Source organism: Bacteroides ilei, assembly GCF_900128495.1.
Lineage (GTDB): Bacteria > Bacteroidota > Bacteroidia > Bacteroidales > Bacteroidaceae > Phocaeicola > Phocaeicola ilei.
Genome location: NZ_LT635801.1, coordinates 1,967,324 through 2,082,666 on the forward strand (window position 1 = coordinate 1,967,324; position 115,343 = coordinate 2,082,666).

105 protein-coding genes, 3 tRNA genes and 5 pseudogenes (1 of these 113 cut by a window edge) are annotated in these 115,343 nt (G+C 44.2%); 59 read left to right on the plus strand and 54 right to left on the minus strand.

Annotation, left to right across the window (positions count from 1 at the left end):
- Nucleotides 1-285 precede the first annotated feature (285 nt).
- Nucleotides 286-2,127 carry an MFS transporter gene (locus BQ7489_RS08410; RefSeq protein ID WP_072530659.1) on the minus strand — a complete coding sequence of 614 codons (1,842 nt, stop codon included), beginning with the start codon at nt 2,125-2,127 and terminating at the stop codon, nt 286-288.
- 140 nt (nt 2,128-2,267) lie between these two features.
- Here BQ7489_RS08410 and BQ7489_RS08415 point away from each other — a divergent pair, with 140 nt between their 5' ends.
- Nucleotides 2,268-3,167 carry a helix-turn-helix domain-containing protein gene (locus tag BQ7489_RS08415; protein ID WP_072530660.1) on the plus strand — a complete coding sequence of 300 codons (900 nt, stop codon included), beginning with the start codon at nt 2,268-2,270 and terminating at the stop codon, nt 3,165-3,167.
- Nucleotides 3,168-3,223: 56 nt separating this feature from the next.
- Here BQ7489_RS08415 and BQ7489_RS08420 read toward each other — a convergent pair whose 3' ends face one another.
- From BQ7489_RS08420 to BQ7489_RS08435, 4 genes are all read right to left on the minus strand, one after another.
- Nucleotides 3,224-4,441 carry a transposase gene (locus tag BQ7489_RS08420; RefSeq protein WP_072530661.1) on the minus strand — a complete coding sequence of 406 codons (1,218 nt, stop codon included), beginning with the start codon at nt 4,439-4,441 and terminating at the stop codon, nt 3,224-3,226.
- A gap of 348 nt (nt 4,442-4,789) precedes the next feature.
- On the minus strand, nt 4,790-5,356 hold the full coding sequence (locus BQ7489_RS08425) for a 6-carboxytetrahydropterin synthase (protein ID WP_072530662.1): 567 nt from the start codon (nt 5,354-5,356) through the stop codon (nt 4,790-4,792).
- Between the two features lie 5 nt (nt 5,357-5,361).
- The gene (locus tag BQ7489_RS08430; protein ID WP_239496931.1) at nt 5,362-5,781 is read right to left on the minus strand and encodes a Fur family transcriptional regulator; all 420 of its coding nucleotides are present in this window, start codon (nt 5,779-5,781) and stop codon (nt 5,362-5,364) included.
- Between the two features lie 123 nt (nt 5,782-5,904).
- Complete coding sequence (locus BQ7489_RS08435) at nt 5,905-7,047, minus strand: iron-containing alcohol dehydrogenase (protein WP_072530663.1); 1,143 nt, start codon at nt 7,045-7,047, stop codon at nt 5,905-5,907.
- 242 nt (nt 7,048-7,289) lie between these two features.
- Here BQ7489_RS08435 and BQ7489_RS08440 point away from each other — a divergent pair, with 242 nt between their 5' ends.
- The 5 genes from BQ7489_RS08440 to BQ7489_RS08460 all read left to right on the plus strand — a co-directional run bounded on the left by BQ7489_RS08440 (nt 7,290) and on the right by BQ7489_RS08460 (nt 11,624).
- Nucleotides 7,290-7,985 carry a hemerythrin domain-containing protein gene (locus BQ7489_RS08440; protein ID WP_072530664.1) on the plus strand — a complete coding sequence of 232 codons (696 nt, stop codon included), beginning with the start codon at nt 7,290-7,292 and terminating at the stop codon, nt 7,983-7,985.
- Nucleotide 7,986: 1 nt separating this feature from the next.
- The gene (locus BQ7489_RS08445; RefSeq protein WP_072530665.1) at nt 7,987-8,595 is read left to right on the plus strand and encodes a response regulator transcription factor; all 609 of its coding nucleotides are present in this window, start codon (nt 7,987-7,989) and stop codon (nt 8,593-8,595) included.
- Between the two features lie 293 nt (nt 8,596-8,888).
- A complete protein-coding gene (locus BQ7489_RS08450) occupies nt 8,889-9,629 on the plus strand; it encodes a (Fe-S)-binding protein (protein ID WP_072530666.1) in 741 nt (246 codons plus the stop codon).
- Nucleotides 9,626-10,993, plus strand: a complete 1,368-nt coding sequence (locus BQ7489_RS08455) for a lactate utilization protein B (protein ID WP_072530667.1) — start codon at nt 9,626-9,628, stop codon at nt 10,991-10,993. The genes BQ7489_RS08450 and BQ7489_RS08455 overlap by 4 nt, the downstream gene beginning before the upstream one ends.
- A gap of 16 nt (nt 10,994-11,009) precedes the next feature.
- On the plus strand, nt 11,010-11,624 hold the full coding sequence (locus tag BQ7489_RS08460; RefSeq protein WP_072530668.1) for a LutC/YkgG family protein: 615 nt from the start codon (nt 11,010-11,012) through the stop codon (nt 11,622-11,624).
- Nucleotides 11,625-11,714: 90 nt separating this feature from the next.
- On the opposite strand, the gene BQ7489_RS08465 is transcribed toward BQ7489_RS08460, so the two are convergent.
- The 3 genes from BQ7489_RS08465 to pflB form a co-directional block, all read right to left on the minus strand.
- Nucleotides 11,715-12,416: a hypothetical protein gene (locus BQ7489_RS08465; RefSeq protein WP_394334078.1), complete on the minus strand. Its 702-nt coding sequence runs from the start codon at nt 12,414-12,416 to the stop codon at nt 11,715-11,717.
- Nucleotides 12,417-12,598: 182 nt separating this feature from the next.
- Complete coding sequence (pflA, locus tag BQ7489_RS08470; protein WP_072530670.1) at nt 12,599-13,327, minus strand: pyruvate formate-lyase-activating protein; 729 nt, start codon at nt 13,325-13,327, stop codon at nt 12,599-12,601.
- Nucleotides 13,328-13,422: 95 nt separating this feature from the next.
- Complete coding sequence (gene pflB / locus BQ7489_RS08475) at nt 13,423-15,645, minus strand: formate C-acetyltransferase (protein WP_072530671.1); 2,223 nt, start codon at nt 15,643-15,645, stop codon at nt 13,423-13,425.
- 334 nt (nt 15,646-15,979) lie between these two features.
- Here pflB and BQ7489_RS08480 point away from each other — a divergent pair.
- From BQ7489_RS08480 to BQ7489_RS08495, 4 genes are all read left to right on the plus strand, one after another.
- Nucleotides 15,980-16,066: transfer RNA gene (locus BQ7489_RS08480), tRNA-Ser, on the plus strand.
- 26 nt (nt 16,067-16,092) lie between these two features.
- Nucleotides 16,093-16,165, plus strand: a tRNA-Glu gene (locus BQ7489_RS08485).
- Between the two features lie 5 nt (nt 16,166-16,170).
- Nucleotides 16,171-16,257: transfer RNA gene (locus BQ7489_RS08490), tRNA-Ser, on the plus strand.
- 102 nt (nt 16,258-16,359) lie between these two features.
- On the plus strand, nt 16,360-17,727 hold the full coding sequence (locus BQ7489_RS08495) for an MATE family efflux transporter (protein WP_072530672.1): 1,368 nt from the start codon (nt 16,360-16,362) through the stop codon (nt 17,725-17,727).
- A 92-nt stretch (nt 17,728-17,819) separates the two neighbouring features.
- Here BQ7489_RS08495 and BQ7489_RS08500 read toward each other — a convergent pair whose 3' ends face one another.
- A complete protein-coding gene (locus BQ7489_RS08500) occupies nt 17,820-18,314 on the minus strand; it encodes a hypothetical protein (RefSeq protein WP_162617758.1) in 495 nt (164 codons plus the stop codon).
- A gap of 226 nt (nt 18,315-18,540) precedes the next feature.
- On the opposite strand from BQ7489_RS08500, the gene BQ7489_RS08505 reads away from it, so the two are divergent.
- The 3 genes from BQ7489_RS08505 to BQ7489_RS08515 all read left to right on the plus strand — a co-directional run bounded on the left by BQ7489_RS08505 (nt 18,541) and on the right by BQ7489_RS08515 (nt 20,439).
- Nucleotides 18,541-19,014, plus strand: coding sequence for a DUF456 domain-containing protein (locus BQ7489_RS08505; RefSeq protein ID WP_072532084.1), 474 nt, complete (start codon nt 18,541-18,543; stop codon nt 19,012-19,014).
- Nucleotides 19,015-19,081: 67 nt separating this feature from the next.
- Nucleotides 19,082-19,411, plus strand: a complete 330-nt coding sequence (locus BQ7489_RS08510; protein ID WP_072530674.1) for an L-rhamnose mutarotase — start codon at nt 19,082-19,084, stop codon at nt 19,409-19,411.
- Between the two features lie 47 nt (nt 19,412-19,458).
- Nucleotides 19,459-20,439: an alpha/beta hydrolase gene (locus tag BQ7489_RS08515; protein ID WP_072532085.1), complete on the plus strand. Its 981-nt coding sequence runs from the start codon at nt 19,459-19,461 to the stop codon at nt 20,437-20,439.
- A gap of 83 nt (nt 20,440-20,522) precedes the next feature.
- Here BQ7489_RS08515 and BQ7489_RS08520 read toward each other — a convergent pair whose 3' ends face one another.
- The gene (locus tag BQ7489_RS08520) at nt 20,523-21,047 is read right to left on the minus strand and encodes an O-acetyl-ADP-ribose deacetylase (protein ID WP_072530675.1); all 525 of its coding nucleotides are present in this window, start codon (nt 21,045-21,047) and stop codon (nt 20,523-20,525) included.
- 2 nt (nt 21,048-21,049) lie between these two features.
- Nucleotides 21,050-22,198 carry an aldose epimerase family protein gene (locus tag BQ7489_RS08525; RefSeq protein WP_072530676.1) on the minus strand — a complete coding sequence of 383 codons (1,149 nt, stop codon included), beginning with the start codon at nt 22,196-22,198 and terminating at the stop codon, nt 21,050-21,052.
- 135 nt (nt 22,199-22,333) lie between these two features.
- On the opposite strand from BQ7489_RS08525, the gene BQ7489_RS08530 reads away from it, so the two are divergent.
- The 3 genes from BQ7489_RS08530 (at nt 22,334) to BQ7489_RS08540 (ending at nt 26,960) form a co-directional block, all read left to right on the plus strand.
- Nucleotides 22,334-23,497 (plus strand): IS4 family transposase, encoded by a 1,164-nt coding sequence (locus tag BQ7489_RS08530; RefSeq protein ID WP_072530677.1) that lies wholly within the window; start codon nt 22,334-22,336, stop codon nt 23,495-23,497.
- Nucleotides 23,498-23,617: 120 nt separating this feature from the next.
- Nucleotides 23,618-26,068, plus strand: coding sequence for an alpha/beta hydrolase family protein (locus tag BQ7489_RS08535; RefSeq protein ID WP_072530678.1), 2,451 nt, complete (start codon nt 23,618-23,620; stop codon nt 26,066-26,068).
- 31 nt (nt 26,069-26,099) lie between these two features.
- A complete protein-coding gene (locus BQ7489_RS08540; RefSeq protein WP_072532086.1) occupies nt 26,100-26,960 on the plus strand; it encodes an MBL fold metallo-hydrolase in 861 nt (286 codons plus the stop codon).
- Between the two features lie 98 nt (nt 26,961-27,058).
- Here BQ7489_RS08540 and BQ7489_RS08545 read toward each other — a convergent pair whose 3' ends face one another.
- On the minus strand, nt 27,059-29,086 hold the full coding sequence (locus tag BQ7489_RS08545; protein WP_072530679.1) for a coiled-coil domain-containing protein: 2,028 nt from the start codon (nt 29,084-29,086) through the stop codon (nt 27,059-27,061).
- A 168-nt stretch (nt 29,087-29,254) separates the two neighbouring features.
- Here BQ7489_RS08545 and BQ7489_RS08550 point away from each other — a divergent pair, with 168 nt between their 5' ends.
- Nucleotides 29,255-30,766 carry a TrkH family potassium uptake protein gene (locus tag BQ7489_RS08550; protein WP_072530680.1) on the plus strand — a complete coding sequence of 504 codons (1,512 nt, stop codon included), beginning with the start codon at nt 29,255-29,257 and terminating at the stop codon, nt 30,764-30,766.
- A gap of 93 nt (nt 30,767-30,859) precedes the next feature.
- Here the strand turns inward: BQ7489_RS08550 and BQ7489_RS08555 are convergent, their stop codons facing one another.
- Genes BQ7489_RS08555 through BQ7489_RS08565 form a run of 3 tightly spaced genes read right to left on the minus strand, consistent with a single transcriptional unit; the run spans nt 30,860 to nt 37,310 of the window.
- Nucleotides 30,860-31,747 carry a carbon-nitrogen hydrolase gene (locus BQ7489_RS08555; RefSeq protein WP_072530681.1) on the minus strand — a complete coding sequence of 296 codons (888 nt, stop codon included), beginning with the start codon at nt 31,745-31,747 and terminating at the stop codon, nt 30,860-30,862.
- Nucleotides 31,748-31,759: 12 nt separating this feature from the next.
- Entirely contained in the window at nt 31,760-32,785 is a 1,026-nt protein-coding gene (locus tag BQ7489_RS08560) for an agmatine deiminase family protein (RefSeq protein WP_072532087.1), read from the minus strand.
- Nucleotides 32,786-32,792: 7 nt separating this feature from the next.
- On the minus strand, nt 32,793-37,310 hold the full coding sequence (locus BQ7489_RS08565) for a translocation/assembly module TamB domain-containing protein (protein ID WP_072530682.1): 4,518 nt from the start codon (nt 37,308-37,310) through the stop codon (nt 32,793-32,795).
- A 172-nt stretch (nt 37,311-37,482) separates the two neighbouring features.
- Between BQ7489_RS08565 and BQ7489_RS08570 the strand changes: the two genes are divergently transcribed.
- The 8 genes from BQ7489_RS08570 to BQ7489_RS08605 all read left to right on the plus strand — a co-directional run bounded on the left by BQ7489_RS08570 (nt 37,483) and on the right by BQ7489_RS08605 (nt 45,833).
- Nucleotides 37,483-38,856, plus strand: a complete 1,374-nt coding sequence (locus BQ7489_RS08570; RefSeq protein ID WP_072532088.1) for a C1 family peptidase — start codon at nt 37,483-37,485, stop codon at nt 38,854-38,856.
- A gap of 356 nt (nt 38,857-39,212) precedes the next feature.
- Nucleotides 39,213-40,565 (plus strand): Na(+)-translocating NADH-quinone reductase subunit A, encoded by a 1,353-nt coding sequence (locus tag BQ7489_RS08575; RefSeq protein WP_072530683.1) that lies wholly within the window; start codon nt 39,213-39,215, stop codon nt 40,563-40,565.
- 26 nt (nt 40,566-40,591) lie between these two features.
- Nucleotides 40,592-41,767, plus strand: a complete 1,176-nt coding sequence (locus BQ7489_RS08580) for an NADH:ubiquinone reductase (Na(+)-transporting) subunit B (protein WP_072530684.1) — start codon at nt 40,592-40,594, stop codon at nt 41,765-41,767.
- Between the two features lie 12 nt (nt 41,768-41,779).
- Nucleotides 41,780-42,457 (plus strand): Na(+)-translocating NADH-quinone reductase subunit C, encoded by a 678-nt coding sequence (locus BQ7489_RS08585; protein ID WP_072530685.1) that lies wholly within the window; start codon nt 41,780-41,782, stop codon nt 42,455-42,457.
- 18 nt (nt 42,458-42,475) lie between these two features.
- Nucleotides 42,476-43,111, plus strand: coding sequence for an NADH:ubiquinone reductase (Na(+)-transporting) subunit D (locus BQ7489_RS08590; RefSeq protein WP_072530686.1), 636 nt, complete (start codon nt 42,476-42,478; stop codon nt 43,109-43,111).
- A 22-nt stretch (nt 43,112-43,133) separates the two neighbouring features.
- Nucleotides 43,134-43,757: an NADH:ubiquinone reductase (Na(+)-transporting) subunit E gene (gene nqrE / locus BQ7489_RS08595; protein WP_072530687.1), complete on the plus strand. Its 624-nt coding sequence runs from the start codon at nt 43,134-43,136 to the stop codon at nt 43,755-43,757.
- A gap of 19 nt (nt 43,758-43,776) precedes the next feature.
- The gene (gene nqrF / locus BQ7489_RS08600) at nt 43,777-45,045 is read left to right on the plus strand and encodes an NADH:ubiquinone reductase (Na(+)-transporting) subunit F (protein WP_072530688.1); all 1,269 of its coding nucleotides are present in this window, start codon (nt 43,777-43,779) and stop codon (nt 45,043-45,045) included.
- A gap of 434 nt (nt 45,046-45,479) precedes the next feature.
- Complete coding sequence (locus tag BQ7489_RS08605) at nt 45,480-45,833, plus strand: hypothetical protein (protein WP_072530689.1); 354 nt, start codon at nt 45,480-45,482, stop codon at nt 45,831-45,833.
- A 75-nt stretch (nt 45,834-45,908) separates the two neighbouring features.
- On the opposite strand, the gene BQ7489_RS08610 is transcribed toward BQ7489_RS08605, so the two are convergent.
- The gene (locus BQ7489_RS08610; protein ID WP_072530690.1) at nt 45,909-46,466 is read right to left on the minus strand and encodes a sugar O-acetyltransferase; all 558 of its coding nucleotides are present in this window, start codon (nt 46,464-46,466) and stop codon (nt 45,909-45,911) included.
- A gap of 59 nt (nt 46,467-46,525) precedes the next feature.
- On the minus strand, nt 46,526-48,550 hold the full coding sequence (uvrB, locus tag BQ7489_RS08615; RefSeq protein WP_072530691.1) for an excinuclease ABC subunit UvrB: 2,025 nt from the start codon (nt 48,548-48,550) through the stop codon (nt 46,526-46,528).
- Between the two features lie 151 nt (nt 48,551-48,701).
- Here uvrB and BQ7489_RS08620 point away from each other — a divergent pair, with 151 nt between their 5' ends.
- The 3 genes from BQ7489_RS08620 (at nt 48,702) to BQ7489_RS08630 (ending at nt 50,461) form a co-directional block, all read left to right on the plus strand.
- The gene (locus BQ7489_RS08620) at nt 48,702-49,529 is read left to right on the plus strand and encodes an outer membrane protein assembly factor BamD (RefSeq protein ID WP_072530692.1); all 828 of its coding nucleotides are present in this window, start codon (nt 48,702-48,704) and stop codon (nt 49,527-49,529) included.
- A gap of 36 nt (nt 49,530-49,565) precedes the next feature.
- The gene (locus tag BQ7489_RS08625; RefSeq protein WP_021971491.1) at nt 49,566-49,901 is read left to right on the plus strand and encodes a DNA-directed RNA polymerase subunit omega; all 336 of its coding nucleotides are present in this window, start codon (nt 49,566-49,568) and stop codon (nt 49,899-49,901) included.
- Between the two features lie 110 nt (nt 49,902-50,011).
- Entirely contained in the window at nt 50,012-50,461 is a 450-nt protein-coding gene (locus BQ7489_RS08630) for a DUF4293 domain-containing protein (RefSeq protein ID WP_072530693.1), read from the plus strand.
- A gap of 100 nt (nt 50,462-50,561) precedes the next feature.
- Here the strand turns inward: BQ7489_RS08630 and BQ7489_RS08635 are convergent, their stop codons facing one another.
- Genes BQ7489_RS08635 through BQ7489_RS08650 form a run of 4 tightly spaced genes read right to left on the minus strand, consistent with a single transcriptional unit; the run spans nt 50,562 to nt 53,627 of the window.
- Nucleotides 50,562-51,323: an EFR1 family ferrodoxin gene (locus BQ7489_RS08635; RefSeq protein WP_072530694.1), complete on the minus strand. Its 762-nt coding sequence runs from the start codon at nt 51,321-51,323 to the stop codon at nt 50,562-50,564.
- A 35-nt stretch (nt 51,324-51,358) separates the two neighbouring features.
- The gene (locus BQ7489_RS08640; RefSeq protein ID WP_072530695.1) at nt 51,359-52,204 is read right to left on the minus strand and encodes a nitroreductase family protein; all 846 of its coding nucleotides are present in this window, start codon (nt 52,202-52,204) and stop codon (nt 51,359-51,361) included.
- 12 nt (nt 52,205-52,216) lie between these two features.
- The gene (locus BQ7489_RS08645; RefSeq protein WP_072530696.1) at nt 52,217-53,218 is read right to left on the minus strand and encodes an NADP-dependent oxidoreductase; all 1,002 of its coding nucleotides are present in this window, start codon (nt 53,216-53,218) and stop codon (nt 52,217-52,219) included.
- Between the two features lie 28 nt (nt 53,219-53,246).
- A complete protein-coding gene (locus BQ7489_RS08650; protein ID WP_072530697.1) occupies nt 53,247-53,627 on the minus strand; it encodes a winged helix-turn-helix transcriptional regulator in 381 nt (126 codons plus the stop codon).
- A gap of 255 nt (nt 53,628-53,882) precedes the next feature.
- Between BQ7489_RS08650 and BQ7489_RS08655 the strand changes: the two genes are divergently transcribed.
- The 3 genes and pseudogenes from BQ7489_RS08655 to BQ7489_RS08660 form a co-directional block, all read left to right on the plus strand.
- Nucleotides 53,883-54,707 carry a GLPGLI family protein gene (locus tag BQ7489_RS08655; RefSeq protein WP_083580511.1) on the plus strand — a complete coding sequence of 275 codons (825 nt, stop codon included), beginning with the start codon at nt 53,883-53,885 and terminating at the stop codon, nt 54,705-54,707.
- 7 nt (nt 54,708-54,714) lie between these two features.
- Nucleotides 54,715-55,029: pseudogene (locus BQ7489_RS17770) on the plus strand (carboxypeptidase-like regulatory domain-containing protein); the annotation flags it as partial.
- A gap of 12 nt (nt 55,030-55,041) precedes the next feature.
- Nucleotides 55,042-55,812, plus strand: a pseudogene (locus tag BQ7489_RS08660) (IS256 family transposase); the annotation flags it as partial.
- A gap of 222 nt (nt 55,813-56,034) precedes the next feature.
- On the opposite strand, the pseudogene BQ7489_RS17975 reads toward BQ7489_RS08660, so the two are convergent.
- A pseudogene (locus BQ7489_RS17975) lies at nt 56,035-56,121 on the minus strand (phage integrase SAM-like domain-containing protein); the annotation flags it as partial.
- Nucleotides 56,122-56,606: 485 nt separating this feature from the next.
- The gene (locus BQ7489_RS08665) at nt 56,607-57,065 is read right to left on the minus strand and encodes a helix-turn-helix domain-containing protein (RefSeq protein WP_005649185.1); all 459 of its coding nucleotides are present in this window, start codon (nt 57,063-57,065) and stop codon (nt 56,607-56,609) included.
- A gap of 144 nt (nt 57,066-57,209) precedes the next feature.
- On the opposite strand from BQ7489_RS08665, the gene BQ7489_RS08670 reads away from it, so the two are divergent.
- From BQ7489_RS08670 to BQ7489_RS08705, 8 genes are all read left to right on the plus strand, one after another.
- A complete protein-coding gene (locus BQ7489_RS08670; RefSeq protein ID WP_005649187.1) occupies nt 57,210-57,401 on the plus strand; it encodes a hypothetical protein in 192 nt (63 codons plus the stop codon).
- Nucleotides 57,402-57,419: 18 nt separating this feature from the next.
- Nucleotides 57,420-57,734, plus strand: coding sequence for a hypothetical protein (locus tag BQ7489_RS08675; RefSeq protein WP_005649189.1), 315 nt, complete (start codon nt 57,420-57,422; stop codon nt 57,732-57,734).
- Between the two features lie 205 nt (nt 57,735-57,939).
- Nucleotides 57,940-58,143, plus strand: coding sequence for a hypothetical protein (locus BQ7489_RS17775; RefSeq protein ID WP_005649194.1), 204 nt, complete (start codon nt 57,940-57,942; stop codon nt 58,141-58,143).
- Nucleotides 58,140-61,418 carry a DNA primase gene (locus tag BQ7489_RS08685; RefSeq protein ID WP_072530699.1) on the plus strand — a complete coding sequence of 1,093 codons (3,279 nt, stop codon included), beginning with the start codon at nt 58,140-58,142 and terminating at the stop codon, nt 61,416-61,418. The genes BQ7489_RS17775 and BQ7489_RS08685 overlap by 4 nt, the downstream gene beginning before the upstream one ends.
- A 135-nt stretch (nt 61,419-61,553) precedes the next feature.
- Nucleotides 61,554-62,675: an AAA family ATPase gene (locus BQ7489_RS08690; RefSeq protein ID WP_239496932.1), complete on the plus strand. Its 1,122-nt coding sequence runs from the start codon at nt 61,554-61,556 to the stop codon at nt 62,673-62,675.
- Between the two features lie 4 nt (nt 62,676-62,679).
- Complete coding sequence (locus BQ7489_RS08695; protein WP_005649199.1) at nt 62,680-63,360, plus strand: hypothetical protein; 681 nt, start codon at nt 62,680-62,682, stop codon at nt 63,358-63,360.
- A gap of 268 nt (nt 63,361-63,628) precedes the next feature.
- Nucleotides 63,629-63,877: a hypothetical protein gene (locus BQ7489_RS08700; RefSeq protein ID WP_005649201.1), complete on the plus strand. Its 249-nt coding sequence runs from the start codon at nt 63,629-63,631 to the stop codon at nt 63,875-63,877.
- A 107-nt stretch (nt 63,878-63,984) separates the two neighbouring features.
- Nucleotides 63,985-65,205 carry an IS256 family transposase gene (locus BQ7489_RS08705; RefSeq protein ID WP_394334067.1) on the plus strand — a complete coding sequence of 407 codons (1,221 nt, stop codon included), beginning with the start codon at nt 63,985-63,987 and terminating at the stop codon, nt 65,203-65,205.
- 68 nt (nt 65,206-65,273) lie between these two features.
- Here BQ7489_RS08705 and BQ7489_RS08710 read toward each other — a convergent pair whose 3' ends face one another.
- The 3 genes from BQ7489_RS08710 to BQ7489_RS08720 all read right to left on the minus strand — a co-directional run bounded on the left by BQ7489_RS08710 (nt 65,274) and on the right by BQ7489_RS08720 (nt 67,313).
- A complete protein-coding gene (locus BQ7489_RS08710; RefSeq protein ID WP_072530701.1) occupies nt 65,274-66,167 on the minus strand; it encodes a helix-turn-helix transcriptional regulator in 894 nt (297 codons plus the stop codon).
- Nucleotides 66,168-66,259: 92 nt separating this feature from the next.
- Complete coding sequence (locus BQ7489_RS08715; RefSeq protein WP_072530702.1) at nt 66,260-66,748, minus strand: SLOG family protein; 489 nt, start codon at nt 66,746-66,748, stop codon at nt 66,260-66,262.
- Between the two features lie 4 nt (nt 66,749-66,752).
- Nucleotides 66,753-67,313 carry a phosphoribosyltransferase gene (locus tag BQ7489_RS08720; protein ID WP_005649206.1) on the minus strand — a complete coding sequence of 187 codons (561 nt, stop codon included), beginning with the start codon at nt 67,311-67,313 and terminating at the stop codon, nt 66,753-66,755.
- 762 nt (nt 67,314-68,075) lie between these two features.
- Between BQ7489_RS08720 and BQ7489_RS08725 the strand changes: the two genes are divergently transcribed.
- Nucleotides 68,076-68,297: a helix-turn-helix domain-containing protein gene (locus BQ7489_RS08725; RefSeq protein ID WP_005649208.1), complete on the plus strand. Its 222-nt coding sequence runs from the start codon at nt 68,076-68,078 to the stop codon at nt 68,295-68,297.
- On the opposite strand, the gene BQ7489_RS08730 is transcribed toward BQ7489_RS08725, so the two are convergent.
- Both BQ7489_RS08730 and BQ7489_RS08735 read right to left on the minus strand, forming a co-directional pair.
- Nucleotides 68,294-68,677, minus strand: coding sequence for a hypothetical protein (locus BQ7489_RS08730; protein ID WP_005649210.1), 384 nt, complete (start codon nt 68,675-68,677; stop codon nt 68,294-68,296). The two genes, BQ7489_RS08725 and BQ7489_RS08730, sit on opposite strands and share 4 nt — an antisense overlap.
- Before the next feature lie 99 nt (nt 68,678-68,776).
- Complete coding sequence (locus tag BQ7489_RS08735) at nt 68,777-69,136, minus strand: hypothetical protein (RefSeq protein ID WP_005649216.1); 360 nt, start codon at nt 69,134-69,136, stop codon at nt 68,777-68,779.
- A gap of 1,376 nt (nt 69,137-70,512) precedes the next feature.
- On the opposite strand from BQ7489_RS08735, the gene BQ7489_RS08745 reads away from it, so the two are divergent.
- The 10 genes and pseudogenes from BQ7489_RS08745 to BQ7489_RS08790 all read left to right on the plus strand — a co-directional run bounded on the left by BQ7489_RS08745 (nt 70,513) and on the right by BQ7489_RS08790 (nt 81,029).
- Nucleotides 70,513-70,659 carry a hypothetical protein gene (locus tag BQ7489_RS08745; RefSeq protein WP_239496933.1) on the plus strand — a complete coding sequence of 49 codons (147 nt, stop codon included), beginning with the start codon at nt 70,513-70,515 and terminating at the stop codon, nt 70,657-70,659.
- A gap of 74 nt (nt 70,660-70,733) precedes the next feature.
- Nucleotides 70,734-71,102 (plus strand): hypothetical protein, encoded by a 369-nt coding sequence (locus tag BQ7489_RS08750; RefSeq protein WP_008668732.1) that lies wholly within the window; start codon nt 70,734-70,736, stop codon nt 71,100-71,102.
- A 1-nt stretch (nt 71,103) separates the two neighbouring features.
- A complete protein-coding gene (gene tnpB, locus BQ7489_RS08755; protein WP_072529653.1) occupies nt 71,104-71,448 on the plus strand; it encodes an IS66 family insertion sequence element accessory protein TnpB in 345 nt (114 codons plus the stop codon).
- A gap of 88 nt (nt 71,449-71,536) precedes the next feature.
- Nucleotides 71,537-73,316 (plus strand): annotated as a pseudogene (gene tnpC / locus BQ7489_RS08760) (IS66 family transposase).
- A gap of 82 nt (nt 73,317-73,398) precedes the next feature.
- Nucleotides 73,399-73,569 (plus strand): annotated as a pseudogene (locus BQ7489_RS08765) (helix-turn-helix domain-containing protein); the annotation flags it as partial.
- A 16-nt stretch (nt 73,570-73,585) separates the two neighbouring features.
- Nucleotides 73,586-76,414: a type I restriction endonuclease subunit R, EcoR124 family gene (locus BQ7489_RS08770; RefSeq protein ID WP_072530704.1), complete on the plus strand. Its 2,829-nt coding sequence runs from the start codon at nt 73,586-73,588 to the stop codon at nt 76,412-76,414.
- A gap of 5 nt (nt 76,415-76,419) precedes the next feature.
- Complete coding sequence (locus BQ7489_RS08775; protein WP_005649223.1) at nt 76,420-77,154, plus strand: GIY-YIG nuclease family protein; 735 nt, start codon at nt 76,420-76,422, stop codon at nt 77,152-77,154.
- 4 nt (nt 77,155-77,158) lie between these two features.
- The gene (locus tag BQ7489_RS08780) at nt 77,159-78,712 is read left to right on the plus strand and encodes a type I restriction-modification system subunit M (RefSeq protein ID WP_072530705.1); all 1,554 of its coding nucleotides are present in this window, start codon (nt 77,159-77,161) and stop codon (nt 78,710-78,712) included.
- An 11-nt stretch (nt 78,713-78,723) separates the two neighbouring features.
- Nucleotides 78,724-79,770, plus strand: a complete 1,047-nt coding sequence (locus BQ7489_RS08785; protein WP_072530706.1) for a virulence RhuM family protein — start codon at nt 78,724-78,726, stop codon at nt 79,768-79,770.
- 5 nt (nt 79,771-79,775) lie between these two features.
- Nucleotides 79,776-81,029: a restriction endonuclease subunit S gene (locus BQ7489_RS08790; RefSeq protein ID WP_113745285.1), complete on the plus strand. Its 1,254-nt coding sequence runs from the start codon at nt 79,776-79,778 to the stop codon at nt 81,027-81,029.
- On the opposite strand, the gene BQ7489_RS17860 is transcribed toward BQ7489_RS08790, so the two are convergent.
- The 4 genes from BQ7489_RS17860 to BQ7489_RS08810 form a co-directional block, all read right to left on the minus strand.
- Complete coding sequence (locus BQ7489_RS17860; RefSeq protein ID WP_072530707.1) at nt 81,022-81,258, minus strand: restriction endonuclease subunit S; 237 nt, start codon at nt 81,256-81,258, stop codon at nt 81,022-81,024. The two genes, BQ7489_RS08790 and BQ7489_RS17860, sit on opposite strands and share 8 nt — an antisense overlap.
- Before the next feature lie 52 nt (nt 81,259-81,310).
- Nucleotides 81,311-82,033, minus strand: a complete 723-nt coding sequence (gene istB, locus BQ7489_RS08800; protein WP_072532092.1) for an IS21-like element helper ATPase IstB — start codon at nt 82,031-82,033, stop codon at nt 81,311-81,313.
- A gap of 6 nt (nt 82,034-82,039) precedes the next feature.
- On the minus strand, nt 82,040-83,647 hold the full coding sequence (istA, locus tag BQ7489_RS08805; protein ID WP_072530708.1) for an IS21 family transposase: 1,608 nt from the start codon (nt 83,645-83,647) through the stop codon (nt 82,040-82,042).
- 318 nt (nt 83,648-83,965) lie between these two features.
- A complete protein-coding gene (locus BQ7489_RS08810) occupies nt 83,966-84,490 on the minus strand; it encodes a restriction endonuclease subunit S domain-containing protein (protein WP_204352747.1) in 525 nt (174 codons plus the stop codon).
- Between BQ7489_RS08810 and BQ7489_RS08815 the strand changes: the two genes are divergently transcribed.
- Nucleotides 84,453-85,106 (plus strand): restriction endonuclease subunit S, encoded by a 654-nt coding sequence (locus tag BQ7489_RS08815; protein WP_113745250.1) that lies wholly within the window; start codon nt 84,453-84,455, stop codon nt 85,104-85,106. The genes BQ7489_RS08810 and BQ7489_RS08815 overlap by 38 nt on opposite strands.
- Here the strand turns inward: BQ7489_RS08815 and BQ7489_RS08820 are convergent.
- Nucleotides 85,099-86,202 (minus strand): restriction endonuclease subunit S, encoded by a 1,104-nt coding sequence (locus BQ7489_RS08820; protein ID WP_072530710.1) that lies wholly within the window; start codon nt 86,200-86,202, stop codon nt 85,099-85,101. The genes BQ7489_RS08815 and BQ7489_RS08820 overlap by 8 nt on opposite strands.
- 36 nt (nt 86,203-86,238) lie before the next feature.
- Between BQ7489_RS08820 and BQ7489_RS08825 the strand changes: the two genes are divergently transcribed.
- The gene (locus BQ7489_RS08825) at nt 86,239-87,165 is read left to right on the plus strand and encodes a tyrosine-type recombinase/integrase (RefSeq protein ID WP_072532093.1); all 927 of its coding nucleotides are present in this window, start codon (nt 86,239-86,241) and stop codon (nt 87,163-87,165) included.
- Nucleotides 87,166-87,486: 321 nt separating this feature from the next.
- On the opposite strand, the gene BQ7489_RS08830 is transcribed toward BQ7489_RS08825, so the two are convergent.
- From BQ7489_RS08830 to BQ7489_RS08870, 9 genes are read right to left on the minus strand one after another with little or no spacing between them, the layout of a single operon-like run.
- Nucleotides 87,487-88,161 carry a hypothetical protein gene (locus BQ7489_RS08830; protein WP_072530711.1) on the minus strand — a complete coding sequence of 225 codons (675 nt, stop codon included), beginning with the start codon at nt 88,159-88,161 and terminating at the stop codon, nt 87,487-87,489.
- Nucleotides 88,158-88,703 carry a hypothetical protein gene (locus BQ7489_RS08835; protein ID WP_072530712.1) on the minus strand — a complete coding sequence of 182 codons (546 nt, stop codon included), beginning with the start codon at nt 88,701-88,703 and terminating at the stop codon, nt 88,158-88,160. Before BQ7489_RS08835 ends, BQ7489_RS08830 begins: the two co-directional genes overlap by 4 nt.
- Nucleotides 88,700-89,245, minus strand: a complete 546-nt coding sequence (locus BQ7489_RS08840; protein ID WP_072530713.1) for a topoisomerase C-terminal repeat-containing protein — start codon at nt 89,243-89,245, stop codon at nt 88,700-88,702. Before BQ7489_RS08840 ends, BQ7489_RS08835 begins: the two co-directional genes overlap by 4 nt.
- A 26-nt stretch (nt 89,246-89,271) precedes the next feature.
- On the minus strand, nt 89,272-90,012 hold the full coding sequence (locus tag BQ7489_RS08845; RefSeq protein WP_072530714.1) for a hypothetical protein: 741 nt from the start codon (nt 90,010-90,012) through the stop codon (nt 89,272-89,274).
- A gap of 5 nt (nt 90,013-90,017) precedes the next feature.
- Nucleotides 90,018-91,205, minus strand: a complete 1,188-nt coding sequence (locus BQ7489_RS08850; RefSeq protein WP_072530715.1) for a toprim domain-containing protein — start codon at nt 91,203-91,205, stop codon at nt 90,018-90,020.
- A 30-nt stretch (nt 91,206-91,235) separates the two neighbouring features.
- Nucleotides 91,236-92,561, minus strand: a complete 1,326-nt coding sequence (locus tag BQ7489_RS08855; protein WP_072530716.1) for an ArdC family protein — start codon at nt 92,559-92,561, stop codon at nt 91,236-91,238.
- Complete coding sequence (locus BQ7489_RS08860; RefSeq protein WP_072530717.1) at nt 92,545-92,775, minus strand: hypothetical protein; 231 nt, start codon at nt 92,773-92,775, stop codon at nt 92,545-92,547. The genes BQ7489_RS08855 and BQ7489_RS08860 overlap by 17 nt, the downstream gene beginning before the upstream one ends.
- Before the next feature lie 29 nt (nt 92,776-92,804).
- The gene (locus tag BQ7489_RS08865) at nt 92,805-94,124 is read right to left on the minus strand and encodes a MutS N-terminal domain-containing protein (protein ID WP_072530718.1); all 1,320 of its coding nucleotides are present in this window, start codon (nt 94,122-94,124) and stop codon (nt 92,805-92,807) included.
- Between the two features lie 11 nt (nt 94,125-94,135).
- Nucleotides 94,136-94,921, minus strand: a complete 786-nt coding sequence (locus tag BQ7489_RS08870; protein ID WP_083580517.1) for a DUF4099 domain-containing protein — start codon at nt 94,919-94,921, stop codon at nt 94,136-94,138.
- A gap of 83 nt (nt 94,922-95,004) precedes the next feature.
- On the opposite strand from BQ7489_RS08870, the gene BQ7489_RS08875 reads away from it, so the two are divergent.
- The 7 genes from BQ7489_RS08875 to BQ7489_RS08905 all read left to right on the plus strand — a co-directional run bounded on the left by BQ7489_RS08875 (nt 95,005) and on the right by BQ7489_RS08905 (nt 102,772).
- Complete coding sequence (locus BQ7489_RS08875; RefSeq protein WP_072530719.1) at nt 95,005-95,640, plus strand: glucosaminidase domain-containing protein; 636 nt, start codon at nt 95,005-95,007, stop codon at nt 95,638-95,640.
- Nucleotides 95,641-95,772: 132 nt separating this feature from the next.
- Nucleotides 95,773-97,581: an FEKKY domain-containing protein gene (locus BQ7489_RS08880; RefSeq protein ID WP_072530720.1), complete on the plus strand. Its 1,809-nt coding sequence runs from the start codon at nt 95,773-95,775 to the stop codon at nt 97,579-97,581.
- A 38-nt stretch (nt 97,582-97,619) separates the two neighbouring features.
- Nucleotides 97,620-98,186, plus strand: a complete 567-nt coding sequence (locus BQ7489_RS08885; RefSeq protein WP_239496936.1) for an immunoglobulin-like domain-containing protein — start codon at nt 97,620-97,622, stop codon at nt 98,184-98,186.
- A 14-nt stretch (nt 98,187-98,200) separates the two neighbouring features.
- On the plus strand, nt 98,201-98,671 hold the full coding sequence (locus tag BQ7489_RS08890; RefSeq protein ID WP_072530722.1) for an immunoglobulin-like domain-containing protein: 471 nt from the start codon (nt 98,201-98,203) through the stop codon (nt 98,669-98,671).
- 34 nt (nt 98,672-98,705) lie between these two features.
- Nucleotides 98,706-100,055, plus strand: coding sequence for an energy transducer TonB (locus tag BQ7489_RS08895; RefSeq protein ID WP_083580519.1), 1,350 nt, complete (start codon nt 98,706-98,708; stop codon nt 100,053-100,055).
- A gap of 14 nt (nt 100,056-100,069) precedes the next feature.
- On the plus strand, nt 100,070-101,122 hold the full coding sequence (locus BQ7489_RS17785; RefSeq protein WP_239496937.1) for an immunoglobulin-like domain-containing protein: 1,053 nt from the start codon (nt 100,070-100,072) through the stop codon (nt 101,120-101,122).
- A gap of 63 nt (nt 101,123-101,185) precedes the next feature.
- On the plus strand, nt 101,186-102,772 hold the full coding sequence (locus BQ7489_RS08905) for an energy transducer TonB (protein WP_072530723.1): 1,587 nt from the start codon (nt 101,186-101,188) through the stop codon (nt 102,770-102,772).
- 20 nt (nt 102,773-102,792) lie between these two features.
- Here BQ7489_RS08905 and BQ7489_RS08910 read toward each other — a convergent pair whose 3' ends face one another.
- The 12 genes from BQ7489_RS08910 to BQ7489_RS08965 all read right to left on the minus strand — a co-directional run.
- Complete coding sequence (locus BQ7489_RS08910) at nt 102,793-103,482, minus strand: TraX family protein (RefSeq protein WP_072530724.1); 690 nt, start codon at nt 103,480-103,482, stop codon at nt 102,793-102,795.
- An 11-nt stretch (nt 103,483-103,493) separates the two neighbouring features.
- Nucleotides 103,494-105,803 carry a type IV secretory system conjugative DNA transfer family protein gene (locus BQ7489_RS08915; protein ID WP_057249752.1) on the minus strand — a complete coding sequence of 770 codons (2,310 nt, stop codon included), beginning with the start codon at nt 105,801-105,803 and terminating at the stop codon, nt 103,494-103,496.
- Nucleotides 105,804-105,827: 24 nt separating this feature from the next.
- Nucleotides 105,828-106,301 (minus strand): hypothetical protein, encoded by a 474-nt coding sequence (locus BQ7489_RS08920; protein WP_072530725.1) that lies wholly within the window; start codon nt 106,299-106,301, stop codon nt 105,828-105,830.
- Between the two features lie 3 nt (nt 106,302-106,304).
- Nucleotides 106,305-107,192: a conjugative transposon protein TraN gene (gene traN / locus BQ7489_RS08925; protein WP_057249749.1), complete on the minus strand. Its 888-nt coding sequence runs from the start codon at nt 107,190-107,192 to the stop codon at nt 106,305-106,307.
- A gap of 73 nt (nt 107,193-107,265) precedes the next feature.
- Entirely contained in the window at nt 107,266-108,477 is a 1,212-nt protein-coding gene (gene traM / locus BQ7489_RS08930) for a conjugative transposon protein TraM (protein ID WP_057249747.1), read from the minus strand.
- On the minus strand, nt 108,474-108,962 hold the full coding sequence (locus BQ7489_RS08935; protein WP_072530726.1) for a hypothetical protein: 489 nt from the start codon (nt 108,960-108,962) through the stop codon (nt 108,474-108,476). Before BQ7489_RS08935 ends, traM begins: the two co-directional genes overlap by 4 nt.
- Nucleotides 108,963-108,974: 12 nt before the next feature.
- A complete protein-coding gene (traK, locus tag BQ7489_RS08940) occupies nt 108,975-109,571 on the minus strand; it encodes a conjugative transposon protein TraK (RefSeq protein ID WP_005815599.1) in 597 nt (198 codons plus the stop codon).
- A gap of 18 nt (nt 109,572-109,589) precedes the next feature.
- Nucleotides 109,590-110,717: a TraJ family protein gene (locus BQ7489_RS08945; RefSeq protein WP_072530727.1), complete on the minus strand. Its 1,128-nt coding sequence runs from the start codon at nt 110,715-110,717 to the stop codon at nt 109,590-109,592.
- A 60-nt stretch (nt 110,718-110,777) separates the two neighbouring features.
- Complete coding sequence (locus BQ7489_RS08950; protein WP_370867199.1) at nt 110,778-111,428, minus strand: DUF5045 domain-containing protein; 651 nt, start codon at nt 111,426-111,428, stop codon at nt 110,778-110,780.
- Nucleotides 111,429-111,453: 25 nt separating this feature from the next.
- Complete coding sequence (locus BQ7489_RS08955; protein ID WP_018711100.1) at nt 111,454-112,107, minus strand: hypothetical protein; 654 nt, start codon at nt 112,105-112,107, stop codon at nt 111,454-111,456.
- Nucleotides 112,108-112,183: 76 nt separating this feature from the next.
- Nucleotides 112,184-112,930: a hypothetical protein gene (locus BQ7489_RS08960; protein ID WP_032595928.1), complete on the minus strand. Its 747-nt coding sequence runs from the start codon at nt 112,928-112,930 to the stop codon at nt 112,184-112,186.
- On the minus strand, nt 112,924-115,343 hold the 3' portion of the coding sequence (locus tag BQ7489_RS08965; protein ID WP_072530728.1) for a TraG family conjugative transposon ATPase. The gene runs 415 nt beyond the window's last position; 2,420 of the gene's 2,835 nt are visible here — the last part of the coding sequence; its start codon lies off the right edge, out of view; its stop codon occupies nt 112,924-112,926. The genes BQ7489_RS08960 and BQ7489_RS08965 overlap by 7 nt, the downstream gene beginning before the upstream one ends.

Sequence of the window (115,343 nt, forward strand, 5' to 3'; positions counted from 1 at the left end):
GATGATTGCTCGGCGGCATAACGGGATTTGCTGTCATAAAACCGCCATACAGGGATATTGAGCTCCTCTAATCTTGACTTATAAGTCACTTTGTGCTCTTTGCAGTAGTTCATTATCTCTACTACTTCTTCTCGTGTCATCATAACTTTGCTTTTTGGACGTAAAGTTAATGATGGAAGTTGGAGACAAAAATACGTGGTTTACCGAATGCTTACTATTATCAAACAAATTGTCGATGTCACAGTTGAGAAATAAGGTAATTTTTGACGGATTTGAGGATGTAAATTATCCGTGCGGCAGTGCTTTTTTCTGTATTATCTCGATTAAGATTTTTACGGTTTTATTGATTCCGTAAAGATCTGAATTAATAGTGATGTCGTAGTTCGTTGCATCCTTCCATTGAGTATGCGTAAAATGTTCACAATGGGCAGCGCGTTCATTGTTGATTCGTTTCACTTTTTCCAAAGCCTCATCCATGCTTAACTTATCGCGTACCGATACCCTTGCTGCCTCACTTTCCTTTGAAGCATAAACGAAGATACGGATAACGTTCGTACGGTCTTTCAGTATTCTATTGGCCAAACGGCCGATGATGACACACGAGCTTTTTTGTGCAAAACGGTTAATTATCCGACAATCCAAATCAAACAATTGTTCTGCGATAGAGGCGTTGCCGGGAAGCGAATAAGCATACCAGGCATACAACCGGTAGAGTTCCGTTGGCGAGATTCGCTGTTCCTCGTCTGAAACGAGCGAAGAACTGAGGTTACTTTCGGATACGATTTTTTCGATGATCTGCTGGTCGTAGCAGGGGATGTCAAGCTGTGCGGCAATCTGTTTCCCAATTTCCCGTCCGCCGCATCCATATTCCCGGGCGATGGTTATTACAAGCCCAGAGGATGTAGGCTGTGCAGATTTGGATGTGGCAAGAGGTACACTGTGTGATGTACGTTTCAGTTTCCGTCCTGTCGTTATCAGGTACAGGCCTGCGCATATAAACTGGATGACGGCAAGTGCGATATAAAGGCCACTGAAACCGATTGAGGGGATGAAGAGTCCCATCAATGACGGACCGAATCCGACACCCAGGTCCATGAAGGTGAAAAAGGTAGAGGTGCCTACGCCCATTCGGTTTTGGGGTGAAACCATGATGGCTATAGCCTGTGCGCACGACATGTAGGTTCCAAATCCCAAACCCATACACGCAGCGACAAGCAGAAGTTCCCATCCGGTTGACGTTACGCTGAGCAACAGTAACCCAAGACCGAAAATGACAAATGCCGGATACATCACCACATTGGCTCCCCGTTTGTCGAACAGTCTTCCTGTGAAAGGACGGCTTATCAGTGTAAACGCAGCATAGACGATGAAGAAATATTTTCCGGATTCAGTCAGTCCGATTTCCTTTTCATAAGATGAAACAAAACCGAGAATACCGGCAAAGCCCAGGCTGACCAACAGGGTGATAATGGCAATAGGTACGGCTTTCGGTTCTATGAATTTCGACAGCCAGCCTTCGGAATCGTTTCGGCCTGTTTCGTCGTTCTTGTCGGCGGGTAGTTCGGGAACTGAGATGTAGCGGATGCATACGAGGGATAAAACGAGCAGCAGGGTACTTATTATCAGGTCGGTAAAAAGGCAGCCGTTATAAAAGGCACCTCCGGCATACGGACCTATGGCTGTGGCCAGGGTGACGAACATCGCATAATAGCTGGTTCCTTCACCGCGTCGGGCAGCCGGTACCATATGTGCCATTATTGCGCCGGTGGTTGTTGAACCGATGCCGAAGCCGATACCTTGTATTATTCTTACCGTTGAAAGCAGCCAGATGTTCGAAATGAAGAAATTAAGGATAAGGCCGAGAATAAAAATTGCCAACCCTAAATAGGCCGACCGTTTCAATCCGATTCGCTCGATTTGTCCGCCCATGAAAATTCTTGCCAACAGTGCGCCGACAATGAAGGAACCGGTGGCGAATCCGGCCATGCTCAATGTTGCCCCAAGTCTGCTGACTGCATAATCGGTCATGATGACCATCAGCATATAGTATGACACGTTGAGGATGAAACATGTCATGTTGTTCAATATGTAGCTTCTTGTCCAAAGCTTGTTATACTCATTGCTCATATTTCAAATTTCCTTTCTTAAAACGGATGCAAAGTTACGGCAGTTTCAATTCACCACTATATCGATAAAATGTACAAAACAGATAAAATAGCGAACTACTGTATGGAATATGAGAGGAAAAAGGTTACTTTTACAGACAAATGGCGAACGATACTATATTTTCTACTCCTGCCCGAATGATTGCCAATGGAGAACTTGTCTCCTTGATGGGCAATGAAGTGGCGACAAGCCGACGTTTCAGTTTTGAAGGTGACGGAACCGTAGGTTTTGAAGCCTATGTGTTTGTGCTTGTGGAAAGCGGTGAAGCGGAAGTGGAGATTAATTATATTCCTTTCAAGCTGAAACAAAATTCCATACTGATGCTCAAGCCTTATATGGTAGTCACCGCTTTCAGGGCCGGATCCTTATTTCATGCACGGTATTTGTTTCTTGACAGGGCATTTTTCGCCTCCATTCCGGAAAGCATACAATTCCACGCTTTGCAGAACAAAGTGGTGAACTCGACCGGAGTGCCTGAAATAAGACTGGATGGTACTGAATTTAACGAGGTGTCCACCATCTTCCACTCGATATGCGAATTTGTCCCCCATCATCCGTCGGCCAAGCCGATGATGCTCGCCCAGTTGTCGTATATGCTGTTGATTGTTACAGAGGCTATGCGGAAGAATCTGGAAATGATGACGCTGACGGCCAGTCACAAGGATGTCCTGTTCCAGAACTTTCTCCAGCAGCTATGCCTTCATTATGCTGAACGGCACGACATTGGCTTTTATGCCCAAAGCTTGCGGGTGTCTGTCCGCTATCTTCAAAAGGTGGTAAAGGATATTACCGGGCGGACGGTTTATTCCTATATCAGTGAACGCTTGAGGATACACGCCCGTCGGTTGCTGGCCAGTTCTGATATGACCATCGAGCAGATAGCCTTTGCCCTGCATTTTTCCAGTCCGTCGGCCTTTGGCAAGTTTTTCAGGATGAACTGCGGCATGTCGCCCAAGCAGTTCAGGGAGCGGGCAAAAGGAAAGCCCAAGGATGATATGTGAAAAGATATAGTTCGTTCCGAGCAATACATCAATAGTTCGTTAAAAATTAGCCCAGCCTAAGCGGCTCTGGCAGTAAATAAAATGAGTTCTTTGAAAAGTTTGTCAATTAATTGCGTGTTTGGTTCAATCCCAGACACGCAAATAAATCGTTCAAGCATGTAAGCATTGTGTATGACTGACTTGCATGATGATATGGAATATTTTATTCCCATCTTCTTACAGGCAGCCTTGGCGAGGTTTATAGCTGCAAGTGATGCATTAAAGTGGAATGCCAGTTTCCTGAAGTCTGTAGACTGATAGTTTGTTATTCCGGCATGTTGCTTGGCATCCCGAAAGCAGAATTCGAGTTGGAAACGTGTTCTGTAAAAGTCCAGGACATCCTGTGCGTTCTGTATTTCGTTTGTAGAGAAATACAGCTGCCATTTGTCCGTTCTTCCATCCATGGGGTACCATACAGCCAGGCTCACAAAGCGTTTGAGTGCTTTGGAGTATGCTTTCAGTCCGTAAAGTTTACCCTTGTTTACTTTGTATTCGGTACATCTTGTAATGTCCAGATTTTCAAAATCAATCTTTCCGTCATACAATTTTGGATGTCCGCGTTTTCCTGTCCTATTTTCTAAGGTGGGATAAAACAATACGGCATCATTTCTGAAGCGGCTTATAACATGGAATCCGTTCTCACACAATGGTTTGATGAAAGTTGCCTTTGAAAAGAACGCATCACATACGACAGTGCCAGAAATACGTTTCAGATGTTCCTGTATGCTGATAAGGTAAGAACTGTACCAGTCCACAAGATTCTTCCCGCAGCTTTCCAACGTTGTGTTGTCAGGTGTCTGTACAGAGCCCAAAGTCATACATTCATGGTTGTCAACGTCTATAACTCCAATACCGGTTATTTCCAGTCCACGTTTGTATTCACCGGCACAACCGGACCAGAAATAGCCAATCCACGGCGTTTTGCTGCCTGATTTTGGAATGAAAGACGGATCAACGGCTATCGCCTTGCGACCATCTTTAAGGTGTTCCCTGATGATGGCTTCATTGAAGGAAAACCAGTCAAAGCCGTCGTTCTCAAAATTGTTGCGGTATGTCTGTTCCGAGAAACATCCATACCGTCCCATTTGCAGGAAATTGATGCGGTCAGGTATAGCCATGAATAATTTCATTGCATCCATGAATACTTTCTGAAAAGATTTGCTTATATTTACAGCTGATTCGAGAGCGTTTCTGCACTCGGATTGGTATTGCATAAGGAGTGATTCTTTAGTCATAATTAAAAGTGGTGAAGTACTTCTAATTTACTAAAAATCAGTGAATTATGCAATACTTTTCTGTTAATTTTCAGCTGTTTAGCATATCTTTTTCATCCCTTTTCTTACTCCTTGACGATTTATTCTTGACAGTATTTCAATGATCTCTTGAATATAATTTTGAACCGGATTATGCCGATTCTATGTTTAATTTTAATTTATCGGTAAAAATTTACCGAAGTATTGATACATATAATAAGTAATGATTGATGCCTGTCAAAAATAATTAGGGTGGAAAAGATCTGTTCTTTCCACCCCAGCAGTTTATCAGATTATTCAGCTCGTTTTAAATGACAGTTTATGTGCCGGTCATTTTTTACGATAGCCGCATTTCGGGCATACCCCTTCCTCGTTCAGCGCCACGCCGCACAGAGGGCAGCGGTCGATGTTGTTTTTGGTGACAAATTCGGCCGAGCCGGCATTTACACCGCTGGTAAAGGTAATTTTGGCAATGTTCAGCTTGTCTTTCAGCAACTCGTAAACAATCTTGATCATGCCTTCTACCGTCATGGTTTCTTTTGTAACCACCAGGCGGGCATCGGGGTAGGCGGTAGCCAGCTCTGTCTTGAAGGCTTCTCCTTTCATCTTGTTCTGGGGATGTCCGTTCTTGATGCCTTGCTTCTCATATACGTCGAGTATGGCAGGCAGCAGAGGGTCGTCTTCACGGAGAACAAGGGCATGATCGAAGTTCTTCAGCACATCCCATGCCACTTTCTGGATTTCATTACACGGGTAAACCATGTTTACACCTTTTTCAATGGTATCTTCCACCTCTATGGTCAGTGTGCCTGTATGGCCGTGAAGATACTGTGCTTCGCCCTGGAAACCATAAAACCGATGTGCGTACTGCAAATCGAAAGTTGTGATACTTCTCATTCTTCTTACTTTTTAGAGTTTGACATTGGGTTGTTTATTGTTATCTGCACCTGTACCTTGTCTATGTCTACCGATGCAAAATCATGTTCCTTCAAGTATTTCCTTATCAATTCGGTAAGGCCTGAATCCATATAGTCTGAAATCTGTTTTCCTTCGAACACATGGTGGTGTTCTGCCACCGTTATGTCATAATAACATTTCTCGGTGTCCGGATGAAAAACGAGCGACAACAGGTTGGCCTTACAGAATGAGTCGAGTATCCGGTAAATGGTGGATACTGTGATTCCGCCGTCTTTGGATTGCACGTGATTTATTATGTCTTCCACTGTTGCATGGCGCAGTTCCATCATTGCTTCATACACGGCCTTGCGTTGAGGCGTGATTTTTAATCCGGCATTTTTGATATTGTCTGTAGTTTCCATCATTCTTTTGTTTGCATCGTAAAGATATTGCAAATAATTTGTAAATGCAAATAATTCGCAATAACAAAATAAAAAAGATGTATCATTTAATGAAATTCCCAGATGTGCACGGTGAGTATGGCAGTATTACATTACATGCAACAGGATTTCGCGGGCTACACTTCCTGTAACCAGTCCGTCTTCGCCGTAGTGTACGTTACGTTCATTGAACCTGCGTTCGATTTCGTCGATAACCTCTATGCCGATGTTTTCTTCGCTCAACCGGGTGGTAAGGCCCAGGGAGCGGAAAAATGCTTCGGTCTTGCGGATGGTTTCGTCTATACGCATTTCGTCCGTGCCCGATACCACGCCGAAAATCCGTTCGCCAAACTGCAGCAGTTTGGCCTTTTTTTGTTGGCGCAATACATACATGGTACCGGGCATGACAATGGCCAGGGTGTGTCCATGTGTCAGTCCGCAGAGGGCTGTGAGTTCATGGCCGATCATGTGGGTAGACCAGTCTTCTGTTACTCCCATGGCGATAAATCCGTTCAGTGCCATAGTGGCCGACATCATGAAGTCTGCCATCAGCTGGTAATCGGTATGGTTTTCCTTGATGAGGGGGGCTATTTCGACGATGGTGTGCAGCAGTCCTTCGGCCCAGCGGTCCATGACCCGTGATTCGCCGGTTTTCGTCAGGTATTGTTCCAGTACATGGACGAAGGTGTCGGCCAGTCCGCACGCTATCTGATGGGGTGGAAGTGAGAAGGTTACTTCGGGATCAAGTATGGAGAATAAAGGGAAATCGGCGAAGAAGCTCAGTTTTTCCTTGGTTTCACGGCGTGAGATCACAGCTCCGTTGTTCATTTCCGAGCCGGTTGCAGGCAGGGTGAGTACGGTGGCCATCGGTACGGTCTTTCCGGATGAACCTTTTACAACCAGATCCCAGGCATCGCCTTCATACAGCAGACCGGCCGAAATCAGTTTTGTGCCGTCAATGACGGAACCTCCTCCCACAGCCAGCAGGAAGTCTACCTTTTCCTTCTTGCCGAGTTCAATGGCCTTGCGCAGGGTTTCGATGGCCGGATTCGGCTCTATTCCCCAAAACTCGATAGTGTCATGATTGGCCAGGGCTTTCTTTACCTGTTCATAGACACCGTTTTTCTTTACGCTTCCTCCACCGAAGGTGATCATTATCTTTTTGTCGGCCGGTATTTCTTTTTCCAGTTCGGAAATCATGCCTTTCCCCATAATCAGTCTGGTGGGGTTATGGAAAATAAAGTTATGCATACTTTCTTGATTTTAGTTCCTTGTTATCTATACTCTTTTTGTTTATATTCTGCAGACAAATGTAATGATTCTGTGTCATATTTTCCGGGACGGGAGATTAAAAAAGTTGGAGGGAAAACTTCTTTCCACTATCTTTGTTATATAAGGGAGCAGTTCTGAATATACCTATAAATAGGTATTGTGTGCTTTCTGTAAAACAAGTTAATTTGCCGCTGAAAACAATTATGAGTACGATTATAGCTATGTGTGGGACCAAGACATATAAGCCTACCGACAAGATGAGCGACCTTATCTGTGAGAACTATGCGCTGCTGCAGGTGTTGAGCCGTTTCGGAGTTCCTTTGGGATTCGGCGACAAGTCGGTCCGTGAAGTGTGTGAGATGAACGGTGTGGACTGTACCACTTTCCTTGCCGTGGTGAATTTCCTGACGGAAGACAGTAACCGTATACAGGATCATGTGACCGCACTGTCGGTTCCGGCCCTGATGAGCTATTTGCAGCAGGCCCATTCCTATTTCCTTGATTTTCAGTTGCCTGCCATACGGAAGAAGCTGATAGAAGCGATAGACTGCTCTACCCGTAACGAGGTGGCGTTTCTGATTCTCCAGTTCTATGACGATTATGTGGCCGAAGTGCGCAAGCATATGGAGTATGAGAATGAAAAGGTCTTTACCTATGTGGCCGATCTGCTTGAAGGGAAGAAATCGGGTGAGTATAATATCGGTGTGTTTGCACGTCATCACGATAAGGTGAACGCCAAGCTTACCGAACTGAAGAATATCATTATCAAATATTATCCGGCCAACGGCGACAACCAGCTGCTGAACGCGACATTGTTCGATATATTCAGCTGTGAGGAGGACCTGGCTTCGCATAACCGGGTAGAAGATTACCTGTTTGTACCTGCCATAATGGAACTGGAAAAAGGCATAAAGTAAGATGAAACAGCAGAATGTTATATTGATAGCTGTCGCCGAGACCTCTACGATAGTGAGGAGCGGATTGGTGACGGTGCTGAAACGTATGCCCGACCTGAATATTCAGACCGTGGAAGTCACTTCAAAGGAGGGGCTCCAGCACTGCGTGGAGTCGCATGTACCCGATGTGCTGATTGTCAATCCTCAGTTTGAAGGATGGTTTGACGTGGACGCTTTCAAGGCTCAGTATCCGCATGAAGAGATGAAGATTGTTTCGCTGATATGCAGTTTTGTGGACTCCAGTCAACTGAAAGGCTATGATGAAAGTGTGAATCTTTTTGATGATGTGGAGTCGTTGGAAAAGAAACTTTCACAACTGATGAATCTCGGTGAAGAGGAAGACAGCGAGCTTGATGCTCTCAGCCAGCGTGAAAAGGAAATTATCGGCTGTGTGGTACGGGGGATGACCAACAAGGAAATAGCAGAGAAACTCTTCATTTCCGTGCATACAGTCATTACGCACCGGCGTAACATTACGCGCAAGCTGCAGATACACTCGGCGGCCGGACTTACTATCTATGCGATAGTCAACAAGTTGGTTGAACTAGGAGAAGTGAAGATGAAACTGTAACTGTAACATAAACCTTGCTATTTAGAATATATCTAAAATACCGACATTTAGGTATTGCGGGTGCAGACTGGAACCCGTATCTTTGCAGTGTTAGTCATATGAAATTACGTAAACCACAAAAGTTAGTTATTAGTTGGCGCACCCTTCGAAGAGATTCGCGGGGTGTACGCGCTTTATAGAGGTAGTGGTATGCGGGAAGTTTGTATTAAAAAATACTATTTTTGGAGCTTTTTTTCTTTTATTCACCAATTAATTCTACTTTTGCCGCCATTAAGACTAAATAAAGGACAAACATGAAGGTAGGATTGTTTATTCCCTGTTATATCAACGCTGTATATCCTCAGGTGGGAGTAGCTTCTTATAAACTCCTCAAGAGCTTGGGAGTGGATGTTGATTATCCGGTAGACCAGACTTGTTGTGGCCAGCCGATGGCGAATGCAGGGTTTGAAAATGAGTCAAAGGAATTGGCGAAACGCTTTGACCGTCTTTTTGAGAAATATGATTATATAGTAGGCCCTTCGGCCAGTTGTGTTGTTTTTGTACGTGACAATTACGGCAATCTGCTGAAAGAAGAGAAGCACCGCTGTGCCAGTGAAGGGAAAATTTATGACATCTGTGAATTTATCCATGATGTAGTCAAGCCTACTTCCTTGCAGGCTTCTTTCCCTCATAAGGTAAGTATCCAGAACAGTTGTCACGGAGTCCGGCTGATGCATCTTTCCGCTCCGAGCGAACTGAATATTCCTTATTATAACAAACTGCGTGACCTGCTTTCTCTGGTAAAGGATATTGAGGTAGTTGAGCCCGAACGCCCGGACGAATGTTGCGGGTTCGGAGGTATGTTCGCCGTAGAAGAACATGATGTTTCCGGACAGATGGGGCGTGATAAGGTAAAGCGTCACATGGATACCGGTGCCGAATATATTGTAGGAGCCGACAGTTCCTGCCTGATGCATCAGAGCGGTATCATCGCACGCGAAAAACTTCCAATAAAAACTATTCATATCGTTGAAATTCTAGCTGCAGGCTTATGAGTACAAAACATTCCATAGCTGCCGGAAAGTTTCTGGAGAATAAGGAACAGGCAGCCTGGCACGACCAGACACTGTGGATGGTACGTGCCAAGCGTGACAAGATGAGTAAAGAAGTTCCCGAATGGGAAAAACTCCGTGATATGGCTTGTGCCATCAAGATGTACAGCAACAGCCATCTGGACCAGTTGCTGCAGGAGTTTGAGAAAAATGCAGTAGCCAACGGGGCTCATGTGTATTGGGCGAAAGACGCTGCCGAGTATTGTTCTATTGTACATAATATCCTTCAGAATCACCGGGTGAAGCATTTCATCAAAAGCAAATCCATGCTTGCCGAAGAATGTGGACTGAATGAATACCTGGAAGAGAAAGGGATAGAGGTAGTGGAAAGTGATTTGGGTGAACGTATCCTGCAGCTGATGCATCTGCATCCGAGCCATATCGTCATGCCTGCCATCCACATCAAGAAGGAACAGATAGGAGAGCTGTTCGTGAAGGAAATGGGTACCGAGCCGGGTAACAATGACCAGACTTATCTGACGCACGCAGCCCGTAAGAATCTGCGTAACAAGTTCATACAGGCCGAAGCTGCCATGACGGGTGCAAACTTTGCCGTAGCCTCTACCGGCGAATGTGTAGTATGTACCAACGAAGGAAATGCCGATATGGGTACATCGCAGCCAAAACTCCAGATTACGGCTTTCGGTATGGAGAAAATTGTGCCCGACCGTGACGCACTGGGGGTATTTACCCGTTTGTTGGCACGTTCAGGTACAGGACAGCCTATCACGACCTATACGTCGCATTACCGTAAGCCCCGTCACGGAGGTGAACTCCATATCATTATCGTAGACAACGGACGTAGCAAGATTCTGGCCGATGCCGAGCATATCAAGACGTTGAACTGCCTGCGTTGCGGTGCCTGCATGAATACCTGCCCTGTGTACCGTCGGAGCGGAGGCTATTCATATACCTATTTTATACCGGGACCTATCGGAATCAACTTGGGTATGCTGAAGGCTCCGTTGCATTATTATGACAATGTATCGGCCTGTTCACTCTGTCATTCATGCCAGAACGTGTGTCCGGCCAAAGTGGATCTGGCCGACCAGATTTACCGTTGGCGCCAGCGCCTGAAAGATTATGGAGTAGCCAGTCCGAGCAAGAAACACATGTCGGGCGGCATGAAGTTCCTGATGGAACATCCGGGGCTGTTCAATTTCGCATTGGAGTGTGCGCCTATAGCCAATAACCTGCCTCACTTTATGGTGTATAACGGACTGAATGAATGGGGTAAGGAGCATGATATGCCGCAGTTCGCGAAGGAAAGCTTTAATGATATGTGGAAGAAAAACAAAGTGAAGTAATTATGAAGTAATGATTATGAGCAGCAGAGAAGATATATTACAAAGTATCCGCCGGAATACAGGGGTAAGATATGAAAAGCCGGATTATACGTCGCTCGAACAGGAGGCTCTGACCTATAGTGACAAGCTGGAACAGTTCGGGAAAATTATGGAGATGATGGGCGGACGCGCTATTGTCCTCAAAGACGGAGAAGACGTGAATGATGTGATCCGCAAACAGTATCCTGATGCCAGACGTATAGCTACCTGTATAGATTCGATGACTTGCGGCGGGAAGAAGTATGAGATAACTTGTGCGACCTTCCATCCGGATGATGTGGAAAAACCGGGTGACTTGGATGGTACCGACCTGGCCATACTGCATGGCAGGGTAGGGGTCTGTGAAAACGGAGCCGTATGGATACAGCAGGATGTGGAACAGCGTGCCGTCTATTTCATATCGGAAGCTCTGGTTATTCTGCTTGACCGGAACAATCTGGTGAATAATATGCACGAGGCATACAAGAAGATAGATACGGGCGATTTCGGTTATGGCGTATTCATTTCCGGACCTTCCAAGACTGCCGATATCGAGCAGGCCTTAGTTATGGGGGCTCACGGTGCGTGCGATGTGACGGTTATCGTGTTATAAGAATATACAAATCAAAATAAAGACCGGTACCGGTTGGGATTTTTTCCCCGCCGGTACCGGTCTTTTTATGCTTTTTACATAGTTACTGTATCAGATGATACGGCCGCTTAGACGGAACTTCAGTACCGGATAGAGGGTCAGCTTGTCGATGATATCGGAAAAATCATTGTCGGCTTCTTCCATCAGGTTGCCCAGATCACCGTTGTCGGAATATACTTTAGGAGTCTTGTGAAACTGTACACCCAGTTCGAACATGAAGTTCACTCTTTTTTTCGGTACTATACGGCCGAATCCCAGACCCAGATACGGACGGAAAGCCGCTACTTTCAAGCCTCCGGAGATGTTACCGTTCTTGTCGACAGGAATCGTATAGTCGCCTATTTCGATGCCATATTCACCTCCCTGTGCTATAAGTTCCTGCAGTTCGTCACTGTGGCCGGTAATCTGCACCAGCTTGTCACCGCCGAAATAGGCACCTGCTGCAACGAAGAAGCCGGCTGATTTGAACGGATAGACGTTCAGCAAGACATTGCCGGATGTTCTTTTCAGTGTACCTTCTACGTTTACGTTTCCATTATAGGGTTCTCCGTTTGATTCGGCGCTGACGTCTACATTGGTATTCATGGAGAAATTCGGCATGAAGTCAACCCCGGCTCTCAATGCCAGATAATTGCCTATGGGAGTCGCTACATCGAAACCGATACCGGTGGTACCTACGTTTACACCTACGGCTACCGAGTTGAAATACCCGTAATTGTGTTCTTCCTGTGCATGCAGTTTGCTGCTACCCATTGCGACTAACAGCAGCAAACAACTGAAAATAACTTTTTTCATAATCTTCTCAATTTAAATAGATAATGCAAATTTATTGTTTTTTGCCTTGTACTCAATTCTAATCTGACCGGTATTAGAGCTATGCTGTCGTATATGCCGGCTATCATTTCATTTTTAGTTACTAAGCTGTATGGAATTTATCAGTTCACATAAACGTTCCTGAAGAATCTGGAGAATATTTCTTTTGCTTCCTCCAGCTGTTCGGGAGTGTTCAGTTTCACGTCCTTCAGCTTATATTCCATATTCATCGCTTCGTATTTATGTACGCCCAATGTGTGGTAAGGAAGAATTTCTACGCGTTCTATCATCTTATAATCCTTGAAATGTGTGCCGAGCGCTTCGATGTCCTCTTTGAAGAAACTGTATCCTTGTACCAGAACATAGCGGAGCCAGAACGGTTTGCCATGTTCTTCCAGCCATGCGGCTGTTTTCAGTGTCTGTCCGTTGCTGCGCATAGTCAACACTTTATGGCGTTCATCGTTGAATTCCTTGATGTCGAGCAGTACCAGGTCTGTCAGTGAGAACAATTCTTCCACGTCCTTGTTCCAGATGCCCCCGTTCGAGTCTACACAGATATGTATTCCCGCTTCTTTGAGCTGCCTGAAGAGTGGAATCAGGTTTCTGGCCTGGAATGTAGGTTCACCGCCGCTGAAGGTAATCCCTCCCTTTTTTCCGAAGAAAGGTTTTTGGCTTACTGCCATCCGGAGGATCTCTTCCGGTGCGGTTTCCTTGCTTTCTCCCTTGGCATCGATGGTATCCGGATTGGCGCAGTACAGGCAACGGAAATTACATCCCTGAAGGAACACCACCAGACGGATACCTGGTCCGTCGTATGTTCCTAAAGATTCATATGAATGGACTCTTATCATTGTTGTAGAAGTGAATGTAAAATATAAATGCCATCCGGAGGATACTGGAACAGGCCTCCGGATGACAAAATAGGATGAAAGAATATATTTGAAAATTACATGCGCTCGTGGAAGCTGCGTGAAATGACTTCAAGCTGGTGTTCACGGCTCAGCTTGATGAAATTCACGGCATATCCTGAAACACGGATGGTGAGCTGCGGATATTTTTCCGGATGTTCCATTGCGTCTTCCAGCATTTCACGGTTCAGTACGTTGACGTTGAGGTGATGTGCACCTTTCACGAAATATCCGTCCATCATGGTAACCAGGTTCTCGATACGGTTTTCCATATCTACACCCAAGGATTTCGGAACGATGGAGAATGTATTGCTGATACCATCTTGTGAATCGCGGTAGCGCAGTTTGGCTACGGAACTCAATGATGCAATGGCTCCGTTCTTGTCACGTCCGTGCATCGGGTTTGCTCCGGGAGCGAAAGGAACACCTTTGGCACGTCCGTCGGGAGTGGCGCCGGTCTTTTTTCCGTACATCACGTTCGAAGTGATGGTCAGGATGGAAAGTGTCGGTTTTGCGTTCTTGTAGACTGGCAGTTTCTTCAACTCTTCGTCGAAATAGTAGATCAGGTCTACTGCCAGATGGTCTACACGGTCATCATCATTTCCGAAGCAAGGATATTCTCCTTCAATGTCAAAGCCTTCGGTCAGTCCGATGTCGTTACGTCTGGCTGTTACCTTGGCATATTTGATGGCGGAAAGAGAATCGACGGCAATCGACATACCTGCTACACCATAGGCCAGGTTAATGGCCGGATCTGTGTCGACGAAAGCCATCTGGGCCTTTTCGTAGTAATACTTGTCGTGCATGTAGTGGATGATGTTCATCGCTTCATTGTATACACGGGCCATTTCCTTCAGCACTTTCTTATAATTGGCCAGTACTTCCTCGAAATTCAGCACGTCACTGTTCAATACCGGGATATCCTTTACCATAACGGTTCCTGTATTTTCACAGCGTCCGCCGTTGATGGCCAGAAGCAACGCTTTGGCAAGGTTACAGCGGGCCCCGAAGAACTGGATATGGCGGCCTATGTCCTGATAGGATACACAGCAGGCTATTCCGTAATCGTCTGAGTTGCGGACTTCACGCATCAGGTCGTCATTTTCATACTGGATGGAAGATGTATCGATAGAAACCTGTGCGCAGAAGTTCTTGAAGCCTTCAGGCAGCTGAGGGCTCCACAATACGGTAAGGTTCGGCTCGGGTGAAGGACCCAGGTTGTACAGTGTCTGCAGGAAACGGAATGATGTCTTGGTCACTTTGGTACGTCCGTCATTGAAGCGTCCGCCGATAGATTCGGTCACCCATGTAGGGTCGCCTGCAAAGATATCTGTATAGGCCTGCATACGCAGATGACGGACCATACGCAGCTTGATTACGAACTGGTCAATAAGTTCCTGTGCGTGTGCTTCATCCAGACCGTTGTGGGCCATATCGTATTCAATGTAGATGTCGAGGAACGAAGATACGTTACCTAATGACATGGCTGCACCGTCCTGTTCCTTGACGGCAGCCAGGTAAGCCATGTATACCCATTGTACCGCTTCCTGTGCACTGGTAGCCGGATGACTCAGGTCCAATCCGTACTGTTCACCCATGATCTTGATTTCTTTCAGAGCCTTAATCTGTTCGGCCACCTCTTCACGCAAGCGGATACGGGCGTCCGTCATCGGGCCTGTGAGGTGACGCAGGTCATTCTGTTTTGCTTCAATCAGACGGTCAATACCATAAAGCGCCAAACGACGGTAGTCGCCTATGATACGGCCGCGTGCATAATTGTCTGGCAGTCCGGTAAGGAATCCCAAAGAACGGTATGATCTGATTTCTTCGGTGTATGCGTCGAATACGCCGTCATTATGAGTTTTCCGGTAATGGGTGAATATGTCTTTGACTTTCGGGTCGACTTCAACTCCGTTTTCACGGCATGCTTTTTCTACCACCTTGATGCCTCCGAAAGGTTTGATGGCACGGCGAAGGAGCTCATCGGTCTGTAAACCGACAATGACTTCGTTTTCCTTGTCTATATATCCGGGAGCAAAAGAAGTGATGGTAGATACTGTAGAAGGATCCAGTGAGCGTACACCGTTATTTGCGCGTTCTTCTGCCAAGGCTTCCAGACATTTGTTCCAGATAGCTTTTGTACGTTCGGTAGGTCCTACCAGAAAAGATGCATCGCCTTCATAGGGAGAAATGTTCAGTTTTACGAAATCGGTAACGTTGATTTCATGGTTCCAACGACCTTCTTTGAAATTCATTGCCATAATAAAATAAAAAATTAGTGTGAATTGATAGTTTAGTTTTAAACCGTGCGCAAAGATACGGAATGCTGGAATTCTATACAAGGGTTATTATTAATAATATTGTTAAATTGTAATGATTACAATAGACGTAGGCCTGTATTAGATTTTTCCGGCATGATTTCTTGATCTGCCGATAGCCTAAAAATATTTGTCTTAATAAGTTTAATATCAGAATACTATTTCCAAGCATGCTGTAGCGTGGTGAAAAAAGTATTGTAAAAGTTTGCACAAGTCAAAAACTCCCTCTATATTTGCACCGCGTTTGAGAGAAAACGTCTCCTGAAACAGGTATTTTGGAAGTTTGGGTGAGTGGCTGAAACCAGCAGTTTGCTAAACTGCCGTACGGGTTACCGTACCGGGGGTTCGAATCCCCCAGCTTCCGCATGTTTCCATGGAGAACAGGAATATGGCGCTTTCGTCTAGTGGCCTAGGACGCGGCCCTCTCACGGCTGAAACACGGGTTCGATTCCCGTATGCGCTACTTCCGGAAGTTTGGGTGAGTGGCTGAAACCAGCAGTTTGCTAAACTGCCGTACGGGTTACCGTACCGGGGGTTCGAATCCCCCAGCTTCCGCAACAATTTAATAATTTAGAAGAAAAGAAACAGAAAAGTCCCGTAAAATTAATGTTTTACGGGACTTTTCTGTTTAGCTGACTTTCATAAATCCATGGTGAAATGAACAATCGCTACGAAGAGAGATTAAGTACGGACAGGATGCTGCCTCTTGTCTTCAAAATGGCGTTGCCTGCTGTTGCCGCACAGTTTGTCAATCTGCTATACAATATTGTTGACCGTATCTACATCGGACATATCCCCGGAATAGGCACGGATGCATTGGCCGGAGTAGGTGTCACGACTTCGATAGTGATATTGATATCTGCATTTTCGTCAATAGTAGGGGCAGGAGGTGCACCGCTTGCAGCCACGGCACTCGGACAAAGCGACCGCGAACGTGCAGGTAAGATTCTTGGTAACGGTTTCATTCTGTTGATATTCTTTACGCTCTTTACTTCTGCTGTGGCATATCTGTTTATGGAACCTATACTGCTTCTTATCGGTGCATCAGAGAATACCCTGCAATACGCAGTTGACTATCTGTCTGTATATCTGCTTGGTACACTGTTCGTCGAGATATCGACAGGGCTGAATACATTTATCAATGCACAGGGGCGTCCTGCCATAGCCATGTGGTCTGTAGTGATAGGAGCCTTGCTCAATATAGTCCTGGACCCGCTTTTCATTTTTGTTTTCGATATGGGAGTCAAAGGTGCAGCGGTAGCCACAGTATTATCACAGGCCTGCAGTGCCATATGGATAGTACATTTCCTGATTTCGGACAAAGCCTCATTGCGGTTGGAAAAACGTTATCTGAAACTGCACCGCAATATCGTATCCGCAATAGTGGCACTTGGAATATCGCCGTTTATTATGGCGAGTACGGAGAGTCTGGTAGGATTCGTTCTCAACGGCAGTTTGAAACATTTCGGTGACATATACGTCAGTGCACTTGCCATCATGCAGAGCGCCATGCAGTTCGCCAGTGTACCGCTTACGGGTTTTGCGCAGGGTTTCATACCGATAGTGAGTTACAATTACGGGCACCGTGACAATGCCCGTGTGAAGGAGTGTTTCCGCATCGTGGTCATATTCATGTTTTCGTTCAACATGCTGCTTATGCTCTTCATGATACTGTTTCCTGATATAATAGCTTCTGCATTCACCAGCGACAGACATCTGACTGATACCGTTGATGAAATGATGCCACTCTTTCTGGCAGGAATGACAATCTTCGGACTGCAGAGAGCATGTCAGAATATGTTCGTGGCATTGGGGCAGGCCAAAATATCCATATTCATTGCATTGCTGCGCAAAGTGATTCTGCTTGTTCCGCTTGCTCTGATTTTACCGCGCTTTATGGGCGTGGAAGGTATATTTGCTGCTGAGGCTATATCCGATGCCACAGCTGCTATATGCTGTACATTGCTGTTCGTCTATTTCTTCCCCCACATATTGAAACAGAATGGTTTTGTCAGGAAAAATTAAATAGCTGGATCTTGATACGATTCCTATTTTTGGGGCAGGACTTGTGTATGGTTTTAAGAAGAAAAGAGGGTGCATCAACACCCTCTTTTTGATTATTTACGGCTAGGTTTCATTTTCAGCCATTTTTCATATTGTTCATCAGAAAGGATCTTTTTCATCTGTTTCTGTTCTTTCTCAATCCTTTCCTGCATCGGAGATTTTTCTCCATCTTTCATTTTGGGGCCACCAGGTCTACCGTCTCCAGCCTCCATGTCCGGTCTTCCACCACGTGGGGGTCTGTTCCCGTCTTGAGGCGGCATCGGAGGTCTATTCCCATTCTTCGGATTGTTGCGTGAAGACATTTCCTCTACAATTTCCTTCTGTTGTTTCAGATAAAACTTGTATACTTTCTTGTATTGTTTATCCGAAAGATCAAGTGTCTTCTTCATTTCTGTGGCGATACGTTCCGCATCCTTTTCCGGATTGGGCAGCTCATGTCTTGCCACACGTTTTTCTTGCTGCTGTGTTGCATTGTACGCATTGGCAGTGGCCGATAATGTCAGACAAATTCCCAGGCATAGGAATGCATTTCTCATTACATGTTTCATATAAATCTGAGTTAATTGGTTGATTATGCCATAAAGCTAACCGGTGTAATTGAAAAATGAAAAGAATATCGACCAATGCGGCTAATTTGTCGACTTTTTCATTATTCTATAAAAAGATAGTATCTTTATAGCGGTTTTTTCCATCGGCTTTGGTGTTGCGGTGTCGGATTATAATAAGGAAGACAAGTATGCAATGGGTGTCCGGGATGGAATTAATGGTTTATATATGGAAATCATTCTGATTATTTTAGGTATTATTTGCCTGGTGGTAGGTTTGTTGGGATGCGTACTCCCCATGCTGCCTGGACCACCTGTCGCTTATGCGGCCATGCTTCTGCTACATTTTACTGAACGTGTGCAATTCTCTACAGCACAACTTCTGATCTGGCTGGCGATTGTCATTGTAGTCCAAGTGCTTGATTACTTTATCCCTCTTATAGGAAGCCGGTATGCCGGAGGTTCCAGATGGGGAAGCTGGGGATGTCTGGTAGGGACGGTTATCGGTCTGTTCTTTTCCCCGTGGGGGATTATTATAGGACCGTTCCTAGGTGCTGTAATCGGAGAACTTTTAGGTGACAAGGATTTGAAATACGCCTTGAAATCGGGACTGGGATCGTTGCTCGGATTTCTGTTCGGAATTTTCATTAAACTGGCCGTATGCGGATATTTCATCTGGGAATTCTTTACCGCCCTTATATGAAGTTATAATGAAGAGGATGTAGACAGGTTTTAGCCATTGTATTGATAACTTTAAAATTTAGAGGATTATGAAAAGATATTGTCAGACGCTGGAACTATATGATGATCCGGAACTGATAGCTGCTTATGTAGAGGAACATAAACACGTATGGGAAGAAGTCAAGGCCGGTATCCGTGAGGTAGGTATTCTGGATATGCAGATTTATATCTATGGAACACATCTGTTCATGATAGCCGATACGGTAGATGACTTTGACTGGGAGAAAGATAACGGGCGGTTGGCTACATTGCCCCGGCAGGCGGAATGGGAAGCCCATATGGCAAAATACCAGAAGGCTTTGCCGGGACAGGCGTCTCATGAAAAATGGAAATTGATGGAACAGATCTTCAAGTTGTGATGATGGAAGATATTTGTTTTTGGAAAAAATATAAACCTATTAGAATTATGAGGAAAAGTATTTGGATTATGGCTGTCCTGTTGGCTGGAAACGCCTTCGGACTGTCGGCAGCGTCAGAAAAGTCTGGTGAAAACAGGCAGGAGAGTATGAAAGTGGAAATTTCGGAAGGACAGATTGATGTGATAAGTGGAGTAATCTATTCGCAAATTCTTTCAACCCGAAGTAACCGGCCTTTGAAGATGACTCTTCTGGTTCCACGTACCAAGACTCCGAAGCCGGCTATTGTATATTTTCCTGGAGGAGGTTTTACTTCTGCCGATTATGAAAAATTCATCGAGATGCGTATGGCACTGGCAAAAGCGGGTTTTGTAGTGGCAGCGGCGGAATATAGGACGGTTCCCGACAAGTTTCCGGCACTGGTTGTAGACGGTAAAGCGGCTGTGCGTTACCTGAGGGCACATGCATCCCAATTAGGAATTGATCCCGGTCGTATCGGAGTGATTGGGGATTCGGCTGGCGGTTATCTGTCACAGATGGTAGGAACGACCAATGGTGAAAAAGAATTTGACAAGGGAGACTACCTGGACCAGTCGTCTGACGTGCAGGCTGCCGTTACGATATACGGTATCAGTAACTTGTTGAATATAGGCGAAGGGTATTCCGAACGTATACAACAGGTACATGCTTCGCCTGCCGTTACGGAAGCGTTGCTGGTACACGGTGCGGCTTTCGCCGATTTTCCTGGTGCTAGCATCCTGTCGGATCCGGAAAAGGCTTTGTCGGCCAGTCCGCTTAGTCATGTGAAGGAACATATGCCTCCGTTTCTGATCATGCACGGTGATAACGATAAACTTGTATCGCCGGTACAGAGTGAACAATTGTTCAAGGCGCTGACTGAAAAGGGGAATGATGCAACGTATATAGTTGTGGAAGGTGCCGGACATGGTGACTTGTACTGGTTCCAGCAGCCGGTAATTGAGAAAGTTGTCAGCTGGTTCCAGGACACTTTCCAATATCATACAAAATGACAGTTTTTCCTGACAGAGTGATACGTTTGCCGTTGTAGCGGCTTCATGTATATTACTCTGTCAGGTTTCACTTACTTTGCTTCCTACTGCCGTGAAGCAAGAAGCTTCCTGTAGATTTCTGCATCTGCTTCGGAAAAACAGCAGAGGATGACGTCACCTTTATAATCTCCGCTGTCCAGATGTCTGGATATCGTGTCCAAAGCAATACGGGCAGCTTCTTTCTTGGGATAATTGTAAACTCCCGTGCTGATACACGGAAAAGCAATGCTCTTCAGGTTGTAAGACTCCGCTAATTTCATAGCGGTATCGTAGCAGGAGGCCAACAGTTCCGGTTCATTGTATTTCCCTCCATGCCATACCGGTCCGACGGTATGGATCACCTTTTTGCAAGGTAATCTGTAGGCTTCGGTAATTTTACTTTCTCCCGTCTTGCATCCGCCGAGTTTTCTACATTCTTCAAGCAGTTCCCTGCCTGCAGCCCTGTGTATCGCTCCGTCTACACCTCCACCTCCGAGCAGTGTATTATTTGCTGCGTTTACGATGGCATCTACCTGCAACCTGGTAATGTCGGCTACGGTTATCTGTATGTGGTTGTTCTTTTCTTGCATGGTTATATTGTTTTTTCGATAATGAACTTGAACATGGTGTGGCTCTTGAAGGTTTCACCCGGACGGAGAGCTGTGGACGGGAACTGTGGATTGTTCGGGCTGTCCTGGAAATGGCAGGTCTCGAAGCATACGGCGGCACGGAACGGATAATAGATTCCGTCCTTTCCTTTTACTTTACCCTTCAGTCCGTTTCCGGTGTAGATATGGATACCAGGTTCTGTGGTGTATACCTCCATTTTGCGTCCGCTTTCTTTGTCGTATACCCACATGGCGGGTTTACTGTCATCGCCCGGGTGGTTGAGTACCCATGCATGGTCATATCCGTTGGTGACTTTTAGTTGCCCGTAGTTGTCGTTTATATGCTCACCTATAGAATGGGGTGTCTTGAAGTTCAGTGGTGTGGATTCGACCGGCCACATCTCTCCGGTTACACATTTGTTCTTATCGTATGGTGTGAAGTAATCGCCGTCTACCCACATGATCTGGTCCTCAACGCTTTTGTTCAGGTTGCCCGAAATGTTGAAGAAGGAATGGTTACAGAGGTTCAGAACCGTTGGCTTGTCGGTTACCGCTTCAAACTGCAGGTCGAGTGCATTGTCGTCTGTAATGGTGTAGGTAAGTGTGATATCAAGGTTTCCCGGGAATCCGTTTTCACCGTCGGGGGAAACATAGTTCAGGGTAATGGAGGATGGTGTGGTATGTTTCACTTTCCACATACGGGCTCCGAAGTTGGGGTTTCCTCCGTGAGCTGTATGTCCCAGACTGTGATTGGCCTGGAGTTGATATTCTGTTCCGTCAAGGGTGTAACGGGCACCCAGGATCCGTCCGATATACCGGCCTACGATAGCCCCGTAATTCTGCGACTGGCTGGTGTATTCTCCAATGGTGGGGAAACCGCAGACGACATCCTGTAGCCTGCCGTTTTTATCGGGGACCATCAGTGAAACTATACGTGCTCCATAATTGGTTATGCAGGCTTCCATGCCGTTCTTGTTGGCTATTTTGTAAAGGTTTGTCTTTTTGCCTTCCACCTTTTGCCGGAAGTCTCTACGGTCGAGTCCTGAAGAAGTGGTGAAGCGGTTGCTGGAGCAGGAAATCATGAGGGCGGCCAAGCCTATTCCTATGAGCGGATATAGTTTTCTGTAGATCATAATAATAAATAATTGGTCATTAGTGTCCACTAAAAAATCATAGAAGTTCCTTGAAATTATTGAAATTCAATTTGTTATAGGGGATTTTGGAGAGAACGGATTTGAATTTACTTTTGTGGTAATTTTCAGACCGTTATGCATAAAGACCCATATATTTTTGCCCAATTAGTTAAGTTCCTTGACCGAAGTAAATTCAATCGTATCGTTACAAAGTATGAAGGCGATAAATATATCAAAAGCTATACCTGTTGGAATCAACTACTTACGATGATGTTCGGTCAGCTATCTAATCGAGAGAGTCTCAGAGATTTGATTGTGGCTATGGAAGCTCATGCTGGAAAACTTTACCATCTAGGAATCGGGAAGTCTGTAACTCGGAGCAATCTTAGTAAGGCTAATGAGCAACGTAACTACCGCATCTTCGAAGAATACGCAACATTCATGATTGCCGAGGCTCGCAAGCGTAGAATCAATAAAATATTCGAACTTGACGGTCATGTTTATGCATTTGACTCTACAACGATTGATCTGTGCCTGTCAGTGTTTGAGTGGGCTAAATTTCGCAAACATAAAGGCGGAATAAAGTTGCATACGCTCTACGATGTTGAGGCGGAAGTACCTGCATTTGTGCATATTACATCTGCCAATATTCACGATTCAAAGGCTATGTCTGAGATTCCATACGAATCAGGAGCGCATTACATATTCGACCGAGGGTATAACGATTTCAGCAACCTTAATACAATAAATCGTATAGGCGCTTTCTTCGTTGTACGAGCCAAAACAAATGTACGGATCAAGCCTAAAACCTGGAAACGAAGATTGCCGGAAGGTGTAGTTTCGGATGTAATCGGATGCTTTACGGTTTATAAAAGTTCTAAGGAGTACCCCGAAGAACTTAAAAAACTCATCGTTGAGAATCCTGAAGACGGTACACGATACATCTTTCTGACGAATAATCTTAATGCATCTGCGGAGTTAATATCATCGCTTTATCGAAACAGATGGAGTGTTGAACTGTTCTTCAAATGGATAAAACAACACCTCAGAATTAAGAAGTTTTGGGGAACATCGGAAAACGCTGTACGCATACAAATCTATTGTGCGATAATCACTTACTGCCTAGTAGCAATAGTCCAACACGATATGAAATTAGAACGCAGCATCTATGAAGTTCTCCAAATTCTCGGAATTTCTCTAACTGACAAAACACATCTCAGTGACTTGTTTGACAAATCGAATTTCAAAAATGTCAAAGACCGATATGATTCAAGTGAATCGAATTTATTTAATTTTTAACCTTGTCCATTTTTAGTGGACAGTAGTGATAATTGGTAATAGATTATAGATTCTTTACAAAGGTAGTTTTTTTATTGGATTTTGTATCTTTGTATCGATGAAATCTAGATATATCGCAAAATGAAAAAGGAATTGTTGATGTTATGTTCTTTATGCTGGGGAATGTTGCTCCATGCCGGACATACGGATGTTACGCTGTTCAAGTATATGGGGCCGTATCCTGTCCAGAAGCCTTTTGAGGTGGACAGTGTGAATGTTGATTCAAAGGAATGGTCGGAGGAAGATTTGCTGAAGACACCGTTGTCGTGGACGGGGATTGACAGGGCTGCAGAAATCTCGGCCGGGTCATTGCCTGTTTCCGGTGGAGGATATGCCCTGCATCTGATAAGCTTTACTTTGGAAAACCACCGTTACGGGAAGGTGAAGCTGTCGGTAGACAGTGTCAAGTCTTATCAGGTTTATGTGGACGGGGAGTTGAAGGAGAATCTGGATCTGAGCCTTGAACCGGGAACTCATCCGGTTGTGGTCAAGTTTCTTTCTGTACCCGGACGTCCGGAACACCCGAAAGTAAGTCTGGAAAGTGATAGGGATGAAGTGTTTAGTATCCGTAAGGACGGTAAACGTATGTATACTCTGACCGATGTATTGAATGGTAAGCGTTTTTCGGGTGTGGAAGTTTCGGCCGACGGGAAATACTTGATATCGGCATATACAACGACTTTTACGGGAGGAAAAACGGTTGCTTCATCACGTGTAACGGAGTTGTCAACCGGGAAAATAGTGGCCGAACGTGCGGAAACCTTGCATTGGATGCCACGTTCCTGCAAATATTACTATACCCGTAAAGGCATTGCCGGCAATGAACTGGTAGTCGTCAGTCCGTTGGATGGTACTGAAGAAGTTATTGTAAGGGATTTGCCGGACGGACGTTTTGAATTTGCCCCGACCGAGGATTATCTGCTTTTTACAATGGTGCAGGAGGGTCCTAAGGAGAAAAAGGAAATATATGAGATTGTTGAGCCTGATGACCGGCAGCCCGGGTGGAGGAACCGTACTTATCTGGCGAAGCTTGATTTGAAGTCGGGTCTGATACAGCAGCTTACATTCGGTTACCGGAATGTGACTGCAACCGATATATCGGCCGACGGGAAATCGTTGCTGGTTATGGTGACTTCACAGCGTATGGGAGCCCGTCCTACCACGCTGTTCTCTTTGTATAAATTGGATGTAAATTCACTGCATGCCGAGCTGTTGGTAGATAAGGATGGTTTCATTGCAAATGCCTCTTTTTCGCCGGATGCTGAAAAAATCCTGATAACAGGCAGTCCGGAGGCGTTGGGAGGTATCGGTAAGAATGTGCGTGAGGGGCAGACTCCGAGCATGTTCGATTACCAGCTTTTCATGATGAATCTGGATGATAGGAAAGTGACACCGCTTACCTGTGATTTCAATCCGAGTGTACAGCGTGCGGTATGGAGCAGAAGTGATGACCGGATTTATTTTACGGCAGAAAACAGAGACTATTATTCGTTATATCGGATGAATCCGGAAAACGGGAAGATAACCCGGATTGAAGTTCCTGAGGATCTGGTGATGGATTATTCGGTAGCTACCCAGTCGCCGTATATGGCTTTTTATGGTGTGAGCGCTTCGAACTCCCACCGGATGTATACCGTAAACCTGAAGAACAATAAGGTGAGCTTACAGGAAGATTTGAGCAAGGATATACTGGAGAATGTGGAACTGGGCAGATGTGAAGCCTGGAATTTTGTCAATTCAAGGGGAGATACGATTTACGGACGTTATTATCTGCCGCCTCATTTCGATCCGGAAAAGAAATACCCGATGATTGTGAACTATTATGGAGGATGCAGTCCGACCAGTCGTACATTTGAAAGCCGTTATCCGCATCATGCCTATGCTGCTTTGGGGTACGTAGTTTATGTGGTCGAACCGAGCGGAGCTACCGGTTTCGGACAGGAGTTTTCGGCACGTCATGTCAATACCTTCGGAGATTATGTGGCCGATGATATCATAGAAGGGACCAAAAAATTCGTGTTGGAGCATCCGTTCGTGAATGAAAAGAAGATAGGTTGTATAGGTGCTTCCTACGGTGGTTTCATGACCCAGTATCTGCAGACCAAAACGGATATCTTTGCAGCAGCTATTTCACATGCGGGAATCAGTGATCATACCAGCTATTGGGGGGAAGGTTATTGGGGATATTCCTATAGTGAGGTTTCGGCTGCCAACAGTTATCCATGGAAAAACAAGGAACTGTTTGTTGACCATAGCCCGCTGTTCAATGCCGATAAGATCCATACACCGTTATTGTTCCTTCATGGATCTGTAGACCATAATGTGCCGATTGGTGAAAGTATCCAGATGTACACGGCTTTGAAGCTGTTGAACCGGGAGACTGCATTTGTTGTGGTAGAGGGACAGGATCACCATATTGTGGATTACAACAAACGTGTGCAGTGGCAGAATACCATTTTTGCGTGGTTTGCCAAATGGCTGCAGGACGATCCTCAATGGTGGGAGACTCTCTATAAGAAAAAGGCTTTATAAACTTTATGTATAATACTATAAATCAATGCGTATGAAAGGAAAGACAAGTTGGGCGCTGGCCGGGCTGTTCCTGTTAGCCTTGTCGGCGTGTAGTGGAAATGCAGGGAAACAGGCAAAATCTGACAAGATGAGTGACAGTGTACAGGTGACAGACAGCGGAATCAAGACCATTCAGTTGGGTGATGTGGAAGCGACATGGATACAGGATAATGCTGAAGATCGTCTGATGCCGAGAACGTTGTTTGCCGACGCTTCAGACCAGTTGATTGACAGTCTGGGACTCCAGAACGGAATACCTTCTTCTATAAGCACGTTTCTGGTGAAGGCCGGAGGTGTCAGGATTCTGTTCGATACGGGAATGGGAGCCGGGGACAGCCGTTTGTTGGGACGACTGAAATCCCTGGGTATATCTCCTGCCGATATCAAGTATATCTATCTGACCCATTTCCATGGAGACCATATCGGTGGTATGATGAAGGGAGACAGCGTAGTGTTCCCTAATGCCGAAGTATATGCAGCCAAAGCTGAATATGACGGATGGATGAAGATGCCCGCCGACCAGAAAGAACAGGTGGTGCATACCATGGAAGCTTATAAGGAACGTTTGCATCTGTTTGAGTTCGGTGATACATTGCCAGGTAAAGTGGTAGCCTTGAAGGCTGTGGGGCATACACCGGGACATACGGTCTTTCAAACCGGTAAACTGCTGGTAACGGGTGATTTGATGCACGGTGCGGCTTTACAGATGGTACATCCGGAAATCTGTGCGGCTTTTGATATGGATAAGCAGGAAGCTGTGGAATCACGCAAATATTTTTTGCAGTATGCAAAGGATAATGGCCTGACTATGGCAGGAATGCATTTGCCAGTTCCTGCATTTTACCGATACTAGGTTTTCTTCTGGCGGAAATTTCTGACACGGAAAAAGCTGCTCTTGCCATAAAAGACAGGAACAGCTTTTTTTATTTTTAATCTGTATCGGGAATAGTTTTATTCCAGATTCCAGCCTTGCTCGCCCAGTGCCTCTTTCAGCTGTATAAAAGCTTCGGCAGCTATATTATGACGGATGAGGTCATCGAAATCGGCTGCATTGGCCATTTCCCAAGTCATGTTTTCTGACACATGAGTTTTCGGGTCGATAGACATATACAGTTCCATCGCTTCTTCATAGTCGCCCGTTATCACTTTATAATGGGCCCGGTTGGCGACTACGGCAGGAAGTTTCCTGAATTTCTCGGGCAGGCATTGATAGATCAGTTCGGCCGCTTCGGATTGGGATGCCAGCAGAGCACTGCATAATCCGTCAATCAGGGCATTGATTCCTCTTTGGTCGGTCACAAAGGCATCGAAAATGCGTATGGACTGTATCTGGTTGATGATGAAGATCTTCGGGTCCGGATAATGGGAGCACATGGCTATGATATGGTCGGCATCAATGTTGTCATTGAACATATCATGGAAGAGACCTTCATACGGCAGACGGATCTTGTTCCCGTTTTCTGGAAGGAAACTGACCCAATATAAGTTGCGGTTATAGATCCGTCCGTTTTTGTCGTGGTAACTTATCTGGATAGGGCGGTAACTGCAGATGCTCATCAACAATGTTTCGGCTACTTCCGTTCCATTCCCTTCATCAGAAAAGTTACAGTCCAGGGTTTCTGTAGAAAAAGGTGTTTCAAGTCCTTCAATATCGGCTATTTCATTATAAGGTATGAAATGGACATCGTCCAGAACCACTTCCTTGCCTTCAACTCCCCAGATAAAGAGCTCGGCCTTGAGTTGCAGGGTTTTTGATTCGAAAATGAACTGCGATCCGTCGGGCTCTGTCGTTATCCGGGTATAAGGATGATGCAGCGTACTTTCTTCCAGTTTGGCTTTCATTTTCTGGTAGTCCTCCAGGATATTGCCTGTGGTTTCCGGCTCTTTTTCCTTTTGTGCCTCTTGAGGTACAGTGGAAGGTTCCGGTTTCTGTACGTTGGGGGAAGGTTCCTGGTTTTCAGTCGCCTGTTGCTGCATTTCAGAAATCTGTTTCTGGAGCATTGCGTTCTGTTCCATCAGTCCGGCCTTTTCGTTTTCCCATTCTGTATGTTTCTTTTGCAGGTTCTGGAGTTCCTTTAAGGCATTCTCCTTGTCGGCACTGATTTCTTCGATTGAAGCCTGTTGTGCAGACAATGTTTCCTGCAGTTGTCTGTTATCTTCCTGCAGTTGCCGGTAATTCTCTTCCAGTTGCTTGCTGTTTTCGGCCTGTTTCTGTTTTTCAGCTTCCAGATTATCATAGCTGGTCTGCAGGTCCTTTATTTGGCCTTTCAGGTTGTCAAGGTCGGCCTGTAACTGTTCATTGGCCTGTTTTTGCTGCTGTAATTCTGTTTGCGACTGCTGGTTATCCTTTTGTTGTGCCGCATATGAATCGCTCAGTTCCTGAAGTTTGGAGTCGGATTCCTCGATTTTGTGTATTAAATCGGTTCTTTCTTTTTCAAGTGTTTCACAATTTTGTTTCAATGAAGCTGTTTCTTCCGTAAGCTGCTGTTTCTCTTGTAACAGATTCTGAATTTTCTGTCTGTTTTCTTCGAGTTGCTGTTGGAGATCCTGTATCTGTTTTTCCAGTCCGCTTTTATCTGTTGTCAGTCCACTGATTTTCTGTTCCGTTTCCTGTAACTGCCCGGTAAGACGATTGACGGTAGTTTCCAGTGAAGCCGTTTCTTCCGTGCTGTGCTGCAGTTTGGTCAGGCTTTCTTCTTTATCCGACTGAAGACTGGATATTTCATTCTGGAGGCGGGAAATTTCCTGTTGGAATCCGGATACAGATGTCTGCAGACGGGTAATTTCGCTTTGGGCTTTTGCCAGTTCTTCTTGAGTTTCGGAAAGATGTGTCTTGTTATAGGAAACATCTTTGTTGGCATCTCTGATGTCTGTTGCAAGTTGTTGGTTCTTGATCAGCAGATTCTCATTGTCATTCTGCAATTGTTCAACATCAATACCAGTGAGTGCTTTGATCAGGTTCAGTTTGAGTTTACTCATAGTATATAAGTCTATCCAAGTAAATAAATGAAATTTTACAAATCTCCTGCAAATTACATAAAATTTCGGAATGTACCGCATCTTGGACGGTTGAAATGGATATTTGTCGGTAAAAAGGCTTCCAAGTCCTATCTTTTGATTAGTTTTGCATAAACTATTAGTGAAAAGATGGAAACGGATATAAATATAAATAAGAATGTCTATTTAGGGGGGAACAGGGAAAACAGTCTGCTGAACCGTAGGATGATTTTCCGTATTCTGGGTATTCTGCTTTTTATTGAATGTATTATGTTTCTGATTTGTGCAGGTGTATCCTTATGCTATCGGGAACTGGAATATATTTATTTTATCTATACGACTTTAATTACGGCAGCAGTGGGTTGCGGGTTCCTTGTTTTGGGACGAAATGCCGAAAATCGTCTGGGAAGGCGCGACGGCTACTGTATCGTGGCTTTCACCTGGTTGCTTTTTACCGTATTCGGAATGTTGCCTTTTTACCTCAGCGGGGATATTCCTTCTGTGAGCAATGCCTTTTTTGAAACCATGTCGGGATTTACGACTACGGGAGCCACTATATTGGATAATATTGAGGCGTTACCTTATGGAATGTTATTCTGGCGATGTTTTTCCCAATGGATAGGCGGACTCGGCATCGTGTTCTTTACCATTGCGGTGCTTCCGATTTTCGGAGTGGGAAACCAGGTCTTGTTTTCAGCTGAGGCTACGGGAGTACAGCATAATAAGATTCATCCGAAAATCAGTACAATGGCCCAGTTGATATGGTCGGTTTATCTGATTTTGACCGTGGCCGAAACAATCTTGCTGATGTTGGGGGGAATGAATCTTTTTGATGCTGTGTGTCATGCATTTGCAACAACCGCTACCGGCGGTTATTCTACCAAACAGGCGAGTGTGGCCTATTGGAATTCTGCGTATATAGAATATGTCATTTCGATTTTCATGATTCTTTCGGGCGCTAACTTTACGCTTTATTTCATGTGTCTGAAAGGGAAATTCGGTCATCTGTTCAAGGACGGTGAATTGAAATGGTACCTTGGATCTTTAGGTATCGTTACTTTGCTGATAACTGTTGCATTGGTTTTCAGAAATGATTATGGAGTCGAACTGGCTTTCCGTAGGGCCTTGTTTCAGGTTTCGTCCATCCATACCTCATGTGGCTTCGCCACAGACGATTATAATATGTGGCCTCAGTTTACCTGGCTGCTGCTGATTTATACGATGATAGCCGGTGGCTGTACCGGTTCGACAGGCGGGGGCATGAAAAATTTGCGTATACTGATTGTCTTTAAGAATGTAAAGAACGAATTCAACCGGCTGATCCATCCGAGGGCCGTGTTACCGATTAAAGTGAACAAACAGACATTGTCACAACATACCATTTCCACCGTGACTACATTTGCCTTATTTTATTTGATGTGTATTTTTGTGGGGTGGCTGATCCTGATGTTTATAGGTCTTGATATGGGGAATGCTTTCGGTATAGCGGTATCGAGTATCGGAAACGTAGGGCCCGGACTGAATGATTTCGGACCGGCTTTTTCATGGAATGCTCTTCCTGACGCTGCCAAATGGGTCTCTTCGTTCCTCATGCTGATAGGGCGTCTGGAACTGTTCGGCATTTTGCTGATGTTTGCTCCGAGTTTCTGGAGAAGCCGGTAACAATGTGAAAAGGAAAGAATAAGAATCCCCTTACTTCTGCATAGGGACAATGATTGCAGAAGTGAGGGGATTTTCCATATTCATACGATGATATCAGTCGATGAAACGTTTGGTCAGATTACTGAATTCATCGATACGGCGGTCGCGCAGGAAAGGCCACCAGCGGCGGACATTCTCACAACGGTCCATATCTATATCTACCACCATGTTCTCTTCTTTCAGGTTGCCGGCCTGGGCCAGAATCTCTCCCTGAGGGCCGGCTACGAAGCTGTTTCCCCAGAACTGGATGCCGTTGGTCTGTCCGGAAGGATCCGGTTCCAGTCCTACACGGTTGACAGCAATGACCGGCAGTCCGTTGGCTACGGCATGTCCGCGTTGTACGGTCACCCATGCTCCCAGCTGACGCATTTTCTCATCTTGTGTATCTGTGCTTTCCCATCCGATAGCGGTCGGATAGATAAGAAGTTCGGCTCCTTTCAGTGCCATCAGACGTGCTCCTTCCGGATACCATTGGTCCCAGCAGACCTGTACACCCAGTTTTCCGAGAGATGTCTCGATCGGTTCGAAGCCAAGATCGCCGGGGGTGAAATAGAATTTTTCATAATAGGCAGGATCATCCGGAATATGCATCTTCCGGTATTTTCCGGCTATGCTTCCGTCTGTATCGAACACTACAGCGGTATTGTGATAAAGTCCCGGAGCGCGGCGTTCGAAAAGTGAAGTTACCAGTACAATATGGTAGGCAGCCGCTATTTCGCTATAGAATCCGGTTGAAGGGCCGGGGATAGGTTCTGCCAGATCGAAAAGGTTGGTGTCTTCTGTCTGACAGAAATAAGGGGTATTGTGAAGTTCCTGCAGTACGACCAGCTGTGCACCGGCCTGTGCTACGGATGCTATGTTTCGGTGAAGTTTTTCCAGGTTCATTTTCAGGTCATTCGTACATGATTGCTGTACGATGCCTGTGCGAATTACTCTTTTCATATTATTTTTTATTTACGGTTTTACAGTTTTAGGGTATTGCATTGTGACGCAATGGAGTGAACCATGCTGTTTGATAAGGGCACAACAGTCTATTCCGACAATTTCCCGGTCAGGGAAAGCAATGGCAAGTATGCGGGCGGCTTCTTTGTCTTTTCCCGGTTGTCTGTAGGTAGGGTAGAGCACCGCATTGTTCATGATGAGGAAATTGGCATATGTGGCCGGTAGGCGTTTCCCTTCTTCATCATATATGGCATCTGTCATCGGAAGTGGAAGAAGTCTGTATGGTTTTCCTTCGGGAGTCTTGAATGTCTGCAGTTGTTCTTCCATTGCATGAAGTTCCCGGTAATGTTCGTCATTCTTGTCTTTACATTGGACATAGACAATTGTATTGTCTGGACAAAGGCGGGCAAGTGTGTCGACATGACTGTCGGTGTCGTCTCCGGCCAGATAGCCATGTTCGATCCAAAGTACCTGCTTTAAATTGAATCGCTCTTTCAGGTATTGTTCTATTGATTCCCTGTCCATGGTGTCGTTACGGTTGGGAGCAAGCAGACAGGGTGCCGTGGTGAGAAGTGTCCCTTCGCCGTCACTTTCAATGGATCCGCCTTCAAGTACGAAATTACGGCAGTTAATGTATTCACCCTTTACTTGTCCGCTCTGATAGAGGTTCGTATTGATGAGATTGTCCTTGCAGGCAGCAAATTTCATTCCCCATCCGTTGAAGCAGAAATCGAGCAGGAGAGGTTTTTCCGTATCTTTCTCAAGTAGCGTGATGAATCCATGGTCCCGGGCCCAGGTGTCATTGGTGGGGCAACTTACGAAATGTATATTCTCTTTATACTCCACATTTTCCAGAGCTTTGGGAAAAGCCGGTGCAACCAGCAACAATGGTTGTCGTGACGCTATCTCACGGGCTAACTGCAGAAAGCATGTTTCTACTTCTTCAAGCATATAGGCCCAGTCGGTTTCTGCATGTGGCCAGGTTAGCTGTATGTAGCTTTGGGCATGCCATTCGGCCGGTAAAAAGTAATTTTTCATTTTCTGATTATTTGTTCTTGTCTTTTTCTCTTTTTTGTTGGGCTGCGGGCTGGTCATCCTGCTCTTCTGTCGGTCTGTTTTTCCGTCGGTTCAACAGAAGCCAGTCGAACAGTTCACGCCAGCTGGTAAAGTCTTTACTGTACATCAGGCCGATACCTTGGGTAGTAAGGGTTGATTTGGTAAAGTAACGGTCGTTGGTCTGGTTATATCCTTTCAGACGGAGGTCACCGTTTTTGGTCAGCAGCCACATTGCCTCGAAATCTCCTACAAAGTTAGTATTTCTCATCGGATTATCCCGGTAACCGAAATTTCCGTTGATGATCAGTCGGTTATTGAGCAGTCTTCCCGACAGGATAGCTTCGGCTTCCACATCGGTCCATCCTTTTTCTCCTGTGCTCAGATTGGTTCCGATATTCCAGTTCTGGCTGTTGATTACCTGCGACAACATGTTGTTGAGCTGTCCGGAAAGGGTACTGAAGGCAAGTGAGCTGGTTGCGTCGGACTGGGTACTGTTATTGGCATAGTCGTAAGTATAGAATTTGCCTATACTTAACAGATAGATGAATTGGGTATTCATCTGTTCTTCTGTACTTGTCAGGCTTTGTACCAGCTCCCGGTCTTCATCGCTTACAGTCGGTAATTCCAGGCCGAAGGAGAGGCTAGGGGCCGTCAGGTTTCCGGACATGTTGATCAGGCAGTTGACTTTGACCGTCCCTTTGCTGTTGGATGCATCGGCCACCAGGTCATTCAGAGAAGCTGAATTGACGGTATAGACTGCCTGGACATTCAGGTTGGCCTGTTTCGGGTTTCCGTTGAAGGATACGATACCTCCCGGCTGCAGTATGAAGTCTTTACGTATCACATTCTGTATACTCATTTTGTAAATCCCCTCGTTGATGTTGTAGTTACCGAACATCTGGAATTCACCTTTATTGTAGAAATTCATCTGTAGGTTTCCGGTTCCTTTGGCCGAGATATTATCGCCGGCAACCGGATCCATAATGATACGCATGGTTGCTTCGGGGGTGGTTTCTATCTGCAGGTTGAGATACATGTCGATTGGAGTATCGTCTTCATCTTCCTGTTCCTGTCTGTTCAGGTGGTGATAAAGTTCGGTATGCAGCAGATCCTGTTTGCGGCGTGGAGTCTTGTCGACAAAGGTGATGAACTGGTTGCTGGTAGCTTCCGCAGCCGTTGCCGTTACGTATGTAAACGTGGTGCCTCTGTCGGTACGGACGTTTCCGTCAACGCTTAATGTATTGTTCCCTCCTCTCAGTCGGATGTTCCCTGTTGTATAGATCTGTCCGTAGAACGGGAAATCGGGTGTTTCTTTTTCTGTATGGTAAACCAGCATGTTACGGGTATCGAACTGGAACTGGTACATCAGGTTCTTGAGTTTGGTGTGTCGGATATTTCCGTTGACATATCCGGTATGTCCTTCCGGATCTGTCAGCCTGACATTGTTGAATCCGAAATAGCCGGAAGTGATATGGACTGAGTCCGTCTGTGCCCTGAAGGACGTATTCAGGATATTTATCTTCATGCTGGCATCTGCCCGTACATCTCCTTCCAGATCCATAGCGGCAAATGGTCCGTGAAGCCGGACATTTCCATATGTACGTCCTTTCATGTCACTGAAAATTCCGCTGATGAACGGTTGGAGGAAAGCCAATTGTGTCCCTCCCGCCTGGATATGCAGATCCAGTCCCTTCATTTTGGGGGATACGAAGCCATCAACTTTGGTAGTATACCCTCCGTTTTCATGCATGTCGGCTGATAACCGGACTCCACCTATCTCTTCGTCCCATCGGGCATGGATATCTGCCTGGCCCAGCAATGCATCGTTGAGGCGGAAATCCTTCACGTCCAGTCGTGTATACATGACCGGTTTATCAAGAATATGCCGCAGATGTACGCGTCCGGTAGCCAGCCCGTTGAATTTGACTGTATGGAAGTTCACTATGTCGAGTACATACTGGAGGTCGATATTATTCAGGTCTACCATACAGGAATCGTTTTCTTCCTTACCGATTCTGCCGTCGGCCCTCAGGAATTGGTTGCCATGCTCGAAATGAAAGTCCTGAATGTCGATGATGTTTTTATCGATATGGATTTCCGATGGGTGGATTTTCCATATGCTGTCATTCAGGATGATTTCACTTGGCTGAACGGTTATATTGGTGGCAATCTTTCCGTGTGATTCGGATTTCAGGAAGCGGGCAACGGTTTTCAGTTCACCGCTGAATGTCGATTCTGTATTGTTTCCCCAGTTTACAGTTGTCTGTAGTTTGTCATCCTTGGCTATAGCGTTTATTGCCAGGGTCAGCATAGCCCCCTTTGCCAGTTTCTTATTTGTACGGATCTGGCATTGCATCTCCGTTCCATTATTGTCACAAAGCAGATTTCCTCCTTCATAGTAAGAGCCGTTATAGGTGAATTGGGGGGCATATGCCCTGATATGCACCTTGTTTTGGCTATCGTTGAAAAATCCTGCCAATGTTGCAGGCATTTCTATGTCAAGGGGTATATCCAACACTTTGGAGAACAGTTGGGAATCATCAAGCTGGAACTGGAAATCAAAATTGTTTTTTGTTTCGGGAAGTTTCTTGTCGTAGTCCAACAGTGACGGTATATATATCTGCATTGTCTTGAATATGCTGGCCGGTAAGGTCTTGTATGAATAGTTTCCTTTTATGGAACCGTTCATGAACGAAGAGTGTATGTCTACCTGTTTCTGACCATTCGGATCAATGTCGGCAGTAATGTTCAGGTTCTTGAGGAAATATGATTTTGTTGAATCGGGTGCAGCAAGTGTAAGGCTGTCGATGTCTATAGCTCCTTCCATATCATCGATGGAATGGCCTTGAAAATTTGCGTTCAGTTTGAGTGATATGGTTGTATTTTCATATTTATTACTGATGTTCAGGGCATGTGGGCGTAAATGACGGACTATAGCTGTCAGATTGTAGTCGGGTACAGCCTGGCGGGTAGCGAATGATCCGTTGATGTCAATACTGGCATTTTCGTCATTCAGTGTAAGTTTTCCGTTGAATCCTCCGGGGGTGTATTTCCCGTCGAGTCGGATGTTTTTATATTCATATTGCTTGTAGGTAATGGATGGTATACTTCCTTTTACATACGATTCTGCCATTCCGTTTTTATATTGGAAACCTTCCAGTTCCAGATCGAAGTTGGCGTTTCCGAATGTATTGTCTTTATCCAACAGGGTTCCCAAGTCCAGTTCAGGACTTGAAATTTTTCCGGAATAGGAACGGCGGGAAGTGGCCGGGTCGGCATACATGGTTACGTTGGCGTAAAGGTCACCTACACCCGATTCCAGAGTACCGTGTGTAGTAAGTTGGTGCAGGTAGCCCGATATATCCCCTTTGAAGCGGATATATTGTACCCGTTCCAGAATGTCTGGAATATCATTGTTTCCTGTCAGGTTTTTCAATAGCCAGGAAAGTCCGTCGGTATTGGCATGCATCTCGGTTATTTTGCCGAACAGATACATTTCATCGGTTTTATTCCAATGGTTGGCCATCCCTTCGCCTTGAACCAGCATTGAGCGGTCGGAATTGGAAAGGTAGAATTCCGTACATTCGGTCCGGTTCCCTTGTCCTTCGATGGAAACCTTGATATCGATAGGTTTGGTAAAGTCCTTCAGGGCAGGAACGAAACATGACAGGTCGCTCGGAGTGATGCGGGCTTGGAGCTGGGTTGCATACCGGATATTCCGGTCCAGTCGGATCGATGTAGGGATACTGTCATAGGTTGCCTGTAACGTATCGATGGAAAGCTGGGTGTCAGGAAGCTGGAGTTCCATGTTCGTCAGTTTCATGCCTTTTTTGTTTGCCGTAAAGCGTAACGCCAGTTTTTTCAGCCTGAATCCGCTTTCTTCGTTGAAGCTCATTCTCCTCACTTGGGCATTGATGGAATCTGCGGTCAAGGCCTTCAACGAAAGGGTCATTGATATGTTGTTGAAATTCAGATGGTCCTTATTGAATTTTCCAGGCGTTTTGGCAGAGGAGAGCAAATTATAATGGATCTGGCCGCGGCGGACCAGTATGGTATTGATACGCAGGTCTATATCCGATTCTTTCTTTACAGTGTCTTTCGAAGCGAATGTGTCGATGATAAACTGGAAGTTGCTTTCTTTTCCCGGGGCAGGCCGGTTCAGCTGGGCGTTGAGGCCGAACAGCTGGATGCTGTTGATGCGTATCTTGCCATGCAGGAGGGATGATATTTCGAACTTGGCGGATAGGCGTGAAATCTTCAGCATATCCTTATTTTGTCTGTCCTTTATGTTGACGTTCTGTATAATGATACGGTTGAGGAGACCCAAGTCAATATTGCCGATGCTGACCTCCGTCTGTAACAGATTTCCGAGTTCTTTGGCAGTCAGCCGTGTTATTCTGTTTTGGATGAAAGGCATGTTCAATATGGCAATTATCCCGAAATAGAAAACCAGCATCAGGATAATTGCAAACCGGGTAATATGTTTTATGCGGTTGAACTTGCTCATGTATTTTCTCCAAAAATTAATCAAAATTACAAATATCGCCGGAAGTATCAGATATTTGGACAAGGAATTTCATTATTTTTAATTAAGGGAGGGTATCTATGCTGGGATATGTTGAAAAAATGAATCTGATTTCGTATTTTTGACGCAATATTTTTTAAAAGGACAGAAAATGATGAAGAAAAGTGTGACATTGATGTGCCTGATGGCTATGGCTTTTTCGGCACAGGCCCAGCAGGGAGGTATTTCGCAAGATATGCTGAGTCAGATAAAAAGCAGTTATAAACATACCGCCGCCGATAAAGCCATTTATAATGCGATGGCGGGGACAAGTATTGCCGTATTGGCCAAGAATCATGAAAACCTGGCTAACTTCGATACTCATTTTTCGGATAAAGTAGTTTCTCATGGTATTACCGACCAGCAACAGTCGGGCAGATGCTGGCTGTTTACCGGTCTGAATGTGCTACGTGCCCAGATGATGGCGAAGTATGGCATTGACGATATGGAATTCTCACAGAACTATTGTTTCTTTTATGACCAGCTTGAAAAGGCAAATCTGTTCTTGCAGGGAATCATCGATACCCGTGAGAAACCGATGGATGACAAGATGGTAGAATGGCTGTTCCGTAATCCGATCAATGACGGCGGACAGTTTACTGGAATTTCGGATATCATTGAAAAATACGGGGTTGTGCCGGCTGCAGTCATGCCTGAAACATATTCCAGTGAAAATACTTCCCAGATCAGCCGTCTGGTTGGTTTGAAGTTGAAAGAGTTCGGCCTGAAGTTGCGTGACGACGCAGCCAAAGGTGCAAAGGAAAACGCATTGGCCAAGACAAAGACCGATATGTTATGTACTGTTTATCATATGCTTGCTCTGGCTTTCGGTGAGCCTGTAGAACATTTTACATGGACAGTCAAGGGAGTGACGAAAGAATATACTCCACAGTCTTTCTATAAGGAATTCCTAGGAAATGATTTGAAGAACGGTTATGTGATGCTGATGAATGATCCCAGCCGTGAATTCTATAAATGTTATGAAATAGATTTTGACCGTCATGTCTATGACGGAAAGAACTGGACATATGTGAATCTGCCGATCGAAGAAATCAAGGAGATGGCCATAAAGTCGATCAAGGACAGTACGATGATGTACTTTTCCTGTGATGTGGCGAAATTTATGGACAGTAAGCGCGGTACGCTGGATCTGAATAATTTCGATTATGATTCTTTGCTCGGTACTACTTTCGGAATGGACAAGAAGCAGCGTATACAGACTTTTGCCAGCGGATCAAGTCATGCCATGACCTTGATGGCCGTCGATCTGGACAAGGATGGAAAGCCTAAAAAATGGATGGTAGAGAACAGTTGGGGAGCCGAGGCCGGTTATAAGGGCCATCTTATTATGACCGACGAGTGGTTCAATGAATACATGTTCCGTCTGGTAGTGGAAAAGAAATATGTTTCGGATAAGGTCTTGGATATCCTGAAGCAGAAACCGATCCGTCTGCCGGCATGGGATCCGATGTTCGCTTCCGAAGAATAGGACTTAAATCATAGATAATACGATAAGGTGATGGAAGTTTATTGTCAGACAATAATACTTCTGTCACCTTGTCTGTTTATATAATTAAGGTGATGAAACGAAATCTGAAGTTTAAAAAACGGTTTGTCTCTATTGTGTATTGTGCTTAATTTAATGGAAAATCGCTTTTTAAGGTCATGGATAAAGGCTTTTTGCTTACTATACTTTACAAAAGTAATACAAAATCAAGACAGGTGAATATATCTTTCGGCTGTTTAAAGAATTATTTCCGTAATTAGCCGGAAAGTGTTGCATTTATCACTTATTTTTTCTTTAATTTTGCAGTCAAATTATAAAACCATTTTTTATAACCCGATATGGCTAATTTAATAAAATTACGTAAAGGTCTTGACATAAACCTGAAAGGTAAGGCCGCCGCAGAAGTGGTTGCTGTGAAAGAGCCCGGATTCTATGCATTGGTTCCGGATGATTTTACAGGAGTTACTCCGAAAGTGGTCGTTAAGGAACAGGAATATGTTATGGCTGGAGGACCCTTGTTTATAGACAAGAATCATCCTGAAGTGAAATTTGTTTCGCCCGTAAGCGGCGTAGTGACAAGTGTAGAGCGCGGAGCTCGCCGTAAGGTAATGAGCATTACCGTCCAGGCGGCAGAAGAACAGGATTACCAGGAATTCGGCAAGAAGAATGTAGCTGGAATGGATGGAGCGGCTGTCAAGGCTGCTTTGTTGGATTCAGGTATGTTTGCGTTCATGCGTCAGCGTCCGTATGATGTGATTGCCGATCCGACGGTTGCCCCGAGGGCAATCTTTGTTTCTGCCTTTGACTCGAATCCGCTGGCCCCCGATTTTGAATTTGTATTGAAGGGGGAGGAAGCAAATTTCCAGACAGGTCTGGATGCTTTGGCTAAAATGGCCAAGACTTACCTGAGTATTAGTGTCAATCAGAAATCTGCAGCCCTGACACAGGCTAAGAATGTAACCGTTACAGTATTTGACGGACCTCATCCTGCAGGTAATGTGGGTGTGCAGATCAATCATATTGCGCCGGTAAATAAAGGTGAAACTGTGTGGACTATCGATCCACAGGCTGTAATCTTCATCGGCCGTCTGTTCAATACGGGACGTGTAGACCTGACCCGTACCGTAGCGGTTACAGGTTCGGAAGTAAAGAAGCCTGCCTATTGCAAGCTGAAAGTCGGTGCCATGCTGACCGATGTATTTGCAGGTAACGTTACGGAAGGCAAGGAGTTGCGCTATATCAGCGGTAATGTGTTGACTGGCAAGAAGATCCCTGCCAATGGTTTCCTGGGAGCTTTCCACAGTCAGGTGACCGTTATTCCGGAAGGAAACGATGTCCATGAAATGTTGGGTTGGATTATGCCTCGTTTCAACGAATTCAGTACCAGCCATTCCTATTTCAGCTGGCTGATGGGCAAGAAGAAAGAATATGTACTTGACGCCCGCGTCAAGGGTGGAGAACGTCACATGATCATGTCGAACGAATATGATAAGGTGTTGCCGATGGATATTCTTCCGGAATATCTGATCAAGGCAATCATCGCAGGCGATATCGACCGCATGGAACAGCTGGGTATCTATGAAGTTGCTCCGGAAGATTTCGCTATCTGTGAGTTTGTCTGCTCTTCAAAAATGGAATTGCAGCGCATCGTTCGTGAAGGACTGGATATGCTCCGTCGTGAAATGTGCTAATACTAATCAATAGAATTATCAATTAAATGAAAGCATTAAGAAATTATCTTGACAAGATAAAGCCGAACTTTGAAGAGGGAGGCAAATATCATGCTCTTCGTTCTGTATTCGACGGATTTGAAACATTCCTGTTTGTCCCGAATACGACTTCGAAGACAGGTACGCATATCCACGATGCCATTGATAGCAAACGTATCATGTCGCTCGTGGTGATTGCATTGATACCGGCATTGCTGTTCGGTATGTATAATGTAGGTTACCAGCATTACACACATGTAGGACTCGAAGGCAGTTTCATTGAAATGTTTGTGTATGGTTTCCTGGCTGTGTTACCTAAAATCATTGTTTCTTATGTAGTGGGTCTGGGTATCGAATTTGTTGTCGCTCAGTGGAAGAAAGAGGAAATTCAGGAAGGTTTCCTGGTTTCCGGTATCCTGATCCCGATGATTGTTCCGGTAGACTGTCCGTTGTGGATGCTGGCCGTAGCGACTGCTTTCTCTGTAATTTTTGCAAAGGAAGTGTTCGGTGGTACAGGTATGAATATCTTCAACCCGGCATTGATTACCCGTGCGTTCCTGTTCTTCGCATATCCGACCAAAATGTCAGGTGATGCAGTATGGGTATCGGGCGACAGTATCTTCGGTTTGGGAAAAACGGTCGATGGCCTGACATCAGCTACAGCGTTGGGTGTAGCTTCTACAGCTACCGATGCTACCGCTTATCCTCCATTCTCATGGGACATGGTAACTGGTCTGATTCCGGGTTCTATCGGTGAAACCAGCGTAATAGCCATTGCAATTGGTGCGGTAATTCTGTTGTGGAGTGGCGTAGCTAGCTGGAAAACAATGCTGTCTGTATTTGTAGGTGGTATTGTAATGGGATGGATCTTCAATGAATTCGGTCCTGATACAGCAATGGCCAAGATGCCTTGGTATGAACATTTGTGTGTAGGTGGTTTCTGCTTCGGAGCAGTATTTATGGCTACCGATCCTGTAACTTCATCACGTACAGAAAACGGAAAATTCGTTTACGGATTCCTGATCGGTGCAATGGCAATCATTATCCGTGTATTGAATCCTGGTTATCCGGAGGGTATGATGCTGGCTATTCTGCTGATGAACATCTTTGCACCGCTGATTGACTACATTGTAGTTCAGAATAATATTTCCCGTCGTGAAAAACGTGCTATGTCTAACAAATAAAACCGAAATACAATGAATACTAATAGTAACTCATATACTATCATTTATGCTTCGGTAATGGTTGTTATCGTAGCATTCCTGCTGGCGTTCGTGAACTCTTCTTTGCGCGACCTCCAGGGTAAGAATGTAGAACTCGACACCAAGAAACAGATTCTTTCTTCACTCGGTATTACAGATGTAGCCGATGCTGAGGCCGAGTTCGCCAAAGTGGTAAAAGCTGACATGATTGTGGCTGCCGACGGTTCTCTGACTGAATACGACGGCAAATTCGTTACAGCTTATGAAAAGGAATTCAAGGAAAACGGCCGTGCCCATGTATTCGTATGTGAAATCGACGGCAAGACCAAGTATGTAGTTCCTGTGTTCGGTGCCGGTTTGTGGGGCGCTATCTGGGGATATGTTTCACTGGATGACGACAAGAATACCGTATACGGCACTTATTTCTCTCATGCTTCAGAGACTCCGGGTCTGGGTGCTGAAATCGCCACTCCTCATTTCCAGAGCCTGTTTGCCGGCAAGCACGTTATGGACGGCGGAAATGTAGCCTTGACTGTAGTGAAAAACGGTAAAGTTGCAAATCCGGAGTTCGAAGTCGACGGTATTTCCGGCGGTACCATCACTTCAAACGGTGTGGCTGCCATGCTTAAGAACTGCATGAGCCAGTACACTAATTTTTTAATGTCAAAATAATAAGGAGGAAAACGAACAATGGGAAAATTATTTTCAGCTAAGAATAAAGAAGTATTTTCTACTCCGTTAAGCCTGAACAACCCGGTTACCGTGCAGGTGTTGGGTATCTGTTCGGCATTGGCCGTTACCTCTAAGCTGGAACCGGCTATTGTAATGGGTCTTTCTGTGACTATCATTACTGCTTTCTCTAACGTAGTGATTTCATTGATCCGTAAAACAATTCCTAACCGTATCCGTATCATTGTACAGTTGGTAGTTGTTGCGGCTCTGGTAACTATCGTGAGTGAACTGTTGAAGGCATTTGCCTACGATGTAAGTGTACAGTTGTCCGTTTATGTGGGACTGATTATTACGAACTGTATCCTGATGGGACGTCTGGAAGCGTTCGCTATGGCAAACGGTCCTTGGGAATCTTGTCTGGACGGTATCGGTAACGGTCTGGGATATGCCAAGATTCTGGTTATTGTAGCTTTCTTCCGCGAATTGCTGGGCTCTGGAACACTGCTTGGTTTCAATATCCTGAATTATGATGCGGTGAAGAATATCGGTTATGTAAACAACGGTCTGATGCTGATGCCTCCTATGGCACTTATCATCGTTGCTTGTCTTATCTGGTATCAGCGCGCCAAAAATAAAGATTTGCAGGAAAAGTAATCACTAATTAAACAGAAAGAAAATGGAACATTTTATAAGTTTGTTGGTCCGCTCAATTTTTGTGGACAATATGATTTTCGCATTCTTCTTGGGTATGTGTTCATACCTGGCTGTTTCGAAGAATGTGAAGACTGCGCTCGGACTGGGTATTGCCGTAACTTTCGTGTTGGTGGTTACGCTTCCGGTAAACTACCTGTTGCAGACTAAGGTTTTGGCTGCCGACGGTATTCTGGGCATTGATTTGAGCTTCTTGAGCTTTATTCTCTTTATTGCCGTTATCGCGGCTATCGTTCAGCTGGTGGAAATGATTGTGGAGCGTTTCAGTCCTTCGCTGTATGCTTCATTGGGTATTTTCCTTCCGTTGATTGCCGTTAACTGTGCCATCATGGGTGCTTCTCTGTTCATGCAGCAGCGTATTACTCTGGCTCCGTCCGATCCTAAGTACATCGGTGGTATCGGCGATGCCATTTCTTATGCTTTGGGTTCCGGTCTCGGCTGGTTGCTGGCTATTGTCGGTCTGGCCGCCATCCGTGAAAAAATGGCTTACTCTGACGTGCCTGCTCCGTTGAAAGGTCTGGGCATCACATTCATCACTGTAGGTCTGATGGCAATGGCATTTATGTGTTTCTCTGGTTTGAATATCTAATAAGGAAAGGAATAAGACAATGGATATGAATTTTATTTTAGCAAGCATTGGAGTATTCCTTGTGACTATTCTTGTGCTGGTGGTCATCCTGTTGGTTGCCAAGAAGTTTTTGGTACCTTCAGGTAAAGTGAAACTGACTATCAACGGTGAAAACCAGTTGGAAGTTGAATCAGGTTCAACCTTGTTGAACACGTTGGCTGTAAACAATGTATTCCTGCCGTCGGCTTGTGGTGGTAAGGGCTCTTGTGGCCAGTGTAAGTGTCAGGTTGTTGAAGGTGGAGGTGAAATCCTTCCTTCCGAAGTCTCTCATTTCAGCCGTAAGCAGCAGAAAGACCATTGGCGTCTGGGCTGTCAGGTTAAGGTGAAAGGCGATATGTCTATCAAGGTTCCCGAATCTGTAATGGGTGTAAGAGAGTACGAATGTACCGTTATCTCAAACAAGAACGTGGCAACCTTTATCAAGGAGTTCAAGGTTCAGCTGCCTAAGGGGGCTCATATGGACTTTATCCCGGGTTCTTATGCCCAGATCAAGATTCCTGCATTTACAATGGATTATGACAAGGATATCGATAAGTCATTGATCGGCGATGAATACCTGCCGTCATGGAAGAAGTTCGGTCTGTTCTCATTGAAGTGTGTAAATCCTGAACCTACCATCCGTGCATATTCAATGGCTAACTATCCGGCTGAAGGAGATGTGTTCATGCTGACTGTACGTATTGCTACTCCTCCGTTTAAACCAGACCGCAGCGGTTTCATGGATGTAAATCCGGGTATCGCTTCTTCTTATATCTTTACCCTGAAACCGGGTGACAAGGTATTGATGAGTGGTCCTTACGGTGACTTCCATCCGATCTTCAATTCCAAGAAGGAAATGATCTGGGTAGGTGGTGGTGCCGGTATGGCTCCGCTTCGTGCACAGATTATGCATATGACCCGTACACTGAATACAAGAGACCGTGAACTGCATTACTTCTACGGTGCCCGTGCATTAAATGAAGTGTTCTATCTGCAGGATTTCCTGAATCTGGAAAAAGATTTCTCAAATTTCCATTTCCATCTGGCTTTGGACCGTCCGGATCCGGCAGCCGATGCTGCAGGTGTGAAGTATACTCCGGGATTTGTGCATAAGGTAATGTATGAAACTTACTTGCAGTATCACGAAGCTCCCGAAGATATTGAATACTACATGTGTGGTCCTGGACCGATGTCGAAGTCTGTTATCGCTATGTTGGACAGCCTTGGCGTTGATGAATCTTCCATCATGTATGATAACTTCGGCGGATAATAGAGATCATTTTTCGATCATAATAATGAAAACAGGTTCCCGATTGGTTCGGGAACCTGTTTTTGTTTATAAATATCATTTATTGAGGGTGAAACTTGTCTTGTGGAAGTTAATTGAGAGAATGGGGAAGATTATCATGTTAAAAAATGTCTGTGATTCTTGAAAAATGTTTCAAATAGTCATATAATATCAAAATAATATGCCTAAATATTGCGTTTTTATTACAAATCGGTTCAAGAAGGAAGCTTAATATTGATTTAAATCAATAAATGATACCTTTAAAGAAAGATTTTTATGATTTTGTTTTTGTGTTATAGAACATATATTTATATTTGCATCGGTAAAAAGATAAAGGATATACGAAGTCGACCTTGAGGTTGACAGAGTTTTTGAGGTAAAAAAAGTTTTTAAGGTAACAATTAATTTTAGGTATTATGAAAAAGTTAGGATTGACATTAGTAGTTGCATTAGTGTTTTCTGCATCAGTATTTGCTAGCGATGGTGAAGGTAAGACTACAAAGTGGAATGGTTCAATTAACAAGGAAAAATTGACCAAGTATCTGAAATTGAATGCGACTCAGAATGATGAAGTTGCTGATATTTGCGACTATTTTGAAGAGCAAATGAAGATTGCCAACAGTTCAAAGAAGGATAACAATGAAAAAGTCCGTACCGCTGTTTACGGTAACTTGAAATTGATGAAGAAGGCTTTGAATGACGAACAGTATGCTAGTTATGTGCGTTTGATGGCTTTGACTTTGCATAACAAAGGAATAGAAGTTAAATGATTAAATTAGCCGGATATTCGGAAAAGATAGGAGACGGGAAGTCGTGGTACTTCCCGTCTTTTTTGTTTACAGGGGTTATGGGTTGCTTAGTTTCTTTTTGATGATGGCGGGGTTTCCTACTGCCATGCAATCCGAAGGGATATCTTTGGTCACCACGCTTCCGGCACCTATGATGCAGCGGTCACCGATGGTGATTCCCGGTAAGATTATCGCTCCCCCGCCGATCCAGCAGTCTTCTCCGATTGTTACAGGGTAAGCATATTCCTTGTTCTCCCTGCGTTCCAAAAATGGGATAGGGTGTTGAGGAGTATAGATTTGGACGTTCGGTCCTATCAGTGTATGGTTCCCGATAGTTATATAGGCTCCGTCCAGGAATGTGCAGTTTGCGTTAATGAAGACATGTTCTCCCAGGCGTATTCCGTTACCGTGGTCACAGTAGAAAGGTGGCATGATGACAGAAGTGGCAGGAATTCCCGGTATCAGATCTTCCAATATTTTGCGGAAACAGGAATCATAATTGGATATGGTCCGGAATTTGGCAAGTAAAGTCTTGCAGTGACGGAAACTTTCATTGATTTCCGGATCAGAACAGTCTGCCAGTTGTTGATTACGCATTTTTTCAAATTCGGTCATGGTTGTTTATCTAATATATTAATTAAGGTGTAATATAAGTTACTTTTGTCGTTTATCACTCATTTTTTTTCATTGAACTGCTGTTCCAGACGGATCAGTTCGTCACGGTATTGTGCCGCTTCAATAAAATCTAGATTCTTGGCGGCTTCCTGCATCAGCTTGCGTGTACGGTCCATACTTTTTTTGAGCTGTTCTTTCGACATGTATTGGACAATCGGATCGGCGGCAGCCAGGATCTTTTCTGGGGCGTCTGTATAAGCTTTGGGTTCTGCGGTAGGAATCTCTTCTGTATTGCCAAGCAATACGTTGTTCCGTGCTTTTTTGATCTGTTGGGGAGTTATGCCGTGTGCTTCGTTGTATGCCAGCTGTTTTTCCCTGCGGCGGTTTGTTTCGTCAATTGTCTGTTTCATGCTGTCGGTTATTTTGTCGGCATACATAATTACTTTTCCGTTGACGTTGCGGGCTGCTCGTCCGGCTGTCTGTGTCAGGGAGCGATGGGAGCGGAGGAAACCTTCCTTGTCGGCATCCAGGATAGCCACAAGTGAGACTTCCGGAAGATCCAGTCCCTCACGTAACAGGTTTACGCCTACCAGTACATCGTAAATTCCTTGACGCAGCTCATCCATAATCTTGACACGTTCCAATGTGTCTACGTCACTGTGTATGTATGTACAGCGGATTCCATGGTTAAGCAGATATTCGGTAAGTTCCTCGGCCATCCGTTTTGTCAGTGTTGTTACCAGTACGCGCTCCTGCATTTCGATGCGTTGCTGTATTTCTTCCATCAAGTCATCAATCTGGTTCATGCTCGGGCGTACTTCTATAATGGGGTCCAGTAGTCCGGTAGGCCGGATAACCTGTTCCACTACTACACCTTCGCTTTGCATCAGCTCATAATCAGCGGGGGTGGCACTTACATAAATTACCTGTTTGGCCAGTTCCTGAAATTCCTCAAATTTCAGCGGACGGTTATCCATGGCAGCCGGCAGTCGGAATCCGTATTCTACCAGATTCTCTTTCCGGGCACGGTCTCCGCCGTACATGGCACGTATCTGTGGAACACTGACATGACTTTCATCAATCACGATGAGGAAGTCTTCAGGGAAAAAGTCGAGTAGGCAGTAAGGCCGTGTTCCGGCTGCACGTCCGTCAAAGTAGCGGGAATAGTTTTCGATACCCGAACAATGCCCCAGTTCACGTAACATTTCCATATCGTAAGTGACGCGTTCATAAAGCCGTTTGGCTTCGTAAGGTTTTCCTATTTCTTCAAAGTACGCCACCTGTTTGGTCAGGTCGTCCTCTATCTGGTGGATTGCTCTTAGGGTACTTTCCTTGGTTGTCATGAACAGATTGGCCGGATAGATCTTGTATTCGTCGAATGTGCTGATGCGATGTCCCGAAACCGGATCAATCTCTTCGATTCCGTCTATTTCATCATCCCAGAACATGACTCTCAGCACGTTGTCACTGTATGCCAGGTAAATGTCTACGGTATCACCTTTTACGCGGAAATTCCCGCGGTTCAGTTCAATGTCGTTCCTTACATAAAGGCTGTCTACCAGCTTGCGGAGGAATACGTTCCGGTCAAGTAATTTCCCTTTCTTGATATCGATGACATTGTTATAGAAATCGGCCGGATTACCCATACCGTATATACAGGAAACGGATGATACGACTATTACATCCTTTCTTCCCGAGAGGAGGGCGGAAGTGGCTGCTAGGCGGAGCTTGTCTATTTCTTCGTTGATGGCCAGATCCTTTTCTATGTAGGTGTCGGTCGACGGCAGATAGGCTTCCGGTTGGTAGTAGTCATAATATGACACATAATATTCCACCGCATTGTTCGGGAAAAAGCTTTTGAATTCACTGTATAATTGGGCTGCCAAGGTCTTGTTGTGGCTCAGAATCAGTGTCGGTTTGTTGACGTTCTTGATGACGTTGGCAATGGTAAAGGTTTTTCCGGAACCCGTCACACCCAATAAGGTTTGTGCCGGTACACCTTGAAGGACACCTTCCGTCAGTTGGGCGATAGCTTCCGGTTGGTCGCCTGTCGGTTTATAGTCAGATATCAGTTCGAATTTCATAAATAATAATGAATGGTTTTTGGATATAGGGAGTAAATTTACGGAATATTTCTTATCCTTTTTCCCGAAGCTATAAATTTTATTTAAAAAACATGGATGTATTGCATTATTCACTGGAAAAGAGTACTTTTGCACATCTATATTGAATAACATGAAAAAGTACGCTGTTATGGTTCTCCTTTCTGCAGGATTTTTATCGTCTTGTGGAGAGTACAATAAGGTGCTGAAAAGCACAGATTACGAGTATAAATATGAGGCTGCGAAAAGTTATTTTGCCAAAGGGCAGAACAGTAGGGCCGCTACCATACTTGAAGAGCTGATTCCAATCATGAAGGGAACATCCAATGCCGAGGAATCTCTTTATATGTTGGCTATGACCTACTATAATCAGGGCGACTATATAACGGCTTCCCATTATTTCAATACATATTATACTACATATCCGAGAGGAACCTATACGGAGCTGGCCCGTTTCTTCAGCGGCAAGTCTTTATATATGGACACTCCCGAACCCCGTTTGGACCAGAGCAGTACGTACAAAGCTATTCAGGAATTGCAGATGTTCATCGAATATTTTCCGCAAAGTCCTCGTAAATCAGTTGCACAGGATATGATTTTCGAACTGCAGGATAAGTTGGTCGAGAAAGAATATCTGTCGGCTAAACTGTATTATGACTTGGGTTCGTATACCGGAAACAGTTCTTATAGCAGTACCGGAAACAATTATCTGGCGTGTGTGGTTACCGCTCAGAATGTTCTTCGTGAATATCCTTATACAAAGTTGCGTGAAGATCTGTCCATGCTGGTGTTGCGTGCCAAATATGATATGGCAAGACAGAGTGTAGAAGAGAAAAAGGAAGAACGTATGCGTGATACCATTGATGAATATTATGCCTTTAAGAATGAATTTCCCGACAGCAAATACAACAAAGAAGTCGAGGAAATCTTTAAAGACGCCAATAAATATGTAAATAATTGATTGTCAAATTTTATAGTTATAATTTAAACAGGAATTATGGATTACAAGAAAACAAACGCTCCTACCAATACCGTTACCCGCGATTTGATGGAATTGTGTGAAGATACCGGTAATATCTACGAAACTGTAGCAATCATCGGTAAGCGTGCCAATCAGATTGCCGTAGAAATGAAGAACGATCTGTCCAAGAAGTTACAGGAGTTTGCTTCATATAACGACAACCTGGAGGAAGTTTTTGAAAACAGAGAGCAGATAGAAATCTCTCGTTATTATGAAAAATTACCGAAACCTACTCTGATCGCTACTCAGGAGTACATTGAAGGTAAGGTATATTACAGAAATCCGGCTAAGGAAAAAGAAAAATTGCAGTAAGACCATATCGTTGGAACACAGAGACGCAATGTATGTGTTTTCTCTTTGGATGATGAGAAGATGATTGCGCTTCTGTGTTCTTTTTTTGTTCCTTTGAAAATTAATTTATTATGATACAACGCATTCAGACTGTCTATTTGCTTATTGTCGCCATTCTTATGGTGCTCATGATGTCTTTCCCTGTAGGGGCTTTTTATACGGATACGGCTATTTATGAAATGACAAACCTGGCATTGGTTGACGCCGGGGGTGTTTCCAATTATGCACCATGGGCATTGTTTGCCATCCTTATGGTTGTAGCCATCTTGTCGCTTGTCACTATATTTGCCTATAGAAAACGTATGTTTCAGATCCGCTTGACTTTATTCAATATTATTCTGCTGATCGGTTATTATGTGACGGCTGCCGTGTTTATTCTGTATTCATTCGATGAAGTGGGAAGCTTTACTCCGTCGTGGACCTTGTGCCTGCCGGCTATCAGCATCATTCTTGACTGGTTGGCAATCCGTGCCATCGGTAAAGACGAAATGTTGGTCAAGGCCTACGAGCGGTTGCGGTAAATCTTGTTGCAAGAGAAAGTGAGGATATAAAAATGTCCCGGACTTTGATAAACATTTTCAGAAGTCCGGGACATTTTATTTTTACCGTTTTTATCGTATTTTAAAGATATAGTTCACATTCTTTCCGTACAGTACATGCCTTCTTGAGCATCATATTTACGATGGCAAGGAGCAATCCGTTGACTTTTCTCGCATTATGGGGGCATACAGAGACACAGCGCATACATGAAATGCAAGCTTTCTTGTTCACTTTTGCCGGGTTGCTTTTGTCGATGGCTCCAACAGGACATCTGGAAGCACAGAGACCGCATTTAGTACACGCTCTTGTTGGTTTGGGAACAATTCCTGCATTTGCTGCTTTTCTGTATGGCCTGTTGCCAGGTATAACAGGAGTAGTAAAATCATTTTTCTTCAGTTTTCCACTGATCTTATCGGCAAACTCTTTCAAATGTGCGTAATCATCCTTGTCCGGTCTGTTTGTGGCATATCGATGTGCTATCGAGTGTTCTGCAATGGCTGCTACTGCAGAGATGACTGAGAACCCGGCCTGCTGTACAAGGTCCTGAAGTTCTACTAAGGTATCCTCATAGGCACGGTTCCCGTACACGCAGACTATGATTGCTTTTGCACTATTGCCCTGAATCTTTAAAATGCGTTCTGCAGCTGTAGAAGGTACGCGTCCGCTATACGATGGGACGGCAACTATGGCTATGTCCTTATTTGTCAATGAGAATTTATGAAAATCTTCGTTATTATTTGACAAATCAATATTTGTAATTTCCCGACTCAATTCATTTGCCAGAAAATCGGCTACTTTCTTCGTTCCACCTGTCGGACTGAAATTTATTTCATAAATGTTCATATTTTGCTTTTCTTTTATTGTTCTTTTTATTCTGCTTATTCTGTATACCAGGAAGTAATATAATTAGTGTTCTTAGGAAGCCCGACATTTCCTGGTTCCGTTTGTTTAAAGTATCCCTTCAGACCAAGTTCCAGGACTGTCTGATGGAAATGTGACAAGGCGATGCCGGCATCAACCCTCTTGATGATTTCTTCCTCTCTTGAGATTCCGGATTTGTATGTTACATAAAAATGGTAGCAATTACCCGATTTCAGCACACGCCATGGTTGCGTGTTCTTGTCAGAAGGGGCAAGTCTGAGCATTTCCAGCGGTTCTGTATAATCGCCGGCATCATTTTTAGTGAGAGGAGTCTGAAAATTATCCAGATAGAATAATGCCTTCCATTCTTTCCGTGTTGAAGACCGCATGGCAGTCCTCATAAGAGATTCTGTCATACTGCGTTTGGTAGCCGGATACCCGACAGGAGAAATGGCAGGGAACAATTCATCTTTGGGAATTCCCATGGCGGAGGCAAACCCCTCTCTGTTGAATGTCGCAGCCAGCCATACAGTTCCCAGTCCCAATGCCGTTGCCTCCAGAATCAGATTCTCAAATTCGTATCCGGCAGCTACATGAGCAAGGTCTATATCAGGAACAGAAATACCAAGAAAAGTACTTGCTCCTTTAATTATTCCGTATGTACCAAGTTTTTCTCCTCCGGAAGCCAGTTCTTTATCAATCATGTATTTCTTTACAGGCATGCCGAATGGATTTTCAAGACTGTCCATGTAATCTTGAAGTGTTTCTTTGATATTGGGTTCAAGAGCCTTGTCCTGATAGGTACGGACACTATGGCGTTCCTTGATTGACTTTATGATTTGTATGGGTAATTTCTTGCACATTTCTATTCCTCCTTACATTTGAATGATAATTTTACCGTTTAATTTTCCATTGGCCATCAGCGTAAGTGCTTCATTTGCCTGAGATAGAGAGAATGTTCTTGAATCAATATCAGGTATTATATGATATTTTTCCACTATTTCTGTAACTAGTTTAAGCTGCTCTCCATTGGAACGGACAAACATGAAACGGTATTCTTTTCCTTGTTTGCGGGCTGCCGAATCAAATTTGCTGCCTGCAAGTGTAAACAAACTTCTCTTTAGCCATGAAAAATCATTTCGTTTCGCAAACATCCTGTTGGGGGCTGTTCTTAAACTGAGTAACCGCCCGCCTCTTCTAAGGACAGACAGCTCATGTTCAAACTCATCTGCGCCCAGGGTGTCAATGACATAATCGATATTGGTCAGGATTTCCCAGTAGTTCTCTTTCTTATAGTCTAGATATTGGTCGACTCCCATTTTTATCAGTTTTTCTTTGGAACGTATGTTCCCGGTCACGATCACCCGAAGTCCCATTGATTTTGCTATAGGCACAGCTATCTGTCCGAAACTCCCAGAAGCACCTGTAATTAACAATGTCTTTCCGGGTTGGACTTCAAGTTCTTCTACAAGTCCCTGATAAGCAGTAAGACCGGCCAATGGTATCGCTGCAGCAGTCATAAAGTCATAACCTGACGGCATTTTGGATAGAGCTTTATGGTCAACTGCGACGTATTCGGCGAAAGCCCCAATTTTCTTTATAGGAAGTCGTGTATAAACCCGGTCGCCCACACGGAAGTCTTTGATGTCCTTTCCTACCTTTTCTACTATACCGGAACATTCATTTCCCAATGTAAGAGGCATTTTGTAATCTTGTATCAACCTTACACTTCCGGTCAGTTGAAGAATATCCAAAGGATTTACAGCGGCAGATATAATCTTTATAAGAGCCTCATTCTCATTTGGTGTCGGAATAGGAATGTCATTTATGGAAATTTTGATTTCCTTTGAATATTTCTTGATTTGTGCTGCTTTCATTATATGTTATTACTGAATGTAAGAATTGTTAATCATTAATGGGCGTAGCTTTTTTACGGTCACGCATAATATCATCCATATGATCGACAGACCATTGGAGTAGTAAATCAAGGATTGGTTTTAATGATTTTGTCCTTTCAGTAAGAGCGTATTCTACTCTTGGTGGTACTTCCGAAAATATGGTTCTTGAAATATATCCATCTTCTTCCAATGTACGAAGTGTCATTGTCAGCATTCTCTGTGATATATCTGGCATTTGTTGTTTCAGTTCCATAAAACGCATGTTTTTTTTGCCTGACCTGTCCAGAATGTAAATAACAAGTAATGCCCATTTGTCACATAATCTTGCCATAATATTTCTCACCGGGCAACCGGGAAACATGGCATCCTGTATTGTTGATCTTTTCATGAATGATAGAATCTGTTTGTTTCTAATAAAATACCGGGTTTTATATTTCTGTGCACAAAGATATGTAATATACTTTAATAACCAAGTATATTTTTTATACTATTGCTTGTGTAATGATTGATAAGTGTATTATATGATTGGATTTATTGATTATTTATCTGATTGTGATTAACAGAGATTAACGCTAGTTGAAAAACCGTTGAACAAGATTGTAAAGCAGATTGAGGATATTTGCGTCATAAAAATACAACAGACATGAAAAAGACTTTCATTATTCTACTTATGTGGCTGCCCCTGCTTATTTTAAATGCGCAGGAAAAAGCAACCTACCGCATCACTTATGATTGCCATGCATTGTATGACAAGACTCCCCAAACTTACAGGTGGAATCTTGACATAGGAAGTTCAACAGCCGTATTCTACAATCCGAATCACAGGAAGCACGAGGAAGCCTTCCAGTCCATGCAAAAGACCGATGATATTACCGCCCTCATGAATTCTATCAAGCAGCTCGGATCCAAGTATCCGAATAGGAGCAATCTGGAAATACTTATCGGAGCACCTGAAAAGGAGTCATATACCTACATCAATAAACTGGGACTGGATGATCTTTTTATGTATGAGGAGCATTTGCCCGACATACACTGGGAACTGACTGACAGTACCAAAACGGTTTGCAGCTACCAGTGCTACCAGGCCATCGCATCGGTCTATGGCAGAACGTGGAACGTATGGTACTCCACGGAACTTCCCATGCCATACGGGCCCTATATTCTTGGTGGACTCCCCGGTCTGATCCTGGAAGCGTCTGATACGGAGGAGATATTCCACTTCACATGCGTCGGAATAGAAACCGTTCATGATGACGCTACAATAGCGTTAAACGGAGAAAAGGAGGCGGTCAAATGTACCCGGAAAAAATACCTTGAGCTACGTAAATCAATTGCCACACAGACCTACTCCGAAATTGCGGCAAATGCGGTCTCCGGCGTAGGTAAAATCGTTAAAATCACCGATGCCAGCGGCAAAGATATCACCCACCAAACACAGTCTACTAAAAATTATCTGGACATAAACTGAATGCCTTATGCGTTTCATTGTATTCATTCTGTTTATATTGCTATACACCGTTCCATCCCTTGCCCAGACCGTATTATCCGGACAAGTGCAAGGAAACAACGGAGAAACTCTTGCCGGCGCAAATCTCGTGGCCTATTCTAAAGAAGGGAAAATATTGACTTATGCCACCACAGACAAGAAAGGGCTTTTCAAATTGAATGTCCCGTCTGCCGCAGACCATATCACAGTCACTTACTTAGGATTTGATCCACTGACAATCCACCCGAAAGAACTTACAAATTCTCCCATTTTCACTCTTCATGAAAAGGCATTCAAACTCAGGGAGGTGGCCGTCACCGCAGAGAGCATCTCAGAAAGAGGAGATACACTGCTTAATTCTGTATATCCCATAGTCTGGATGGATGCCATCCATTACAAGGTAACGGATGAACGTGGTTGTGCGGTTACACGTGCAATCTATAATGTGCTGGGTATTGACAAGGAAGGCCATAAGGAGCTGTATATATCAAGGAATGAGGGAGCAAACTTCTGGCTCAGTGTGCTGACAGACCTTCAGAACCGTGGAGTCGAAGATATTCTTATTGCCTGTATAGACGGCTTGAAAGGTTTTCCTGACGCCATCCAAAGCGTTTATCCCAATACAGCTGTACAGCTTTGTGTCGTACATCAGATACGTAATTCCATCAAGTATGTTGGCTCCAAAAATCAAAAGGAGTTTCTGAAGGATTTGAAATGTGTCTATCAGGCTGTAAATAAAGAATCCGCAGAAAATGAACTCCTCAAGCTGGAAGAGAAATGGGGAGAACAGTATCCTATCGTCATCAGGTCATGGCAGGACAACTGGGATAAACTCTCCGAATACTTCCAGTACACTCCGGCTATCCGTAAGCTTATATATACTACAAATACCGTTGAAGGATATCACCGCCAGATCCGTAAGGTAACGAAGAACAAGGGCGTGTTCCCATCGGATACAGCCCTTGAGAAACTGGTTTATCTTGCATACCGTAATATACGGAAGAAGTGGACCATGCCACTTGCCAATTGGGCTACAATCTCACAGCAACTGGCCATAAAGTTTGGAGACCGGTTTAAATTATTGTAATTTTACGCTCGTCGGGACGGGTGGTCCCGCCCCTTGGCGCTGGCCGTTCCCCGACCGATGAGTTTCCTAATAGGAAATAATGCGTGACACAGTTTATTTTACACTACCTAAAAAGCGTAGAAACCGTATTTGGTTATGCTTCTCTGTACAAATCTTTTTGTCCAATTTATATAGATAAAGAATTATGCTGACCATTACAGCACCTATTACTCCATAGTGCACTATTCTTGAACGGTGGACAACACGAATGTACACTGGATAAAATCCGTCAGCTCTCTTTTTTCTTACGACTACTTTAAATGTTGCCATATCAGATTGATTTATAAGTTATTAAATGGTGTATGTGTGGTGTATGTAAGTTCCGTTTATTTGGCTCATTTTTTGCAGACAAATGCACGAACCGCCTAAAAACAAATTAGGCTGTAATGTCTGAAAAACAGTCCATTACAGCCTAAATCAATGATTATCTTATACTATTTATGCTTCCTCTATTGCAGCCTGCGCCACTTTCAGATAGAATTGATAATCAGAATCTTATGCAACTTTAGCAAGTGATTTGTAAGTCTGTGATTATCATTCTTGGCAATAGTACATAAAAAGTAGTCTTATTCCTCTATCGCAGCTTGCGCCTCTTTAATTCATATCTGAATATCAGTAGCTTTCCTTTGCTTTGTAAGTAGTTTGTAAGTTTCAGGACTCTTCCTTTTTATGGATTACTTAAAAAAGGTAAGCTGCAAAATGGTTTTAATCATTGAATTATCTGTATGGGTACTACAGATGAAATAATTAATATCTTATTCCTTTCTCCTTTCTTTTAATAGTTCAATAATCATATCTTTATCCTTCAGGTTTGAATCAAGACGTAAAATTTGTGAGTTCAGACTCTCTATCTGTTCTTTCAGAAGCTTGATTGTTTCCCTCAGGTTCTCCGTTTCTTTCTTTTCGTTGGATAATTGTACAGCAAGTTCCGCGTCACCTATCAGGTTATTCGCATTTCCCTCCAAGGCAACGGCTGCAAGATGTGCCGATATATTATGTTGTTTCGGACAGAAAAGGGAAAAGAAATTGAAGTCCAATGCTTCGCTGACTTTAATAAGCCTGCTTGTCTCCATTGTCTCCCTTTCCAGTATGCGGTTTATGTGCTGCTGCGGTACACCTATTTTACGTCCCAGCTCAGATTTGCTCAATCCAAGCTCGTTACGTCTTTTGTCGATAGCCTGACCTACATGCACGTGTTTTATGTCATTATCCATGCGATTCCTTCAATAAATACATCTTAAACAATAAATCATCAAACAAATATTTGGTTATATAAACCATTTTACGTTACTTTGTGACGTAACCTATTCATTTGGTGAATACAAAGTTAAACATTAAATATTAAACATCCAACAATTATGTCTGAAAACTTAGAAAAAATCCGTCCGGCACTTGTTGCCCTTGAAGTAGGTGAATCCGTTTCATTCCCCATTTCACGTTTGAAAAGCGTCCGTACACAGGCTTCAGAGCTTGGTGCCATTTATAACCGTCAGTTCAAGACCAGGACTGACAGGGAAAACCACACCATTACGGTCAAACGAATAGTATAGAAATCAAATCAGGTTCATATGAAGATATTACAGTTTCTGGACCATCTTATACCATACGAAACATTTCTGAATGACCTTTCCTCCAGAATTGTCAGGCAATTGAAAGCCGACAAGGATGATCCTGAATTCATCAGCCAGAGGAAGGCATACGAGCTGTTTGGCCGCAGGAATGTAGAACGGTGGAAACGTCAGGGAAAGGTGGTTTCCTACAAAAGACCCGGTAAGGTGGAATACCGCACGGCAGACCTCAGGCTCTTGCAGCGTACCACCCAGGACTATTTTGATGGAAGTCTGCCAAAACAGGCCGAAAGACCAGTCAAAAGAGATAAATGATAAACATATTATGGCTAATATTTTAATAGTGACAAACTATGCATGTTTAGTTTAGCCGTGATACTCTATGAAATATAAAGAAAGCAATTATAGTAGGTACAGGAATGTGCGTCAGTAACCTTTGTTCACCAGCTTATAGCTTTACCACCTAACGATAAAGCCGGACAGGTCTTTTGTATCGCACATTCATAATGATTTTATAATAATGAAAGAAATCAGACCAGCGTGCGATCCAAACGGTGTCTATTCAGTCAAGCGCACCTGTGCTGAACTCGGTATCAGCAACAAGACACTCAAAAAATACAGAGAAAACGGGTATATCCAACCGCTTAATCCTAATAATGTCAGCCGCCCGAAATACTCCGGCCAGTCAATAATCGATTGTTGGAACCTGCTCAGTACGTTATGATAAGCGAAACAACCATACGGAAAGTAAGGGAACTTGCCATAGAAGACGTACTCAGTCCTTATGTCAGACTGTCCCGAAAAGGCTTAACCCTGATGGGACTTTGTCCTTTCCATACTGAGAAGACCGGTTCCTTTGCTGTCACTCCCAGCAAGAATCTCTTCCACTGCTTCAGCTGTAACCGTGGCGGTGATTCCATTACGTTTATAATGGAAAAGGAAAACCTTTCCTTCAGTGCCGCCGTGGAATTTATTGCCAGGAACCATAATATTCCGGTAGAATACATCAGTGAAGAGCGCAGTGAGGAACAGATGGCTAAAGCCAGGCACCGGGAATCACTTCTGACAGTTCTCGATACAGTCCAGACCTTTTTCCTTCAATGTCTCAGGGCAACAGACAAGGAAGAGAGCCTTGATGCCAGGGCCTACGCATACAGCCGGTGGCATGAGGAGTTCTGTGCCTTTGCCGGAATAGGCTATGCACCGAAGGACGGTCAGGCCTTTATGGATTTCTGCAGAAGCAAGGCTCTGAACGAAGAACTGCTGTACGAACTCGGCATGTTCAAGCGTGGCGAGGACGGCAACACATACGCCATGTTCCGACAGCGTATCATGATTCCCGTGAGAAACAGATGGGGACGCATCATTGCCTATACAGCCAGATACATCGGAGACAACAGGAAAGCTCCCAAGTATATCAACTCGGCAACAAGCATGATTTACTCCAAGGGAGAAACAGTATTCGGTATTGACCGTGCCGCCAGACTGCGTGATGCCGACTATTATATCATTGTGGAAGGTGCTCCTGATGTCCTGAGAATGCAGTCGATTGGATACGACAATACAGTAGCGTCACTTGGAACAGCCTGGAGTGACAGCCAGTTCGAGCAGCTGAAGAAGTATGTATCCTCACTCTGTTTCATTCCAGATTCAGATATTGCGGAAGGCAAGCCATACGGACCTGGATTTGAGGCGGTGATGACCAACGGGGCTGCAGCAATAAGAAAAGGATTCCATGTAACAGTCAGGGAACTTCCTTTCGCAGAAATACCATCCGAGGCAGATGGAGAAGTACAATATGCCAAGAATGATGCCGACAGCTATATCCGCAGCAGGGAGGATTACACTTCACTCCCGGAAAAGCATTTTATCATCTGGTTGGCACAGAAACGTTTTCTGGTAGCCGGTTCCATGGTAGAGGAAAGAAAGTGTGTTGCGGAAATCGCTGACCTGTTGCGCTATATAAAAGACCAGCTTGTGTATGACCAGTGCATAGAACAGCTCTCCAGACTGCACGGCAAGGTAAAGCTATGGCGTGATGCCGTTACCCAGGCACGTGGCGAAGCCAGGAAAAGGAACGACAAACCTGCGGCCATGAACGAGATGCAGCGTGAAGCGGAGCTGCTGCGCCAGTTCGGGCTGTTTGTCAGGGAAAACTGTTACTACTCCATCGGTGAAGATGATGATGAACCGTCAAGAATCTCCAACTTCATCATGGAACCACTGTTCCATATCGAGGATGAGATAAACGGAACCAGAATCTTCCGTATGAGGAATATGTACAATGTATGTAGGGTGATAGAACTGAAGGAGTCAGAACTCTGCTCACTGAGCAACTTTCAGCAGAAGGTCGGCTCGCTGGGCAACTATGTATGGCTGGCCAAGATAGACAAACTCAACCGTGTAAAGGAATACCTGTACTCAAAGACCGATACGGCAGAACGTATCAGAAAGCTCGGCTGGAATGCGGCTGAAGGATTCTTCGCTTTCGGTAACGGAATATTTTTTGCAGGCACATTCAATGCCGTTGATGATTTGGGTATTGTCCGTGGAATCAACGGCAAGGCCTTCTATATACCGGCCACTTCAAAAATCTATCTCAACAATCCGGAGATATTCCAGTTTGAAAGACTCATGGTACATGAGAACCGTAACGGAATAAAGCTGCATGACTATGTAGGCAGACTGATGGAAGTATTCGGTGAGAATGCAAGCGTAGCCTTCTGTTACCTTCTTGCCACCCTCTTCCGTGACATCATATTCAGACGCACCCGTCACTTTCCCATTCTGAACCTTTTCGGTGAGAAAGGAACCGGTAAGACAACCCTGGCCACTTCCCTCCAGTCCTTCTTTCTGCACGGAGTTGATCCGCCCAATCTCGGTGTAACTTCCGTACCGGCCATGAACGACCGTGTATCACAGGCCGTCAATACACTTGCCGTTCTGGATGAATACAAAAACGACCTCGACATCCGCAAGATAGCCTATCTGAAAGGGCTCTGGGGCGGTGGCGGCCAGACCAAGAAGAATACGAATACGGACGGGATGGCAGCACAGACCATTGTCACAACAGGTGTAGCCCTTTGCGGCCAGGACAAGCCGACACAGGATATGGCACTCTATACCCGTGTCATCTTCCTTGCCTTTTCAAAGACATCATTCAACCAGAATGAAAAAAGGGCTTATGAAGACCTTGTATCAGTCTGTAACATGGGACTTACCCATCTCACCCTGGAGATATTGGGACACCGGGAACTGTTTGAAAAGAACTTTCCGGAAATATACTCCATTACCAAGCGTGAGCTGGCTGCGAAATTGGATAATGAAACCATCCATGACCGTATTTTCGGGAACTGGGTTATTCCACTGGCTACATTCAGAACACTGGAGACTGTCATTGACGTGCCTTTCAGCTATGCGGAGCTTTTTGAAACAGCAGTCAAAGGAATACGCAACCAGAATGAGCTGGCTCAGGAAAGTTCAGAGATAGCGGACTTCTGGAGTATGCTTCAGGGATTCCAGACTTCAGGGAAATGTATTGAGAAGGCACATTACCGTATAAGGTATATGAAATCCTTCCACCCATTGTCTGTAAAAGAAGATATAGAATTTAAGGAGGCACGTCCGATTCTCTATCTGAACACAGCAGCCGTGGCATCACTGTTCAACAGCCGGAATGCAGGTTCCACCTCCAACCGCTCGAACTGGTCCACCATCATGTCGTACCTGAAATCCCATGCTTCATATCTGGGCCTGAAACAGGACAGATTCACCATACTTCTGCCAAGCGGACTTCCTGACTATACCATCGACATTGTAAATGGCGAGCAGGTTAAGAAGGTAAAGGTAAACCGACCGAAGGCTTTATGCTTTGATTATCTCCAGCTGAAAGAGACTTTCGGACTGGATCTTGAAACTGAAGTGGTATCTGAGGTACAGGAGGAAATACCTGTTGGGCAACAACATCCAGTCAAACAGGAGGAATTACATTTTGGCTGATTATTATGCTGTATCAAGAGAGCCATTATATTAATATACTGATTAACAAGTTATGTTATGTGTCTAAAAATATGCTTTTTAATTCATTATTATAGTGAAATTTCCGTATCTTTGTACTTATATGTACGACCTGATATGGAATTAGGTGCTTTTTGTAAAACAGACAATATGATAGAAACTATAACTGTAAAAAATTTCAAGTCAATAACAGATATGACATTGTCTTTAGGTAATGTCAATGTTTTTATCGGTGCTAACGGTTCCGGTAAATCAAATATTCTTGAAGCTATAGCAATGGTTGCAGCTGAGCGTTCTGCCCAAATAGAGGTAAATTCCATGATACAGAAAGGTATTAGAATAGCGAAACCAGACTTGATGATAAGTTCATTTTATGGTCAGCCATCCAACAGCACCATTAATGTAAATATATCTGGGACTGAAGGAGAACGTATAAAATATGCAATTACCAATTTAACTCCAGAGGATATTTATTCTACTTGGAAAGCTACTTACTCAACAGGAGAAAGACGTGGAAATATTAAGGAAGCAGTAGAAAAAACAGACAAGTTAAGGGAATATTTGTCCAAGTATCTTATTTATTCACTGTCAATCAACGCACTTCGTGGATTGACTTCAGAAAGCTTGCAATATCCTCTTGGTTTGAATGGAGAAGGTCTTGATGTGCTTCTTAACAACATATCCAAAGAAGAAATCATACAGATAAAAGAATCAGCTAAAGACTATATATCCTGGATTGAAGATATATTCTTTGACAGTGAGGAAATATACAAGATGCAGGGATATAAATTGGGAAGAAGTAAATCCAACCTTTATTTCAGGGATAAGTTTATGCAGAAAAAGAACAATCTTTTCTCTGCAGAGAATGCCAATGAAGGCGCTTTGGAGCTCTTGTTTTATCTGACATTATTTATCAGCAGGAAGACTCCTGACTTTTTTGGCATTGACAACATTGAAAATGGGTTGAATCCCCGTTTGTGCAGATTTCTCATGAAGAAAATCTGTGAATTGGCTGTCAAGAATGGTAAGCAGGTGCTTATAACAACGCATAATCCGGCTATATTGGATGGTTTGAATCTTAATGACGGCAGTCAGAGATTATACGTTGTGACCCGTAATGATGAAGGAAAAACGCAGGCTAAACGTATCCAGACTAAAGAACAGACAGGTGAACAGCGCATGATGCTTTCAGAAATGTGGATGAAGGGGCTTATTGGCGGTGTACCTTATAATTTCTGACGATATGAGATTGGGTATTATAGCAGAAGGTAAAGCTGACATAGCTGTAATAAAGGCAGTTCTGAAGGCCTTGAAGGGTATTGATGGTAGTGATGTCGTTCAATTGCGTCCCAGTGAACAGTTTGACGAAACAGATTTGAATGAAATGAATTTCAGCAACTGGAATCTGGTCCTGAAATCATGTGAGGACAATAGCCTGCTCCAGTCTTTTTTTGATGTATTGGCAGATGATGCTTTGCTTGTTGTTCAGATTGATACTGCAGAACGAGGTGAAGCTGGGTATGATATAAATGAACCATTACGTACAAAAGATACAGATTGGAAAGAATATTGTGATTATCTGTATAAAGCAGTAGAATATAAAATTTCGAACATTATTCCGGAGACTTATCGTGATAAGGTTGCATATGCAATAGCAATTGAAGAGACTGACGCATGGCTTATACCTTTATTCGATAATTCCTGTAAAGAAACTGCACAGTATGCAAATCCAAAAGAACGGTTACATTATCTTATTGGCAGGATTGACGGTAAAAAAAGAGTCAGATACATCAACACCGACAAAAAGAACTTGGACTATGACAATATATCAAAAGATATGAGAAAAGGACTTAGGACATGCCGCCAGAAAAGCCGGAGCCTTGATTTGTTCTGTTTGGACTTGGAGAACAAATGCAATATATAATATTATGCCAATAAAAGATAGATTTTCTCTCTTTTGTTGGCATATAAATTTTATAAGATTCTCATGGTGGTGAATGGGAAGATGTAAGTTTGGGAAAGCATGTTAAATCTCAACTATAGCAGGAATTTCGGATAAACAGTAATATTGTAAAGCTGAAATTCGCAAATAATTTCTTACGGGTTTAGTATTAAATTTCTGATTTTTCAGAATATTTCTGTATATTAGTATAGTAAAAAGACTATAAACAAAGGTATAACAAATAAATCCTATGATTGTGGCAAAAACATTTACTATTACCAGTTATGGTAAGAGTAAGGAATATCCGGAGAGCCAGCGTAAGAAAATGATTAAGGAGTTTGAGACGGCTATGCTTTGCTGTGATGGCAGTGAAGCTGAACGCTACAGGAATATATATGATGACCTGGTTGCCGGTGAGAAGGAGTGTATGGACACAGAACGTCCATTGAATCCTGAGCTTGAAGCAATGATTGAGCGAATGCTTACTACTCAAAAGTAATATTCTACAATTGCGGCACTATAAAATATTTTGTGTAAATGGAAATACGGGATTCAAATTAGAGTCTCGTATTTTTTATTTTATACATTTGCAAAATGAAGAAGATTATGAAAGAAAAGAATCAAGTAGTGCCCGATGAGGTGTTAAGCAAGGAATTCCTTAGCCAGTTCAAGACAGAAGCCGATGTAAGCAAGTTTCTGAAGCAGTTGCATGCCCAGGTATTGGAGAAGATGCTTGAAGGTGAAATGGATGCCCATTTGGGCTATGAGAAGAATTCTGTGGCCGGTAATAACAGTGGTAATTCACGCAATGGCAGTTATCCGAAGAAAATCCAGACTGAACATGGGGAAGCGGTCATTTCCATTCCCCGTGATCGTAATGGCCAGTTTGAGCCGATAGCAGTGCCCAAACATGAAAGCCGTGGACTTTCTATAGAAAAGCTCGTTATCTCCCTATATGCCAAAGGAATGAGTGTTTCTGATATAGAGGAAGAAATGCGTGAGATTTATGAAATAGAACTTTCTACATCAGCCATTTCCATCATTACAAACAAGGTAAATCAAGCCGCTCAGGAATGGCAGAACCGCCCTTTGGATCCTGTTTATCTGATAGTCTGGATGGACGGTATTGTCTTCAAGGTTCGGGATAACGGCAAGATCATAAACAAGACGGTCTATCTTTGCGTCGGACTGAGGCAGAACGGCCTGAAGGAAGTTCTTGGTATGTGGGTAGGCAAATCAGAAAGTGCTTCTTTCTGGATGGGTGTACTGACCGATTTAAAAGCCCGTGGAGTACAGGATATACTGATTACCTGTACCGACAATCTGAATGGATTTACGGATACCATCCGCACCGTATTCCCCCAGTCATCCACTCAAATCTGTGTGGTACATCAGATCAGAAACTCCTGTAAATATGTCGTTTATAAGGATAAGAAAGAGTTTACGGCAGATATGAAGAATATCTATAATGCGCCCAATAAAGAGGCCGCAGCCACGGAACTCGACAATCTGGAGAAGAAATGGGGAGGAAAGTATCCTTATGCCATACTTTCATGGAGAAACAACTGGGATGATCTTACTGTTTTCTTCCAATTCCCGCTGGAAATCAGAAAAATAATCTATACTACAAATCTCATTGAAAACCTGAACGGAAAAATCAGAAAGTACACAAAATCAAAGCTCTCATTCCCTTCGGATGATGCTGTCAAAAAGACCGTCTATCTTTCACTTATGGAGATTGAAAAGAAATGGACACAGCCTATTCATAGCTGGGGATTGATTATGAACCAATTTATGCTTATATTTGAAAACAGAATCCAGATATAAGAAGATACTTACAGCTGAATCCTGTTTCCATTTACACAACTTTTGGACAGTGTCACAATTGCAGATTTTTATGTTGCATACCTGTTTCTGATACGTCCAATTTTCTGAAGCAACTTCATTCTCAACTTTTCCGGAAAAGTAATCTCCACCTTATCACCAAGAGCCAGTATTTCATCAACTAGTTCGTCAGTCACAAGAAGCATGTAATCAAAAGACGTGAAAGTCCCCATATCATTCCTTTCCACCTGCGAATGGTGGAAAGGATGTTTTCTCAGATAATCAGCAAATGGACCGTAAGCCCTTAGAGTAACCTCTTCCGGCTGCTGTCCGGTCGGAGCCACAACACCAATGGTGTCAGAAAGACGAGTCGCCAGCGAAAATCTGCAGTCAGTCTGAAACCTGTTTCCGCTGAGATAGATTCTTGTCAGTGCATCAAGAGGAACAGCACAGAACTCTGATCCGTTCCTGTACCCAAGCAGATACCAGCGGTTATGAAACAGCTTCAAACCTTCCGGTCGGAAACGGCCTTCCACTTCATTACCCTTGTCATTGGTGTAGAATATGTACAGCTCATGCCCATCGCTGATACACTCCGATATATCCGGCAGGTATTCAATACCACTTGACATGTCAGGCAGTACGACACGATGGAACAGACACGGACTGCTCTTAAGAGCTACATCAATGATACGGCTGTTGAACAGCCAGTTACGGCAGCTGTCACCGAGTATTTCATCCAGATTCTGGATATAGTATGTATAGTCCTTTCTGTTGCACGCAATGACTATATCAAAATTTTCCTCAATCATTTTCCGGTGATGATGGAATGTGCGCAGACTCAGCGGCTTTCCATTGTACAGGAAATGGTGCTTCCAAATATCACAAAGCCTTTCAAAAGTAACCTTTCTTTCCTGATAGACTGTATGCAGCAACCAAATGTAGCGGTTGTAGATATTATTCATAAAATCACCTCTTGTAACTTATTTAACTATCTAAATATAAGCATTATAAATGAGATATGCAAGAAAATTGCACATCTGTTTTCTGTAAATTTTCAGTACAGATTGACTATATCCATACCTCTCTTCCCTGCCTCCCTGCAGGTATAGAATGTCCCACCATAAGGTTTGCCGTCATAAAAGGCTATCACGCCACATGAATGCTCCAGCATGAAGTCATTGCGCCTTAGAAGACATCCTTTGAAATAGTATTCACTTAATACGATAACCCGGTCTGCCTGGGAAATTATTTTCTGATAACGTTCCTTTTCAATTGAAGGCCACCGGCAGCTCTGTCTTCTGAAAGGTACAACGGCAATGAGCCGTATATTCGGATACCTTCCCTTCAGTGACAATACAGCTTCAGCGGCCATCAGGTCGAATCCCATGGCCATGCCTGAATAGAAGCAGGTTATACCCGATTTGCAGGCGACGGACACGGCTTCAACAAGCCGTGCCCTTATTTCATTCTGTCTTTCTACGGGAACAGTTCTGTGTCCCGTGAAAGCCAGTGACTTTGATTTTTCTGATAATATTCCGTTCATAGTTCTATACTTTATAATGAGTTCTTGCAAGGAAGATGCCTTCAATGACATTCGCTCCGAAACTCTCCAGCTGATTCGCATACATACCGAAACTGATTCCGCGTGTGATTACATCGTCAAAAACAATGACATCTTTCTCTTTGAACCACTCTTCATCAAACTCAATTATGCTTACCTTTCTGATTTCCTTTTCAGCCTTACGGTTTTCATGAACTGCCAGCCTTTCTCCGCATACCCTTACATGGTCATATCCGTTTATTGCTCCTGTGAGTTCACATACCCTTTTGCAGAAGTCCATATACCGGATTTCATTCTTTCTTACCGATGATGCCGGAACCGGAATGAATACCAACTGAGAACATCCGTCTCCGTGTTCCTCAATCATTCTTGCTGCCGTCATCTGTGCCACCGCTTCATGAGACCTTCCATCCTTAAAGTCATAAACCAACTGTCTGTCGGCGATTTCCTTTTCGCCCACATTCTGAATACGTTTGGGAAAATACTTGCAGAACCATGTCTGTGGTTTTTCTAACTGCTTTCTGATGCTTTCGTCCATCTGTACCATACGCTCTGATTTTTTCCCTTCTGTCAGCAAGTTTTTCAGCTTGCCCGAAGGATATTTTTTGCAGTTCTCAGAAGCGCAGGCATTCAATAAGGCAAACTACAAGGGAAACTGAAAATACGCTCAACCCCGTTTGAGGAAGATTTTCAGCCCTGTGTTTGACGTTTGCAATGCCGGAGATACCTTTGCAAAAAAATATCTGCAGAGGCATGCTGAACAAACCTGTGGCTGTAATGGTACATTAGGATAACCATGTATCCCTTTCGCATCAGATGTTTTCAGATAATAAAATGCACCCGTTTCAAGGGTGACAGTGTTGACAGAGAGTATCTGTCAGTGTATCAGATACTTCACATAGAAATCATGCGTTGACAAACGTTGACAACTGTAGCCACAATTTTCAGTCCGCTAAAAATCCATAGCCAAACGTTGACACATTATAATACTCTATTCTTTATAAGAAATATCAGAAAGAATATAATATGTTGTATTACAGCAATTTCCAAGACTGATTTTATGCCGGATTTTCATTGGATTTGCTGTCAACGCTGTCAACCATCAAATATATGCCTTCCTGATTTCCGTAAAACAGATTCGTTATCAACCGCCTTAGCCTTGCTGTATTGGATATGACAGGTAACACATAATCCATACAAATCCCACAATCTCCGGAATAATCCCATATTTGACGTATTGACAGCTAATAATCAGTTGTTTACCTTTACGGCATCCAATAAACGAAAAGATTAACCAGCATGAGAAATAATGAAAGTTGTTCCGGAAAAGACATATTCAGTAAAGGAGGCAGCACGCTACCTGGGTGTTCACCGCTGCACCATCTATGCCTATATCCGTTATCTGGAAAAGCCGCTGGCTTTCCTGAAGATACCTGATAAGGCAAAAAGGGTGTTCAGAGGAACTGACCTGATAGCCTACAAGGAAACCGGCCTGCCCAAACGTGGCCGCAAGCGTAAGAAACACCTTTAGTTCAGTCTGTCCCATGGAATGGTATCCAGAACATTATATTTGGCATTCATAGCAGCAAGTTCAAGAGCCAGCAGCCTTGCCCTTAGCCTGACATCCTCCATGTCGGATACGGCTTGAAGGAACTCGGACGGCTCCATTGCTCCTGACTGAATCATCCATTCCCTTGCACATTTCTCAGGAACAACGGCACTGACGAAAGAGAGTATTTCTTTTGCTATGCAGCCGGCTGTACCGTTACCGGCTTCAATGGTAAAACAGAACGGCACACCGCTCGAAGTCTTCCTCCTGAAATTGAGAAACCGGATTCCATCCATGTTTTCCATTGAAACGCTCCACCCATGCCGGGCAGAGAGATTAAAAATATTACGACAATTTTCCATTTACCATACAATTATAGTTTTGTTTTCATTTACCTGCTATAATAAGCAGCCGGTCTTGTCCGTGACGGATAGGACCGGCCACTTCTGTTTACCTACAGCCTATTCAAACCTTTCAAGAAATTCCTGAAGCCTGCTGTCCTGAATCTGTTTCAGCGGAACCGGATTAAAGTCTTGCTGCTGTCTTACCTGAAGCTTGCCAAGCCCCTGAGCACTCAGGTCAAGCTCCACATCCGAAAGCTCATTGAGGGAAATATACCCGTATTCATCCTCCATGAGTCCGATTACGATACCGAATAGAATCACATCGTCATCCTCCCTGTTTCCTTCAAGGATAAACCACCTTACAGAACCAAGGGCAAAAACCGCACGGCAAACAGCCTCTTTTCCCTTGCCGTCCTGGGAGTAGAGCGGATAACCCTCCAGAGCTTCCGCCAGTTGTGTTGTCATCAATCTGCACATATCAGTAAAAAATTAAAAGATTGTTTGATACCCATTCTTCTTGCTCGCATAACACTTGAATTTTGAAGTTCCAGTTCTTTTCCCTTTGGTAAAGCTCATTGAGCTTCATGGCCGGGATAAACCGTTTTATGTGCATTTGTGACTGCGGACCAAAGGGAGAAAAAGACAAGTGTGAAGTCAGAGAATGCAGACGGAATACCCAAATTTTTGAGGCATGAGAAAATTTGCGGAAGGCTGCCGTCAAGTCCTCCGACTGAAAGCGTAAGCGTCACTTGGCGTTTCTCCAGTCCGAAGTACCTTTGCACATAAGAAACGGTTCCGGCTATGATGCTCCAATGATTTCCTGATATTCAGTATTCAAAGATTTCTGAGGAGCATAGTATCCGTTTTCAGACAAACCACCGGTAACCGGTTGCCAATGTCAGAGCCTTTGAAGTGAAGAGCAGCGTAACCTTAAAGGCTCTGTCTTTGACAACTGTCCTGATTTATCTGCATGACTGTATGAACCTGTCGGCTGAAACTTGCTTGGTATCGGGATACGAAGCAAGTCAGCCGATAAGTTTCCGCTGTATAAGGCAATTTGTTCCGGCATCTCATGAAATACGAACAGTCGGAACAGCTTGCCTGTATTTTAAGATAGGTATTCAAGGATATAGGACGTTCCGTCAGTGCAAGCTATAGCCTGCATCATCGGGACGGCCTTCTTGTTTTCGTTTTCAGACGAGCCACCGGTAACCGGTTGCCAATGTCAGAGCCTTTGAAGTGAAGAGTAGCGTAACCTTAAAGGCTCTGTCTTTGGCAACTGTCCTGATTTATCTGCATGATTGTATGAACCTGTCGGGTGAAACTTGCCTGGTATCGGGATACGAAGCAAGTCAGCCGATAAGTTTCCGCTGTATAAGGCAATTTGTTCTGGCATCGCATGAAATACGAACAGTCGGAACAGCTTGCCTGTATTTTAAGACGGGTATTCAAGGATATAGGACGTTCCGTCAGTGCAAGCTTTAGCCTGCATCATCGGGACGGCCTGCTTGTTTGCGTTTTCAGACGAGCCACCGGTAACCAGTTGCCAATGTCAGAGCCTTTGAAGTGAAGAGTAGTGTAACCTTAAAGGCTCTGTCTTTGGCAACTGTCCTGGTTTATCTGCATGATTGTATGAACCTGTCGGCTGAAACTTGCCTGGTGTCACAGATACGAGGCATATCTGCCGGTCTGTTTTATATATCTATAGTTTATTTGTGGATACCTGGCTTCTATTCCGTAAACTGATAAGTAGAAAATTGAGTTAATATAGCTACAATACAACTCATTGGTTGTAATTTATCAAATAATTGCATTATCTTTGCATGTAGACGTGCGATAAAGTAATCTTTTTAATGAATATAGCAGCAGACAAAATTTCCTGTAAAGCTTTGGACGTTACAGGAGCAGAAATCAGAATTGAGCAAGATAAAAAGAATTGGGTAGAGTATTCACAGTTAATAGCCGGGGTTATGTCTAAGCGGATGGCGGAACTTGGGTAAGCATACTATTTTCCGCCTTGACGCACATTATTCACAACCCTACCTTTGCGCCGTAACCTTTAACAATAATGATTATGGCAAAAGAAAAAGTAAACTATCAGGAGGTATATGACCTCTACCAGTTGTGCAGCGAGACCAAGGATCTTCGGGAGTTCTGTGCTGATTATGGAGTAAACTACGACAAGTTCATGAACTGGCAGCGTCACCAGCTGTGGAGCGAGAAGTTGGGTAAGACAGTCCAGGCTGAACAACCTAAGGTTGCCAAAGTCCAGATAACCGGTAAGCCTTGCAACAGTCCAACCGTGAAGTTGGAAGTGAAACATCCTGAAGGCGAATCTCCGATTAAGTGGGTGAAACTGCAACTGACATCCGGCGCGACACTGTTCCTGAGAAACACCACAGTTCTTGATTTGAGCTTGTTGCTTAATAAAATGATAGGATGATATGCTTGGACTGAGTGCTAACCTGAACTATTACCTGTTCAACGGTAATGTGGATTTGCGGAAAGGCATTTTCCGTCTGTGTGAGAGTATAAGGGAAGAGATGTCACTTGACCCGAGCGATGCATCCAATGTATATATGTTCATGTCCCGTAACCGGAAGGTCGTTAAGATACTTCATTATGAACGCGGATTTTATGTGCTTTACGAGAAACGTCCTGTTATGGGAAAATTCAAGAAACCTGTGTTTGATGAAGTCTCCAGGTGCTACCGTATTCAGTGGTCTGACATGGCTTACCTGACGGAAAGCATCGTAGTGGACAGAATGTATGTAACCCCTAAAGAATGAACAATAAGACGTTGACTTTCAATGAAATAATATAAAAACAAACGGTGAAAAGTTTGCGTAACTGCCTGATTTTTCGTACCTTTATATCATGATTGATGAAAGAGCATACGAGTTACTTTGCTGCCAGCTGGGTCTGGCAAATGAGGAAAAGGCAGGGCTTCGCAAACAGGTAAACGAACTGATTGCGAGGCTTAAGGCTATTGAAGAATCAAACAAAGAGAACTCCAAGGCTCTGGTTGATACAATCAATGACCTCAAAGAATCCCTCGAAAAGCAATCAACCACGGTTGAACATTACAGGAAAGAAATGNGAACTTATGAGAAAGCAGCTTGAGGCAAAAGACGAGGTGAACATGATGCTGGCAAATGAGATATCCAATCTCAGGCTTCAGCTTGAGGACAGCAGGAAACATCGTTTCGGCCGTACCTCCGAGCAAAGAAGGCTGCTGAACAACCGTAACATTGACAAGTCTGCGATGGAGAAGTCCGAGTATGACGGCTCTGATAAGAAAGATGATAATAATAAGGCAGATGGTAACGGTACTGGCAGCAATACCTCTTCCGGTAACGTACCTGCACAGAACTGCAGGCCTTCAAGGAAAAAGGAAACAGCTCCCCGTGCAGAAAAGACCAGGCTGAAGGTGGATAAGGTAGTTGTTCATGAAATAGAAGATTATTACCAACTCCCGGATGGTGCAAGGCTTATGAACCGTAACGGAATGGCTGATGTGTGGGAATACAGGGTCATAGAACATGTAAGGGCTCATAATGTGGAGCATGTGTACAAGGTGGCGAGGGTAAAGCTTGCCGACGGCACTTTCACAAGCACGATGGAGCATCCCTTGAAAAACCTTGGAGGTATCTTCTCCCCTGAACTGCTTGCCCGCCTGCTTTGCCTGAAATATGACTTCAGCATGCCTGAGAACAGGCAGATAAGACTGCTTGCAAGAGAAGGCATCCACATAAGCAACACCACGCTGAACAGCTATATCCATAACGGAATCTCCAGACTAAGGGAGTTTATGGAAGATGTCTTCAAGGAGTTTGTACAACAGGCAAAATACCTTATGGTTGATGAGACTACCGAACTTGTCGGAGTTGAAACACCGGAAGGTAAGGCTTACAGGAGAAAGTATTTATGGGCTTTCTTTGCAAAACATGTCAAGCTGGTTTATTATCATTACAATAACGGTAGTAGAGCCTCTGATGTAGCAAAGACCTTCCTTGAGCATTTTATGGGATCTATATCTACAGACGGATATACGGTTTACAGGATGTTTGACGGAGAAGAATCAAAGGTGCTTCATATAGGATGCTGGACGCACTGCAGAAGGCTGTGGGTTGATGCCTTGCCTTCAGACAGGAGGGCAATGGACATAATAAATCCTATCGGTGATATGTTCAGAAATGAAGATCTGTTCCGTATGATGAAACTCAGCAGCGGGCAGATTAAGGAAAAAAGACTTAAACTTACAGGACCTATTCTTGAACGTATCCATCATAAGGTGGTCATGATGATGCAGGATGCGAAGATTATGGCTAACGAACTGATAAGAAAGGCTGCGAACTATACGTTAAACCAGTGGAAATCCCTGAAAAATATCCTAAAGGACGGTGCAGCGGAAATCTCGAACAACCTCTGTGAGCAAAGGATGAAACCTGTAAAGCTGCTGCTCAAGAACTGCATGAATATAGGTAGTGAATATGCGGCAGAAAACTCGGCATTCATCTTCTCCCTGATAGAAAGCTGCAAACTTAATGATATAGACCCTCAGGATTACCTGAAGCACTTGTTTGAATGTATTCTTCATGGTAAGGACTGCGACAAGAAGGCTCTTCTGCCATGTTTTTATAAATCGGAATGTTAAAACAAAAATATTTTCTTACGAACTTTTTTATTTTATCGGCTGAAAAACAGCCGATAAAATCGTCGTGGCGGAAAATAGAATGGTTACGGAACTTGGCTTTACGCAGTTAATGCTTGCTGAGAAGATGAATTGTACCCAACAATATATTTCAAAAATATTGAAAGGGAAAAAGAATATGTCACTGGAGACTATATGCAAAATAGAGAATGCATTAGGCATCGAGATTATCAAAAGTCTAAATAGAAATGAATAACGAATAAAGCAGATTTATGTCAATACAAAGTGAAGCGGCATTAGAAGCCGGACTTATCGCTGCCCTTCAACAAATGGACTATGAATATGTCCAGATTGCAGAGGAAGATAATCTTCAAGCCAATTTCAAACGGCAGTTGGAGAAGCATAATCATAAGCGGTTGTCAGAGCATGGTCGTACTGAATTTACCGATGAGGAATTTGAAAAGATACTTATCTACCTGGAAGGTGGTACGCGCTTTGAAAAAGCAAAAAAACTCCGGGACCTCTATCCGCTTGACACGTCAGATGGCAAGCGCATTTGGGTGGAGTTTCTCAATCGTCAGCAATGGTGTCAGAATGAGTTTCAGGTGTCGAACCAAATTACGGTGGAAGGACGTAAGAAATGCCGTTATGATGTAACCATTCTTATAAATGGTTTGCCTTTGGTTCAGATTGAATTGAAACGCCGTGGCGTGGAACTGAAACAAGCATACAATCAAATACAGCGTTACCACAAGACTTCATTCCACGGACTATTTGACTATATCCAGTTGTTTGTCATATCAAACGGAGTAAATACACGTTATTTCGCCAATAATCCGAATAGTGGTTATAAATTCACATTCAACTGGACTGATGCTGCCAATCATCCGTTCAATGAGTTGGATAAGTTTGCCGTATTTTTCTTAGAGAAGTGTACGCTCGGTAAAATTATAGGAAAATATATTGTACTGCATGAGGGCGACAAGTGCCTGATGGTGCTTCGCCCTTATCAATTTTATGCGGTAGAGAAGATTTTGGACAGGGTACAAAACTCTAACGACAATGGCTATATCTGGCATACAACAGGGGCTGGAAAAACATTAACTTCATTCAAGGCGGCACAGCTTGTATCGGAATTGGATGATGTAGATAAGGTGATGTTTGTAGTTGACCGTCATGACCTCGACACTCAGACACAATCGGAATACGAGGCATTTGAGCCGGGTGCGGTGGATAGTACCGACAATACGGATGAACTTGTGAAGCGACTGCAAAGCAATTCAAAGATTATTATCACTACCATTCAGAAACTCAACTCCGCAGTCAGCAAGACTTGGTATAGCAACAAGATTGAATCTGTCCGTCACTCACGTATCGTAATGATATTTGATGAGTGTCATCGCAGTCATTTCGGGGACAGCCACAAGAAGATTATGAAGTTCTTTGACAATGCCCGGATATTCGGCTTTACCGGAACGCCTATTTTTACTGAGAATGCGGTGGACGGACATACCACTAAAGAAATATTCGGCAATTGCCTCCATAAATATCTGATTAAGGATGCCATTGCGGATGAAAACGTGCTTGGTTTCCTTGTGGAATACTATCACGGCAATGAAGTCGTTGATAATGACAATCAAGCCCGGATGGAAGAAATTGCAAAATTCATCCTTAACAATTTCAACAAATCCACATTTGATGGAGAATTTGATGCCTTGTTTGCCGTGCAGTCCGTTCCGGTGCTTATACGCTATTACAAGATTTTCAAATCTTTGAATCCTAAAATCCGAATCGGTGCAGTGTTTACATACGCAGCCAATAGTAGCCAGGATGATGACCAGACAGGTATGGGTACAGGTCAATATACAAGTCAAAGTGTAGGTGAAGCTGACGAACTGCAAGCCATCATGGATGATTACAATAAAATGTACGGAACAGCTTTCACGACTGAGAATTTCCGAGCATACTATGATGACATCAACCTGCGCATGAAAAAGAAGAAAACGGACATGAAACCGCTTGACCTTTGCCTTGTCGTGGGTATGTTCTTAACCGGCTTTGACAGCAAGAAACTGAATACGCTCTATGTGGATAAAAACATGGAGTATCATGGCTTGCTGCAAGCGTTCAGTCGTACCAACCGAGTACTGAACGAGAAGAAGCGTTTTGGTAAAATCGTTTGTTTTCGTGACTTGAAAAGTAATGTTGATACGTCTATCAGGTTATTTAGTAACTCTGACAATCCTGAGGATATAGTGCGCCCTCCGTTTGAGGAAGTAAAACAGGAATACAGAACTTTAGCAACAGAGTTTCTTCAAAAATATCCTACGCCCGGCAGCATAGACTTTCTGCAAAGTGAAAACGACAAAAAGAATTTTGTGCTAGCTTTTCGTGATATAATCCGCAAACACGCAGAAATCCAGATATACGAAGATTATAGCGAAGATGCGGACGATCTTGGACTGACAGAACAACAATTCAACGACTATAAGAGTAAATACCTCGACATAACAGTTGGCTTTATCAATCCTCCAGTTACACCACCAGTTGTTGCGGAAGATCCTGTGCCATACGGCAGTAATCAAGGCTTGGAAGATATAGATTTCTGTCTTGAACTTCTGCACAGTGACATTATCAATGTGGCTTATATCCTTGAGCTCATTGCCGACCTTGACCCATATAGCGATGATTATTCTGCCAAACGCCAGCATATCATTGATACTATGATTAAGGATGCTGGAATGAGAGGCAAAGCCAAACTCATAGACGGCTTTATCAAAAAGAATGTGGATGAAGACAAGGAAAACTTCATGACTGGGCGTAATAAGGCTGACGGTACAAATGAATTGGAGGAACGCCTGAACCAGTATATTGTATCTGAACGAAATAAAGCTATATGTGATTTGGCTGATGAAGAACAAATTTCTTCCGAGGTGCTTAATCTCTATATAAAAGAGTATGACTATTTGCAGAAGGAACAGCCGGAAATTATACAAAAGGCTTTGAGAGAGAAACATCTTGGCCTGATAAAGACAAGAAAAGCATTGACACGCATTCTTGACCGTCTGCGTTGTATCATTAGAACTTTTAGTTGGGATTAAAGAGTATGGATAAGATAAAAGAACCAGGATATGTTTATATTTTAACCAATCCAAGTTTTCGTGAGGATTGGGTAAAGATTGGTAAAAGTTCCAGACCTGTTGATGTACGCTCAAAGGAACTTGATAATACGGCTGTACCTTTGCCTTTTGAGATATTTGCCACAATTAAAACGGCAAAATATAATGAGGTCGAAAAACTTGTACACAATATAATTGACAATTTGACGAACTTTCGTATTCGTCAGAACCGAGAGTTTTTTAATGTTGCACCACAAAAAGCACTGGAAATTCTTAAAGAAATAGCATTAACCATTGATGATGCTGTCGTAACAGAGTATGATAATAATCAACCTGTGTGTAGTGATAACCCAATATCTATGCCTATTCAAAAATGCACCAATCACGGAAAAGATTATACAAAGTATTCACTTAACGGAGTTGGTTCTTATGGAAAAGGTAGGCTGGCATTAGAGGTTATTCGTGTTTATGTCGGTTCTAACCATGTTAATTATAATGAATTAGTTGAATTATTGCCTAATCGTTTAATTAAAACAGTTGATGAAGTAAACCGTTGGAAAAGTCAAACATCTGACACTCATAAAAGATGGTTTGAAAAAGACATCCTTATTTCTAATGATGGTGTTAAATTTGTTGTTTCATCACAGCATGGAAAAGGAAATATAGGTAAGATTTTTGAGCTTGCCGATAAATTGGGTTATGAAATTAAAGAATTGAAATAAAATTATGAGCGAAGAATTACAACAGAAACTCCGTGACCAACTTTGGGAGGTCGCAAACCGTTTGCGTGGCAATATGTCGGCAAGCGACTTTATGTATTTTACCTTGGGGTTCATCTTTTATAAATATTTGTCAGAAAAAATTGAAAAATACGCTAATAGTGCGCTTGAAGACGATGAAGTGACCTTTAAGGAATTATGGAATATGACCGATGCTGATGCTGCGGAATTGCAGGAAGAGGTCAAAAACCAGTGTCTGGAAAATATCGGTTATTTTATAGAACCACAATTCCTGTTTTCATCAGTGATAGATACCATCAAGCGGAAAGAAAATATACTGCCTATGCTGGAACGTTCTTTGAAACGCATAGAGGACAGTACACTTGGACAGGACAGTGAAGAGGATTTCGGAGGACTGTTCTCTGATATTGATTTGGCTTCTCCTAAGTTGGGTAAGACTGCTGACGATAAGAATACATTGGTCAGCAATGTGCTTCTTGCTTTGGATGATATAGATTTTGGTGTGGAAGCCTCACAGGAAATTGATATTCTCGGTGATGCCTACGAATACATGATTTCCCAATTTGCTGCTGGAGCCGGAAAGAAAGCAGGAGAGTTCTATACACCTCAGGAAGTCAGTCGCATATTGGCGGAAATTGTTTCTATTGGCCACCAACGTCTGCGCAATGTGTATGATCCTACTTGTGGCAGCGGCTCGTTATTGTTACGTGCAGCAAGTATAGGAAAGGCTGTTGATATATTTGGACAGGAAAAGAATCCGACTACCTATAACCTTGCCCGTATGAATATGCTTCTTCACGGAATCAAGTTCAGCAACTTCAAGATAGAAAACGGTGATACGCTCGAATGGGACGCATTCGGTGATACCCAGTTTGATGCGGTAGTCGCAAATCCGCCGTTCTCAGCCGAATGGAGTGCCGCCGACAAGTTCAACAATGATGATCGTTTCAGCAAGGCCGGACGGCTCGCACCGAAGAAAACAGCCGATTACGCCTTTATCCTGCACATGATTTATCACTTGAATGAGGGCGGTACAATGGCTTGCGTAGCTCCTCACGGCGTGTTGTTCCGTGGAAATGCCGAAGGTGTTATCCGCCGTTTCCTCATAGAAAAAAAGAACTACATAGATGCCATTATCGGATTACCAGCCAACATATTCTATGGTACAAGTATTCCGACCTGTATTCTTGTCTTCAAGAAATGCCGTAAGGAAGATGACAATATCCTGTTCATTGACGCAAGCAAGGAGTTTGAAAAAGTAAAGACTCAAAACAAGCTTCGTCCACAGCATATACAGAAGATTGTTGAAACCTACCGTGACCGTAAGGAAATAGAAAAGTACAGTCATCTTGCCACCTTACAAGAAGTGGCCGACAATGACTACAACCTGAATATCCCCCGGTATGTTGATACCTTTGAGGAAGAAGAACCTATCGACATCAAGGCCGTAATGGCAGAAATCAAAGAACTTGAAACCAAACGTGCCGAACTGGACAAAGAGATTGAGGTGTATTTGAAAGAATTGGGACTAGTTGAATAAATGAAGGTATAATGGCAAAACGGTTTGAGATAAGAAACAGTACGGCAGAATTCCTAATCTTCGCTATTGAGGGCAAGGAAGATGGCATACAGGTGATGTATCAGAATGATACCATCTGGTGTACGCAGAAAGCTATGGCAACCTTATTTGATTGTTCGACAGATAACATAGGCTTGCATCTTAAGAATATATATGCCAGTCAGGAGTTACAGAAAGAAGCAACTACCGAGTTTTTCTCGGTAGTTCAAACAGAGGGTGAACGTCAAGTCAACAGAAAGACCCTGTTCTACAATTTGGATGCCATTATATCTGTAGGGTATCGGGTAAACAGTATCAGAGCCACACAATTCCGCCAATGGTGTACCTCAGTCATCCGTCAATTCTCTATACGTGGTTATGTGATAGACAAGAAACGTATGGAAAATGGATCATTTATCGGTGAGGACTATTTTGAGCACTTACTGGCAGAGATTCGTGAGATCCGTCTCAGTGAACGCCGGTTTTATCAAAAACTTACTGACATTTACGCCACAGCTATTGATTATAATCGTGATGCTCCAACCACAAAGTTATTTTTCAAGAAGGTTCAGAACAAAATGCATTATGCGGTACACGGCCAGACAGCAGCAGAACTGATTGTGAACAGAGCCGATGCTGAAAAAGAACACATGGGACTGACAACCTGGGAGAATGCCCCAGACGGGAAAATAGTCAAGACTGATGTAAGTATTGCCAAGAACTACCTGAAAGGTATAGAACTGGAAGATATGGGACGTTTGGTCAATGCAGTTCTGGACATGGCAGAGCGTATGGCAAAGCGTCATATACCTATGACAATGGAAGATTGGGCAAAACGTATCGACATCATTCTGGAAGCAGGTGGTGATGCAATCCTTACTGATGCAGGCAAAGTTACGGCTGAGTTTGCCAAGAAATTTGCTGAAGCCGAATTTGAAAAATACCGAATCATTCAAGACCGCTTGTTTAGTTCGGATTTTGATCGCTTTAATACCGGTGAAAACTTTCTACCGTTTGATATTAATCCTGATAAAGAATAATGATTATGACAAATAATAAAGATAAAAAAGTCCTTAATGTTCCAAATCTGAGATTTCCAGAATTTACTGAGGAATGGAAAAAAGTAAGAGTTTCAAACCTTTTAGATTTTTATCCGACTAATTCTCTATCATGGGAACAGTTAGACTACAGTAATGGACAAATCAAGAATTTGCATTATGGATTAATTCATAAAGGTTTGCCTACAATGGTTGATGCCTCTTCCGATTTACTTCCTTATATAAAGGAAGAGATTGTGCCGAAATCATATACACTATTCAAAGAGGGAGATGTTTCTTTTGCTGATGCTTCTGAGGATACGAACGATGTAGCCAAAGCTATTGAAATTCTTAATTGTAATGGTCAACAAATTGTTTCAGGATTACATACCATACATGGACGAGATAATACAGATCAAACCGTTATTGGTTATAAAGGTTATGCTTTTGCTTCCGAATCTTTTCATAAACAAATCAGGAGAATTGCTCAGGGTACAAAGGTGTTCTCAGTAAGTGTTCGTAATTTTGATGAAACTTACATTGGTGTTCCTTCAAAAGACGAGCAGGCTAAAATTGCAAAATTGTTAATAGCGATAGATAAGCGTATTGCTACCCAAAACAAAATCATTGAGAAATATGAATCCTTAATTCAGGCAATTATTTATCAGAAAAAGATGGATGGAATACGCGATGGGAATTGGCAGAAAACGGAATTAAGCAAAGTTCTACAAGAGAGAACAGAAAAGAATATAAATGGCTATACTGTTTGTTCTGTATCTGTAAGTCAAGGTGTCATTAATCAGATAGAATATCTTGGACGCTCTTTTGCTGCCAAAGAAACATCGCATTACAATATTGTTAAATATGGTGACATTGTTTATACAAAAAGCCCAACAGGTGATTTTCCTTATGGAATAGTAAAACGCTGTTATATTAAAAACGCTGTTGCGGTATCACCTCTGTATGGTGTATATAAGCCGATTAATGATAACATCGGAGTTTTTCTGCACTTCTATTTCATGCAGTCCAACAATGCGTTCAATTATTTGCATCCACTTATACAGAAAGGAGCGAAGAACACAATCAACATTACTAACGCCCGTTTCTTGGAAAACTCCATTCCTCTTCCAAAAACAGAGGATGAAGTAGTCTATATTGCTAACGCCCTGACAAGCATTCAAACAAAGATTGATGTAGAGAAAAGTTTGTTATGTTCGTATGAGAAAGAAAAACAATACCTACTTCGTCAGATGTTTATATAAACAACTGACGTAAAAGGTAACTTTTCTGTTCACAAAGTAAATTGGCTATATTCTTTTCGATAGAAAGCTTATCCGAATAGGCTTTGAGAACGGAGTATATTTTGTTCTGTTTTTCTACCGTTGGAAAAAGAAACTTTTTTTTCATGAAATCGCTCTTTTGCAAATTGAAACGTGTACTGCCTTGTGCCAATGGGAAAACTGCATATTCCGGCGGATACCCGTTCAGCATTTCCGGTGATATCCGTTCAGTCCCCAGTTAGTATTCAGTGTTGTTGGCAAAGTTAATACTTCTTTCTTAGGCTCTCTCCTTTAAGGTCAAATTTTATTGCCTTATGCACGATTCTGTCCAGACAGGCTTCTGCAATGAGTTCGCTTTGGAACACATCATACCAGTCTGCAACGGGAAGTTGGCTGGCCAGGATGAGTGCCTTCCGGTTGTACCGGTCATCTATGATCTGTTCAAAGTCATGCTGTATCTGGCCGTCAAGCTTGACCATCCCAAAGTCATCGATAATCAGCAGGTCATGTGCGTTCAGTTTCCGGAAGAAGTTTGTCTCCCGTCCTTCCAGATGTACAAGCTTCAGGTTCTCAATGAGCATGTTCATCGTGAAGTACAGTACCTTCCGGCCGTTCCTGCATGCCCTGTCACCCAAGGCGCAGGCGAAGTAGGATTTCCCGGTTCCTGCCGGTCCGGTAATGATGACCGTCATTCCGCCCGTGATGTAATTCCCGGTTGCAAGGTCGGCTGCAGAGCAGGCCTGTATTCCCCTTGCCGTGTCCGTTTCAAGTTCTTCCATCGAGGCTCTCAGACGGAAGCCGGCATTCTTTATAAGACGCTGGATGCGGTTGTTCCCTCTCGTGTCACGTTCGTACTGGAGCATGATCTGCATGCCTTCACGCAGGGTAAGCTTGTCCAACTGATGTGTTTCTTCCAGGGAGCTCCAGCAGCTTGCCATTCCCGGAAGCTTCAGCTCGTGCAGTGTTCTTTCTGTTTCGTTGCTCATAATCATTTATTGTTGTTGGTTCATGTCATTTCCTGTAAAATAGTCTTTTCCACGCATGTTCCCGTGATTTGACGGTGTAGGCGCATGGAAGATTACCGTCTCGTCGGCAGATGCATTCATGCCGTTACGTCTGAGTATGGCTTCAAACTTGCTGTAGGAGTAAATACCGTACTCCATGCACTGACGGCAGGTAAGGTCAAACGTGGCAAGGTCATACTTCCTTCTGAGACTGACTATGGAGTTGCACAGCTTGTAATACACCTCTTCAGGCTGTGCGGTACGTTTGGGGTCAAAGATGCTCTTTACGTATTCATGGCAGTCCGGCGATATGTCCTTCGCCTTTTCCACATAATAGGCTGCCGAACGCTCCATGATTACCCTGCAACTGGATGCGAGATGTTCCCTGACTGTGGTATAGCCGTATGTATGGCTGCGGATATGTGAAGCTACCAGTTTCTGCTCCACATAGACCTTAACCCATGAACGGGTAAAGACTACTCTTGCCTGTTTCCCTACATGGATATAGGGCACGGAGTAAAAATGGGTCACCTTGTCCTGTCTCAGCTCCACATGACAGTTTGCCTGTACTTTCAGATCGGCATACAGACGCATCTCATAGGGTTCCGGTTTCAAGGGCTTGAGCAGTTCCTTCTCCATGGCATGAAAACGCTCTTCACGGCTGTAGGGACGCTTCTGCATACGGGTCTGGTTGTGCCTTTCCATCAGCTCCCATACGGCACGGTTCAGTTCCAGGAGTGAATGGAAGGTGCGGTTACGCAATCTGGCATAGATACGGTTATATGTAATCCTTACGGAGTCCTCTACCAGGGCCTTCTGTGTAGGTGATGCCGGGTCGCATGGCAGCACTACAAAATGGTAGTAGTTGCCCATGTCCTCAAGAGCCTTGTTCAGCTTCGGCTCATGCCGGTCATTGCTGATTACAGCCGATTTGAGATTGTCAGGAGTCAGTATGGGAGGAACACCGCCCAGATGTTCCAGGCACATTCTTATGGCATACAGGAAGTCCTCCGTCTTCTGCGAAGGTACACATATCACATAGGTATAGTCGCTGTAAGGCATGCAGGCGACAAACACCTCCACCTTGATAATTTCTCCGGTTTCGGCATCCACATAGCTGAGCTTGTCACCGGCAAAGTCCACCATGAGCTTTTCACCCGGTTTGTAGGTGTTGGCAAGTACGGCTGTAACATCCTTCTTCGCAACGAGATTCTGCTTCAGATGGTAATAGAACTGTGATTTTCCGTAACCGTCGGGATGAGTCGCACGGTATTCATCGAACAGGACCTGACGGCTTACATGGGATTTGGAATCCGTCAGCAGTTCCTTGTATCTGGGGAGCAGGATCAGGAACTCTTCCATTCTCCTGTCCGTATATGCCGGTGAACCGGCATGGAACATCCGTTCCAACTCGGGATCGTCAATCTCAAGGAGGTCGCTGATGTTCCATCCGTTGGCTTTTACTGTATTCACATAACCGTTGACGGTTTCCTTGTCTATCGGTAACTTGCGGCTTACACCGCGATTGGATTCTCCGGCCTGCTTGAGCTGGAGTACTTGTTTTATCAGACTCATATCCTTTGTTGTTCCTGCCATGACTGTGCTGTTTCTTGTTAGCTTACCAGCACAAAGGAAACTGAAACCGGGGAAAGAATGAACGGATATGCTCCGGAAACGAAGATATACGCTCACAATTCCATGCACGGCTGAACGGATATACTCCGGAAAATCTGAAAGCATACGTCTAAAGTGAACGGGTATGCTCCGGAAAAAAGGTGCTACAACGTGCAATTCTCGGAGGTGAACGGATATGCTCCGGAAAAATTGAGATTTTAATGTCTGGTTATCCATTTTTTCATCCTTTTAGGGGATGAACGGATATAAGATTGTGCTTTTAAAGGCTATTTTTATGCTTTATAAGCTGCTGGAAAGTGAACGGGTATGCTCCGGAATATGTAGGAAAACAGCCTTTCTAAATGATTTGGTTGAAATATAGTATGCTAAAAATGGAGGGAAAATCTTACTTTCATCTGTGATATGGACACCAAAACAAAAACTATTCAGGTATAAAGGATAAGCATCTCCCAAATACACTGCACCCATTCCAACTTCATCCGGTGTTTCAGATGACAAGGTGAAAAGAATGTCGCCATAGCGGACAACCGATTGTTGCTCTGTCTCATTGATTTTGACTAAACCAACATCGGTTATATCAATGATTTGATTCTGATAGACATTCATATATGTTATGTAGGGCCACCCATTACCAAAATCTTCTGCACTTTTACCTGATAAACCTGAATATGGTTTACCAAAATCATTAAATGACAATTCGACTTTATGCTGTTCTGATTCTATTAAGGTTTCGCATATTGCCTGAATTAAGGATGAAATTTCTGAAATGTCCGCAATCTGTGAAAAACTTTTTTCTAGTCCCAAAGATAAGCAACCACAAATAAGATTATATGGTTTTTTCGGTGATTGGCACTTTGTACGGCTTTCTGATATTTGCCATAGAATCTGCAGAAAAAATACGGGAGAGCAATGTAAGCAAGTTTTAACGATAGCAGCTCAATATGGTCTTGTTAGTCAAGAAGAATTTTTCAACAAGAATGTTGCTAGTGAAAATTTGTCAGGATATTACCTTCTACAAAAGGGAGATTTTGCATATAATAAAAGTTATTCGGGAGATTATGTTTGGGGGACAGTAAAACGTTTAGACAATTATGAGCAGGGTGTACTATCCCCATTATATATTTGTTTTCGTCCAGACCCAGCTAGAGTGGATTCTGATTTTCTCATCTATTATTTTGAATCAAAAAAATGGCATAAAACTGTCGCAAATATAGCTGGTGAAGGTGCAAGAAATCATGGTTTACTTAATATCTCTGTTGTAGATTACTTTAATACTATTCATTGTATTCCATCTATGGATGAACAGAAACAAATAGCTCAGATTATAGGTACATTGTTATCAAAGATAGCACGAGAACAACGCATGTTGAATTGTTACGCTGCACAACGGCAATACCTACTTCGTCAGATGTTTATATAAACATTTGGCGAAGTAAATATTGTTTTTCTGACTGTACAGCAATTAAGATGTCAGTTTCTACTTGGACTTTTCTTTCAAGTAAAGAAAGAAAAGCAGAAATTGTTTTTTGTTGTTCTATTATCGGTACTATTACCCTGAATTTAGCTAAATCTTTCTTCTGAATATTAGGTAATCCTGAGCCAATGCGAAGTTTCATAATAGTATCCTCATTACATTTAAGGTAATGATACAGATATAGTTTCTCTACATTATTTGTGATATTTTGAATTGTATAGCAATGTCCTCCACTCCAAAATGGAGTGGTATTGAATTGTACATAACCACAAGAATTTCCGCCTTCACTTATAGATATGGTGTTGGCTTCAGTATTATAATCATCATAATAACCTGATGGTTCTATGCCTCCATTCATCACATAGTAATTGCCACTATCTGTAAGAAATTCTCCATTGACTTGTTTACCTTTAACTATATCACATATATCAGCTAATGTAACAACATCACCATTTATAGACGTAAAGAATCTTTCTGAAATTGCGGACTTTAGTTTTTTCAAATCCTCAATGATTTTGTTTTGGGTAGCGATACGATCATCTAGCAAATGCAACAAGCGACTGATTTTGTACTGTTCTTCTATTCTAGGGATTGAAAAAACATATTTCAGCATCTGCTCCTTATCCCCACGTGGCATTTTCACGCCCTTAGCTCCAGACATAACATAATTGATAAAAGTGTCATTTGCCATTATATAATGTAGGAATGAAGGAGAAATAGATTTAGCTCTAAAAACAAACACATCAGTACTACAACCTCCATCACTATTTGCTGCCCACACTTTACGCAAGTAAGGACGGATATTAGATAATAACACATCACCCTTCTTATAGTGTATTACGTTGGTGTTGTTAGGAATAGATATAGCCGGGTTAATGCCACCAAAATCAGACTTCATATTTTCTGTTGATACATAATTAGCCAAAGTAAGCTTGTCTGTACTAATCCGTTCTTTTACAAAATCAGTTACATGCCCCAAGGAGCATCTTTCCCATTCTTCCGTAAATTCAGGGAATCTCAGATTTGGAACATCTCTTATTATATTTCTTTAATTATGAGAATTAATTATCAGAATTTTATGAATAACAAGACAATTAGAGAAATTGCGGTTGCTTGGAAAGAGTACAAGCGACCTTACGTGAAGCAGTCCACAATGGCTGCATATTTATTGATTTTGGAAAACCACCTCCTTCCTGCTTTTGGAGAGAATGACTCACTTCCAGAACAGAGTGTACAGAGTTTCGTATTAGAAAAGATTGAATGTGGATTGAGTGTCAAATCAATTAAAGACATTCTGATCGTTCTGAAAATGGTGATGAAGTTTGGAGTAAAGAATGAATGGATGAACTACTATGAGTGGGACATCAAATATCCTACAAATTCAGCGAACAAGGAACTGGAAGTATTGTCTGTTTCTAATCATAGGAAAATACTTGATCATATTCAGAGTCATTTTACGTTTACAGGGCTTGGCATTTATATAAGTCTTAGTACAGGTTTACGTATCGGTGAAATATGTGCCTTGAAATGGAATGACATCAATATAACAGAAGGTACTATAACTGTTAGCCGTACCATTGAACGTATATATATGATTGAAGGAGAAAAGAAACATACAGAACTTGTTATCAGTTCCCCAAAAACAAAAAACTCATGCAGAGAAATCCCCATGAGCAAGGAATTGCTTGCTATAGTTAAACCACTAAAGAAGATTGTCAATGATAATTTCTATGTACTTACCAATGATGAACATCCCACAGAACCACGTACGTACCGTAACTATTATAACGGACTGATGGAAAAGCTCGGTATTCCCAGATTGAAATATCACGGTTTACGTCATAGCTTTGCAACACGCTGTATTGAGGCCGGATGCGATTATAAAACAGTGAGTGTTTTATTAGGTCACTCTAACATTTCTACCACACTTAATCTTTATGTTCATCCTAATATGGAACAGAAGAAACGTTGCATTACAAAAATGTTCAAATCATTAGGAAAGTAAGAGTATATTTACCTTTTATATAAGATTACAAAAAATCAGTAGATTATAAATACAAAGCCAAATGCCTTTTTCACATAGAGGCGTTTGGCTGTATTAGTAGGGGTGTATATAGATTATACTTGTTACATAAGTTAACATTTCTTATATGCTATGGTAGGAAGTGAGCATCAGCTCACTCCATGCCAGTAAAGGTAATAAAATTCTTTTCAGTTTCATAACAGAGGGATTTCAAATCAAAATGCACAAAAATAAATGTCTGTTAAGAAGAAAGTCTAAATATAGTATCTGAAATTCTACAGATGACTATATTTAGACTTTTATTTATTTGGTCGTATATATAGAAATTACCGGCCTGGATTTATGAGGTTGATCTTTCGGTGTCTCCTGAATAGTTCCTGACTGCATAGAGTAAAGCCAAGCCTTATTCTCCTTTTGCCCTTCCACTTCAGTAGAAGACCATAACCAGCATTCACCCGGATTCAGATTAATCGGAGTTCCCCCGACTTCAGTTATACATTCATTAATCTGATGCCGGATAGAAAACAAATAATAGAGTTGCCGGACAGAAGGAATATAGGCCGATTGTCCATAACTCCACAAATCAAAAGATTTGATAGCCATTGGTGATTGGACTTCATCATTGTTGAACAAAGAATAGGTATTCTCATTTCCGTCCTCATCAGTCAATGATGCAGAAGTACCCTGATCAATACCAAGACTGTCGGCAAAAGCCAGAGGTTCCATATCATGAATGTAAACTGCATAACCAAGATTGTCAGTTTCAGCACTACGGTTTACATGGAAAACTATGGCAACAGCTTCCTTGTCAGATTGCTTGAATTTGTCCATGGACAATATATTCCCGTCTGAACAAACCACATTGCCGACTTGAAGGGAAGATAAAAGACCGTCATCTTCTTCATGTTCACAATGGCAGGAAGTGAGTATCAGCCCACTCCATACCAATATCGGTAATAAAATTCTTTTCAGTTTCATAACAGTGGAATTTCAAATGACCTGATTACACATTGCGCTTCCTTGTCCATAATAAACCAGTATTCAGAGCGGTACGGTTGCCCGTCAGAATCAGTAGCTTCATACTCTATCTTTACCTTCCAGCCGCTGAACGGCTTGCGTTCCTGCCCGGCTTCATCACCAGCAGGCTTCAGTTCCCCCGTAACCATCAGAGAGCGGAGTGCCGTCATGGCATCCATCTGACGTTTCATCTGTCCGGACATCCCGTGACATTCTGAATCCGGATTATCAAAATCCGTATCCTCCATAAACCTGCGGCTGATTTTCATCATGGCCACAGAAAGAGCCATCTTCTCCTTCATGGTAACATACTCACGGCCAAATACAGAATCCGGTTTGCTGATGCCGACAATCTTTACTGATTCCGGATTGTCCACTGAAGCCATCAGTGCCTTTTTGGCCATATCCTGTGCCTTATTCTCGCTGTTGTCGGAACAGCCGGTTCCCATTCCGAGCAGAACTGCCACTGCAGGCAGTATCAGTAGTTTCTTTCCCTGTTTCATATCTTTACGATTTGAAGTTTGTCCGGAGCAAGACCGAGGCGTTTGCGGTAAATGGAACCGTCCTCCCGGTACATCTCCAGCTCGGATGAAGTAATGTTTTTCTCACAAAGCTCTTTCACCTCTTCCAGTGTCAGCTGATGGCCTCCTATATTCCTCCATATGGCGAATGAGCACGGTGTTTCCTGATTGCTGTAGTTGGAACAGTTGAAAGCCCTTGTTCCCACACGTACCTCGCCGCCGCAGTGCGGACACCTGCCGATAACAGACTGCATATTGACCGCACCGTCATCAGCAAGTTCCAGCATTGTCGGGAAAGTCTTTCCTTCCTTGGTGGAGAATCCGTCCAGAAGGATACGGCGTTTCTCCAGAAACTCGGCAATCTCCCCGTCATTCATTTTCCGGTTGCCGATGATGGCATTGATGTTGAGCACACAAGAAGGATGCTCACTTGTGTTGTTTTCGCAGCGATACCCCTTGCAGGTCTTCACCACGTTGCCGCCGCAGAACGGGCAGCGTCCTATAATCTTCTTTTCTGAATCCATATTCCTGATAAATTACAATGTTTGAATTAATTGAATGAGAACCACCGGTTCCAGTCCGCAACGATTCCGCCTATGATGTTCTTGCCGGACATCACGTTTGCCCAACCTTCCGGGTCAAGAGAGAACCAGAGGTCATTCCATGAGAGTGTGCGTACCTGCCATGCCAGGATAAAGAGGTCGGTATTAACAGCCTCCAGTCTGGTCAGTACCTCGTTTGCTATGTAGTACCGCTCGGAAGAACTGAGCAGGTTTACCTTGTGCTTCTCCTTGCCTCCGTCAGAACCGCCTGTATCATAGCTTCCGGAAGTCACCAGCTGCTTCATGAACGGATAAAGCGCAGCCATCTGGGTTGCGGCATCAGCCAGCTCGTCCGAGACGATTGCAGCAATGGCCGTTCCCTTCAGGTTACTGCCGACCGATTTGAGCAGCAGGCTGCAGTTCTGAGGTATCTCCGTGGCCACCAGTTCCCCGGCACGCTTAATCTGATAGAGATTCTGCATGGCACCCTGTGCATTGGAAAGATATTCCAGCATCTTGTTCTCCACACTGTGTACCCTGTCGAGAGCGACCGTTACGGCAGTCTCGGCAGCAATGATTTTCTCATGAGCCTTCTGACGTTTGTCATAGATATTCTTCAGAGTGGAAGTCTGTGCAAAGACAGCCCCCGTCAGAGTCGGGTCTGTCTGTTGTGCAAAAGTGTCTGTACCTTTCAGCAGAAAAACAGCAAGGGCAGCCACTACCGTTATTCTTATCTTGATTTTGTCCATATCATTCAGATTTTACGTCCTTTATTCCTTTGTTCGCTCAGATTCTGTTCACGTTCCTCTTTGTGTGGTGAAATCATCGGCTCCATCGGCCTGTTCAGCAGACAGTCGTTCCAGTCCTTGAAAGCCTTCGGCGGAAGCCACTGTCCCATACGGTACCGGATGTTCAGCTGCCTGGCAACCTGGGCCAGCAGGGGACGGTTCATGTCAGGGTCGAATACCTTTCCCTTCGCTTCAATCCGGATGCCGCCGTCAGTCCTGCTTATCTTCATCTGAATACCTTCCTGCAGAGCCATCATGCGCAGTCCGTATATCCTTCCGGCCAGGTCGTTGTCAAAACAGTCGAAGGCACGTGCATTGGGAAAGCGTTCCATAACTCCGGTTATCTGCCTGTCGGAAAATGTGCCGCCCAATGAAACCAGAGCCGCACTGTCCCCAATCTGTATCCGATTCATCTGGTAGAAGGCCATGGCATCAAAAGCTGATTCACAGAAAAACACGCTTCTTACATTGTCCGGACTGATACCCGAAGGAACAGCCACCCATGCCGAAGATGACGAATCCGTACCGGCAGCCTTTGACTTGTAGCCGCCATGTCCTCTGATTTCATACCCTCTGACTTCATTTCCCTTTCCGTCAGTATATGGGAATCCGATATTGTAGCCTTCAAACTTCCCGTTGTTCCTGTCCCTTATAAGGGAAATAAAGGGTGAAAGAACCGTAACTGTCGCTTTGGACAGTCCGCGCCGGAAGAACAGTCCCGGTATTTCACCTGTATCAACCGGCTTCACCTCATATCTGGAAGCGTCAAACACACCGCATGATTTTCCCGCCGATTTAACATACTCCCTGTCCTCCCTGTATTCCGGTTCCGGCATGTTGGCAAAGCGTGCCATGACCTTGGCTATCTTCTGCCATTCATCCTTTCCCGAAACGGTAAAGGAAGACAGATTCTCACGTATGAGTGTCACCACATCGCCCTTGGAACCGTCACGGCGGAAGAAGGTCTGTGCCGCCTTGTCGTTCGGATGGCTGACAATCAGCGTATCCCTTCTGTTACCGCCCTCACCGAGCACCAGCTCGATGTAACGTCCGACACCGGCCTTCCTGTCCAGACGGTATCCCAGAGCATATGCAATGTCATCAATCCCCACACGGGATTTCATTTCCCTGAAATTAACCTTGTAGTCACTCATGCTTTCCGATTTAAGATGTTATACAGAATTTCATATACCAAGTCCTGTACCGGCATTCCGGTTCCTGCCCATCATGGTAATCTCCGGTTCGTATGTCTTCCGTGCCGTCATGTTCAGAAAAGCCTCCTTGTCCTTCCAGTCCGTAAGCTGGAAGAATGTTTTGGCCGTTTCTCTGGAAACCTTCTTCAGCCCCAGTTCCACACCATCGTATGATGCACGGATGGCATAGTCACCAGAACGTGTCTTGACGATGGCCGCATTCCTGAAAGGCATCTCCTCGTCCGCACTGACAGGAGCCAGCGTGTCATTCTTTGCCAGATAAGGCTGCTCGCCGAGTGCAAGACGCTGTTTGTCCACATGGTCAAGAATCAGGTCGGAAGCCTTGTTCACGTCAGCCATGACCGATACGATAAACTTCGGTTCCTGTTTCAGTACACCAATCCACGAGTCCAGATAGGCAGCTGAGTTATCCGTTATCCTGGAATCAAAGCCCATGGAATGGCTGATCATGGCAGCCGTAAGTTCCGCCACCAGCTCCTCCTTGGCATATTTCGGGTCACCGAACCTGCCACCCATCTCCCTGTTCAGACGCTCCGGTGTCATGGTGGAGTGAGTCATTTCATGCAGCATGGTAGAATAATACTCCATTCCGCCACGGTAGGTTTCTTCCGGAGAATCACCGATATTGAACTGCGCCTTCATGGGCAGCACCACAATATCCTTTGAGGGAGAATAATAGGCACCGTTCTCACGTTTGTCGGCACGTATCGGACAAAGCCACTGCTGCGTCTCCACCATACGGTCGAGTGCGGCATGGGTGTACATACCTTCCGTATCCCTAAGTTCCGGAACCTTAAACTTGTCCATGAGTTTCTGCATCCTCTCCGGCTGTACTTCGGCCAGATTGGTCTGTGCCACATTGTATACCGGGAATGACTTGATGAAAGGAATGACATCCATATCCTTCTTCTCTTCCTTGCTCATTGCACGGTAATCCTCCGTGCTTATCCTCTTGCCGTGACTGTCCTTTATCATCATATCCCAGTACACCACCGGGAAGGCCTTTTCACCCTTCAGGACATGAGCCTTCAGGTTATGAGCCTGCTTGAAGGTCAGATATACAGGAAGCTGGTAGTTCATGGCTGCAGTATGCATCTGAAGGAAGAAGGAATTGGAACCGGAATAGTTGCGGCCACCCACATTCTGCGGCAGTCCGGCATAACCCGATGCACCTCCAATCCATCCCTGTTTCCATCCGGTATCCTTCATCTGCTGCATACGCTCAATCATCATTGCAGCGAAACGGTCTATGGCCACCTGTCCGCTGTTTCCCTGAGAGTCAGTTCCAGATGCCATAGCTGTCGTCATCCATTACCTGACGGTCCATCTGCTCGATGTCCGTCTGTTCCACATAGAACTCGGCCGATTCATCCGAAGAGTCCGTACCGTGTGACCGGCACCACTCCAGATAATCATCTGCATTCTCACTGTCCATAACAAAGCGGAGGAAACCTATCTTGCCCTCCTGCAGAAGCTCCACAAGCTCCTCATGATTCATTTTAGCTGACATATAACTTGTATTTTAGTTTTCTGATTATGTTACATTTTCATAGAAGCCGTTTTCTCCACCTTTGCGGTATTGGCGGCAAGCATACCGGTTATTTCCGTATTCAGATATTTGGCCGCAATCTGTTCCCTTGTGGCCGTCTTGGTCTTGAAAAGCGAATAGCCGTCATCGAAGGAGATTTCATGCCGGGAAGTCTGTCCCTTTTCTCCGAGGTCAACCGACACCTTCCATTTGTTGTCGTTCCTGTCCTTGGCCACACGCACACCCTTGGGGTCAACACCTTCAGGAAGCTGATACTTCTCGTATGCGGATTTCAGATGCAGACGTTCCCCGAAGTTCTTCTCAATAAGCTGGTTTGGAGTGGCCACCCTGTCGAAGTAGGCATTCAGGTCCTGGCGTGAAGCCACGGCAGACATGTTCGTATCCCCAACCTGAACATAGAACTTGTATTTCCCAAAGTCAGGACGCTGCTCGTTTTTCTCCTTATAGACATTGAACTTGTTAACGGTTATGGAACCGTCCGGTCCTGCAATCTCCATTGGCATACGGAAGGCTTCCTCAGAAACCTTTGGCATCAGCTTTGTCGGATAGTAGCGTTCCATGAGTTGCGGTACAGTCATTTCCTTGTTCTGATAGGCAGCAAGGTCTGCTGCATCCATCTTCTGCGGCTTGAGCTGCTGTCCGTCAATCTTTGCGGTAAAGTACCATTCGGCAGGATTCGTGGTACTCTGGTAGGCATGGCCGTGAGTAACCTTCTCACCGTTGGCAGTCACCATCTGCGGCTCACGGGGCTTGCGTTCCTGGGCTGTCTCCGTTTTCTGTTCGTTCTTCTTTTCGGTCTTTACCTCATTATCCGTCCCGGTTTCAGCTTTAGTTTCGGCTTTGGCCTTCGACTTCTTTTCCCTTACAGGTTTTACATCAACAGTGTTCTCCACTGTTCTGTCAGGAGCTTCCTGCATACCCTGTTCCTTTTTCTTATTTCCCATATCTGTATTGTTTTGAATGGTTCTGTCATTAATTTCAGTTTTATCCTGTCCGGCCTTCTTCTTCAAAGGACTGTCCAAGGCATCACAGATTGCCACCCTGATTCCGGAACGTATCAGTCTGGGCAGATAAACGTCAAGTGCTGATTGAGGGAATGATGCAACCTTTACAGGTCTCTTGTAGTCAGGCAGCATCCTGTCTGTAATCTCGATGGCAATCACTGCGGCAGCCTTGACGGCATCCTGCTTATAGAGTTCATAGAAACTGTTCCGTCTGAACAGCAGCATGGCATCCGGATGCTTCTTCTTCAGTTCGTTGAACTGCCTGATGATACCGTTATCATTATCTGAATCTGTTTTTTTAGTCATAGGAATCAGTATTAGAGTTTAAGGCTGTTTGCTTTTGTTTCCTTTCGGGATGGAGAGAGTGAAATGGCACGTTCCACGGACTTTTTGTCCACCACCTTCTGATACTCCCAACGGTTCTTGTCAGTCATGACAAGGCCGAGGTATTCAGGATGAATCTCGTCATAGCGGAGCTTCTGCTGCCTTTCCCATTCCTTCATGTCACCCTTGATAAGCTTGAATCCCTGCTGCTCCTTCAGGTCAATGCCGACTGAAACCTTCTCACCGCCCACATTCAGCTCAACCGGTTTTCCCTCCCGTACCTGCTGCTTCTGCTGCATACCCAGTTCAATGTCGTTTACCTTCTCCATGTCCTTCAGACGCTGCTCCAGCTTGATGTCTGTAACACGTCTGTGAATGACGGATTTCGTTTCCGGATCAAGCTGGAGATACTGCTGAGTCTTTTCACCGTTTACGTTGACCGCCTTCTGTATTACCTCACCTCTGGCCAGGCGTTCAGCCTCCTGCTGAGTGAGATTGAGAACCTTGTTGCGTTCCCGGTCCAGTTCGGCACGTACCGGATAAGCTATAAGAGCCGGAGCACCGTTCTTGTCTGTAGTCATCTGTAGCTTCATCGGCATGGTAATGATGCTGCCGTTCCTTGCGTTGATGGATACCAGCATGATGGGAGTCACTTCACCTGCCATCAGCTTCTCCTTCACTTCCATGGGTAAGCTGTCCGCTTTTTCACGGTCGATACCCAGTATTGCCAGTTTCTCGTATGGCAATAAATCGGACTGATTTCTGTTGTGCATTTCCATATTACTGTAATTAAGCTGTTATATTTGCGGTTCTAACCGCCTGAATGCCACAAATGTATTTACGGCAATCCCCTGAAAAAGAAATGCGCAACACTATTCTGATTTCACTGCTTCTGATGCTACTGCCGGTAAGCGTATCGGCACAGTTCTATACGATAACCAGAGATTCGGAAATTCTGCCTACAGAAAGACGAAAAGAGTCTTATAACCGTGCAGCAAAGGATGTTACAGAAGGGAAAAAGAATAAGATGATGGTAAAAGATACCCTGATTGTCGGGCCGGACAATCAGAAAAAATTGGAAAATATCAGCCGGAATAGTGACAGGAATGCATCCCTAAAAACAGAACTGCAAAAGAAAACAGATGATATTACTAAATCAGAAAATCATCTTCCTGAACTTACCATCCCCAACCTTTATAAAGAAATCATTAGAAACGGAATCCTATATCCCAAAATCGTATTGGCTCAGGCTATACTGGAAACCGGATGGTTCCGTTCATCGGTATGTCGAAATAAGCATAATCTTTTCGGACTTACCAATCCACGTACAGGGAAATACTATGAATTCAATCATTGGACGGAAAGTGTTCGGGCTTATTATACAAAAGTTCAATACAAATATAAAAGTGGTAACTATTTGCTTTGGCTTGATGAGATCGGTTATGCGGAAGATAAGGATTACATTACTACTCTTACAGATGTAATAATGATATTATAGATTAAAACTCAGCATTATCTATTTACTCTTGTTGAAAGTAAGGCAAAGTATAAAGTATACGGAGAAACCTTGTATTTTCAAATAGTTTTTGCTATTTTAGAGGGGAATATCATACATATGAGTAAATAAGCTATGCGTATAAAATTTTTTATTGTTGCGATATTACTTTCACTTATCGTCACCTTTGCAAAGGCTACAGGACAATCGGGTGATGTGATTCGTCTGGAAGGAGAAGAATGGGTTTTGATGGCAAAGCCGATAGGATACGACTCCCTGCTATGCAGGCGGATGGGAGATTTTCTTCCGGAAAATGTCAGTCGGTCCACGGGCAATTATAGCGGATATACCGCTTTCTGGGAGGTGCGTGACGGGTATCTTTGCCTGCAACGGGTAGAGGCGGATGTCTATGAAGAGGTCGGCAAGAAGAAATCTACACGGGTGTATGAGGTGAAGGACTTGCAGCCGATTTTTGCGGCCTATTGTCGGGCGGGGACGATTCAAGCCCGCTGGTTCAGTGGGGAACTTCGGGCCGGAAAAGGTGATTTGGTGAGATACGTGCATGACGGTTTCGACCGTAACATGGAAACGGAGCAGGTACTGACCGTCCGGAACGGTAAAGTGCTGGAAACGCAGACTTATCATAATTACCGGAGAGCCGGACTGAATCTGACAAAGGCATATGGGGAGATTGTGCGTCGGTTTCCTTGGGAGCGGTTTCCTGAATACCGTGGAGAACGGTTCCTTTTTTCGCTAAGTGATTTTCAGACGACGGAGGACGGTCACTTCGTAGACTGTGACGTACGTTTCATTTTTCTGCGTACTTCGCGAAAAATGATAAACGACGGAAATCACCCGCTGGCTCTTGCCCTCAAAGAAACACTGGAATCCATTTATCCATGGGAGGTGCTTTTTATCAATGGGAAGTACACAATGGAATATCGGAATTTTGTTATGCCTTTGCAGGAGGATATAACGCATGATAAGGGTGATTCTGCAAAATACACGATTGTGGGTCGGGTGTATGGTGAGTTTGTCCGTCAACGTCCTCCTTATGATGTGGTACATGATGTGCTGGTTGGCTCCAATTTGAGCATGGTTGAACAACCGTTTCAAGGATGGCTGACAGATTCCACCGGCTGCTTCCGGATAAAAGGATTGGAGGTTGGAACTTATCATCTGAAAGCGGAGTATGTGGGACTCGCTCCTTGTGATACGGTAGTAACCCTCCCTTCGCAGCATAATGACACGCTGCGGATGGTGCTTCCTTTATGGTATGATTATATTTTGAAATATGACTGTTCGCCGGAGTTGTCGAAAGAAAACATCCTCAAGGGACATCCTAAACTGCGCCGGGTAATACCGGAAGGGCAGGAACAGAAAATCCGCACACACTTTTTCTGGGAGAAGTATGGTGTGAGTTGTGACGTTTCTTATCCATTGAAGAAGGATGGAACACTGGACTGTTATCTGGGTGTTCCCAATCATCTGCTGACAGCTTATAATCAGGTGGTTTTTGATTATCTGGATAAGAAGTTTGGCACTTCATGGCGCAAGGAGGCTCCGAAAGGAATATTTGGCCTGGATAAATCTTTAGATGAATTTCGTGACTATAAATGGTTTATCAAGACTTTACATAAGGAAAGCAAGTATCCGGTAAAATTGCTGAGCAAAGGAAAAGAGTGTCTGCTTCGCATTGAATATGTAGTGGACAGTAACGGATATGTAGTGCAACCGAAAATCATTTCTTGCAGCAACCGGTCGTTTCGGAAAACAGCATTGGACACTTTTAAAAAGGTGATGAATGTCCCTACTTTATTGAAGGCAGGTAAAGATACACTTGTAGTTCAATATAAACTGGATTCTTCTGCTACTGTTAATCCGGATACTGATGTGCTGGTTATCGGCTATACACCGTGTGATAAAACGATACTGATGAAATAGATAAAAGGAATAATTGTTTTCATTAAAATGGAATGAATATGAGAAAAGAGATTGCATGTGTCATATTGATTTTGCTGGCGGCCTGTGTAAATAAGCCCGGACAGCCTGTGCAGGAGGCTATCTCTACAGCTGTTATTGGAGGTGCGGACAGCATGACATCTATCGTGGTTGCCGATACTTGTGCTTCATTTCAAGATACAGTAACATACGAATTACGTCAGTGTCAACTTTGGTATACAAAAGATTTACCTGAAGCATATGACGGAGAAACCCGTATGTGGACAGAACATGAAGTATATACAGAAAATGTGCCCGTGATTAATGTGTTTGTAAGCAATCCGAAGGACATTCCGTTGGAGTTCGGACGGGATATACGTTTCTATTTGTGGAAAAATGATAAATGGTGTCCACCGAAACAAAGGGATACCTCCTATACGCTTGTATGGAATAGTGATGCGTTTATGATAGAGAAGGCTCCTTTGCTGTATTGCTTCCGTTGTAAACTGAATGAATATTACATTCCAAAAGGGAAATACCGGGTTCAGAAATCATTTAGCAGAGGTGATGAGGATATTCTTTTGACAGACAGTTTTGAGGTTAAATAAAAAATGTGTGGAGTATGAAAAACTGGTATATTTATTTCGTGGCGATGATGGCAATATGCGGACTGGGATGCAATCGCACGGCATCAAAAAAGCAGGTTATGCAGATTGGACCTGCCGATGCACAATGTCTGAACTGTGATACGTTAGGGAATACTATGCGGATGAATATGATACAGAACCATTATCCGCTTGATACGAAGAATGTGTATGCTATCCTATTGAATCCTAAGCGTAAGTCGCTGATTTTTGGTGGTGACTGGATATTGCAGAAATGGGAAAACGGCTCGTGGATAGGTGCAAAGATGAATGGAATGTATGGCTTTGGAGATGTAGGTATGCAGTTAAACTTTGCTCCTGATTATTATTGTTTTAGTTATCCTGTCAGTTGCTATGGAATTACATCCGGAAAATATCGGATTATTCAATCATTTCATGACGGGAGGGAAGAAATTACAGTAAGTGCCGAGTTCTGGATAGACAAATAACGGAAAATTGTTTCACGGAAAAATCGATAATACAATGAGAAGAAAAGGACTATATTTACCGGCTTGCGTTTTCTTGCTGATGGTAGGCTGCATCAGTAATGCGGAACAAAAGAAAGCGGAAGCCTCAGAAGTCGTACCTTATGTGCCTGTTCCTAACCAGGCTGAAGGTCATAAAGTTATTGATGCCTTGAGTAAGGCTTACGGTGATGATCCGAACAGCATCGGAGATTTTATCGGGAGTCCCCGTTGTCCGGATTTTCTAGAGGGACATTATTTTGACGGAAACACACTGGTCCTTCAGGTACGGGGTGATACGCTGCGGGCACGGAAGATACTGGAAGAGGTGTCGAGAAGCAAGGCTTTCCGTATCGAAATGATGACCGACAGTATTTTCTCAGAAAAACAGCTTAAAGATTTATTGGATGAACTGAACAGACGGTATAATGCTTTGCCGGAAGGTAAATTGAAAGCTAATATGATGATGTGGGGAAGTACGCTCCATTTCATTGAAGTGACCTTTATCCGTAACACTCCGGAAGCCCGTGCGGAATTCCGCAGGTTGCTGATGGATTCGCCTGCCATTCGTTTTTCTGGTCCGGAAGAGCCCGTTCGGAATAATGTCACTGGTGTGTCCGAAGCGCACGGTATTTGCCTGTATCCGGAATACACTGTTTATGCTGATACGGCTTCCACTGCTTCATTCATTCTCATGAACGGAAGTAATGAGGCGATTACTTGTGGAGAGCATTATTTCATTACTTACGAAGGGAAAGATGGTCAATGGTATGAACTGCCTATTAATACATTTGCAGTGGATATTGCCTATTATGTTACTCCTGGTTCATCACGTCAGTTTGTTGCGAGATTGTATCCAGAAGTCAATGGGAATGCATCGGGACGCTACCGATTCTTCTATGAGGTGTCTTTGGAGTCAAGAGAAAATATCCGGATGATGGCAGAATTTCGTCTGACGGACAATTACGAGAAAGCCAAACGGGCTGAAAAAACTCCGATACCAAAAACGACAGTAAAGAATTATGTGGAGGCTCCAAAGGAAGATGAGCAAACAGTTTATCAGGTAGTGGAGGAGATGCCAGAGTTTCCCGGTGGTATGCCTGCTTTAATGGAGTTTATCCGGAAAAACCTGCGGCATGACAAGGCTGAAAAGAATGAGCGTGTCATCATTCAAATAGTAGTAGATAAGAAGGGAAATGCCACTAACCCTGTGGTGTTGCGGAGTACAAATCCGGCGTTGGATGAAGAAGCCTTACGCATCGTTAGTCTGATGCCGAAATGGAAACCGGGCAGACAGGCCGGGAAGAACCGAAATGTAAAGTTTGCTTTTCCTGTTGCGTTTAAACCTTCTGTGCAGAACACGAATTAAATTGAGTGTGAATAATGAACAGAAACAGATTTTTAGCTTGTTTTTTCTTATGGGGCATTCTGGTAGCAAATGGATTGCTGGCAGGTTGTATGGAAACCCATCATCAGTCGAATACATCAACTGATAAGAATACACATTTGGCGTCAGACGATTTGATTGATATATCGGCAGAATATGATTATTATCCGTTGAAGACGACGAAAGTGGTGCTTCAAGTGACTAACCATTCTAAGGATATTTGTGAAGGCCGGCAAGCATATACTTTGGAATATTATGATGAGGACCAGAATATGTGGGAAGCCTTGCCGGTAGATACGGTTCCGGATACTCCCTTGCTCATTCCATCTGGATATAAAGGCGTGTGCCAGCTTGTTCCTTTGGATATTACTGGTTTAAAAAAACGGGTGGGTAAATACCGTATTGGTAAATGTTTTGTTAATAGTGTGAAGAAGCATTATGCGTTTTTTGAATTGGTAGATTCCAAGGGAGTGTTGGAGTTACGCAGACGAATCGATGACTATAATAGAAAAGGTGCAAACGATAAGACTGATACAGTAGCACAAAATATTCTTATGACTTATACTCAGGGCGATACTATTTTTGTAATGTTGATGAATAACGACCTCCGGTTTCAGGAAATGTTTCGTCGTAAAGTATTAAGTTATTCGTCTGTAAGTCACGGTGCTTTTCGAGGAGATATACCGTTGATTCAAGCTACTTATAGCGATACGTTGCAGATACGGATGAGGACAGAGCATCAATCTTATCCGGTTGGGACGGAAACAGTATCGGTGACGTTGACCAATCATAGTAAGAGGACTCTTTTTTTCGGCGAGGATTATGGAGTGGTCCGTAAAGAGGGCAACCAATGGATTCTTTTGAATGGTAACAATTCTTGGTTAGATATTGGAATTGGGGTTCCCTCGTGTAAGGATTACCATTTTGATGCGTGTCTTTACCCTATCTTTAATGAAAATTGTCCGGGTATTTATAAGGTATTTAAGGAGATTTCTTTTATTGGCGGGCAAAAGAAATGGTTGATGTCGGCAGAATTTGAGATTAAATAATGCGTTAAATACCCTTTTATTCTTATTAGGTGAACAGGGAAATAGAATTTTATTGTATAGCGTATGAAAACAAATGCACTTTTTCAATTGTTTGTGGCGGTGGCTTGCATGATGTGTGCCGGCTGTACGGGCAAGCGAAAAGCACAATCGGATGTTGCTTTGGTAAAGGAGACTCCTCCGGCAGTACAGAGTCCGGAAGTAACGGATGACACACTTGCAGTAGAGGAACCGGATACGGAAACTTCGACAGACAATCTGCCTCGACCGGTGGCGATGGTGCTGGAACCGGTGGCACGGGATATTCCTGTTGGCCGTCCTCTTTCTGCAGATTCGCTTTCCATGCGTACGGAATATGATTATTATCCTGTAGCGACTTCCAAGGTCAAGGTCTTCATTACCAATCGTGCAAATCAGAAATATGACAGTGGGGAAAGGTATAGTCTGGTATATTACAACGAAGCACTAAAGCAATGGGAACCTCAGCCGACCAATCCGATAATCAACGATGTATTGTGGGTGTTTACGCCCGATTACCCTACGCACCGGCAGACCATTCAGTTTTATACGGACAAGAACCGTCCCGGCAGGTATCGCATTTACAAATCATTCAACCGGAATACACGTACGGCATACGCTGAGTTTGAACTCGTATCAAAGGCCCAGCATCAGAAATTGCTTGACAAAATTAACTGGTATGGAGAGAAGCATCCCAAGGACCGTGTCATAGAAAACCTGAATACTTGGGGATTCCAGGACAATGACACATTGTATATGTCGTGTATGGTGAACTCGGAGGCATTGCAGAAAGAGTTCCGGCAGAAGGTGCTGAATTATGCGGCAATCGTGGTGAACGATGGAAAAGAGGATGTGGTTACTTATTTCACCCAACCGATGTGTACGGATACTTTCGGCATCAAGATGTACACGGAGAAAGCGGTGTATCCGCTGAATACAGAATCCGTAGCGGTGAGAATCGTGAACCGGAGCGGACGGAGTATCTCAATGGGGTCGCCGTACCAGGTACTTCGGAAAGAAGGTGAAAAATGGCTGTCTTTGCCTGGAGCAACGGTTTGGACACTTGAAGAACGTTTTCTTCCATCCAATAAAATCTATCCCTTTTCAGCCAGTTTGTATCCGTCACTTCATGTGCTTACGCCCGGCATCTATCGTGTGGTGAAGGAAATGGATATTGGGGATAATTATCGCGACTGGTATTTTGCTGCGGAGTTTCGGATTGGCAACGAGGTGGAAGAGCGGGACGCAGCGGACAAGGAGCCTTCTTCAAAGCCTTTGCAGGAAGTTGTAGAGGAAAAGGATATGGATATTGCGTATGACGTGGTAGAGGAGATGCCGGAGTTTCCTGGAGGTATGTCGGCTTTGATGGATTTTATTCGGAAGAACCTGAACTATGACAAGTCGCTTGTGCCTGAAACAGTTGTAATTCCTCGGGTCATCGTGCAGTTTGTGATAGATGAAGAAGGAAACATTATTCATCCAGTGGTGCTGCGGGGACTTAATCTGGAGTTGGACGAAGAAGCCCTTCGTGTAGTGAGACTGATGCCGAAATGGAAACCGGGTCGGCAGAGTGGAAAACCTCAGAAAGTGAGGTATGCCATTCCTGTTTATTTTTCCTCGTACACAACAAACTGAAAGTTATTAAATATATGTTATTAGTATTTCATATAGAGATTGATTAGCAAAATATGAATTGGGTAAAAAGCATAGAAACCATATTTGGCTATGCTTCCCTGTACAAACCCTCTTGTACCATTATACAGATATAGAATCATGCAGGCCATTATAGCACCAATTATCCCGTAGTGCATCATCAAAACAAATGTGCAAAAAAATTGCATACCTCTACTATATGGGAAAGAGTGACCATATACATTAAAAAGATAAAATATAACGATAACAATAATCCCTCTCCATTCATAATCCACTCCAAGCCAAGAAGCGAGTCCGGCCATGCCAATTGTCCAAAAGAATCCCAGTACCAGACTACGTTGCAGAAGATTTTCAAGAACCATAAGCGTGGCCACACCCAAAGCCAGTGTAAACATCACATTATGTGTCCTGTCAGCACCATTCAGCAGATACCAGGGTATTTCACTGATTACGGCAAAGCCCAGCAGGGTAAAGAAATACCTGTACCTGCTTCTGGTATGAATAAACCCTTCCGCTATCAGGAAGGCAAATACAGGAAAAGCGATGCGCCCTACACAGCGCATCGTTTCGTATAATACGGTACCATGCTCCATCAGATAGAGAGCAATATGGTCTATCACCATGGAAATCAAAGCAATGACTTTCAGCGCACTGCCGCTAAGTCCGAATGCCGGTTTTAAGGTCAGATTCATAGGCTATATGTTTAGCTGATACCGAGAAGTTCCTTTACCATATCCTCCACTTCCTGATTCACACGCTTGAAGTTACGGTTCAGCAGGATTTCCTTCTCTTTGTCATTCTTGAACTCATAGATTTTAGGAAGAGGAACATAGTGTTTTTCCTCGTCCTTAATCTTCTTCATGTCAAAATGCGTCTTGCAGAAATACTTTGTGGTCTTGAATTCTTCCGACTGTTCGATGTCAAAATGGTCAAGCATACTGTCATCGGTAGCCGTAAAGTCACGTGCAGCCTGTCCGGCCAGCCAGCCTGTTGCCATATCCGCAATCTTGGCTGCAGGAACCAGAAAGTCCATCTTCTCAGATATTGTGGTTGATACCTTGTGGTCATTGATGGAAATGGAGCGTGAAGTCTGCTTGGCCTTTCCGAACACATCATTCTGTGCCCACTCCAGCGTTTCCTTGTTACGTGCCGCACCCATGAAGATATTACCGCAGGTGGTGATAATCTTCTGCATACCTACCTTGCCGTAGTCAGCTTCCAGCTGAGGAAGCTCCTGGAAACCTAAAGTCACGGCAACCTTGTTGGAACGAGCCGTACCGATAAGACGGTCTATCTTGTGAAAGTACAGTGTCGGAAGCTCATCCACGATGATGCTCACCGGGATGTTACCCTTTGAGTTCACCCTTGTAATCAGGCGGTTCAGTACCAGGGCATTGAGCGAGCCGATAACTTGTTCCTTTTCCGGGTCATTGGCAATCACCAGATAGCTCGGATTAGCCTTGTCAGAAATCTTCAGGTCGAAATCATCCCCGGTGAATACCCAGTACGCTTCCGGAGACACAAGACGTGCGGCATTCACACGAAGCGTACCGACCATACCTTCAAGCTGGTCATTCGCCTTATTCTCGTATGCACTCTTGAAAGGAGCCATCAGCGAAGCAATCCTGTCATCCTGCATCAGGATATTGAATACCTGGTCGTATGGTCTCCCAAGAAATGAAAGCACATGCGGCATATCCGAAAACTCTCCGGTTACGGTATCCGGTTCCACCTCATTGCCATGTTCGTCCTCATACCAGCACCTCTGAATCAGAATCTTCCTGCCGGTCCTGTCCTTATAACTGTATCCGTTCAGGTCCACAAACATACGGTCCTCGTCAGTCGATACGTCATTGCCGTTCTCATCCACGAAATCAAGGACCACATTGCCGTCCTTGTCTATGGCATTGAAGTCATCCCAGTTGCGTATGACAATCTCCAGCTTCTTTCCCTCCAGTGATATGAAACGCTTCAGTTTCCTGCCGTTCCTGAATCCTACCGGATGGAAGTTTACAAAGAAATAGATGATGGCAGCCAGGAAGTTTTCCGCAGAATTAGTGAAGAATGCTTCCGATCCGCCCTTCTTCTCTCCACCTCCCTTGTTGAGCGAGGCCAAAAGAGTAGCCGCCGTTTCAGAAGCGGCAGCCAAATCGGGGATATATTTCCGCTGAATCGGATTGATACGGTTGGAGTATTCCACATCGGTAAAATTTACTATACGGAATCCGCAGTTCTGAGGCAGTTTACCAGCTTTCCTGTTCTTACAGTACTGATAGAAAAGCGTCTGTGCAAGTGTCGGAAACTTGAAGTCATATACCATCATGGCAAATCCCTTTGCTGAATGCTGCCTGATGAACGGGTCAATGATACCGAAAGACTTACCCGAACCCGGCGTACCCAGTACAATCGTGCCACGGAACGGATTGATGATATTGATCCATCCTTTGTGCATTTTCTTTTTCCAGTAGTATATCATTGGAATGTTCACCGAATAATCATTGCTGACCAGCGTTTCAGACTGTTGGAACGATTCGTTCTCAAAGTTGAAACGGTCCTCACCAACCTTGTAGTTGTAATACTTGGCAATGCCGTCCAGTCCCTGATGTACCAGCATGGTACCGACTACCGAACAGACCGCATACATAAGCCTGTTGGCCGGAAATCCCAGCCAGCTGAACCCGAAACTCATGCCGTGGAATACAAAACAAAGCCCTACAAGTGTCAGACCGGCCAGTACCGGATAGATGACCATAGTCCTTACATTGAACTTCAGCGACTTTTCAGCTTTTGTGCCGATACAGACAATACAGATGCATATCAGTTCGGCCACCTTGCATCCCGATACGGAATTGAATACCCTGAACCGTGCCAGCAGGTCGAGTACGAACTGTGTAACTCTGTTGTCTGCCGTAACAGGCAGATTCATGATGATTTCAATAATCAGAAAGATATAGATGCAACTCCTGAAGTAGTTGTACATCTGCTGCTGTTCCCTTGTCTCTTCAAATGCCATACGCTCTAAATGTATATGAATTTGCTAAAATGGAACCTTTATACCCAACAGCAGACCGTTGCGGAAGGTATCCCCATGCAGGAAGTTCACATTGTTCTTCTGTATGACAGAGAACTCCAGTCCGCTGCGGAACACATAGCTGTATTCAAATCCGGCCTCCAGTCCGAAGAAGAACTTCTTCTGTACCGCACCGAACTGAGGCCCCAGACGAAGGCGCATCATGCCGTTCTTGTACCGTGCCAGACGGTGCTTGTAAACCATACTGCCATCCCAGAAATATCCTTTCCAGTAATTGTGACATACCGGCTTCTGCCAGTGATTCCCGACCTCACCGTATACTTCGACCGCATTTCCGTATGAAAGCGGAAACTCATAACCCAAAGTGGCATTCAGCGTACTTGGAAAAAGGAATCCGGCATTGACGGAAACCTTTCCGGTCTGTGCCGATGTACCGATGAATGCAACCGAGCACAACAGAATGAACAGAATCTTTTTCATGGCCTATCTTTTTATGGAATGATCAATATAATAGTAGGGGTAATAGTCGGCACCGTCCAGAATATCCGAGTCGAAGCCGTCTGCATTGAGAATGTCCTCATACTCGATGGTGAGTACCACTACACGTCCGCTTATCTGGTTCTCGGAAATCTCCAGACGGAGCACCTTCTCTTCAGGGAAAGTCAGCTTCGGAATCACAAGCACGTTCCTGTAGTCCTTTTTGAACTTACGGGTGTTGTTCATGGAGAATACCGGAGTAAGCTCTATGGTCTGTGAGTTGGTTGCCTTTGTCTCCTTTTTGTCAGTAAGTTTTACCCTTATTTCCTCAATGTCGTATGCAATCCTAGTCCTGTTCTTCAGCGTATAGTCCAGAAAGAAATAGTCACCGATGGAATAGATGTTGTTGATGTATGCCCTTATTCCGTTTTTGTCTGATACAATCTGGTTGAACTTTCTTCTGCTTCCATAGACAGCCCAGGCATATCGTGCAATCTCGGCCATAGGCATGGAAACCTCCGGATTGATATAGGACTGCGTCTCATTGTAGGATACATTGTAGATGGTAGAAGCACAATCCGGTGATTCGGTATAGAGAATGTCATACTGGGCAATATGACGCTCACCGATAATGGTGAGTGTACCCAGCAGTTCGTTTTCCTTGTAACCTTCCGACGATATGGAATCATTCTCCAGATAAGGCTTGATGCGGACGATATTGTCTGTACACTGGTTGCCTATAATTTTAGTAGTGGAAATATCCACCATTTTGATGTTCTCGGGCATGACAATGTGCGTAGTCACTTCTCGGTTGATGTATATCTTCTCGTTGGCCGACAGATGTACGGCTATGCCTGTGATAAGGCATATTATCAGAAAAATTCTGGTTTTCATATTGAGTAATCTTTATAGTTTATGAATGGTACTGTTATAATCGGATATAAACGCAATATTAAGTAGCGGTATATTAGCGTGCATCCTCCGAATTTATCAGATAAACAATAGTATTGTACTTGATTTTCGCCTTGTTCTTTCTGATATTGGAAGATATGGCAGAAGTTGCAGAGTTATACATATTCTGCAGTGACTGGAGTGCAATGGCCTCCGTGGAAATACCTGTACTGTAACCGTCACTGGATTCAAAACTGATATTCTGCTGTACCGTATTGGAACCTGCATCCTTCATAAAATCACGGAATGCCGATTCAGGCACATAGAAACCTTCCATACCGTCATTGTCAAATACAGAAAGCTTGACCTTGATGAACCTGTCGCCGATAAGGATACTGGTTATGGAAGCCCTGACACGCTGCTGTCCGAAACCTGTTACCGTTCCATAGAGGTAAGTTCCCTTTTTCAGCTTTGTACCGCTTACCGTCACATCGTCCAGAAGCTTGAACCGCAGACGTGTACCTTCATGCGCCTTTGTAGTCTGGTCAATCATGGCACGTATCAGCTTGTTTTCGGCAAATTCATCCGGAGCAGTAACTGTATTGAACCTGTCGGCATTGGTGTCATCAGACTTGATTACCAGACTCGGACGGTTGCGTTCCCTTTCCTCCTGACGTACTCTGGCTATGGAATCAGCCCTGTGCTTTCTTTCCGCTTCCTCTGCTTCCGGGTCTTTGATACCCAGTCCGCTTTCAATGGCCTTCTGCCGTTCATAGCTCCTTCGCTGAATCTCTTCAAGGTCACGTGCAAACTCATCCTGTGAGGAATATCCCATACCTCCGTAACCCGTTTCACTGTTTCCCGAAGGACCGTTCCCGTAAGCATATGCATTGATATGCTTTCTTGATTCGGCAAGGGAACGCTCCAGTTCTTCAAGTTCCCTCTGCTGTCGCTGTCTTTCAGCTTCGGCTGCATCCAGACGGTTCAGCTCTTCCTCGCTGTAGCCGTGTTCCAGTTCCTCCTTCTTCTGCTCTTCCTCCCCGATACCGCTTACGGCTGTGAAGGCATCCTCGTCACCGAAACGTCTGGACATCTCATACATCTTGTCTCCGGCTTCCTCGGCATTGGCCTGGGGAAGCTCCATGTTGATACGGTCTGTAGCTACCGTTCCGGCAGTCTCCTCACCACCGGAGAAGGTCTGCATCACAAAGTATACCAGTGCGCACAGCGGAACGAATATGACCAGCGGAAAGATATACTTGGGCTGTTTGAAATTAATCTTAATCATGGGTTATCATTGTTTTTAATGGATTTGACTATATTTTCCAGCTGCCGGTATTTGAGGATGATCCGCAAGGAATCCTCACGGCTCTTTACAGGTATGGCAATCATGGAGTCCAGTTCATGACGCAGTAACTGTCCCTTCACCGTCATGTCCGTCAATACACTGCGGTGAATGTCCTTGTTTGCCTGGATGGTACGGAATCCCTGAAACACCGGTTCCATTGCGGCTATCGAACTGACATCCGGCTCACTCTGTTTCCCGTTGCCGGAATCTATGGCAACGGTACTGACAAGCAGTAGAAGCAGTGTCCCTGCTACACCTGCGAATGTCGTTTTCGGATGTTTAGCCGCCCATCTGTTGACCAGTCTGATTCTTGCGGCCAGACGGTATCTTGTTCCGATGACACCCAGTTTGGGCTGCAACCACGACCTGACAAGCAGTTGCGTTTTCAGACGGCTTTCCTGTATCTTTTTTCTGAATGATTTCATAATATCAGTATATCAATAGTCCAAATCCTTGTTTTCAAGAGTCCTCCAGCCGGTAATGAGCAGACCGTGAGGATTGTTCCTTGTCCTAGGTACGGACTCGATGTAACCTGTTGTCACCATCGAGCGTCTGATGTCCCTGGTCCTGCGCTTGATAAGCTGCGTACCGTAATAGGTAAACTTCCGTTCATGTTCGTCAAACTGAATGGAGTCACACATGATGGTACAGACAGCCGAAGAGGAAATGATGTCCGAGTAGAAACCGTTCTCGTCCATGGCCTGTTTCTGTTTCAGTGCAGTCCCGTCAGCCATATACATCGCTTTCCCTACTGTCCATTTGATATAGTCGTTGTCGGGCGGCAGGTTGAAGAAATACTGGTGGAACAGCTGTATGTGCGCCTTGGCCTCCATGGTGAAGTTGGCTTCCAGCCGTGCACGCTCGGCAAGAAACGGAATGTCTCCGTCAAGTACATAAATCTGCTGCCTTTCCTCGTTGACAAGGGAAATGCAGCACCAGACCGTAAAGGCACAGATGACGGTGCAGCCTCCAATTACCGCAAATACCGTCATCATGGCCAGTCTGGTTTTCTGTGCAAGTGATTCGATAAGCATATAATGAAAGATTTTAAGTTATTTGACCAATGACCTGACAGCTGAACCTGTTCCTTTCATGGCAGAACCTGCCATACTTCCGGCCATACCACCTGCAGCCGAAGTGATGCCCATTGCAGCCGAACCGGCAACGGAACCCGTACCCGAGCTTACACCTCCCGGAATCAGCCATGATGCCACTTCAGGAACGAAGCGTATGATATAGGCACCAACGAGCATACCCATGGCATACATACAGTTGGAGCCTATTCCCTGCAGTCCCAGTGCGCCAATCTGTTCCCATGAGTTTACCGAGCCGTGCAGCAGATGGTCGTATGCCACCAGGTCCTGCTGCAGGTTATAAAGAAGGATGAAGTCTATATAATAGATGCACATATAGGTAACGAATCCCCATAACGAGAGGGAAAGGAACTTGGACATCCACTGGCTCCAGGCCGAGTTCCATGGCGGTGCCAGCGAGAGAGCAAACATGATCGGACAGAATATCATCATGATGGCCATGAAAATCCTCTGTGCCACGAGCATCCCGTAATACGACATCTGGAAAATCAGTTCCCCGACAAAACGTATGACATCGTTTATCCATTCACTGACCTTCGTCTCAGCCGCCACGGCAGCCCTCTGTGCGTAGTTGTTGATGGTCGAGCCCAGATTCTCCACATTATATATAAGCTTGTCCCACCAGGCAGCATCCTGACCGATTTCGGCCACCTGCTTTGCCGTGGCTATGGAATCCTGCACGGTTCTCAACCTGTCAAGATATTCACTCTGTTTCTGTGCCACCTTCAGCTCGAAGGCAGCCACTTCCTTGTTCTTTGCCTTGGCCATAGCCCATGTAGCGGACTCCAGACTCTTTCCCGGAACCTGCAGAGTCGAGCATATCCATGAAGAGGATGAAATACACAGGGAAATGCCGATGATGCGCAACAGCTTCATGACATCCATACCACGCCTTCCGAGCATCATCATCCAGCATTCGTATGAACCGACACACAGGGCCAGACACAGACCGAGAGCCTTTGCCATTGAAACGGCATCACCGAGAACGACCACATTGGGAAATGTCTCCATAGCTGTCAGCAGCTTTTCCAGACTTTCGTCAATGGCCGGAAGTCCTATTGTCAGCGGAATAAACAGTAGATTCATGTTTGATTTTATTATTTGTTTAATATTATTACCTGAATTGTCATCAATAATAGAGAATGTCTAATAATGTGTAGCGGCAACGGCACAAAGGTGTGCAGTCCTGTTGACCAGTTCTGCCATCCTGGATTTGGCTTCCTCGTATGCCTTCTGCCGCTTGGCGTTCTCCAGTCCATAACCGACACCGGTTTTGTGTATATAGGCTATATCCGCACAGAGTATTTCATTCTGGCGGCTCAGCTCGTCCACCTGATAGCGGAGCTTGCCGTCACTCTTCTGCATACAGTAGAGCAGTCCGTCCGTGATACAGTCCTGCATACGGTTGAACTCGTCCTTGTAAGTGGCATACATCAGGTCAACATTTCTGTCAGCCTCCCTTGCCAGTTCTTCCTTATACAGTTCCTCGATATATTTGCGCTCACTCTCCACTTTCTTGATTTTCTGCCTCTGCGTCTCTTCGGCAGTCACACGCACCGGCATGATACGTTTCACATCAGACTTGGGTTCCTTGAAACGGACACGGAATCCGGAGTTGAACCAGTCCCATTTCCAGTACATTTCCGCACCTGAGTATTTCTTATGCAGGAAAAAGTAATACCAGTCCGGAGCAAAATCCCACGGACCGTTCTCCATTGACTTCCACTGCTTCTGCTTTTCACTGTCACTGACTATGCTTTGGGCATTGGCAACAGTAACTGTACCTGAAACTGACATGCAGAACAGGCATAATAATATAATTCTAACCTGCATATCCCTGATTCCATTTGTTGATTACACGCTCAGCTATCTCATTCTTCACATTGGAGTTCAGTATCTCCCAGATATAGTCCGGCTTCCATCCGCAGTCCGTGACAAGGAAACAGTACAGATTAGCATTGTCTATTATGTACCTTGCCCTGTCGATGGAAGCCTTCAGTGTCATTACCAGATTCAGCTTCTCATCCATGGAAGCCTTCATCAGGTTTATACCCGAAGCGGCTACGGATGCATACAGTCTGTAGCAGTGTTGTATCTCCCTTGATATTGCTACGTTGGCATCGGCATAATACCATGCCACGAAAGGCTTCTTTGACACATGACTGAAAGTATTACCGGTAAAGTCCTTGTATTCCGTTACCAGCTGATACAGTGAGTTGGCTGTTGAAGAAATGGCACCGGCCAGCACCAGGTATGAATAGGCATTGTTCAGCCTTGTATCCAGAGTGGTCCGGACATCATTGAACTTTTCCGCACCCTTTTCAATGAGCGACTGCTCGCCATAGCTTGTGGCCACTCTTGTCAGAGCCTTGTCCTCGTCCTTCTTTATGGCCTTGTGCAGGGCTATGAGTGCTTCGATGGTCGGCAGGTCTTTGGGTATGATGAAAGCGGAAGCCTTTACAGGCAGCAACAGCATTATAATACCGGCTGATATGATACTTATATTCCTGATTCTCATGACAGACACATACATATTAAATACATATTAAGGGTTAATAATTTGAAGCAACCAGTCCGTTCCAGTCCTGTACAAGATTCCCCACATGATTCTTCATGGTCACCACATTTGCCCATCCTTCCGGGTCTATGGCAAAGAAGAGGTCGTTTGCAGTGGCATACTGTGCCATCAGAACCATCCCTTCCACCTTGTAGCGTATCCTGTTCAGGTCAGTATAGATACTGTTGGCCAGTGTCAGCCTTTCATACCTGTCCAGCAGGTTATAGCCGTCATCCTTTTTTTCTGCAGTTGCCTGTCCCTGCAACGGATTGGGAATTCTGGCATTGTTAACGATATTGACGAAGTTGCCGACCAGCTGCTGGGTTTCCGCTACAAGGTTGCCGAGTTCGTTCAGACAGAGCAGCTTGTTTGAAAATTTGGCCCTGTTTACCGTACTGACAAGTACCGGAACATTTCGCAGAATATCCAAAGCGCACAGACCTATTTCCTTATAATAAAGACTTTCAGTCCCGAAACCGGATATGTTCTCCATGCTCAGCTTGTAGAGTTCCTTCATAGTAGCCATACTCACCGTATAGAGTTCCACTTTCTGCTTCTTGGCTGCAATGGTATCCACACGCTGGTTATGCTGTTCCTCGATAAGCTTCTGTGAAGCGGTATTGGCCAGGACAATCTTCAGGCAGTTGCGGTCGAATACGATTCTCCAGGCAGCATGTGCATTAATACAGACAAATGCAGAAACCATTATAACCGATATGATTCTTAATACTGTTCTTACCATAGTGACATAACTTTTTGATGTTGGTTGACTTTTCTTGCAAACTCCAGATACAGAAGCCCTCCATCCGCCTTACGGTCTTTCTCAATACAGGTGATGGCCTCCTGCAGCGTACCGTACCGGGCAAGATAAATCTTCAGTGCCTCCTTTTCGGTACGTTCAGTAGTATATGCCCAGTAGCATTCAGGTGCTTCCTCCACACCATACACATCCGAGTGCTGTCCCCGGCAAATCCACACCTCCTTGAAGTAGCTTCTTCCCTCATGGTTGTTCAGCGCATTTATGGTGAAAATCTGCTGACGCTGTATGTCAGTGAGTCCCAGAATGGCTGCAATATCCTCATACCTGTCCTTGAACTTGGTCTGGTCAAGCAGAATCTTCACATCCGAATTGTTGATGATGGCCTCCTTCACGATAGGGGAATCAATCACGTCATTAAGCTCCTGTGTGACCACACCGGCTATTCCGTGGAACTTCCGGACGGTCTTATACAAATACTTTATATATTCCGCCATGGTAGGTGAAGCGATTGCCTTCCATGCCTCTTCGATGATAAGAGCCTTCCGTCCCTTTTTGATACGCATCTTCTGCAGGAACACGTCCATGATAATCAGTACCACAATCGGGAAAAGTACCGGATCATCCTTTATTTTATCTATTTCGAACACAATGAAACGCTCGTCAAACAGGTTAATGTCCAGGTCGGAGTTCAGCGTCATCTCCAGCTCGCCACCACGATAGAACTGTTTCAGTATGGCCGCAAAATCATGTATATTGAAACTGATTTTCTCCAGCTGCGTAATCTGCGGTATGCGCTCCAGAGCAAACTCGTAATAGGAATTGAACGAGAGTTCCTGAACCTTCAGCCTGCGCTTCTGTTCCTCCATGTGGTCAATCTGCCTGTCTATCTTAATCAGCATGGAATTGTTATAAAGTTCCCTTTTGTATTTTTCTATGATGGCAAGTGCACGTTCCTTTTCCGATTCTGTAGCCGCTTCATCATTGATCAGGGCGGTCAGTGAACGGCACTGTCGGATAAGCTTCAGGCGGCGTACTTCGGAAGGCAGCAGCAGGGCACGGCTTTCAGCCTTCTCCTGAACCTCTTCCGTGTTTATCTGCCTGTCGATGTCCTCCATGCTGTGCGTGTACTGTTCATAGTCATCCTCCATCTTGGCAGCGACCAGCAGTTTCTGCCTCAATGCCTCACGCTCACTGTCGCTGAACCCTTCAAAAGGATTGAAATAGGCCTCATAGTATTCCACGATGGTCTGGTTTATCAGCATGTCCTCAATCTTTGTAGGAAATGCGTTACCCTTGAATATCAGGAATATCAGCGATTTGAGGAAGTTCTTCTTCTCACCGAAATTAAGCTCATACTCCTCCTTTGTAACCTTGAACGGATTCATGGAAATGGGCTTCTCCTTCGAGTAGGCTATGTATGTACCCTTGTAATATCCGCATATACCTTCGTAGGAATCACCAGTGTCCACCATGACCACATCCGTATTCTGCTCCAGCAGCTGACGTACCACACTGTTCATGTGGAACGACTTGCCGGAACCTGAAGGACCGATACAGAAGAAGTTGGCATTGTCCGTCATCTTCCTTTTGCCTTCCTTGCCGGTAATGTCAATGCAGACAGGCAGTCCCTGACGGTCGGTGTAGTATGTGGTCAGCGGTGTATCCTCAGACTCCTTCAGATGCTCCTTGAAGAAAAAGCACAAGGCAGCATCCGAAAGCGTCAGGAACAGGTCATAGTCCGGGTTGAATGCATAGCCGTTACCGGGAAAACAGTCCATGAAAAGTTCCAGCTGGTTGTAGGCCGTTCTTGACGGCATGATGCCGCACTCATACAGCTTTGTCTCCAGAAAGGAAGTTACAGGAGTAACCTTGTCAGGCGGACAGCTGACCAGAATGTTGAAGTTGCAGTACACAAGCATGGTACTGTCAACGGCCAGCCTGTCCAGCACTTCCTCAATGTCAGCCCTGGCAATACGGTTGCTCGGGTCTGGCATGGAACCGTGACGCTTCGCCTTGGCCTGAAGTTTTCGCAGCAGCTTCCTCTGTCCCGGTATCTGAATGACCTGGTTAAACACCACACAGTCCGAGTAGGGGACACCGGTAAGGAAAGAAAGCAGGTCGGTTGCGATACCGTAGCCGTTGATGTTCATCTGCGTGTACGGCTTTACCATGGAAGGCAGGTTTATCTCGTCAATGTCCACCAGCGGATAGGAACGGATAATCCGGTCACCTGTCCTGAGATATTCGTCTGAAGCCTTGAAGTTGGTCATCGAGAACGGTCCGTGCCGGAACTGGAATGCCATGAAACGGTGGCAGTACTCGCTGACTTCCTCCTTGCCGAGCTTTCTGTGCCGGATATGCTTTTCCGTCAGAATATCATCCGTCTTTGATACCT

What these genes read in the sequence shown, in the direction of transcription:
- BQ7489_RS08445 (WP_072530665.1), top strand. Translation starts at nt 7,987, where the DNA reads ATGAAACAGCAGAATGTTATATTGATAGCTGTCGCCGAGACCTCTACG.
- nqrE (WP_072530687.1), top strand. Translation starts at nt 43,134, where the DNA reads ATGGAACATTTTATAAGTTTGTTGGTCCGCTCAATTTTTGTGGACAAT.
- pflB (WP_072530671.1), bottom strand. Translation starts at nt 15,645, where the DNA reads ATGGCAATGAATTTCAAAGAAGGTCGTTGGAACCATGAAATCAACGTT.
- BQ7489_RS08610 (WP_072530690.1), bottom strand. Translation starts at nt 46,466, where the DNA reads ATGACCGAATTTGAAAAAATGCGTAATCAACAACTGGCAGACTGTTCT.
- BQ7489_RS08500 (WP_162617758.1), bottom strand. Translation starts at nt 18,314, where the DNA reads ATGAAACATGTAATGAGAAATGCATTCCTATGCCTGGGAATTTGTCTG.
- BQ7489_RS08695 (WP_005649199.1), top strand. Translation starts at nt 62,680, where the DNA reads ATGAGATTGGGTATTATAGCAGAAGGTAAAGCTGACATAGCTGTAATA.
- BQ7489_RS08670 (WP_005649187.1), top strand. Translation starts at nt 57,210, where the DNA reads ATGTCTGAAAACTTAGAAAAAATCCGTCCGGCACTTGTTGCCCTTGAA.
- BQ7489_RS08785 (WP_072530706.1), top strand. Translation starts at nt 78,724, where the DNA reads ATGGCAAAACGGTTTGAGATAAGAAACAGTACGGCAGAATTCCTAATC.
- BQ7489_RS08790 (WP_113745285.1), top strand. Translation starts at nt 79,776, where the DNA reads ATGACAAATAATAAAGATAAAAAAGTCCTTAATGTTCCAAATCTGAGA.
- BQ7489_RS08655 (WP_083580511.1), top strand. Translation starts at nt 53,883, where the DNA reads ATGAAAAAGACTTTCATTATTCTACTTATGTGGCTGCCCCTGCTTATT.
- BQ7489_RS08835 (WP_072530712.1), bottom strand. Translation starts at nt 88,703, where the DNA reads ATGAAACAGGGAAAGAAACTACTGATACTGCCTGCAGTGGCAGTTCTG.
- BQ7489_RS08715 (WP_072530702.1), bottom strand. Translation starts at nt 66,748, where the DNA reads ATGAACGGAATATTATCAGAAAAATCAAAGTCACTGGCTTTCACGGGA.
- BQ7489_RS17785 (WP_239496937.1), top strand. Translation starts at nt 100,070, where the DNA reads ATGAACAGAAACAGATTTTTAGCTTGTTTTTTCTTATGGGGCATTCTG.
- traN (WP_057249749.1), bottom strand. Translation starts at nt 107,192, where the DNA reads ATGAAAACCAGAATTTTTCTGATAATATGCCTTATCACAGGCATAGCC.
- BQ7489_RS08570 (WP_072532088.1), top strand. Translation starts at nt 37,483, where the DNA reads ATGAAGAAAAGTGTGACATTGATGTGCCTGATGGCTATGGCTTTTTCG.
- pflA (WP_072530670.1), bottom strand. Translation starts at nt 13,327, where the DNA reads ATGATAAGAGTCCATTCATATGAATCTTTAGGAACATACGACGGACCA.
- BQ7489_RS17860 (WP_072530707.1), bottom strand. Translation starts at nt 81,258, where the DNA reads ATGCTGAACGGGTATCCGCCGGAATATGCAGTTTTCCCATTGGCACAA.
- istA (WP_072530708.1), bottom strand. Translation starts at nt 83,647, where the DNA reads ATGGCAGGAACAACAAAGGATATGAGTCTGATAAAACAAGTACTCCAG.
- BQ7489_RS08825 (WP_072532093.1), top strand. Translation starts at nt 86,239, where the DNA reads ATGAATAACAAGACAATTAGAGAAATTGCGGTTGCTTGGAAAGAGTAC.
- BQ7489_RS08515 (WP_072532085.1), top strand. Translation starts at nt 19,459, where the DNA reads ATGAGGAAAAGTATTTGGATTATGGCTGTCCTGTTGGCTGGAAACGCC.
- BQ7489_RS08950 (WP_370867199.1), bottom strand. Translation starts at nt 111,428, where the DNA reads ATGTCAGTTTCAGGTACAGTTACTGTTGCCAATGCCCAAAGCATAGTC.
- BQ7489_RS08565 (WP_072530682.1), bottom strand. Translation starts at nt 37,310, where the DNA reads ATGAGCAAGTTCAACCGCATAAAACATATTACCCGGTTTGCAATTATC.
- BQ7489_RS08440 (WP_072530664.1), top strand. Translation starts at nt 7,290, where the DNA reads ATGTGTGGGACCAAGACATATAAGCCTACCGACAAGATGAGCGACCTT.
- BQ7489_RS08815 (WP_113745250.1), top strand. Translation starts at nt 84,453, where the DNA reads ATGTCCGCAATCTGTGAAAAACTTTTTTCTAGTCCCAAAGATAAGCAA.
- BQ7489_RS08870 (WP_083580517.1), bottom strand. Translation starts at nt 94,921, where the DNA reads ATGGAAATGCACAACAGAAATCAGTCCGATTTATTGCCATACGAGAAA.
- BQ7489_RS08745 (WP_239496933.1), top strand. Translation starts at nt 70,513, where the DNA reads ATGAATATAGCAGCAGACAAAATTTCCTGTAAAGCTTTGGACGTTACA.
- BQ7489_RS08780 (WP_072530705.1), top strand. Translation starts at nt 77,159, where the DNA reads ATGAGCGAAGAATTACAACAGAAACTCCGTGACCAACTTTGGGAGGTC.
- BQ7489_RS08890 (WP_072530722.1), top strand. Translation starts at nt 98,201, where the DNA reads ATGAAAAACTGGTATATTTATTTCGTGGCGATGATGGCAATATGCGGA.
- BQ7489_RS08725 (WP_005649208.1), top strand. Translation starts at nt 68,076, where the DNA reads ATGAAAGTTGTTCCGGAAAAGACATATTCAGTAAAGGAGGCAGCACGC.
- BQ7489_RS08720 (WP_005649206.1), bottom strand. Translation starts at nt 67,313, where the DNA reads ATGGTACAGATGGACGAAAGCATCAGAAAGCAGTTAGAAAAACCACAG.
- BQ7489_RS08710 (WP_072530701.1), bottom strand. Translation starts at nt 66,167, where the DNA reads ATGAATAATATCTACAACCGCTACATTTGGTTGCTGCATACAGTCTAT.
- BQ7489_RS08665 (WP_005649185.1), bottom strand. Translation starts at nt 57,065, where the DNA reads ATGGATAATGACATAAAACACGTGCATGTAGGTCAGGCTATCGACAAA.
- BQ7489_RS08855 (WP_072530716.1), bottom strand. Translation starts at nt 92,561, where the DNA reads ATGGCATCTGGAACTGACTCTCAGGGAAACAGCGGACAGGTGGCCATA.
- BQ7489_RS08690 (WP_239496932.1), top strand. Translation starts at nt 61,554, where the DNA reads ATGGAATTAGGTGCTTTTTGTAAAACAGACAATATGATAGAAACTATA.
- BQ7489_RS08465 (WP_394334078.1), bottom strand. Translation starts at nt 12,416, where the DNA reads ATGGGTAGCAGCAAACTGCATGCACAGGAAGAACACAATTACGGGTAT.
- BQ7489_RS08410 (WP_072530659.1), bottom strand. Translation starts at nt 2,127, where the DNA reads ATGAGCAATGAGTATAACAAGCTTTGGACAAGAAGCTACATATTGAAC.
- BQ7489_RS08425 (WP_072530662.1), bottom strand. Translation starts at nt 5,356, where the DNA reads ATGAGAAGTATCACAACTTTCGATTTGCAGTACGCACATCGGTTTTAT.
- istB (WP_072532092.1), bottom strand. Translation starts at nt 82,033, where the DNA reads ATGAGCAACGAAACAGAAAGAACACTGCACGAGCTGAAGCTTCCGGGA.
- BQ7489_RS08955 (WP_018711100.1), bottom strand. Translation starts at nt 112,107, where the DNA reads ATGCTGTTGCTGCCTGTAAAGGCTTCCGCTTTCATCATACCCAAAGAC.
- BQ7489_RS08705 (WP_394334067.1), top strand. Translation starts at nt 63,985, where the DNA reads ATGAAAGAAAAGAATCAAGTAGTGCCCGATGAGGTGTTAAGCAAGGAA.
- BQ7489_RS08635 (WP_072530694.1), bottom strand. Translation starts at nt 51,323, where the DNA reads ATGAACATTTATGAAATAAATTTCAGTCCGACAGGTGGAACGAAGAAA.
- BQ7489_RS08830 (WP_072530711.1), bottom strand. Translation starts at nt 88,161, where the DNA reads ATGAAACTGAAAAGAATTTTATTACCGATATTGGTATGGAGTGGGCTG.
- BQ7489_RS08530 (WP_072530677.1), top strand. Translation starts at nt 22,334, where the DNA reads ATGCATAAAGACCCATATATTTTTGCCCAATTAGTTAAGTTCCTTGAC.
- BQ7489_RS08540 (WP_072532086.1), top strand. Translation starts at nt 26,100, where the DNA reads ATGAAAGGAAAGACAAGTTGGGCGCTGGCCGGGCTGTTCCTGTTAGCC.
- BQ7489_RS08650 (WP_072530697.1), bottom strand. Translation starts at nt 53,627, where the DNA reads ATGAAAAGATCAACAATACAGGATGCCATGTTTCCCGGTTGCCCGGTG.
- BQ7489_RS08770 (WP_072530704.1), top strand. Translation starts at nt 73,586, where the DNA reads ATGTCAATACAAAGTGAAGCGGCATTAGAAGCCGGACTTATCGCTGCC.
- BQ7489_RS08645 (WP_072530696.1), bottom strand. Translation starts at nt 53,218, where the DNA reads ATGAAAGCAGCACAAATCAAGAAATATTCAAAGGAAATCAAAATTTCC.
- BQ7489_RS08875 (WP_072530719.1), top strand. Translation starts at nt 95,005, where the DNA reads ATGCGCAACACTATTCTGATTTCACTGCTTCTGATGCTACTGCCGGTA.
- traM (WP_057249747.1), bottom strand. Translation starts at nt 108,477, where the DNA reads ATGATTAAGATTAATTTCAAACAGCCCAAGTATATCTTTCCGCTGGTC.
- BQ7489_RS08895 (WP_083580519.1), top strand. Translation starts at nt 98,706, where the DNA reads ATGAGAAGAAAAGGACTATATTTACCGGCTTGCGTTTTCTTGCTGATG.
- BQ7489_RS08685 (WP_072530699.1), top strand. Translation starts at nt 58,140, where the DNA reads ATGATAAGCGAAACAACCATACGGAAAGTAAGGGAACTTGCCATAGAA.
- BQ7489_RS08845 (WP_072530714.1), bottom strand. Translation starts at nt 90,012, where the DNA reads ATGGACAAAATCAAGATAAGAATAACGGTAGTGGCTGCCCTTGCTGTT.
- BQ7489_RS08580 (WP_072530684.1), top strand. Translation starts at nt 40,592, where the DNA reads ATGAAAGCATTAAGAAATTATCTTGACAAGATAAAGCCGAACTTTGAA.
- BQ7489_RS08510 (WP_072530674.1), top strand. Translation starts at nt 19,082, where the DNA reads ATGAAAAGATATTGTCAGACGCTGGAACTATATGATGATCCGGAACTG.
- BQ7489_RS08910 (WP_072530724.1), bottom strand. Translation starts at nt 103,482, where the DNA reads ATGAATCTGACCTTAAAACCGGCATTCGGACTTAGCGGCAGTGCGCTG.
- BQ7489_RS08775 (WP_005649223.1), top strand. Translation starts at nt 76,420, where the DNA reads ATGGATAAGATAAAAGAACCAGGATATGTTTATATTTTAACCAATCCA.
- BQ7489_RS08415 (WP_072530660.1), top strand. Translation starts at nt 2,268, where the DNA reads ATGGCGAACGATACTATATTTTCTACTCCTGCCCGAATGATTGCCAAT.
- BQ7489_RS08420 (WP_072530661.1), bottom strand. Translation starts at nt 4,441, where the DNA reads ATGACTAAAGAATCACTCCTTATGCAATACCAATCCGAGTGCAGAAAC.
- BQ7489_RS08605 (WP_072530689.1), top strand. Translation starts at nt 45,480, where the DNA reads ATGAAAAAGTTAGGATTGACATTAGTAGTTGCATTAGTGTTTTCTGCA.
- BQ7489_RS08905 (WP_072530723.1), top strand. Translation starts at nt 101,186, where the DNA reads ATGAAAACAAATGCACTTTTTCAATTGTTTGTGGCGGTGGCTTGCATG.
- BQ7489_RS08430 (WP_239496931.1), bottom strand. Translation starts at nt 5,781, where the DNA reads ATGATGGAAACTACAGACAATATCAAAAATGCCGGATTAAAAATCACG.
- BQ7489_RS08560 (WP_072532087.1), bottom strand. Translation starts at nt 32,785, where the DNA reads ATGAAAAATTACTTTTTACCGGCCGAATGGCATGCCCAAAGCTACATA.
- nqrF (WP_072530688.1), top strand. Translation starts at nt 43,777, where the DNA reads ATGGATATGAATTTTATTTTAGCAAGCATTGGAGTATTCCTTGTGACT.
- BQ7489_RS08865 (WP_072530718.1), bottom strand. Translation starts at nt 94,124, where the DNA reads ATGACTAAAAAAACAGATTCAGATAATGATAACGGTATCATCAGGCAG.
- BQ7489_RS08545 (WP_072530679.1), bottom strand. Translation starts at nt 29,086, where the DNA reads ATGAGTAAACTCAAACTGAACCTGATCAAAGCACTCACTGGTATTGAT.
- BQ7489_RS08435 (WP_072530663.1), bottom strand. Translation starts at nt 7,047, where the DNA reads ATGCATAACTTTATTTTCCATAACCCCACCAGACTGATTATGGGGAAA.
- BQ7489_RS08735 (WP_005649216.1), bottom strand. Translation starts at nt 69,136, where the DNA reads ATGTGCAGATTGATGACAACACAACTGGCGGAAGCTCTGGAGGGTTAT.
- BQ7489_RS08860 (WP_072530717.1), bottom strand. Translation starts at nt 92,775, where the DNA reads ATGTCAGCTAAAATGAATCATGAGGAGCTTGTGGAGCTTCTGCAGGAG.
- BQ7489_RS08575 (WP_072530683.1), top strand. Translation starts at nt 39,213, where the DNA reads ATGGCTAATTTAATAAAATTACGTAAAGGTCTTGACATAAACCTGAAA.
- traK (WP_005815599.1), bottom strand. Translation starts at nt 109,571, where the DNA reads ATGCTTATCGAATCACTTGCACAGAAAACCAGACTGGCCATGATGACG.
- BQ7489_RS08625 (WP_021971491.1), top strand. Translation starts at nt 49,566, where the DNA reads ATGGATTACAAGAAAACAAACGCTCCTACCAATACCGTTACCCGCGAT.
- BQ7489_RS08850 (WP_072530715.1), bottom strand. Translation starts at nt 91,205, where the DNA reads ATGAGTGACTACAAGGTTAATTTCAGGGAAATGAAATCCCGTGTGGGG.
- BQ7489_RS08555 (WP_072530681.1), bottom strand. Translation starts at nt 31,747, where the DNA reads ATGAAAAGAGTAATTCGCACAGGCATCGTACAGCAATCATGTACGAAT.
- BQ7489_RS08640 (WP_072530695.1), bottom strand. Translation starts at nt 52,204, where the DNA reads ATGTGCAAGAAATTACCCATACAAATCATAAAGTCAATCAAGGAACGC.
- BQ7489_RS08620 (WP_072530692.1), top strand. Translation starts at nt 48,702, where the DNA reads ATGAAAAAGTACGCTGTTATGGTTCTCCTTTCTGCAGGATTTTTATCG.
- BQ7489_RS08505 (WP_072532084.1), top strand. Translation starts at nt 18,541, where the DNA reads ATGGAAATCATTCTGATTATTTTAGGTATTATTTGCCTGGTGGTAGGT.
- BQ7489_RS08915 (WP_057249752.1), bottom strand. Translation starts at nt 105,803, where the DNA reads ATGGCATTTGAAGAGACAAGGGAACAGCAGCAGATGTACAACTACTTC.
- BQ7489_RS08945 (WP_072530727.1), bottom strand. Translation starts at nt 110,717, where the DNA reads ATGAATCTACTGTTTATTCCGCTGACAATAGGACTTCCGGCCATTGAC.
- BQ7489_RS08920 (WP_072530725.1), bottom strand. Translation starts at nt 106,301, where the DNA reads ATGAAAAAGATTCTGTTCATTCTGTTGTGCTCGGTTGCATTCATCGGT.
- BQ7489_RS17775 (WP_005649194.1), top strand. Translation starts at nt 57,940, where the DNA reads ATGAAAGAAATCAGACCAGCGTGCGATCCAAACGGTGTCTATTCAGTC.
- BQ7489_RS08495 (WP_072530672.1), top strand. Translation starts at nt 16,360, where the DNA reads ATGAACAATCGCTACGAAGAGAGATTAAGTACGGACAGGATGCTGCCT.
- uvrB (WP_072530691.1), bottom strand. Translation starts at nt 48,550, where the DNA reads ATGAAATTCGAACTGATATCTGACTATAAACCGACAGGCGACCAACCG.
- BQ7489_RS08550 (WP_072530680.1), top strand. Translation starts at nt 29,255, where the DNA reads ATGGAAACGGATATAAATATAAATAAGAATGTCTATTTAGGGGGGAAC.
- BQ7489_RS08590 (WP_072530686.1), top strand. Translation starts at nt 42,476, where the DNA reads ATGGGAAAATTATTTTCAGCTAAGAATAAAGAAGTATTTTCTACTCCG.
- BQ7489_RS08520 (WP_072530675.1), bottom strand. Translation starts at nt 21,047, where the DNA reads ATGCAAGAAAAGAACAACCACATACAGATAACCGTAGCCGACATTACC.
- BQ7489_RS08935 (WP_072530726.1), bottom strand. Translation starts at nt 108,962, where the DNA reads ATGAAATCATTCAGAAAAAAGATACAGGAAAGCCGTCTGAAAACGCAA.
- BQ7489_RS08525 (WP_072530676.1), bottom strand. Translation starts at nt 22,198, where the DNA reads ATGATCTACAGAAAACTATATCCGCTCATAGGAATAGGCTTGGCCGCC.
- BQ7489_RS08450 (WP_072530666.1), top strand. Translation starts at nt 8,889, where the DNA reads ATGAAGGTAGGATTGTTTATTCCCTGTTATATCAACGCTGTATATCCT.
- BQ7489_RS08750 (WP_008668732.1), top strand. Translation starts at nt 70,734, where the DNA reads ATGGCAAAAGAAAAAGTAAACTATCAGGAGGTATATGACCTCTACCAG.
- tnpB (WP_072529653.1), top strand. Translation starts at nt 71,104, where the DNA reads ATGCTTGGACTGAGTGCTAACCTGAACTATTACCTGTTCAACGGTAAT.
- BQ7489_RS08880 (WP_072530720.1), top strand. Translation starts at nt 95,773, where the DNA reads ATGCGTATAAAATTTTTTATTGTTGCGATATTACTTTCACTTATCGTC.
- BQ7489_RS08630 (WP_072530693.1), top strand. Translation starts at nt 50,012, where the DNA reads ATGATACAACGCATTCAGACTGTCTATTTGCTTATTGTCGCCATTCTT.
- BQ7489_RS08730 (WP_005649210.1), bottom strand. Translation starts at nt 68,677, where the DNA reads ATGGAAAATTGTCGTAATATTTTTAATCTCTCTGCCCGGCATGGGTGG.
- BQ7489_RS08585 (WP_072530685.1), top strand. Translation starts at nt 41,780, where the DNA reads ATGAATACTAATAGTAACTCATATACTATCATTTATGCTTCGGTAATG.
- BQ7489_RS08885 (WP_239496936.1), top strand. Translation starts at nt 97,620, where the DNA reads ATGAGAAAAGAGATTGCATGTGTCATATTGATTTTGCTGGCGGCCTGT.
- BQ7489_RS08700 (WP_005649201.1), top strand. Translation starts at nt 63,629, where the DNA reads ATGATTGTGGCAAAAACATTTACTATTACCAGTTATGGTAAGAGTAAG.
- BQ7489_RS08455 (WP_072530667.1), top strand. Translation starts at nt 9,626, where the DNA reads ATGAGTACAAAACATTCCATAGCTGCCGGAAAGTTTCTGGAGAATAAG.
- BQ7489_RS08840 (WP_072530713.1), bottom strand. Translation starts at nt 89,245, where the DNA reads ATGGATTCAGAAAAGAAGATTATAGGACGCTGCCCGTTCTGCGGCGGC.
- BQ7489_RS08960 (WP_032595928.1), bottom strand. Translation starts at nt 112,930, where the DNA reads ATGGTAAGAACAGTATTAAGAATCATATCGGTTATAATGGTTTCTGCA.
- BQ7489_RS08460 (WP_072530668.1), top strand. Translation starts at nt 11,010, where the DNA reads ATGAGCAGCAGAGAAGATATATTACAAAGTATCCGCCGGAATACAGGG.
- BQ7489_RS08535 (WP_072530678.1), top strand. Translation starts at nt 23,618, where the DNA reads ATGAAAAAGGAATTGTTGATGTTATGTTCTTTATGCTGGGGAATGTTG.
- BQ7489_RS08675 (WP_005649189.1), top strand. Translation starts at nt 57,420, where the DNA reads ATGAAGATATTACAGTTTCTGGACCATCTTATACCATACGAAACATTT.